The 115,343-nt window shown below is 46.3% G+C and carries 87 protein-coding genes, 1 other RNA gene and 4 pseudogenes (1 of these 92 running past the window's edge); 47 read left to right on the forward strand and 45 right to left on the reverse strand.

Annotated features, from left to right (window positions below; genetic code table 11):
* Window positions 1-219, reverse strand: a pseudogene (locus QUA62_RS11695) (ISKra4 family transposase); the annotation flags it as partial.
* 170 nt (window positions 220-389) lie between these two features.
* The gene (locus QUA62_RS11700; RefSeq protein WP_333404128.1) at window positions 390-590 is read right to left on the reverse strand and encodes a hypothetical protein; all 201 of its coding nucleotides are present in this window, start codon (window positions 588-590) and stop codon (window positions 390-392) included.
* Between the two features lie 118 nt (window positions 591-708).
* Between QUA62_RS11700 and QUA62_RS11705 the strand changes: the two are divergent.
* Window positions 709-1,245: pseudogene (locus QUA62_RS11705) on the forward strand (ISL3 family transposase); the annotation flags it as partial.
* Between the two features lie 1,229 nt (window positions 1,246-2,474).
* On the opposite strand, the gene QUA62_RS11710 reads toward QUA62_RS11705, so the two are convergent.
* Both QUA62_RS11710 and QUA62_RS11715 read right to left on the reverse strand, forming a co-directional pair.
* The gene (locus QUA62_RS11710; protein ID WP_006634386.1) at window positions 2,475-2,696 is read right to left on the reverse strand and encodes a hypothetical protein; all 222 of its coding nucleotides are present in this window, start codon (window positions 2,694-2,696) and stop codon (window positions 2,475-2,477) included.
* The gene (locus QUA62_RS11715; RefSeq protein ID WP_333404281.1) at window positions 2,693-4,462 is read right to left on the reverse strand and encodes a S8 family peptidase; all 1,770 of its coding nucleotides are present in this window, start codon (window positions 4,460-4,462) and stop codon (window positions 2,693-2,695) included. The genes QUA62_RS11710 and QUA62_RS11715 overlap by 4 nt, the downstream gene beginning before the upstream one ends.
* Before the next feature lie 255 nt (window positions 4,463-4,717).
* Here QUA62_RS11715 and QUA62_RS11720 point away from each other — a divergent pair, with 255 nt between their 5' ends.
* The 3 genes from QUA62_RS11720 to QUA62_RS11730 all read left to right on the forward strand — a co-directional run bounded on the left by QUA62_RS11720 (window position 4,718) and on the right by QUA62_RS11730 (window position 7,477).
* Window positions 4,718-5,134: a hypothetical protein gene (locus QUA62_RS11720; RefSeq protein ID WP_333404132.1), complete on the forward strand. Its 417-nt coding sequence runs from the start codon at window positions 4,718-4,720 to the stop codon at window positions 5,132-5,134.
* A 423-nt stretch (window positions 5,135-5,557) separates the two neighbouring features.
* On the forward strand, window positions 5,558-7,267 hold the full coding sequence (locus tag QUA62_RS11725) for a pentapeptide repeat-containing protein (protein WP_333404134.1): 1,710 nt from the start codon (window positions 5,558-5,560) through the stop codon (window positions 7,265-7,267).
* A 78-nt stretch (window positions 7,268-7,345) separates the two neighbouring features.
* Window positions 7,346-7,477, forward strand: coding sequence for a hypothetical protein (locus QUA62_RS11730; protein WP_333404136.1), 132 nt, complete (start codon window positions 7,346-7,348; stop codon window positions 7,475-7,477).
* Window positions 7,478-7,662: 185 nt separating this feature from the next.
* Here the strand turns inward: QUA62_RS11730 and QUA62_RS11735 are convergent, their stop codons facing one another.
* Entirely contained in the window at window positions 7,663-8,304 is a 642-nt protein-coding gene (locus QUA62_RS11735; RefSeq protein ID WP_333404138.1) for a methyltransferase domain-containing protein, read from the reverse strand.
* A 206-nt stretch (window positions 8,305-8,510) separates the two neighbouring features.
* On the opposite strand from QUA62_RS11735, the gene QUA62_RS11740 reads away from it, so the two are divergent.
* Both QUA62_RS11740 and QUA62_RS11745 read left to right on the forward strand, forming a co-directional pair.
* Window positions 8,511-8,633 (forward strand): hypothetical protein, encoded by a 123-nt coding sequence (locus tag QUA62_RS11740; protein ID WP_333404140.1) that lies wholly within the window; start codon window positions 8,511-8,513, stop codon window positions 8,631-8,633.
* A 753-nt stretch (window positions 8,634-9,386) separates the two neighbouring features.
* Window positions 9,387-11,705 (forward strand): S8 family serine peptidase, encoded by a 2,319-nt coding sequence (locus QUA62_RS11745; protein WP_333404142.1) that lies wholly within the window; start codon window positions 9,387-9,389, stop codon window positions 11,703-11,705.
* Between the two features lie 72 nt (window positions 11,706-11,777).
* Here the strand turns inward: QUA62_RS11745 and QUA62_RS11750 are convergent, their stop codons facing one another.
* The 5 genes from QUA62_RS11750 to QUA62_RS11770 form a co-directional block, all read right to left on the reverse strand.
* Window positions 11,778-13,871 (reverse strand): HEAT repeat domain-containing protein, encoded by a 2,094-nt coding sequence (locus tag QUA62_RS11750; RefSeq protein ID WP_333404144.1) that lies wholly within the window; start codon window positions 13,869-13,871, stop codon window positions 11,778-11,780.
* A gap of 217 nt (window positions 13,872-14,088) precedes the next feature.
* Window positions 14,089-14,448, reverse strand: a complete 360-nt coding sequence (gene nirD / locus QUA62_RS11755; RefSeq protein ID WP_333404146.1) for a nitrite reductase small subunit NirD — start codon at window positions 14,446-14,448, stop codon at window positions 14,089-14,091.
* A gap of 207 nt (window positions 14,449-14,655) precedes the next feature.
* A complete protein-coding gene (nirB, locus tag QUA62_RS11760; protein WP_333404148.1) occupies window positions 14,656-17,220 on the reverse strand; it encodes a nitrite reductase large subunit NirB in 2,565 nt (854 codons plus the stop codon).
* A gap of 307 nt (window positions 17,221-17,527) precedes the next feature.
* Window positions 17,528-18,316 carry an ABC-2 family transporter protein gene (locus tag QUA62_RS11765; protein WP_333404150.1) on the reverse strand — a complete coding sequence of 263 codons (789 nt, stop codon included), beginning with the start codon at window positions 18,314-18,316 and terminating at the stop codon, window positions 17,528-17,530.
* Between the two features lie 283 nt (window positions 18,317-18,599).
* Window positions 18,600-19,580 (reverse strand): ATP-binding cassette domain-containing protein, encoded by a 981-nt coding sequence (locus QUA62_RS11770; RefSeq protein ID WP_333404152.1) that lies wholly within the window; start codon window positions 19,578-19,580, stop codon window positions 18,600-18,602.
* A gap of 197 nt (window positions 19,581-19,777) precedes the next feature.
* Between QUA62_RS11770 and QUA62_RS11775 the strand changes: the two genes are divergently transcribed.
* Entirely contained in the window at window positions 19,778-20,587 is an 810-nt protein-coding gene (locus QUA62_RS11775; protein WP_333404154.1) for a calcium-binding protein, read from the forward strand.
* Window positions 20,588-20,682: 95 nt separating this feature from the next.
* Here the strand turns inward: QUA62_RS11775 and QUA62_RS11780 are convergent, their stop codons facing one another.
* The gene (locus QUA62_RS11780; protein WP_333404156.1) at window positions 20,683-21,483 is read right to left on the reverse strand and encodes an SDR family oxidoreductase; all 801 of its coding nucleotides are present in this window, start codon (window positions 21,481-21,483) and stop codon (window positions 20,683-20,685) included.
* A gap of 284 nt (window positions 21,484-21,767) precedes the next feature.
* On the opposite strand from QUA62_RS11780, the gene QUA62_RS11785 reads away from it, so the two are divergent.
* Window positions 21,768-22,694, forward strand: coding sequence for a DMT family transporter (locus tag QUA62_RS11785; protein WP_333404158.1), 927 nt, complete (start codon window positions 21,768-21,770; stop codon window positions 22,692-22,694).
* A 163-nt stretch (window positions 22,695-22,857) separates the two neighbouring features.
* A complete protein-coding gene (locus QUA62_RS11790) occupies window positions 22,858-23,715 on the forward strand; it encodes an Hpt domain-containing protein (protein WP_333404160.1) in 858 nt (285 codons plus the stop codon).
* A 123-nt stretch (window positions 23,716-23,838) separates the two neighbouring features.
* Here QUA62_RS11790 and QUA62_RS11795 read toward each other — a convergent pair whose 3' ends face one another.
* A complete protein-coding gene (locus QUA62_RS11795; protein ID WP_333284531.1) occupies window positions 23,839-24,228 on the reverse strand; it encodes a hypothetical protein in 390 nt (129 codons plus the stop codon).
* Between the two features lie 482 nt (window positions 24,229-24,710).
* Between QUA62_RS11795 and QUA62_RS11800 the strand changes: the two genes are divergently transcribed.
* The 3 genes from QUA62_RS11800 (at window position 24,711) to QUA62_RS11810 (ending at window position 30,029) form a co-directional block, all read left to right on the forward strand.
* The gene (locus QUA62_RS11800) at window positions 24,711-27,236 is read left to right on the forward strand and encodes an ATP-binding protein (RefSeq protein WP_333404162.1); all 2,526 of its coding nucleotides are present in this window, start codon (window positions 24,711-24,713) and stop codon (window positions 27,234-27,236) included.
* A gap of 142 nt (window positions 27,237-27,378) precedes the next feature.
* On the forward strand, window positions 27,379-28,842 hold the full coding sequence (locus QUA62_RS11805) for a CIA30 family protein (RefSeq protein WP_333404164.1): 1,464 nt from the start codon (window positions 27,379-27,381) through the stop codon (window positions 28,840-28,842).
* Between the two features lie 308 nt (window positions 28,843-29,150).
* Window positions 29,151-30,029 (forward strand): sugar ABC transporter permease, encoded by an 879-nt coding sequence (locus tag QUA62_RS11810; RefSeq protein ID WP_333404166.1) that lies wholly within the window; start codon window positions 29,151-29,153, stop codon window positions 30,027-30,029.
* A gap of 158 nt (window positions 30,030-30,187) precedes the next feature.
* Here QUA62_RS11810 and QUA62_RS11815 read toward each other — a convergent pair whose 3' ends face one another.
* Window positions 30,188-30,889 carry a DUF4079 domain-containing protein gene (locus QUA62_RS11815; protein WP_333404168.1) on the reverse strand — a complete coding sequence of 234 codons (702 nt, stop codon included), beginning with the start codon at window positions 30,887-30,889 and terminating at the stop codon, window positions 30,188-30,190.
* Window positions 30,890-31,503: 614 nt separating this feature from the next.
* Between QUA62_RS11815 and QUA62_RS11820 the strand changes: the two are divergent.
* A pseudogene (locus tag QUA62_RS11820) lies at window positions 31,504-31,767 on the forward strand (winged helix-turn-helix domain-containing protein); the annotation flags it as partial.
* A gap of 44 nt (window positions 31,768-31,811) precedes the next feature.
* On the opposite strand, the gene QUA62_RS11825 reads toward QUA62_RS11820, so the two are convergent.
* A complete protein-coding gene (locus QUA62_RS11825) occupies window positions 31,812-32,234 on the reverse strand; it encodes a DUF6335 family protein (protein WP_333404170.1) in 423 nt (140 codons plus the stop codon).
* 238 nt (window positions 32,235-32,472) lie between these two features.
* Window positions 32,473-32,679, reverse strand: a complete 207-nt coding sequence (locus tag QUA62_RS11830) for a hypothetical protein (RefSeq protein WP_006634408.1) — start codon at window positions 32,677-32,679, stop codon at window positions 32,473-32,475.
* Between the two features lie 165 nt (window positions 32,680-32,844).
* On the opposite strand from QUA62_RS11830, the gene QUA62_RS11835 reads away from it, so the two are divergent.
* A complete protein-coding gene (locus QUA62_RS11835) occupies window positions 32,845-33,258 on the forward strand; it encodes a peptide chain release factor 1 (protein WP_333404172.1) in 414 nt (137 codons plus the stop codon).
* 240 nt (window positions 33,259-33,498) lie between these two features.
* Here QUA62_RS11835 and QUA62_RS11840 read toward each other — a convergent pair whose 3' ends face one another.
* Window positions 33,499-35,010 carry an FAD-dependent oxidoreductase gene (locus QUA62_RS11840; RefSeq protein ID WP_333404174.1) on the reverse strand — a complete coding sequence of 504 codons (1,512 nt, stop codon included), beginning with the start codon at window positions 35,008-35,010 and terminating at the stop codon, window positions 33,499-33,501.
* Between the two features lie 101 nt (window positions 35,011-35,111).
* Between QUA62_RS11840 and QUA62_RS11845 the strand changes: the two genes are divergently transcribed.
* From QUA62_RS11845 to QUA62_RS11860, 4 genes are all read left to right on the forward strand, one after another.
* Window positions 35,112-35,960 (forward strand): ABC transporter permease, encoded by an 849-nt coding sequence (locus tag QUA62_RS11845; RefSeq protein WP_333404175.1) that lies wholly within the window; start codon window positions 35,112-35,114, stop codon window positions 35,958-35,960.
* A gap of 72 nt (window positions 35,961-36,032) precedes the next feature.
* Window positions 36,033-36,890 (forward strand): ABC transporter permease, encoded by an 858-nt coding sequence (locus tag QUA62_RS11850; RefSeq protein ID WP_333404176.1) that lies wholly within the window; start codon window positions 36,033-36,035, stop codon window positions 36,888-36,890.
* Between the two features lie 52 nt (window positions 36,891-36,942).
* The gene (locus QUA62_RS11855) at window positions 36,943-38,004 is read left to right on the forward strand and encodes a spermidine/putrescine ABC transporter substrate-binding protein (protein ID WP_333404177.1); all 1,062 of its coding nucleotides are present in this window, start codon (window positions 36,943-36,945) and stop codon (window positions 38,002-38,004) included.
* 220 nt (window positions 38,005-38,224) lie between these two features.
* Entirely contained in the window at window positions 38,225-39,313 is a 1,089-nt protein-coding gene (locus tag QUA62_RS11860; RefSeq protein WP_190663438.1) for an ABC transporter ATP-binding protein, read from the forward strand.
* 5 nt (window positions 39,314-39,318) lie between these two features.
* On the opposite strand, the gene QUA62_RS11865 is transcribed toward QUA62_RS11860, so the two are convergent.
* Window positions 39,319-40,503, reverse strand: coding sequence for a transposase (locus QUA62_RS11865; RefSeq protein WP_333404178.1), 1,185 nt, complete (start codon window positions 40,501-40,503; stop codon window positions 39,319-39,321).
* Between the two features lie 165 nt (window positions 40,504-40,668).
* On the reverse strand, window positions 40,669-42,864 hold the full coding sequence (locus tag QUA62_RS11870; protein ID WP_333404180.1) for a protein phosphatase 2C domain-containing protein: 2,196 nt from the start codon (window positions 42,862-42,864) through the stop codon (window positions 40,669-40,671).
* Window positions 42,865-43,198: 334 nt separating this feature from the next.
* On the opposite strand from QUA62_RS11870, the gene QUA62_RS11875 reads away from it, so the two are divergent.
* The 3 genes and pseudogenes from QUA62_RS11875 to QUA62_RS11885 form a co-directional block, all read left to right on the forward strand.
* Window positions 43,199-43,630 carry an NfeD family protein gene (locus QUA62_RS11875; protein ID WP_333404182.1) on the forward strand — a complete coding sequence of 144 codons (432 nt, stop codon included), beginning with the start codon at window positions 43,199-43,201 and terminating at the stop codon, window positions 43,628-43,630.
* 109 nt (window positions 43,631-43,739) lie between these two features.
* Complete coding sequence (locus tag QUA62_RS11880) at window positions 43,740-44,708, forward strand: SPFH domain-containing protein (RefSeq protein WP_333404184.1); 969 nt, start codon at window positions 43,740-43,742, stop codon at window positions 44,706-44,708.
* 143 nt (window positions 44,709-44,851) lie between these two features.
* Window positions 44,852-45,444: pseudogene (locus QUA62_RS11885) on the forward strand (IS1 family transposase); the annotation flags it as partial.
* A 209-nt stretch (window positions 45,445-45,653) separates the two neighbouring features.
* Here QUA62_RS11885 and cimA read toward each other — a convergent pair.
* The gene (cimA, locus tag QUA62_RS11890; RefSeq protein WP_333404186.1) at window positions 45,654-47,267 is read right to left on the reverse strand and encodes a citramalate synthase; all 1,614 of its coding nucleotides are present in this window, start codon (window positions 47,265-47,267) and stop codon (window positions 45,654-45,656) included.
* Window positions 47,268-47,384: 117 nt separating this feature from the next.
* Here cimA and QUA62_RS11895 point away from each other — a divergent pair, with 117 nt between their 5' ends.
* The 3 genes from QUA62_RS11895 to QUA62_RS11905 all read left to right on the forward strand — a co-directional run bounded on the left by QUA62_RS11895 (window position 47,385) and on the right by QUA62_RS11905 (window position 49,304).
* Complete coding sequence (locus QUA62_RS11895; RefSeq protein WP_333404283.1) at window positions 47,385-47,723, forward strand: 2Fe-2S iron-sulfur cluster-binding protein; 339 nt, start codon at window positions 47,385-47,387, stop codon at window positions 47,721-47,723.
* A gap of 151 nt (window positions 47,724-47,874) precedes the next feature.
* On the forward strand, window positions 47,875-48,984 hold the full coding sequence (gene thiO / locus QUA62_RS11900) for a glycine oxidase ThiO (RefSeq protein ID WP_333404188.1): 1,110 nt from the start codon (window positions 47,875-47,877) through the stop codon (window positions 48,982-48,984).
* A gap of 113 nt (window positions 48,985-49,097) precedes the next feature.
* Window positions 49,098-49,304 carry a hypothetical protein gene (locus QUA62_RS11905; protein WP_333404190.1) on the forward strand — a complete coding sequence of 69 codons (207 nt, stop codon included), beginning with the start codon at window positions 49,098-49,100 and terminating at the stop codon, window positions 49,302-49,304.
* 370 nt (window positions 49,305-49,674) lie between these two features.
* Here QUA62_RS11905 and QUA62_RS11910 read toward each other — a convergent pair whose 3' ends face one another.
* Both QUA62_RS11910 and QUA62_RS11915 read right to left on the reverse strand, forming a co-directional pair.
* A complete protein-coding gene (locus tag QUA62_RS11910) occupies window positions 49,675-50,142 on the reverse strand; it encodes a hypothetical protein (protein ID WP_190663431.1) in 468 nt (155 codons plus the stop codon).
* Window positions 50,143-50,243: 101 nt separating this feature from the next.
* Window positions 50,244-50,471 (reverse strand): hypothetical protein, encoded by a 228-nt coding sequence (locus tag QUA62_RS11915; protein WP_333404192.1) that lies wholly within the window; start codon window positions 50,469-50,471, stop codon window positions 50,244-50,246.
* Between the two features lie 87 nt (window positions 50,472-50,558).
* Between QUA62_RS11915 and QUA62_RS11920 the strand changes: the two genes are divergently transcribed.
* Both QUA62_RS11920 and QUA62_RS11925 read left to right on the forward strand, forming a co-directional pair.
* The gene (locus QUA62_RS11920) at window positions 50,559-50,810 is read left to right on the forward strand and encodes a hypothetical protein (protein WP_333404194.1); all 252 of its coding nucleotides are present in this window, start codon (window positions 50,559-50,561) and stop codon (window positions 50,808-50,810) included.
* Window positions 50,811-51,342: 532 nt separating this feature from the next.
* On the forward strand, window positions 51,343-52,461 hold the full coding sequence (locus QUA62_RS11925; RefSeq protein WP_333404195.1) for a fatty acid desaturase: 1,119 nt from the start codon (window positions 51,343-51,345) through the stop codon (window positions 52,459-52,461).
* Window positions 52,462-52,725: 264 nt separating this feature from the next.
* Here the strand turns inward: QUA62_RS11925 and QUA62_RS11930 are convergent, their stop codons facing one another.
* Entirely contained in the window at window positions 52,726-54,474 is a 1,749-nt protein-coding gene (locus QUA62_RS11930; protein WP_333404197.1) for an ABC transporter ATP-binding protein, read from the reverse strand.
* A gap of 6 nt (window positions 54,475-54,480) precedes the next feature.
* Between QUA62_RS11930 and QUA62_RS11935 the strand changes: the two genes are divergently transcribed.
* Window positions 54,481-54,672 carry a hypothetical protein gene (locus QUA62_RS11935; protein ID WP_333404199.1) on the forward strand — a complete coding sequence of 64 codons (192 nt, stop codon included), beginning with the start codon at window positions 54,481-54,483 and terminating at the stop codon, window positions 54,670-54,672.
* 394 nt (window positions 54,673-55,066) lie between these two features.
* The gene (groL, locus tag QUA62_RS11940; protein ID WP_333217658.1) at window positions 55,067-56,761 is read left to right on the forward strand and encodes a chaperonin GroEL; all 1,695 of its coding nucleotides are present in this window, start codon (window positions 55,067-55,069) and stop codon (window positions 56,759-56,761) included.
* A 309-nt stretch (window positions 56,762-57,070) separates the two neighbouring features.
* On the opposite strand, the gene QUA62_RS11945 is transcribed toward groL, so the two are convergent.
* On the reverse strand, window positions 57,071-57,328 hold the full coding sequence (locus tag QUA62_RS11945; RefSeq protein ID WP_050813024.1) for a DUF2811 domain-containing protein: 258 nt from the start codon (window positions 57,326-57,328) through the stop codon (window positions 57,071-57,073).
* Window positions 57,329-57,539: 211 nt separating this feature from the next.
* Here QUA62_RS11945 and QUA62_RS11950 point away from each other — a divergent pair, with 211 nt between their 5' ends.
* A complete protein-coding gene (locus QUA62_RS11950) occupies window positions 57,540-57,794 on the forward strand; it encodes a hypothetical protein (protein WP_242728929.1) in 255 nt (84 codons plus the stop codon).
* Window positions 57,795-57,808: 14 nt separating this feature from the next.
* Here QUA62_RS11950 and QUA62_RS11955 read toward each other — a convergent pair whose 3' ends face one another.
* Window positions 57,809-58,072, reverse strand: a complete 264-nt coding sequence (locus QUA62_RS11955; RefSeq protein ID WP_333404201.1) for a hypothetical protein — start codon at window positions 58,070-58,072, stop codon at window positions 57,809-57,811.
* A gap of 107 nt (window positions 58,073-58,179) precedes the next feature.
* Window positions 58,180-58,839 (reverse strand): class I SAM-dependent methyltransferase, encoded by a 660-nt coding sequence (locus tag QUA62_RS11960; RefSeq protein WP_333404203.1) that lies wholly within the window; start codon window positions 58,837-58,839, stop codon window positions 58,180-58,182.
* Window positions 58,840-59,506: 667 nt separating this feature from the next.
* Here QUA62_RS11960 and QUA62_RS11965 point away from each other — a divergent pair.
* Window positions 59,507-61,552 (forward strand): ATP-binding protein, encoded by a 2,046-nt coding sequence (locus tag QUA62_RS11965; RefSeq protein WP_333404205.1) that lies wholly within the window; start codon window positions 59,507-59,509, stop codon window positions 61,550-61,552.
* A 31-nt stretch (window positions 61,553-61,583) separates the two neighbouring features.
* Here QUA62_RS11965 and QUA62_RS11970 read toward each other — a convergent pair whose 3' ends face one another.
* From QUA62_RS11970 to QUA62_RS11990, 5 genes are all read right to left on the reverse strand, one after another.
* Window positions 61,584-62,735, reverse strand: coding sequence for a Gfo/Idh/MocA family oxidoreductase (locus tag QUA62_RS11970; RefSeq protein WP_333404207.1), 1,152 nt, complete (start codon window positions 62,733-62,735; stop codon window positions 61,584-61,586).
* A 199-nt stretch (window positions 62,736-62,934) separates the two neighbouring features.
* The gene (rnc, locus tag QUA62_RS11975; protein WP_333284586.1) at window positions 62,935-63,642 is read right to left on the reverse strand and encodes a ribonuclease III; all 708 of its coding nucleotides are present in this window, start codon (window positions 63,640-63,642) and stop codon (window positions 62,935-62,937) included.
* 294 nt (window positions 63,643-63,936) lie between these two features.
* An RNA gene (gene rnpB, locus QUA62_RS11980) (RNase P RNA component class A) lies at window positions 63,937-64,363 on the reverse strand.
* A 318-nt stretch (window positions 64,364-64,681) separates the two neighbouring features.
* Entirely contained in the window at window positions 64,682-65,863 is a 1,182-nt protein-coding gene (corA, locus tag QUA62_RS11985; RefSeq protein ID WP_333404209.1) for a magnesium/cobalt transporter CorA, read from the reverse strand.
* Between the two features lie 76 nt (window positions 65,864-65,939).
* Window positions 65,940-70,175 (reverse strand): PAS domain-containing protein, encoded by a 4,236-nt coding sequence (locus tag QUA62_RS11990; RefSeq protein ID WP_333404211.1) that lies wholly within the window; start codon window positions 70,173-70,175, stop codon window positions 65,940-65,942.
* A 750-nt stretch (window positions 70,176-70,925) separates the two neighbouring features.
* On the opposite strand from QUA62_RS11990, the gene hemG reads away from it, so the two are divergent.
* A complete protein-coding gene (gene hemG / locus QUA62_RS11995) occupies window positions 70,926-72,386 on the forward strand; it encodes a protoporphyrinogen oxidase (RefSeq protein ID WP_333404213.1) in 1,461 nt (486 codons plus the stop codon).
* A gap of 114 nt (window positions 72,387-72,500) precedes the next feature.
* Here the strand turns inward: hemG and QUA62_RS12000 are convergent, their stop codons facing one another.
* The 5 genes from QUA62_RS12000 to QUA62_RS12020 form a co-directional block, all read right to left on the reverse strand.
* Window positions 72,501-73,193, reverse strand: coding sequence for a response regulator transcription factor (locus tag QUA62_RS12000; RefSeq protein ID WP_333404215.1), 693 nt, complete (start codon window positions 73,191-73,193; stop codon window positions 72,501-72,503).
* 105 nt (window positions 73,194-73,298) lie between these two features.
* Entirely contained in the window at window positions 73,299-75,572 is a 2,274-nt protein-coding gene (locus QUA62_RS12005) for a tetratricopeptide repeat protein (RefSeq protein WP_333404217.1), read from the reverse strand.
* Window positions 75,573-76,124: 552 nt separating this feature from the next.
* On the reverse strand, window positions 76,125-76,292 hold the full coding sequence (gene psb34, locus QUA62_RS12010) for a photosystem II assembly protein Psb34 (protein WP_015177107.1): 168 nt from the start codon (window positions 76,290-76,292) through the stop codon (window positions 76,125-76,127).
* A gap of 69 nt (window positions 76,293-76,361) precedes the next feature.
* Window positions 76,362-77,393: a thiazole synthase gene (locus QUA62_RS12015; protein ID WP_333404219.1), complete on the reverse strand. Its 1,032-nt coding sequence runs from the start codon at window positions 77,391-77,393 to the stop codon at window positions 76,362-76,364.
* Window positions 77,368-77,886: a CdiA C-terminal domain-containing protein gene (locus QUA62_RS12020; RefSeq protein WP_333217646.1), complete on the reverse strand. Its 519-nt coding sequence runs from the start codon at window positions 77,884-77,886 to the stop codon at window positions 77,368-77,370. The genes QUA62_RS12015 and QUA62_RS12020 overlap by 26 nt, the downstream gene beginning before the upstream one ends.
* A 45-nt stretch (window positions 77,887-77,931) precedes the next feature.
* Between QUA62_RS12020 and QUA62_RS12025 the strand changes: the two genes are divergently transcribed.
* Window positions 77,932-78,633 (forward strand): Crp/Fnr family transcriptional regulator, encoded by a 702-nt coding sequence (locus QUA62_RS12025; protein ID WP_333404221.1) that lies wholly within the window; start codon window positions 77,932-77,934, stop codon window positions 78,631-78,633.
* A gap of 171 nt (window positions 78,634-78,804) precedes the next feature.
* Here the strand turns inward: QUA62_RS12025 and QUA62_RS12030 are convergent, their stop codons facing one another.
* From QUA62_RS12030 to QUA62_RS12045, 4 genes are all read right to left on the reverse strand, one after another.
* Window positions 78,805-79,140 (reverse strand): cupin domain-containing protein, encoded by a 336-nt coding sequence (locus QUA62_RS12030; RefSeq protein WP_333404223.1) that lies wholly within the window; start codon window positions 79,138-79,140, stop codon window positions 78,805-78,807.
* 106 nt (window positions 79,141-79,246) lie between these two features.
* Window positions 79,247-80,026, reverse strand: coding sequence for a methyltransferase domain-containing protein (locus tag QUA62_RS12035; RefSeq protein ID WP_333404225.1), 780 nt, complete (start codon window positions 80,024-80,026; stop codon window positions 79,247-79,249).
* A 444-nt stretch (window positions 80,027-80,470) separates the two neighbouring features.
* A complete protein-coding gene (locus QUA62_RS12040; protein ID WP_333404227.1) occupies window positions 80,471-82,048 on the reverse strand; it encodes a Na+/H+ antiporter in 1,578 nt (525 codons plus the stop codon).
* Between the two features lie 19 nt (window positions 82,049-82,067).
* Window positions 82,068-83,090 carry a DUF389 domain-containing protein gene (locus tag QUA62_RS12045; protein WP_333404229.1) on the reverse strand — a complete coding sequence of 341 codons (1,023 nt, stop codon included), beginning with the start codon at window positions 83,088-83,090 and terminating at the stop codon, window positions 82,068-82,070.
* Between the two features lie 221 nt (window positions 83,091-83,311).
* On the opposite strand from QUA62_RS12045, the gene QUA62_RS12050 reads away from it, so the two are divergent.
* The 5 genes from QUA62_RS12050 (at window position 83,312) to QUA62_RS12070 (ending at window position 84,752) form a co-directional block, all read left to right on the forward strand.
* Entirely contained in the window at window positions 83,312-83,482 is a 171-nt protein-coding gene (locus QUA62_RS12050) for a hypothetical protein (protein ID WP_333404230.1), read from the forward strand.
* A 42-nt stretch (window positions 83,483-83,524) separates the two neighbouring features.
* Entirely contained in the window at window positions 83,525-83,935 is a 411-nt protein-coding gene (locus QUA62_RS12055; RefSeq protein ID WP_333404232.1) for an MAPEG family protein, read from the forward strand.
* A 93-nt stretch (window positions 83,936-84,028) separates the two neighbouring features.
* On the forward strand, window positions 84,029-84,211 hold the full coding sequence (locus QUA62_RS12060; protein ID WP_333404234.1) for a hypothetical protein: 183 nt from the start codon (window positions 84,029-84,031) through the stop codon (window positions 84,209-84,211).
* Entirely contained in the window at window positions 84,180-84,542 is a 363-nt protein-coding gene (locus QUA62_RS12065; protein ID WP_333404285.1) for a hypothetical protein, read from the forward strand. The genes QUA62_RS12060 and QUA62_RS12065 overlap by 32 nt, the downstream gene beginning before the upstream one ends.
* 51 nt (window positions 84,543-84,593) lie before the next feature.
* The gene (locus QUA62_RS12070; RefSeq protein WP_333404236.1) at window positions 84,594-84,752 is read left to right on the forward strand and encodes a hypothetical protein; all 159 of its coding nucleotides are present in this window, start codon (window positions 84,594-84,596) and stop codon (window positions 84,750-84,752) included.
* A gap of 138 nt (window positions 84,753-84,890) precedes the next feature.
* On the opposite strand, the gene murD is transcribed toward QUA62_RS12070, so the two are convergent.
* Both murD and glyS read right to left on the reverse strand, forming a co-directional pair.
* Entirely contained in the window at window positions 84,891-86,237 is a 1,347-nt protein-coding gene (gene murD, locus QUA62_RS12075; RefSeq protein ID WP_333404238.1) for a UDP-N-acetylmuramoyl-L-alanine--D-glutamate ligase, read from the reverse strand.
* 551 nt (window positions 86,238-86,788) lie between these two features.
* On the reverse strand, window positions 86,789-89,005 hold the full coding sequence (glyS, locus tag QUA62_RS12080) for a glycine--tRNA ligase subunit beta (RefSeq protein WP_333404240.1): 2,217 nt from the start codon (window positions 89,003-89,005) through the stop codon (window positions 86,789-86,791).
* A gap of 484 nt (window positions 89,006-89,489) precedes the next feature.
* Between glyS and QUA62_RS12085 the strand changes: the two genes are divergently transcribed.
* Both QUA62_RS12085 and QUA62_RS12090 read left to right on the forward strand, forming a co-directional pair.
* Window positions 89,490-90,617: a HetZ-related protein 2 gene (locus QUA62_RS12085; protein ID WP_333284618.1), complete on the forward strand. Its 1,128-nt coding sequence runs from the start codon at window positions 89,490-89,492 to the stop codon at window positions 90,615-90,617.
* A gap of 604 nt (window positions 90,618-91,221) precedes the next feature.
* Window positions 91,222-92,289, forward strand: a complete 1,068-nt coding sequence (locus tag QUA62_RS12090) for a hypothetical protein (RefSeq protein WP_333404242.1) — start codon at window positions 91,222-91,224, stop codon at window positions 92,287-92,289.
* Between the two features lie 269 nt (window positions 92,290-92,558).
* On the opposite strand, the gene QUA62_RS12095 is transcribed toward QUA62_RS12090, so the two are convergent.
* The 3 genes from QUA62_RS12095 to trpB all read right to left on the reverse strand — a co-directional run bounded on the left by QUA62_RS12095 (window position 92,559) and on the right by trpB (window position 95,299).
* On the reverse strand, window positions 92,559-93,191 hold the full coding sequence (locus tag QUA62_RS12095; RefSeq protein ID WP_333284638.1) for a ribonuclease D: 633 nt from the start codon (window positions 93,189-93,191) through the stop codon (window positions 92,559-92,561).
* Window positions 93,192-93,274: 83 nt separating this feature from the next.
* Complete coding sequence (locus tag QUA62_RS12100; RefSeq protein WP_333404244.1) at window positions 93,275-93,784, reverse strand: CAP domain-containing protein; 510 nt, start codon at window positions 93,782-93,784, stop codon at window positions 93,275-93,277.
* Window positions 93,785-94,060: 276 nt separating this feature from the next.
* Window positions 94,061-95,299: a tryptophan synthase subunit beta gene (trpB, locus tag QUA62_RS12105; RefSeq protein WP_333284624.1), complete on the reverse strand. Its 1,239-nt coding sequence runs from the start codon at window positions 95,297-95,299 to the stop codon at window positions 94,061-94,063.
* A 255-nt stretch (window positions 95,300-95,554) separates the two neighbouring features.
* Between trpB and QUA62_RS12110 the strand changes: the two genes are divergently transcribed.
* From QUA62_RS12110 to QUA62_RS12140, 7 genes are all read left to right on the forward strand, one after another.
* On the forward strand, window positions 95,555-96,115 hold the full coding sequence (locus tag QUA62_RS12110) for a peptidoglycan-binding domain-containing protein (protein WP_333404246.1): 561 nt from the start codon (window positions 95,555-95,557) through the stop codon (window positions 96,113-96,115).
* Between the two features lie 576 nt (window positions 96,116-96,691).
* Complete coding sequence (locus tag QUA62_RS12115; protein WP_190663395.1) at window positions 96,692-97,060, forward strand: translation initiation factor; 369 nt, start codon at window positions 96,692-96,694, stop codon at window positions 97,058-97,060.
* Between the two features lie 152 nt (window positions 97,061-97,212).
* Entirely contained in the window at window positions 97,213-97,806 is a 594-nt protein-coding gene (gene recR, locus QUA62_RS12120; RefSeq protein WP_006634457.1) for a recombination mediator RecR, read from the forward strand.
* A gap of 344 nt (window positions 97,807-98,150) precedes the next feature.
* A complete protein-coding gene (locus QUA62_RS12125; protein WP_333404249.1) occupies window positions 98,151-100,259 on the forward strand; it encodes a prolyl oligopeptidase family serine peptidase in 2,109 nt (702 codons plus the stop codon).
* A gap of 826 nt (window positions 100,260-101,085) precedes the next feature.
* The gene (locus tag QUA62_RS12130; RefSeq protein WP_333404251.1) at window positions 101,086-108,273 is read left to right on the forward strand and encodes a DUF4347 domain-containing protein; all 7,188 of its coding nucleotides are present in this window, start codon (window positions 101,086-101,088) and stop codon (window positions 108,271-108,273) included.
* A 611-nt stretch (window positions 108,274-108,884) separates the two neighbouring features.
* The gene (locus QUA62_RS12135; RefSeq protein ID WP_333404253.1) at window positions 108,885-109,190 is read left to right on the forward strand and encodes a hypothetical protein; all 306 of its coding nucleotides are present in this window, start codon (window positions 108,885-108,887) and stop codon (window positions 109,188-109,190) included.
* An 18-nt stretch (window positions 109,191-109,208) separates the two neighbouring features.
* Window positions 109,209-109,895 carry an IS630 family transposase gene (locus QUA62_RS12140; protein WP_333404287.1) on the forward strand — a complete coding sequence of 229 codons (687 nt, stop codon included), beginning with the start codon at window positions 109,209-109,211 and terminating at the stop codon, window positions 109,893-109,895.
* A 215-nt stretch (window positions 109,896-110,110) separates the two neighbouring features.
* Here QUA62_RS12140 and QUA62_RS12145 read toward each other — a convergent pair whose 3' ends face one another.
* Window positions 110,111-110,734, reverse strand: coding sequence for a GNAT family N-acetyltransferase (locus tag QUA62_RS12145; protein ID WP_333287781.1), 624 nt, complete (start codon window positions 110,732-110,734; stop codon window positions 110,111-110,113).
* A gap of 1,713 nt (window positions 110,735-112,447) precedes the next feature.
* On the opposite strand from QUA62_RS12145, the gene QUA62_RS12150 reads away from it, so the two are divergent.
* A protein-coding gene (locus tag QUA62_RS12150; protein ID WP_190663390.1) for a response regulator crosses the window boundary here: on the forward strand, window positions 112,448-115,343 show its 5' portion. Its footprint extends 626 nt past the window's final position; the window shows 2,896 of its 3,522 coding nt (coding positions 1-2,896); the start codon lies at window positions 112,448-112,450; its stop codon lies beyond the right edge, outside the window.

Genomic DNA, 115,343 nt, shown 5'->3' on the forward strand with positions numbered 1-115,343 from the left:
CCAATTAATGATGATATCATTTTGATTAAAACTAGCCACTATACCAGCTTCCGACACAATTGCTTTATAGTCTTTCCCTTCAGACTTTTCTCCTTTAGGTGCGCTCAGTCGTACTTTTCCACCATCTGCACTTAGCTCCGAAATATCTGCTATTGCTATGGGCTGCTCGAAGTCTTGATAATGTACTAATCTTTGTTGTGTTTTAGACGGAACAGTCACCCCCGTTATATACTTAATATCTTGGGCTGCATGCTTATAAGCAACATTGGCACTAAGTCTTAAGCAACAGTTTTCTAAATGTGGGCTCAGCCTACTACGGCTACCACAGCCTAGTTGCTCTGCTTGCTTCTGGGTGATAATTAAATCACCGAGAGTACTTTTTAATGTCTTTATTCTTCCTCCTTTTGTACCGCTAGCTTCTGAGATAAAAAAAATCCGATATGCGGTGTCACATGAGTCAAAACTTGCTCTCTGACTGCGAGTTCAATCTCTTCTAATGTCTGCAAGGATTCAGGATTACAATCAGCATACAGGATGGCAGAAAGAGCATCTACATGTGTTTTAATTGCCTGTTGTTGTTCTGGTGTCATGATTCTATCTCAAGTGGGAAGACCTGATAATTATCGCCTATTTTACTGATGATAGCTAAAACTGTTATTCGGGTCTTGATGAGTATTTATACTTGACGCAAAAGTGACACGCTCCCACCGATTTCATGTAATGGCACAAATAAATAAGGAATTAGATGCCCAAAGGAAGCGAGAGAAGAGACAGGTAGAAGATTTAATTAAAAAAGCCGAATCGTCAGAAGAGAAAGCAGACCAAGAGAAAGTTTTAGAAGGATTGAAGAAAAGTAAATATGTGTTATTGAAGAACGAATCAGACCTCAATGAAGAGCAAAAAGCTAAACTCGTGCAACTTAAAGATGTATCTCCTACTCTCAAAAGTATGCCTGAATTAAAAGAAGAAATTAGAATGATTTTCGAGCAGGCTAATAATTGGTTAGTCGGTTTGTGGAAACTGGGGAGATGGCTGTCAGGAGCTGAAAAATATTTTCCCGATAGTCAGAACACTATTATTCGTTGGCTAGATGAGATTATTGCTTACTTCGATTATAAGACTACGAGTGGTGTTGTCGAAGGCATCAACAATAAGCTCAATTTGATTAAACGTTCTGCTTACGGGTTTAGAAACTTTGAAAACTTCCGAGTTAGATGTTTGCTTACTTGGCAATTTAATTGTTAATTTAGCATACTAGCTACTGAAGAGCCATAATTATTTAGTTAAAATTTTAAACTCTGCCAGTTAATGCTCGAAATCTAATACCTATCTAAGAAGAAAGATTATCCGGCTTTAAGAAGTTTAGAAAATCTTAAGGTTCTGATGTAATCTGCTTAAGTGGGGTTAAAATTAATGATTTTAAGAAGGTGTTTTAAGTTATTTAGTAATGCACAAATTCAGGCTTTTGTCAAATTAATTTAGATGCGTTTACCCTGCGATCGCACGCCCTCGCAAAAAATTCTCCCAAATTCTGCCAAAGTATCCTGAAAGAGGTGCTGTGAGACGGGAGACTAAATTAGTAGATGCACCCTGATTAAATAACTCCCGACCAATTTTGGTTTGGGGTTTTTTTTTGCGGTATCGACGGTGATGCTGAAGAAAGTTTGAGGTTATCCGGATTGCGCTCGAATTCTCAGGAAGCTTAATTGGTAGATGCACCCTGATTAAATAACTCCCGACCAATTTTGGTTTGGGGTTTTTTTTTGCGGTATCAACGGTGATGCTGAAAAAGTTTGAGGTTATCCGGATTGCGCTCGAATTCTCAGGAAGCTTAATTGGTAGATGCACCCTGATTAATTAACTCCCGACCAATTTTGGCCGGGTTTTTTTTTGCCGCTCGCGCCCTAAACCACGAATTTTCGCAAATTTTCGCAAACTGTCCGGAACAGGTACACCTCAAACCGGAGACTAAATTAGTAGATGCACCCTGATTAATTAACTCCCGACCAATTTTGGCCGGGTTTTTTTTTGCTGCTCGCGCCCTAAACCACGAATTTTCGCAAATTTTCGCAAACTGTCCGGAACAGGTACACCTCGAACCGGAGACTAAATTAGTAGATGCACCCTGATTAATTAACTCCCGACCAATTTTGGCCGGGTTTTTTTTTGCCGATCGCAAGCTGAGCCACAAATTTCCGCAAAGTCTACCAAAGTGTCCTGAAAGAGGTGGTGTAAAGCCGGAGACTAAATTAGTAGATGCACCCTGATTAATTAACTCCCGACCAATTTTGGTTTGGGGTTTTTTTTTGCCGATCGCACGCCCTCGCCGCCAATGTTCGCAAATTCTGCCAAAGTGTCCTGAAAGAGGTGCTGTGAGGCGGGAGATTAAATTAGTAGATGCACCCTGATTAATAAACCCCAGCCAATTTTGGCCGGGGTTTTTTTTAGATCAAAAGCTGCATTAACCAATTAGGCTAATTCGCCTCAAAAGACTGCACCTCAAGAACCGGGCCGATCATAGCAAAAGTCATCACATCCTTACGCACTTCACCTTTAACACTGACTTTCAAACCAGCTTTTTTCAAATCAGAAGGAGCATCCTTAAGTTCGTAAGTTTCCCCATCTTCGCCGACCAAAGCCCAAGTACCGGGACCCAACCCTTTGCGTTCAATTACACCTTTGACAGTAATACTCATGCCGATCGCACCTCTGTTTTAATTGCTAAACGTGCCAGTCCGAAACACAGTACAGCATTGACAATCAAGAATGTTTGTGATACCAAACCTGTACCCAATCCCCAGACTGCGGGCGACAGGAAAGCATTCACCGCTAAACTGCTGGCAAAACCGATCGAAATTGCGATCGCGATCCACTTCCACTGTTGATGTCCCAACAGCAAAGCAATCAAAATCCCAGGAATCAAAACGCTAGCAAAAAAGGGATTCAGCATACTGCTGCCATTAATTGCGCCGCCGAGTTCGGGAATAGAACTGCCCATCACCCGCATCGGCCACTGCGGCAAGTCAAATACAAACAAGTTGCGGAGGAAAAAGAACCCAGAACTGCCAGCCATCAAGCCGCCGGAAAAGCCCCAAGTCCACTGGAACGGAAAATAATTCCGCATAAAGAAAGCCAGCAGGTAAGAACCGAGCACCATTGCAATTTTAGGCAACAGGGCGACTGCACCGCCGTCAATCCAAAAGCGGGGGTTGAGATACCCGTTATCGCGCAGCCAGCGGAAGAAATCGCGGAAGTTGATTTGTCCGCGCTGGGCTAGCTGAACTGCTGCGGCTGCGTCTAGGTGTCCTGAACCAAAATGGTTTAACGGATCTTCAGTGACATTTCGCGAGGACTGCAAGAGTACGCTGCGAATTTCGTCTGGTTCTGTGATGCCGGAAGCCTTGACAAGGGCTGCAACGGCTGCAACGTGGGGAGAAGCCATGCTAGTGCCTTGGTAGCCTTCAAAGACTTCGGCGCCTGTTTCCGGGTCGATCGTACTTTGCAGGATCTTGCCCATTTCAGAACCGCCAGGGGCTGCAATATCAACCCCTGCGCCGAAATTGGAATAAGTGGCTTTTTCGTCGTCGGGGCCGAGGGCGGAAACGCCGATGACGTGGGGATAGCGGGCGGGATAGGAAGCGGAACTGTCGCCGGAGTTGCCGGCGGCTGCGATGATGACAACACCTTTAGAGTGGGCGTAGTCGATCGCCTCTTCCATTAACTGACTTTCACCGCCGCCGCCGAGACTCATGTTAATCACGTCGGCGCCGTTGTCAGCAGCAAATTTAATCGCTTCGGCGATGTCGGAAACCGTGCCGCCACCGCTGCCGCTTAACACTTTTAGCGGCATTAAAGCTGCTTCGTAGGCAATGCCTGCAACGCCGTAATTGTTGTTAGTTGATTGGGCGACTGTACCGGCGACGTGAGTACCGTGGCCGTTGTCATCGTAGGCTTCGGCGCGATCGTTTACAAAGTCGTAGCCCGGTACAAATTTGGTTTCTTTTAAGTCAGCGACTGGAGTAATACCCGTGTCAATTATCGCTACTGTTGTGCCGCTGCCTTTGGTTTCGTTCCAGGCAGATTCTACGTTGATGCTGCGGAGATTCCACTGCTTGGTATACATGGGGTCGTTGGGAATCTCGAAAGCGCTGTAGACGTAGTTGGGTTCAATGTATTCGGTATCTTTAGCCAAATTTGATTTTTTCAGGGCGTTTAGCAAAGTGCGATCGCCCTTAACTACATATACATTGTCGCCCGCTGAGAATTCGCTGTTGAGTTGCGGTGCGACTTGGTACTGTTGGGCGATCGCATTTACTTCTTTCGCAATCTCAGCAGCACCCAAATCTTCGCGGAAATCAAGCACAATCGAGTCGTAAGTGCCTTGAGTAGCAAGTCCTGGGAAATTTGAAATCGCCCAGCCGAGCCCGATTAAAAATAAGCACAGAAGGAAAAACTTTTTCATTGCCGATCGTCCGTTTAGGGAAGGCGTGTTCACCACAATAACCCAATTTTCACCGCCAGCGCCAGTTTTCCTTGCTGTGGCTTGTGGATATCTCGCACGCGGGCGTTTGGTATTTTTCGGCTGTGGCTCTTGCTCGATCAAAAATTGCTCTAATTTATAGTTGAAATTCCAGAGCAAGTTTTAGGAGTTCAATTAATTGTATCATTAGAGAAGATGTGAAACAGAACAAGCGAGTATTTTCAACAAGGGTATTGCATGGAAAGAGGTTTAATGTGGCTGCCGCTGCTGGCAATTTTTATTTCTCTAGCTTGGGCTGGATGGAACGAGTATCAAAAGCTAGAAGCGTATCGCGTCTGGGCCGAACAATTCGCTAAAGCCAAGTACGATATTTATGCTGTACTCGGTCAGCGAGAAGACAGTTTAACTTGGGGAAAACCTACTCGCAGCGGGCCGGTAAATTTGCAAACATTTTCTTTAAAAGACGTGGAGTCGCTGCGGTTGTTAGTCAACTCTCAGGCAGTTGATTTAGAGTCACCGCCGAATTCGGGAAGTCCAATCGCCCTCGAATTTTTGTTGAAAGATGCTGCTGCGGTGCAGGTTCCTTTTACAGAAATTCCTCTAGCGACTAAATGGGGAAAATACTTGCAGCAAGAATTGCAGCGCTTTAGGTAAAAACACTCTCCGGCAAAGCAGCGTATAGGGAGCATCTCAATGAAAGCAACCAAGCCCAAAATTGGAGTTTTGAGGCAGGAGACAGGAAGCAGGAGGTAGGAGGAAACAGGAAGAAGGAAAGAGCCAGAAGAAGTGTTTTTACCACTATGAGATGCTCCAAGCGTATAAGATGTTAACTCTGCTGCTTTAAGTTAAAAAAGTCTGTAAAACTGGTAGTAGAAATAGAGCTTACGCAACAAATCCTTTGAACTGCAATCTATAGGGTAAAGTACCCAGGGATCGCCCGGAGGACATGAGTTCTTGCAGTAAGTAGTAAGAGTAGTGTCCCCGTGCGCCCGCTCGTGTTCCGTGCGTACCTTACAGTTAAAGTTATTGACCAGCGCGTCCTAAAACAGCTAAATTGCCAGCCCCCCAATCAGCGGAATGCAAACACAAGAATTTTTACAGCGCTATCAACAGGGAGAGCGCAACTTTGGTCACATTGACCTCAGCGGCGCTAGTTTAAGCGGTGTTAACCTGCGAGAAATAGACCTCACTGGTGCTAACTTGACCGGTGCTAATTTGAGCTGGTCTTTTTTGAGCAATGCCAAGTTGATAGGGGCTTGTTTGCGGCGCGCGGATCTCCGCAGTGCGGGGCTGGCTGGGGCGAATCTGAGCGGGGCCAATGTGAGCGGGGCAAATCTTGCTAAAGCGGATTTGCGCCTTGCTTGTTTGGAAGCAGCAGAACTCAATTGGGCCGCGTTCCCCGAAGCGGATTTGGGCGGTGCTAATCTTCAAGGAGTTAAATCTGACCAAATTAATTTTGCCGGGGCTAAACTCGACGGCGCGAAGTTGATGGCGGCGGAATTGATGGAGGCCAATCTCAACCGGGCTAGTCTTGTTGGTGCTAATTTAACTGGTGCTAATTTGCGGGAAGCGCATTTAGTGGAAGCGAATTTGCGATCGGCAATTTTAATCGGTGTAAATTTGATTGAATCTGACTTGAATGGCGCTCAAATGCGATCGGCAAATCTGACTGGCGCTGACTTGCACCGAGCTGTGCTGGCGGGTGCGGATTTGACTGAGGCGGTGCTGGATAACGCTGATTTGAGTCGAGCTAATCTGGCGGGTTCTTATTTATTGAAAGCGAGTTTCAAGAAGGCGCTTTTGCTGCGAGCTAACCTGCAAGGAGTGTATTTGCTGCGGGCGGATTTGAGCGAAGCTAATTTACGCAGTGCCGATTTGCGGAAAGCTGATTTGAGCGGCGCTTATTTGATGGATGCGATGTTGGGTGAAGCGGATTTAAGAGAAGCTTGTTTGATTGAGTGCCGTTTGATTCGGACGAATTTGGAGGGGGCGCAGCTTACGGGTTGCTGCATTCAAAATTGGCAAGTTCAAGATGTCGATCTGTCGAGAGTTGACTGCAGCTATGTTTTTACTCAGTTTGATTATAGTGCGAAAGTTGCGGCAAATCGCTTGCCGGTCGATCGCGATTTTGAGTTGGGGGAATTGGGGCGGCAGCATCAAGAGGACAGTTCTATTGTGAAGGTGTGTTTTGCGGAATCTCCTAATTGGGAGGCTCTGGTTTTTACGATGCGTCGAGTGGAGTTGGAGAGCCGCGAACTTAAGTTGAACGTTCAATTTTTTGAGTCGGCGGGAGAACAAAGTTTACTGAGGCTGAGTGCGAACCGTTTGGTGAACGGCAAGATTTTGGGCGATCGCATTTTGGAGCTTTATCCAGATATGTTAGAAAAGGTTTTAGCCAAGGACGCTGAAATTTTGGGTTTGCTCGACTTGGCTATTCCTAGTAACAGTGTGGAGCCGGCGGAGCCGAGTCACAAGGAAATATTGCTCAGAAGACAGGAAATCTACCAGCGGATGGTTCGCCAAATTTCGTTTATTTTGATGTCTCAGACGCCGGATAAATTCGCCGAAAGCGTACAGCGGCTGTTGGATTATTTGAAGCAGCAAGGTATCCCGACAGAGCAGATTCAAAAGAAAGTCATCAGTCAGGCGATCGTGCAGCGGGCCAAGCAAGACCCGGGTTTTCGGGAACAGTTGCTCACGTGGGAGAAAACGGCGTCCGATCGCGTTCGGTGTTCGATGATGGGGGAAGCGGTGCGGTATGCGATCGCCCTTTTAATCGATGATTAACAGTTAATCGTTAACACTTGAAGCCGGCGACCCGCTAAGGCGCGGAGTTGCTCGTCGGCGTCCGAAACTGCAAGCATCGTGCAGCGGGCCAAGCAAGACCGGGTGTTTCGGGAACACTTGCTTAGGTGGGAGAAAACGGCTTCGGATTGCGATCGGTGTTCGGTAATGGGGGAAGCGGTGCGGTTTGCGATCGCTCTTTTGTGGGAATAAATTGACATAGAATTGAAAACCCAGTATCACAGTGTATACTTTTTATTTTTGAGGTAAAAGTTTATGAAGATTAGTTAGAATTCCGAAATTAATGCTCTCTACATTAAATAGATATTTAACCGTAGCTTAAATGTAGCTTTTGCATCATCACCCATATCTCGATATCGTTCGCTGCAACACGGTTGTTAGGCTGCGTGCTTTACTGTTTTGGCTGTCATTAATCCCCAAAACCAATTTATTTTATAGCGTTCTATATACACATCATTGTACCCAGCATCTTCTAGGATTCGGCTGCACTCTTGTTCGCCATAAGTCTTGAAGTGGGCGCGCTCGAATCGACGGAGAAATATATCGAAAATACGGCACGTCCAATAGTCGTCACACCAATCTGTAATGACCAACTCCCCACCTGAACGAAGAACGCGGCGCATTTCTTGAAGTGCAGTCATAGGCTGATGAATGTAGTGAAACATATTGCATGAAATCACGACATCAAACTGTTCATCCTCGAAAGGGAGCTTTTGGGCCCATCCCTCAGACAATTCAATGGTCGCCGGAAGTCTCTGTCGAGCAACTTGCAACATCTCTGGCACTGGATCGACACCAAACAATCGAGATTGTGGGTAAGTCAATGCAAGCTGCTGAAGAAGTATACCTGTACCGCAACCGACATCTAGCACCCGATCGGTCGGTTGTAGTTTAAATCGGTTGAGTGTTTCTTGGGTCGTCGCTTGAATGTAGAACGACCATTTGACATCATAATCAGAAGCTAAACGCGAGTATTCTTGAACAACTGGATGGTTCTTGTGCAGATGGTTATCAGACATAGTATTGAGTTATTTGGCCACTATTAGCTGTTAGGTTCCAATGACTGACTGTTGACTGACTGTATCATTGTTTCTTCTCATCGCAATTAATTTTAACTTCTATGTCTAATGGATTAGTTCTGTTTACCAGTCTTGGCTCCTGAGTCGGCGATCGGCTAAGGCCCGGATTTGCTCGTCGGCGTCGGAAACTGCCAGCGATCGCAACATTGGCACAACTCCCGAATTTTCGGGAACAGTTGCTCAAGTGGGAGAAAACGGCTTCGGATCGCGTTCGCTGTTCGATGATGGGGGAGGCGGTGCGGTATGCGATCGCCCTTTTATCGGAATAAATCGATATGTGCGATCGGTACTGGGAGATGTTGGCACGCTTTCTGGTAGTTGCTGATTTACGGTATGAAATGCTAAATAGGGAACTCATATAAACCATTACACACAAAGCTTAGGGATTTTTCATTTATTTTTTTCATGCGTTGATTAAGCAGCACGTTTCTGTTAGCTCCTATACATTTTGTTGTATTGACAACATATTCCCTAGTTCAGAAATCACCAGGCTGGCGATCGCAAGCTCGATCGAGCCAGGAAGAGGAACATAATCTTCTTTAACTCTTGCAGGACTGAGGCGATGGTCATAATTTAGTAAAGTGCCTCAGATATCGAAACCCTCAATAACAGTTCCAGCAATTGATATGACGCACCCTAAAATTTAATTTTAGTGTGCCAGTTGCGTGAGGGTAAACGAATCTAATTTCTAAATTCCCATATCTAGAGTTTGACTAGAGAGAAAAGTGCTACAGGTGGAAAAACCATTCTCAATAAACAACAATAAAGCCGATTTATTATGCTAAAACCCTCGTTAAGCTGTTCTACATTTAAACTGTGTGTCAAAAATCAATAAAACTATTGTGGGATGGGCTTGTAGCCTGTCGGTAATTTCCAATTTAAATGCGTAACAGCTTATTGACAAGATGCGTTTACCCGGCCAGTTGCGTAAGTTTTGTATTGTTAAAAAACGTTGCAATTTCATGGTTGAAACTTTTTGCCTAGTAAAATATACCTATTGACCTGACCAGGAGCATCTTGTTATGAATAGTTCCAGTAATGACGGTAACTTTTTCGATCTAACTCCCAATTCTGATTACTTCAGGCTAACCCCAGGACTTTTAAATCCCTTCACTAGAGGACTGCGGGCTTTAGAAGGTAATGATATTGTGATTGGTTCGGTCTCTCCAGAATTGATCGATGGCGGTGGCGGTGAGGATTGGCTGTTCGGGTATGTCGGTAACGATGCCCTCATCGGAGGTCAAGGAAATGACTTGTTGCGCGGCGGTCAAGGCAGCGACCTACTTAGAGGTGATGAGGGCGATGACATTTTGGCTGGCGACTTGGATGGAGACACGCTACTTGGTGGTGGTGGCAACGATATGTTTGTACTCCGAACTGATCTAAATACAGCAGCAGTAGATTGGATCGCTGACTTCGACCCTAGATTTGACGGGATTGGATTAACTGACAACCTCAGCGAAGCTGACCTAAATCTAGAACCCTGGGCAGGGGGAACTTTAATTAAGATTCAAGCTAATAACAGGATCTTGGGACAAGTGGCGAACGTTTCGCCAGAACAACTCCAGAATCGTTTTGCCCCTGCCGATTTCGTCTTAGATGACAACTTTAACAGACCAATAAATCTCGATTCCCTGAGCAATCCTATTTTGGGTTTCGTAGGTGAAGACGACTTCCAAGATATTTACACTTTCACCACTGACACACTCAGCAGTATTAAATTGAAACTCAAAGATTTGAGTGCGGATGCTGATTTATTTATCGCAAGGGATGCCAATGGCGATGGTAGCTCGATTGGAGAGGAATTCTCTGCCTCCCAAAATTTTGGAAGTGTGGAAGAAGTAATTGAAAGTCGCTTTCTTGTACCCAGCAGATACTTTGTCTCCGTTCAACAGGGTGTACGGCGAGCTAACACCAGCTACAAGCTGGAGATAACTGTCAATCCAATCTTGCTGAACCAAGCTATTCCTATTGGCACATTCAGCAGCGGAGTCAAGGGTTCATTGGACGGCGTTGTTGAGGAAAAACAACCTGTGCAACTTTACAAATTTGATCTCCCACAGCCCAGCGACCTTCAAGTCAACTTGCGGGGAATGTATCCAGATGCTGATGCGGATTTAGTGCTGTTTCAGGATGTTAACAACAACAACAAGGTTGATTTTGGTGAAATTCTTGGCGTTCCTCAACAACAAGGCAACAATCCAGAGGAAATTTTATTTAGAGGGTTGTCAGCAGGTAGTTATTTTCTCGGAGTCAATCGTTTTGCAGGCTACACGCCCTACAACCTGAGCATTTTAGCTGCACCGGCAACAGATAAGTTCAACAGCTTGTTTGGCTACGGGCTGGTGGATGCAGCAGCGGCCGTTGCGGCTGCCACTGATAAACAGCAGTTGGATGCTGCTGACCCGCTCACCAGTGCAGCTAAGTTTAATAATATAGGTGACTTAAACCTGCTAAACGTTGCCCCAGCCTGGAAAGCAGGATACACGGGTAAAGGTGTTGTGGTTGCGGTACTGGATACAGGCTTTGACTTGAGTCATCCCGATTTAAGGAGCAATATCTGGCGGAATCCTAATGAAATTCCGGGGAATGGTATTGATGACGATCTCAATGGAGTTAGTGATGATGTAAATGGGTGGGATTTTGTGGATGGCGATGCCAATCCCTCCCCAGATTCAAATGATCAGCGTGGGTTTCACGGAACTCATGTAGCAGGAATTATTGGGGCGAAAAGAAATGGAATTGACATCAATTCTCCCAATAACAGCTACGAAATGAATGGGGTTGCTTATGATGCTCAGATTATGCCAATTAGGGTATTGGGACGTTCAAATTCTGCTAATGTCGCTGCTGGCATTCGCTATGCGGTTGACAGTGGCGCAAATGTTATTAACATGAGTTTCGGTAATCTGTTTGCCGATCCCAAAGAGCGAGAAGCGCTAGAATATGCCAAGCAACGCGGAGTTTTTGTGGTAATGGCAGCGGGAAATGACAGGGATAAACTCAACCCAAGCGAACCAAGTTTTCCAGCATTTTATGCTTTCGACAATTTGGGAGTAGCTGTCGGAGCAGTAACAACTCCAGGTAAACAGGTGACAACTTTTTCCAATCCTGCTGGTTCGATACCAATAAATTTTGTGGTTGCTCCAGGTCATGAAGGCTTATCTACGGTTCCGGGAGGTTATAACCCTAAATTTGGGGGAACGTCTATGGCTGCTCCCTATGTTGCGGGTGTAGTTGCTCTCATGCTTCAGGCGAATCCAAACTTAACTCCTGACCAAATTTTGGCCATTCTGACTAAAACAGCAAAACCTGAAGGAATTACCTCGGAAGTTAATTAGACATAATTAACAACTATTGGGAAATTTCTCGAACCCCTGTTTCTCTCCAAGAAACCCGGGTTTTGTTTCCGTCTACCATTCTTCGCTCCTGAGCCGGCGACCCGCTAAGGCCCGCACTTGCTCGTCGGCGTCGGAAACTGCGAGCGATCGCAACAAAGGCACAACTCCGGGATTTTCGGGATAATGTTCGATAATCGCTTCGAGTGCTGTAAATCGGGGATTGTAAGGAAAAGAACCGTTTTGATTGTCAACATCGCTCAAAGCTCGATCGCGCAAAAACTCAAACATTCCCGGCTCGTCTTTCCATCCACGCATTAACTCTACTAGGGCGATCGCCCGCACCTGCGAATCTTCTTCTTTTTGAGCTCTACTTTTGAGCCACTCGAAAGTTTGAGACTGATTTGTCCACCCCCGCGCTAACTTTTGCAAAGCGATTTGCCTGACAGCGGGACTCTCATCGCCCTCTGCTTTAGCCTCCAGCAGCATCCAAGTTTCAGGATTGTCCGGCCAGTTGTAAGCAAGTTCAAGCACCGCCGCTTGCCGCACCAGCGCTTCCCCAGAATCGAGCTCAATTTTCAGCCAAGGCAAGGTTTCTGGGTGGTCGGGCCACCCCCGGACGATCGCCCGCACCAGCACGCTCAGCAGATGAGAATCTTGCTCTGACTCGACCAGGCTTTTGAGGAAAGGCAGCGTCTCCCCCCGGTGAGACCAGCGTTTTGCGATCTCTTCCACCGCAGTTTCTCGGACGTTGAGGTGTCTGTCTGACTCGGCGAGATTTTGCAACCAAGCAAAGACTTCGAGGCTGCCTGACGCCAGTGCGGCGACAGCCTCCACTACTACTTGCCGCACAGTCCAGTAATCCTCGGAATCAGCTATTTTTTTCAGCAGGGGCAGGGTTTCTGGGTGGTCGGGCCAACCTGCGGCTATCTGTTTTAGGGCTATTTCCCGCAGGTCGGCGTCGCGATCGCTCAATGCTATATTTTTCAAAAAAGTCAGAGTTTCTGGGTTCCCGGGCCAGCCAGAGGCAATTGCTTGCACTGCTGAGCGCCGGACGCTCGCACTCGCGTCGGACTCGGCTTTAGTCTTCAGCAGCGGGTAAATGTTTGGTTCGTCGGGCCAGTGCGAGGCCAATTCTTCTAAGGCTGCTGTCCGCACTTCTTTGCTGCTGTCGGATTCGGCTAGGGTTTTCAGCAGCAGGCAAACGTCCGCTGCAGCAGGCCAGCCCGCTGCCAACTCCCGCACCGCTACGGTTCGCAGGATAGAACTTCCTGTCTCGGCAAGGTTTTTGAGCAGGGAGGCCGTGCCTAAAAGGCTGTGCCAACCTCTGGCTATTTCTTGCCACGCCGCGACTCGCACTCCCAAATTTTCGTCGGATTCGGCGGCGCTTCTCAGCAGCAGCAAGGTATCTGTGCGATCGGGCCAATGAGAGGCTAACTGTTCGAGTGCTGCGGTGCGGACTGCGGGACTTTGATCGAACTGAGCCAGGACACTCAGCAGCGGCAAAGTATCGCTGGTGTGTGGCCAACCAGAAGCCATTTCTCGCACGCAGGTCGATCGCACTGCCCAGCTTCCATCGAATTGGGCGAGGTTTTTGAGCATCAGGTAAATTTCTGGCTGGTCTGGCCAACCGCGGGCTATTGCTTCAACTGCTGTGGCTCGGACTTCGCCACAGTCACTGGAGTGAGCGAGTATTTTCAGCCAAGGCAGGGTTTGCGGGTCGTTTTTCCAAGTTTGGGCGATCGCCGCGATCGATCGATGGCGAATTTGATAAGTTTCCTGCAATTCTTGAGCGCTTTGATAAAGAATCAGAAAACCCGTGCCGTATTGCGATAACTTTTTTAAAGCGTTTAACAGTCTTTTTTCGGTTTTTTTATTAACATCATTTTTAACTTTTAACAGGCATTGCGCTGCTAAAAACAAATTAATAAATTTTTCTTGTTGACCGTTTTGATCTGTGAGATACTCGATAATTTTGCTCGCTGTTTCTTCGTCGAGCTTAGCTGCAATTTCTCTGAGGACTTCGTGCAAAGATTCGTCCCGCCAGTGCTGACCGAAAACTTGTATGTTGAGCTCGGTCCAAGTCAGTTGACCGATTTTGAGTTGGGCATTGATTAACTCTGCTACCGTCTGGGGATTATTTTCGGAAACAAGTTTTTTTAACAACATACCGATACTCTGCCCCTGAAGTTTGTTTGCATTGACAATCCTCGCATCAGCTCCGATATTAGTTGAGATTTTTTTGAGCGACCCTGGAGTATGGAACCAATCGACTCTATTTTAGACGAAAAATACTGAGTCGGCAGGGCCCCAATGCAAAATCCGCCAGCACCCACAGGAATGTTAAGTGGTGGCGGATGGCGATCGAATAATTAAGCCGCTGAATCTAACTAACAGCTACTTGGACGCGATCGGCTACAACTCGAACCCCAAAAGTAGGAATCTTTACCGTTTCATCGTCGAGACATTGCCCGGTAGTCAGACTAAAGTTTTGTTTGTAAATGGGAGAAGCAACTTTGAGAGTGCCGTTGCGATCGCCTACAATTCCCCGCGACAAAACAAAAGCTTTGCTAAACGGGTCGTAATTGCTAAGCGCATAAACTTCATCTCCGTTTCCCACTCGGAAAATCGCCACTTGTTCGCCTTTAACTAAAGCGCAAACTCCAGTATAAGGGGCGATCGCATCGAGAGAACACACATCTACCCAAGTTGTTACTGTATCGGAAACTTGTAATGATTGAACCATTTTCTTTTCCTGTTAATTTACTTCAATCTGCTTCCCAGTCTCGGGCTGGGAACGTAGGTTTCGAGGCTCTGCCTCGCCGAAGGAGGCTCTGGCTTACGGTTAGAGGAGGCAGAGCCTCCGGGACTTCATTCCCAGGTAGAGCCTGGAAGATTAAGCGAGATTAAATCTTGCTCGCTCCCCTGATTTAAGGGGAGGGCTGGGGAGGGGTTATTCCAAAACTCCAACCAGAGCCTTTTCATGTTCGTTAGCAGGCCGCGTTTGTCCCCGTTCCGCCACACGAACAATACTCGGATCGGGCAAATCGGAATTCACAAAATGCTGGAACCGCTGCACCTTTTGTGGGTCTTCAATCGTCGTTTTCCACTCACATTGATAAGTATTCACTAAATGTTCCATCTGCGCTTCTAATTCAGCACAAATGCCCAGAGAATCCTCAATTATCACCTGTTTCAAGTATTCAATTCCGCCCTCAAGTTTGTTCAACCAAGTAGCAGTGCGTTCCAATCTGTCGGCGGTGCGGATGTAGAAAACCAAGAATCGATCGATATACTTAATCAGCGTTTCCTTATCGATATCCGTCGCCAGCAAAACCGCGTGCTGTGGCTTAATACCGCCGTTGCCACACACGTACAAATTCCAACCATTCTCTGTCGCAATTATCCCAAAGTCCTTGCTTTGAGCTTCCGCGCATTCGCGAGTGCAACCAGAGACAGCAGATTTGAGCTTGTGGGGCGATCGCAAACCGCGATACCGCAATTCAACCTCGATCGCCAAACTCGTTGAATCCTGCACCCCAAAGCGGCACCAAGTGCTACCAACACAAGATTTTACAGTACGCAGAGCCTTACCGTAAGCGTGTCCCGACTCAAATCCCGCATCAATCAACCTGCGCCAAATATGCGGCAATTGATCCACGCGAGCTCCAAACAAATCAATCCGTTGCCCGCCAGTAATCTTAGTATAAAGCCCAAAATCCCTGGCAACTTCCCCCAAAACAATCAACTTATCTGGCGTGATTTCTCCCCCCGGTATTCGCGGCACCACCGAATAAGTACCGTCGCGCTGAATGTTTGCCAAAAAGTAATCGTTCGTATCTTGCAAACCGACGTGAGACTTCTCTAAAATATGGTCATTCCAAGTAGAAGCCAGCATCGAACTAACAGCAGGCTTGCAAATTTCGCAACCCTTACCTTTGCCGTGTCTTTCAATCAACTCCTCAAAGGTTTTAATCTCTTGAGAACGTACTAAATGGTACAATTCTTGACGAGAATATTCAAAATGTTCGCAAAGATTATTTTTGACTGAAAACCCAGCTTTCTTCATCTCCGCCTTGAAGATATCCGTCACCAAAGGCACGCAGCCGCCGCAGCCCGTCCCAGCTTGAGTGCATTTCTTGACGCTGGCAACATCGGTTAAATTGCGATCGCGAATCGCTTCACAAATCTGCCCTTTGGTAACATTATTACAAGAACAAATTTGAGCCGAATCCGGCAAACTGTCTACTCCAAAACCCGCCGGGACTCCCCCTTCTCGCGGTGGCATTAACAAATCTTCGGGATGCGGCGGCAGAGCAATTTCATTTTGCATGAATTGCAGCAAAGTGCCGTAAGCCGAAGCATCTCCCACGAGAATTCCGCCTAAAATCCGGCTGCCGTCTTGATTTAAAACTAATTTTTTGTAAATGCCTTGGAAGGTGTCAGTGACAACAATTTCTTTAGCATCCGCCGACTTGGGAAAAGGATCTCCAAAACTAGCGACATCCACCCCCAATAGTTTAAGTTTAGTGGACATATCCGCACCTGTAAAATTGCTTGTGGAACGGGCATCTTGCCCGTCATCCGCTACAATGCTCAAAATATCTGCTGCTACGCTTGCCATTGTATACCCAGGCGCAACTAAGCCGTAGATGCGATTTTGATAAAGCGCGCATTCTCCGATCGCATAAATGTCAGGATCGGAGGTTTGGCAGCTATCATTAATCACAATGCCACCGCGTTCTCCTACTTCTATACCGCAACTTCTGGCAATTTCGTCGCGGGGGCGAATGCCCGCAGAAAACACTATCATATCTGTTGCCAATTCCGAACCGTCAGCGAACAGCATTTTAGTAACTTTGCCATCTTCGCTAACAATTTCTGTTGTAGATTTGCTGGTATGAACCGAAACTCCCAACTCTTCTATTTTGCTGCGGAGAATTGCACCGCCCATCTCGTCAACTTGCACGGGCATCAGCCGCGATGCAAACTCAACTACGTGAGTTTTTAGACCCATATTTTGGAGCGCGTTTGCACATTCTAGACCTAACAAACCGCCGCCAATTACTACACCAGTTTTGCAATTTTTAGCGTAATCGGACATCGCTTCCAGGTCGTCAATAGTCCGGTAAACAAAAGTTCCTGTAGCGTCTTTGCCTTTAATTGATGGCACAAATGGATAGGAACCGGTCGCGAGAACAATTTTGTCGTAGGGAACTTTTAAACCGTTGGCTGAAGAGACTATTTTGTGTTCCCGGTTAATGGCGACTGCTTTGTCGCCGATGTGAATTTGGATGCCGTTTTCTTGATAAAATCCCGGTGCAACTAAAGATAAATCTCCCGCTGTTTTGCCCGAGAAAAATCCGCTGAGGTTTACGCGATCGTAAGCAACGCGCGGTTCTTCACAAAAAGTAATTAAATTCCAGTGTTTGGCAGCATCCGAGCTGACCATTAACTCTAGGAACTTGTGACCTACCATGCCATTGCCGATTACAATGAGGTTTTTTTTGGCTGTCATTAGAATCTCTTTTATCCCGTTTATCAGTCGTTGGGTTTATTAATATAAGACTTTATTGTAAACTTTTGTACTTATATATACCAAAAATGGATGTTTATGCAATTGTCGAATACTTTCGATTGCATTTTTGCATGGCATGATGTGTGCGATCGACTTAAGTAGGTGCGTCAGTGGATTTTAGATTTTAGATTTTAGATTTTAGATTTACTTCACAGTTAAGAATGGTGCGTCAGCTAAGTGTTTTTGACAAAACGATTAACATTTTTACTGTGACGCACCTTACAGTTTTCTAATTTTTAATTATTATTTAAGCTCCCATGCTCGAATACTGCTTCAAGCCCTGTCGCCAAAGCCAGCGATTCCACACAAAAAACACCGCACTCCAACCAAACATTACCAACAAACTGCGGCCTACATCTACGGGCAATCCGATCAAGATTGAAGCGGGAAAATGAATCAAATAAGGAAAAGGCGTCCACAAAACTACTTCGCGCACGGGTGCGGGAAACACTTCTAACGGCGCGGTAATTCCCGATAAAAACAGGTAAATTAAAGACCAAAATTGCTCGATCGCACTTGCCCTTTCCAGCCAAAAAGCAAACAGCGCAAAAGTATACTGTATCAGAAACCGCAAACAAAAAGTCAAGACGATAACCAACAAAAATAGCAAAAACCTGCCCAAACTCGGCAGCCAAAAAGACTGCGGGTAAATTGCAAAAAATAGCAGCACTAATCCGAATACAAAGGGCAGCCTTGCAAACCTTTCGGAAACGTGAGATACGAAGTGGTGCCATACGGGATCGAGAGGCTGCAACAATCTATTAGATAGCTTGCCTTGCACTACTTCCTTTTCAAACTCCCAAATTACCCAAACTACATTTACTTGCCTGACAATGAAAGTGGCTAAAAAATAACGGGCAAAGTCGAGGGAATTCAGCCCAAATTGACCAGTCTCGGCCGCCTGCGTCCAAACACCCATCAAGATAAATGGCAAAGCTCCCGACAGGGCCCACAAAAACAATTCTGCCCGGTATTCGAGCATATAAGCGTAGTAGGTAAATAACAAAGTTTTAGCAATTTTGATTGATTTTGTCATATCATTTTTAGATTTAATTTTTCAGTGTTAGCAACGGGCAAGATGCCCGTTCCACACAACATTGAAACTCTAGTGTAACAGGCATCTTGCCTGTTCAATTTTTCAGTGTTAGCAACGGGCAAGATGCCCATTCCACAAAATATTGAAATTCTAGTGGAACAGGCATCTTGCCTGTTCAATTTTTCATTGTTAGCAAGGGGCAAGATGCCCGTTCCAAAAAACCTTGAAACTTTAGTAAAACAGATATCTTGCCTTTTAGGGAGAATGAACCCAGCCAAAAACATTACACTTTTCCCGTGCGGAAAACGCGACCGATTACCTCTTCAATTGGCGGGTCAGTAACAGTCAAATCTATCACTTCCAACTCCGCCAAAATCTTCGCCACGCTCACCGTCAGCTCTTCCCTTTTCACTAAAAAACGCACCGATTGTCCCTCAATAGATTCTACCTCCCCGTAAGCAAAAGCACTATCTTTTGCCAGCGGCTTAGCTAATTTTACCTGAACTTCCCGATAAGGTGCAAACCTGTCGAGCAATCCGTCTAAACTGCCATCATAAACTAATTGCCCTTCATGGATTAACAAAACGCGCTTGCACAAAGCAGTAATGTCCGCCATGTAATGGCTCGTCAACAGCACCGTTGCTTGATAGCGCTCGTTATATTCTCGCAGAAATTGCCTGACGCTAAACTGTGCGTTTATATCCAAACCTAAAGTCGGTTCATCTAAAAATAATACTTCTGGCTGGTGCAGCAGCGCCGCCATCAATTCAGCTTTCATGCGTTCGCCTAAAGAAAGCTTTCGTACCGCCTGATTTAACTTGCCTTCTAGTGACAGCATCTCTGTCAATTCTCCGACTCGCCGCCGATAATCTGTATCGGGAATGCCGTAGACAGCGGCATTGATTCGCAGAGAGTCAAGCACTGGTAAATCCCAAATTAACTGCTGTTTCTGCCCCATCACTAAAGTGATTCTTTGCAGAAAATCTGCTTCCCGACGAAAAGGAGTGCGATCGCACACTCTCACCGTACCCGCAGACGGATAAATTAAACCAGTCAGCATTTTCAGCGTAGTAGTTTTGCCCGCACCGTTAGCACCGAGAAACCCCACCACTTCCCCCGGTTCAATACTGAAAGAAACGCCCTCAACAGCTTTGATATTGCGGTAAGTGCGACTAAAAAAGTGTCGCACTGTTCCTTTAATCCCCGGTTCTTTAATCGCTACCGGATAAACTTTGCTCAAGTCTTCAACTAAGATAATTGGCATCGGTTCAAATTTTAACTTTTATTTTAATCTAGGGTATTTCCATCAGGCTTGTGCCAAGATGGAGCGATCGAGCTGTCTAGTAGGGTGCGCCAGCGATTGCTCGATCGCTCACAGGAAGTAACTGTGTTCTGGCGCACCCTAATAAGCTATAGAATATTGCACAATATCCATCCTCACATCGCACTAAGTTTACAAATATGGTACTCACCCCAGATAATTCAGACATCTCTCGTTTGGTAGGAGACAATTCTCCTGAAAATATTACACTTGCACCAGGACAACTTGCTAGTTTTCCGGGGGGACTTTGGATGGTCGGCGGCAATGATACTGTCAGGGGCTCGTCAGATGCAGAACGGATTTTCGGCAACGATGGTAAAGACAGTCTGTTAGGCGGTGTCGGCAATGATTCTATTTACGCCGGCAAAGATGATGACGATGTTTTGGGAGAAACTGGCGACGATTTCTTGACAGGAGATAGAAATAGCGATTTCCTTGATGGGGGTGCGGGAAATGATTTGCTGCGCGGAGGACAAGGTGTTGATTTGTTAGTGGGCGGAGAGGGTAATGATACTTTAATTGGCGACAGAGATGTGGATATTTACCAAGGTGGTGCAGGGAACGATGTATTTGTTTTGAGAGTCGATCAAGCGGGAAGCAGAGTAGTTGGAATTGAAGTTCCTGACGCGGTAATTGTGGATTTTGATAAGTCTAGCGATTCGATTGGAATTAGTGTGCCATTTACCAGCAGCAATATTTCCTTGGAAGAGGTAAGTTATAGCTTGAACGATCCGAGACTGCTGCTGATCGATCCTGCAACTGTAACGGGGGGAACGAGTTTGTTAGCCAAGGGCGGGATATCGCGGCAAAGTCTCGATCCCGATGGCAACGGCCGTGTGCAAGCTACTAATATTAGATTTGGTTTTACTAATGCTTTGTTGGGTACTGTGTTGAACGTGACCCCAGCCGATTTAAACAATCGTTTTATTAATGCTAGTTCTTTGCTTTGAAGCAGCTAATTGATTAATTATCTCTCAAGAACGGGCAAGATGCCCGTTCCACAAAAAAAACTTAGTTTTTGTGGAACAGGCATCTTACCTGTTCTTCAGTTGCGTTTTTCCATTGCCCACTGCATCAAACCGGGGAACAAACGATAAGCTTCCGATGCCAAAAAAGCAGGGCCGACGGTAACTTCTGCACGCTGATTTTTCACAGCATCCCAAATAGCTTTAGCAATATCTTCTGGCTGAGTTGCCCAGTCAGATTTTAGCATTTGGCTCATTTTCTGGCGGCGCAATTCGACTCCGGGTTCGTCTCGATCGCGAAATTGAGCTCTTTCTAAAAAATCGCTATTAATCAAGCCCGGATGCACGGCGCAAACGTGAATACCTTGAGGCGCTAATTCCAATCGCAAAGTTTCTGTTAAACCGGTTACTGCATATTTGCTGGCACAATAAGCAGTCATTTGAGGCAAAGGCATTTTGCCACCAATAGAACCAACATTAACTATTGTGCCAGTTTTTCGTTCCAAAAAATGTGGCAACATTTCTTGAATTGTGTTAACGCATCCCCAAAAATTGGTATTCATTAATTGCTGCCAGTCTTCGGAGGTAGTGTGCTCGATCGCCCCCGCGAGACAAATGCCAGCATTGTTAACTAAAACATCGATGTTGCCGCAGGCATCTAGGGCTTTTTGAACGATCGCCCGCACTTGGTCAATGTCGCCGACATCCCCCGGAATAGTTACAGCGGAAGTACCTTCTCGCTGCACTTGAGCCGCTGCTGCTGCCAATCTCTCTGGCTGGCGAGCTACCATCACTACATCGTAACCTTTACTTGCAAATAAAATTGCTGTTGCTTTGCCACTTCCTTGAGAAGCGCCTGTAATCAAAACTGTAGGAGCCATAGATAGTTATAAATTGTAAGTGGTAATTGTTTTTTTGCGATATTGAAACTATAACAGAGGTTAGATAATTTTAGGCGCGACCTCTATTAATAATTATTGAGTATAGGATTTTTTTGTGCTTCGCGAACGGGCTTTTTTTAACGAACCGCGAAGGCGCGAAGGACACGAAGGAAGAAAGGAGAAGAGAAGAGGAGAAGAAGAGAATAGAAATTATTCATAATTTGTGCGAAAATTGCTTTGTAAATTTTCCCAAGGCCCAATGCCCAATGCCCAATGTCTAAAAAATGAATCTTCCGAAACAAGCACCTAATTGGTCGATCGCCCTAGTGTTAATTATCGGCGTTTTAGCCGTCTCAACTTCCTCAATCTTAATTCGGCTGGCTAACTTGAAAGCAGGGGCGGGCGGTTTGGGTTTCAGTCTGGTACTCGCCGCCTCTCGTCTGACTTTATCTGCTTTAATTCTGCTTCCGGCTTGGCGGAAAATTCAGTGGAACGCCCTGCAACCGGGAACTCGGCGCTATGCTGCTGCTGCGGGTTTGTGTCTCGCGCTGCATTTTGCCCTCTGGATTACCTCACTTTCTTATACTTCGATCGCCGCCTCGACTGCCCTCGTCACCACTAATCCTGTCTGGGTAGCGCTTTTATCGCGCTTCTGGTTCGGCGAAAAACTCAGCAAAATGTCGATCGCTGGCATTACTATAGCCCTGACAGGGGGAATCGCGATCGCCCTCGGAAGTGCGGGCGCAGCCCATGCTGGCAGCAGCCAACTGCTGGGCGATTTCCTGGCTCTGGCTGGTTCCTGGGCTGTCAGCTTGTATTTGCTGCTGGGCCGGGAAGCTCAGCGGCGGGGACTGGGAATTGGGGGCTATATCGCGATCGCCTATACTGTTGCTGCGATCGTCTTGCTGCCTCTCCCCTTCGCCCTCGGCACTACTTATACTAATTACCCCGACATTGTATATTTTTATATTTTGTTAACGGCCGCTTTGCCTCAGTTAGTCGGCCACACCATTTTGAACTGGGCGGTAATGCAGATTTCCCCAACTCTGGTAACTCTTGCCATCTTGTTTGAACCGGTTGGGGCGAGTTGGTTGGGTTATTTGCTGTTTGGGGAAGTGCCGGCGCCGGCGGTACTCGCAGGTGCTGCGGTGCTGCTGTTGGGGGTAGCAACCGCTACCGTCGGAGCAAAAAAAATTAGTGTCAACAGTTAAGAGTTAACCGTTTTCGACATTGCCACAACAGTTGCCGTGAGTCAGAATAAAACAAATTAGGGGTTAAAAACCCGAATTACTCATCAGTGAAATATCGATTCAAAACTATCAAAGGTCTGAGTAATGACTAATAATACTCGGCTGCCTTTAGGAGAATAAAATTATGCTGCCAGAACAACTACAGCGGATCATCGGCTACTTTATCGAAGAAACCACAGAACAGATCCAAATTATCGGACAAGGCTTGCAAGATCTGCAAAATACCGTGCCAGATCCCCAAAGAATACACCAGCTCATCCGAGCCTCGCACTCGATTAAAGGGGGAGCAGCTATGCTCGGATTTAGCAGCATTCAGCGCATTGCTCATCGGTTGGAGGATTATTTAAAGCTGCTCAGAGAATGTCCGATCGCCATTGATAGCAGGCTACAATCGCTCTTAACCGAAGTTTTTGATATTTTAGCAGCCCTCGTGTCAAAGGTTTCTAAGGGTTTTGGGCTCAACCACGAAGACGCAAACCAAATGCTCTCCCTCGCCGAGCCGGTTTTTGACGAACTCGACGCTTACCTGAGAGTGCGAATTCCCACTCGCCTGACTGTGAGAGCTACTACGGACGAACATATTCACGTTTTCTCCGGTTACTGCACCTCCCTGAGCGAATTTTCCTCAGCTATTGCTTCGCGCGTCGGTTTGCTCGGAGGCACTATTACCCGCCACGATCAAGATAGCCAGGGCATACGCCTTTGTATTGACATTTACCTACCGCCTTACACCAGGATCGAAAACATCCGCCAAGCTGTCGAACTCTCCGGCGCTATTATCGGGAATGTTCAGACGCAGCGCGACTTTTCGCTGCTGGCGACTGCGGATTATCCGGTTTACCACAGTGCGATCGAACCTCCCGCAATTTGCATCGGATGCCGCTACTATTACGGCAGAAGCGATGGCGGCTACCTGCTCAACTGCACGATCCATCCCCGCGGCCCGGAAACCGAAGATTGTCGCGATCGGGAACCGGAATAAGCAGTAGAAAATCTGGACTCTGATCCCCGATTTGCAACCAGGGAAAACTTTCTTCTGAAACCTATATTCTCCCTGACATCTTTGACATTACCCCGACCAAATTATTTTTGAGTTCCTAGATAATTACATCCTTCTCTCCAAGATAACTAAATCCTTCTTCCTCTGGAGAGCTCCCCTAACAACTGATACTGCAACTCGAATTAATTGCATCATGCTTGCAGGATGAGCGATCGCCCAGACATTGATTGTCAGACAAGTGATTCCCATAACTAACAAGATGTATGTCGGAGGCATTACTACCCCGATCGCGAACCAGCAAAAAACGTGAAATATCATTGCTGTAGCCCAAACGCTGGCGACAACCACAGACGCCCAAATTTGTATTCGAGGTCGGTTTAGCGCTGTCAAAATCACTGTCAGCAAAGTAGTCAGCAAGTTTGCCGGAACTAAAAAGGCACAGATAGCTATGCAGTAGGTATGAGAAAATTCAGTAACTGTATTGAAGTCGATCATCAGTCTAATTGTCGGGCCTGTTGGATATACTTAAAGAGCTTAGCGTGACTTGACTTTCAGATCTTGTCACCCTTACCTTAACTTAATATTTCAGTAAGTAGGCCGCTCTGGAGACGCATTTCTCTCCCGCTTTTCCAGCAGGCAAAATTTTACCACAAATATTAAAGTTTTGGGAAATTATTAAACATACTTGAAGAATGGCAAAAATTGCTGTGATAATTAACATCGGGAAGCGATAGTATAGAAGAGCCAAGTCGGTAAATTTTCTAGAAGGCTGAGGCTGGTCTAACAGCAACACATACTGCAGGCTGGTTTTCGACTAAATCATTTTTGGCTGAGTATCGGATGATTGATTCTCAGTGTCCGTCCCAGGATCGAGCCGTTATGCGATCGAACAATATGAGATTATAAAAAAGCCAATTTGCTCTCAAATTTCAAATCATTAGAACCCTCTCGAAATTATACAGCGGAAGGCAAAGCAAATGGATCGACAAATCACAATTCCCGCACTCGAAGAAGTTGACTTGACAAACTGCGACAGAGAACCCATTCACCTATCCGGGCACATTCAGCCACACGGGGTGCTCCTTGTGGTACGAGAACCTGAACTACAAATAGTGCAAGCCAGCAAAAATACGCAAGATTTGTTAGGAATTGATGCAGAAAGTGCGATCGGTCAAGATTTAAGCTTATTATTCGATAAAATTCAACTAGAAAAACTCAAGACCTGTTTGCGGAAGGAAAACTTAAAAACCGTCAATCCCATTAAACTCACTGTTGAAAAAGCAGGTAAATATTTAGAATTTGACTGCATTCTTCACCGAGAAGAAGAAGAAGTTTTGATGGTCGAGTTAGAATTAGCCACCAGCCCAGAAAATCTTTCTGTTTTTAGCTTTTATAATTCAGTGAGAGCGACTGTCAGCAAAATTCAAAGCGCCCCGAATCTCAAGGAATTATGTCAACTAACTGTAGAAGAAATCAGGAAAATATCGGGGTTTGATAGAGTTATGGTCTATCAATTTGACCCCGAAGGCAACGGCGCTGTGATCGCTGAAGCTAAAGCAGAAAAGCTGAGTCCTTTCTTAGGATTAAACTACCCCAGCTCAGATATTCCCAAACAAGCCAGAAAACTGTATTCGTTAAATTGGTTGAGGTTAATCCCAGATATTAATTATAAACCAGTCCCCCTTGTTTCAGGCAAGAATGCGGCTTCCATCCAGCCCCTAGACCTCAGTTTCACCGTGTTGAGAAGCGTTTCTCCCATTCACATAGAATACCTGCAGAATATGGGCGTTGCAGCTTCGATGTCAATTTCTTTAATCAAAGACCAAAAGCTGTGGGGATTGATTGCTTGCCATAACTATACACCAAAATACCTCAACTATGAATTGCGCGCCGCCTGCGAATTTATCGGGCAAGTAATGTCCTTAGAACTGCAATCAAAAGAAGGAAACGAAGACTACGACTACAAACTGCACTTAAAATCCATTCAAACTAAGATTTTTGAAGACATCTCCACGTCTGAAAACTTGTCACAAGTATTAGTTAAATGTCAGAATAATTTGCTAGAAGCAGTCAACGCCCAAGGAGCCGCAATAGTATTTGGAGACAATTGCTATCTAGTCGGGCAAACACCTCAGGGAGAAGCGCTCAAATACTTAACTCAGTGGGTGCAAAATAACCTAAAAAAAGAAATTTTTTATACTGACTCGCTGATCAAATGCTATCCCGAAGCTGAGGAATTTAAAGACACGGCCAGCGGGTGTTTGGCCATAGCAATATCGCCGACTCAGAAAATATACGTTTTGTGGTTTCGCCCGGAAGTAATTAAGACCGTAAATTGGGCGGGCAACCCTAACAAACCAGTTGAAACCGATGAAGATGGCAACGCTCGACTGTCTCCTAGGAAATCCTTCGAGCTGTGGAAAGAAAATGTGAGGTACAAATCGTTGCCTTGGAAACAATGCGAAATAGACGCTGCATTGGAACTGAAAAAAGCAATGATTAATATAGTGCTTTGCCAAGTCGAGAAACTAGAAAAATTAAATACAGCACTAGAAGCATCCGTCGCCAGAGAGCGCGAAAAAACTGCTAATTTAAAAACAGCGATGTCCGAGCTTAAGCGGGCGCAAACTCAATTAGTGCAAAGCGAAAGAATGTCAAGTTTGGGACAGTTGGTGGCGGCGGTAGCTTATGAAGTCACTAACCCGATTAACTTCATCTACGGAAATCTTAGCTATGCCAACGAATACAGTCAAAAAATGATCGATTTATTGCAGCTTTACGAGCAGCAATATCCGTCGCCTTCGCCAGAAATTCAAGCACAAATTGAAGCAGTAGAATTAGAGTTTATAGTTGAAGACTTACCGAAGTTGCTAGGTTCAATGAAAGTAGGAGCTAACCGCATCCGCGAGATAGTTCAGTCGCTGCGAAACTTCTCTAGAATTGACGAAGCAGAGATTAAACCAGTTGACATTCACGACGGATTGGACAGCGCTTTGCTGATTTTGAGCAACCGACTCAAACCGAAGCCCGATCGCCCCGCAATTCATCTTATCAAAGAATATGGCTCTTTGCCTTTGGTTGAGTGTTACGCAGTTCAAATCAACCAAGTATTTATGAATGTACTGACAAATGCAATTGATGCTCTCGAAGATGCCTTTGTCAACAATAATTTATCGTCGCACTGCGGCGACGAAGAAGAGTCACTCAAGTGCGGACAAATTCGGATTGTGACTGAAATTTGTCCCGGAGAAAAAGCCGTAGCAGTTCGGATCAAAGACAACGGTTGGGGCATGGAACCAAAAGTTCGCCAGAAAATTTTTGAGCCGTTTTTTACCACAAAACAGGTGGGCAAAGGTGCGGGGATAGGTTTGGCGATTAGCCACGAAATTGCGGTAGAACAACACGGGGGCAAATTGACTTGCATTTCAGCCCCCGGAGAGGGAACCGAGTTGATTATTGAGATTCCCTTGAGCCAAACTCATCCCACACCCATTGTCAAGTGAAAAAAAGTCCGCGCTAGCGAAGCTATCCCGAAGGCGCGCGCCTTCGGTGAAGGGTAGCGAATCGCCCAAATTCAAAAATCGAAAATTCAATTAAAATACAAAAGTAGCTAAGTAGATTTGAGCCAATTCTGAGGAAGCGACTGTGACTGAAAAAAATACCGCCCAATGGGATGCCGGCCGGTTTCTCAAAACCTTGGCTTATTTCGGCGTCATTCCCTTCATTGGCAGCATTAGCTGGCTGCAACAACTCTTTGGAAGCAGCAGCAACAGTAAAAAAGACCAACCCAAACTGGTACTGGTAGCCGGTGCCACCGGTGGCGTCGGGAAGCGAGTTGTCAAGCGGCTGCAACAGCGGGGATATAGAGTGCGAGCCCTCGTCAGAGATACCAAAAGAGCAACAGAAATTCTCGGCAAAAATGTCGAGTTAGTCGAAGGAGATATCACTCTGCCAGAAACCCTAACACCGCTAGTAACCGAGGGCATAGAAGCAGTTATCTGCTGCACCGGCACTAAAGTTCAACCGGTAGAAGGAGACACCCCAACCAGGGAAAAATACTATCAAGGCATCAAATTTTATATGCCGGAAGTTGTCGATGTACCCGAAATTGTCGAATACAAAGGCCTCAATAATTTAGTGCAAGCTGTTCGCCGCCAGCTAATTCAAGCAGGCGAAAAAACAATTTTTGACTTCACAAAACCCAGCCAAGATTTAAAAGAAACTTGGGGTGCGCTCGACGACATCGTGATGGGCGGCACCAGCGAAAGTTCGATCCGGCTGACAGACAATACAGCTATATTCACAGGCAATGTTTCTACTGCCAACTCGGGCGGCTTTGCTTCGGTGCGTACCCGCAACTTCGATACTCCGCTTAATCTCGCAGGATTTAGCGGCCTCCAACTGCGTGTCAAAGGCGACGGCAAGCGCTACAAATTGATTGTTCGCAACGAAGCTAAATGGGATGGAATTGGCTATTGCTATTCGTTTGATACTGTTTACAATATCTGGATTACTGTCACCGTTCCCTTTGATGAATTAATCCCAGTATTCCGCGCCAAAACTGTTAAGGATGGCTCTAAATTTGATGCCAGCAGTATTTTTTCTTTTCAGTTAATGTTGAGCAAGTTTGAATATGATGGCGCGCTCAACCCGAAATTTACACCGGGTATTTTTCAACTGGAGTTAGAATCTCTTAAAGCTGATGGGGGACAGACTTTGCCGCGATTTGTGATGGTGAGTTCGGCAGGAGTTACCCGCCCTGGCCGCCCGGGAATTAACTTGGAAGAAGAACCGCCGGCAGTCAGAATGAATGATATGTTGGGGGGGATTTTGACTTGGAAGCTGAAAGGGGAAGATTGTGTGCGATCGAGCCGCATACCTTATACTATTGTCAGACCCTGCGCTTTGACTGAAGAACCGGGAGGCAAAGCTTTAATATTTGAGCAAGGAGACAATATTAGGGGCAAAGTCAGTCGGGAAGATATTGCAGAATTGTGCGTGGAGGCTTTGGAACAACCTCAAGCTTGCAACGTTACTTTTGAGGTGAAAGAGGGGGAAAATGCCATTTCTCCGGGAGACTGGCAGGCTTTGTTTTCGGGAGTTAAATAACATATCCTACTTCTTAGTAAAACGAGGTAGGCTTGGTGATTGGTAATTGGTAATTGCTAATTGAGAAAAAGGAGCGCGCCTGTCAGCATACCTCATTTATTTGAGAAATGCCATGTGACAATTAAGATTGAGTCAGATTAAATGAACCGCGAAGACGCAAAGGACGCGAAGGAATAGAAAGAAGAAGATGCAGTTCTTCCTTCGCGCTCTTGGGGTCTTCGCGGTTTAATCATTCCGATGTAACTGGATTTGGTATGATGAGTAAAACAATCACCAATAAGTAATCACCAATAACTAATAACTAATTTATGTCTGTGACTTTTTCCCGACGCTCCTTGACGCCTTATTTGTTTTTGCTTCCGGCTTTATTTATTTTGAGTTTGACTGTTTTGTGGCCGGCGGTGCAAGCTTTTTATTTGAGTTTTACAAACTACGAATATGATTTAACTCAAATGCCGCAGTGGGTGGGGTTGAAGAATTTTAACAGGTTGTGGGGCGATCGCACATTTTGGCAAACTTTGACGAATACGCTGCTGTATCTCACCTGCGTTGTGCCTGTATTGGTTGTTCTACCGTTGGGAATGGCGATTTTGTGCAACCAAAAACTTAAGGGGATGAACTGGTTTCGAGCAGCCTACTACACGCCGGCGGTGATTTCCATGGTTGTCGCCGGGATTGCTTGGAAGTGGCTGTTTGCTGAGACTGGACTGCTGAATCAGTTGGGGGAATTGTTGGGTTTACCTCCTGTTTCTTGGCTGGCTAATCCGAAGTTAGCAATCTTTAGCGTCATGGCGGTTACTATTTGGAAAGGATTGGGTTATTACATGGTGATTTATTTGGCAGGGCTGCAAGCTATTCCGGCAGAACTTTATGAGGCGGCTGCTATTGATGGTTCTGAGGGTTTGGGAAAGCACTGGGATATTACTGTGCCGCTGATGAAGCCTTATTTAGTTTTAGTTGCGGTGATTTCGGCGATTTCTGCTACTAAGGTTTTTGAAGAAGTTTATATTATGACTCAGGGCGGGCCTCGCAATAGTTCTAAGACTGTTGTTTATTATCTTTACGAACGAGCTTTTAATGATTTGGAAATTGGCTATGCTTGTACGATCGGGCTGGTTTTGTTTTTGCTAATTTTGGGTTTGTCGATTTTGCAAGTTAGCCTTCAGGGGTTGACTCGCAATGATTAAGGTTTATGACTGATTAAGACTGACGCGCTCCGGGCATCATAAACTTTGTTTCTCGTTCTCATTCCTGTGATTACCAAGATTTTGTTACATTCAGAAACCCGGTTTATTGGTCTAATTTCTACTAATTTTAGACTTGAATATCGAAGTAATGCGATCGCTCACGGCTTTGGACAGGTCTTATTGGCGAAATCACAGGTATAAATATAGGGTTTCTGCCAGTTCAGAGGAATTTCTAATAAATCCCTGGTTCCGGTCATTCCCTGTCCCAGAAAGAGCAGCACAGCGATCGAGCTCAAGATGACATGGATAGTGCGCCAGCGATTTGAGCGGTCTTTGTAAATGTTTTCAATGATGGCAAGCGAGAAAACCATAATTAGCGCAGCGGTGATGCCAATGTAGTAGTGAGACCAATACCATTCATTGGTTCGCCGATAAACGCCATCTTGAGTGCCAAGAATCACCAAACCAGTACCTGTTAGGGTGGCAAATAGGCCGCGCCATAAAGCGGGTGTCGCTCGATATAGCATGACCAAAGAGGCGATCGTTGCAACAAACATCAGCACAATGAAAATGACCTGAAAGGAGTTTTTGCTCCAAACATCCTTGCTCCAAATATGCTCAAAAATCGGGTAGGCTAGACCCAACAACGTCACTCCTACCACCGAACCTGACAGAATTCGACCTGCTTTGACGTGTTCGGGGCCGACTACAGGTGGAATTTTGCTCTTGGTGTCGATCGCAATTTGCTTCCGACGCTGCATGGTTTGCCACCCCATATTGAGAACAATACCAACCATAGGAAAAACAATCGCTACAGCTAAAATAGGATGCAGCAAAGCCAGAAAATCTTTAAATTCCATAGATCACCTTTTTGTTGAAGAGGGTTGGCTTCATCAACCCGGTTTTTGCGATACATAATATCATACCCGGTGATCTAAGGACAGTAAGTTTGCAGTCAGGACTAATAGTGATTATTCACCCGCATATAGAGGGCTAAATTCCTGACTGCAACCACGCTTTATGAAGGGTAACTCACCGGAGATGTTGATAAATCAGAAGATATATAGCCATCCTAAATCATTTGTGAATTTCTTACTCCCTCCCCTTGATAAGGGGAGGGTTGGGGTGGGGTAAAAAATTTACGACTCATTTAAGATTGCTATAGCAGTTGTCTATTGGGTGAGGTACAGCTTTCTCAATTACCCAATTACGCAATTACAATTACCTTATTCTCAGGCAAATGAAAACTGCTCGCGGTAATGTCAGTGGCGGTTAGCGACTAATTCCCTGCATCACTTTGAGCCTCTATGTTACTCAGCCTTTCAGTATGGAAGAACTCCTCGCGAGAGTGAAAGCACATTTGCGCCGAACTCAACCAAATGACCCATATCAGCTACAATTTGAAGACCTAACCTTGAACGGTTTAACCCGTGAAGTTTATCGAGGCAATCAACTAATTTAACTCACTGCCAAAGAGTTTGATGTGCTAGATTTTATGCTGCGAAATTCCCGTCAACTTATTAGTCGCGACCGAATCTTAGAAAAAGTCTGGGGTTACGATGTTATGGGCGAGTCAAACATTATTGAAGTGTATATTCGTGCGTTACGGATTAAATTAGAAGCAAGTAACTCCAAACGCCGGCTGCCTACTTTTCGGGGAGTTAGATACGTGGCGAGAGCAAAAGTGATGAGGGGCGGATTTACAAATACTTCGCAGATAAAGTATGGATACTGGTGAACCCGCTCCTATTATGCTACCTATTTCTTTTGTAAAAAATAGACCTAGAAATCCGGTCGTTCTTGATAATCTTCCGCAGAACTAGGGTCTAATTCCCAGCGACTTTCATCTCGATGTTCAAGCATATTTGTTGTGTTCAAAATAGCGCCATCGGGCATTTCTATGCCCGCAGCGGCTCCCAGTTCGTCAACAATATCCAGGTCGGGAGTAGGTGCGGTTCCGCCCACCGATTGCTCGCCAGTGGCACTTTCTTGTTCCGCAGCAGGATCGCCATCCTCACCGCCGATTTGGGAACTGCTGGAAGAGTAGTCCGAACTGCTGTCCTGCAGGGTTGTTATGTCGTCTTGGCTCACCCCCGGTTGATCGATGACGCCGGTACCGTAAGATTCGGTAATTTCTTGAGGCAATTCGCCTAAATTATCGCGTTCTGTTGTTGTTTTTGCGTTGCTTTTCTTTGGCTGTGCCACGATACTTGCTCCTGTTTGTTTTTGAACTCAATTAAATTAAAAATGTCCGAATTTGGCTTTAACTGAATTGTTTTTAGTAATTGCCGCTGGCTATAATTAAGTGGTATAATAATTCCTATTTAAGCTTTTAGCTTCTATCCCAGGAAATATATGGATTCGGCTCAGCTATTTCATTGGGAATACAAAAAGCGATCGCCCGTTTGAAAAGGGCGATCGCTTTTTAATTCGGAGGCTAATGCTATTCGGGAAAATCAGGGATTACCCATTTGGGGGGTTCCGTCCGTTTCCTTCTCACCGCTTCCTCTGCTATTTCTAGCATTTTATCCAGAGAAGTATTTTCAATAAAGTTAGACGTTGCTTCTGCGTATTCCCGCTTCGGGCACTTGTCGCCCAGAACGCAGCCATTGACGCAAGCTACAGCACAATCGACAGTGTTCTCCACCATAACTTTTTTCCTTTCACGGTTCCAACAACTAGCAGGCAGATGCTCTGGGTTAATTTGTCAAGAGACTGCCCTGTATGTTTATTTTACTTTACAAACTGGCATCAAAGGTCGATCGCCAGGGCAAAACTGTTATAAAATCAAAGCAACCTACCTAATCTGCCGATCGTGAGTAATTTTCTGCGGCGCTTAAAACTTTTACCTTGGCGAGAAATGCTGCAAATTTCCGCCCTCGTCAACTCAATCGTGATTGGACTAGAGCTATTTTTAGCCTGGGGTTTCACGCAATCGCGGGCAATCCGCAACGGGTTGACGCTTCTCTACGGTTCCTCCCTAGGGATATTGATACCTTTTGCAGCAGCAGTGGGAATGGGAGCTTTAGCAGTGTACTTTTTAGAGTATTGGCAACAACAATTTTTGCTCAACCGAATTAGTTTGTGGGTTTTAGTTTTGTGCCTGCTCTTGGGTTTGGTTTTAAAATCATTCCTACCCATACCTGCTTCTTTAGCAAGTTTATCAGAAACTGCACTAATAGGAATTATGGTGGGAGTTTTTTGGAAGGGCCGGCCTTATTGGCGATAGTCAGGCAATTTTAGATTTTAGATTTTAGATTGGCAATGACTGATGAAAATTCCAATTTCGAGCTTGTCTACAGTTGCATTTTTTTGTGAATATAGTATCATTAGTCATTGGTCGTTGGTTATTAGTCTATATGTAGGGTGCGCTAAGCGCACCTTACCGCTTCAAGCAAGAAATTCCTTCTTCCTTCTTTCTTCCATCCGTTAAATCCGTTACAGAATCCGTTGCCGAACTTCCTTCTTCTTATGGCAGCCAAAAATCTGGAATGAATGTTTTAGTCAAACTGCGAGTAAACTGATTAATCTTTCTCCCGATTTGAATGTGCGGTTCGTCAGCTTCCACGGGAATAATTGCCGCTTTGTTTCCGATTCCGAAACGCGAAATTACCAAATTTGCCGCCTCCAAACCAGTAACATAAGCCTTTTCCTGCGACCAAGAACCGTGACGGGTCACAACCCAATCGCCGCTCATCAATACATTATCATAACTTGTTACCGCAGGCAACAAATACTGATAGCTACCAGGGGCAAAATGCGTCACCGCCCGCGACAGCCGAATCGCGCTGCTGTCAATTACTTTTGCCTCCCGAAAAGCCGGAATGCAAGTCGCTAAATCCCGCTGAACTAAGCTAACAATTTCCTCATCTTTGAGGGGAATTAATTGATTGGCGTGATAAAAGTCAGCTTCTACAACTGTTCCCGGTTCATCTCGAAATTCGTCGTGCAAAGCATTCAAATCAAAAAACGTCCAACCCGTAGTTGAACTAAACCCAAAACAGGCATTAGAAGGCAGCGGGATGTCAATTTTCCTGTCAAACCAGAGGCGAACAGCTAACACGTCAACTGCACCCAGATTCATCGCGTCCCGAAACTCTTGGCGGCTTTGCAAAGCGGGGCTGCTGCTGATAATTTTTTGCATTCCCGTGACCCCAACTGCAAAAATAACCGCATCTGCATCGAAGGTTTCTTCGCCGCAAACAACGCCTGTTGCTCGGTTGTTGCTGTCAACTCTTAAATCACTAACTCGCTGCTTTGTCAATACTTTTGCACCGAGTTTTTCCAGGCGTTCGACCCAGGGACGAAAGATTTTTTCTCCGACTGTCCCGCGACACCAAACTACATCAAAGTCCGGTTGGTGTGCTAATATGAAATAATAAAGCATTCCCAAAGCGGCGGCAGCAGAACACTGTTCTCCTGGTGCAAATAAACCTACTAATAACATCGGTTCAAAAGCATCGCGGTACAGCCTTGCTGAAACACCAAACTGTTTGAATAGTTCGCGGGCTGTGACGCGATCGTACCTGCGCCACGCTTCGTCGGAATTGTCGAAATCTAGGACGGCGTAGAGTAAGGGCAAGGCTGAAAGCCGATCGACTAATGGCAGCCTTTTAAATCTGGTGTAAAGAAAGGTTCCTAACGGTGTGGGAAGCCGCGGTTCGTCCTGAAAAATCGGCGATTCTACTTCCAATCCGGCCGGTGAATACTGACAAGAACGAGTCCAAGGCGTGAAGGGATAGAGGCCTAACTCCTTGACTAAGGAAAAGATGTTTTTGTAGGGATACCAGAAGCCATGAATGCCTGCTTCTACGGAACGCCCGCCGGCGGTTTTCCACCCTGCAACTAAGCCACCCGGATAGGGGCCTGCTTCTAACAGGGTGACATCATAGCCTTGCTGGGCTAGGTGATAGGTAGCGCCTAAACCGGCCCATCCTGCACCGACGACGACTATTTTTGGGGTTGACGATTCTGCTGACATTGCGTACCTCTTGATAATTTATTAATGATGACATAATTCATAAAATCCGGATTTGATATAAAATGTGTTGAATTATGTGCTAAATTTCGCTTGAGTGAATAATGAGTGTAAAAAACCGCCAGCAGACTAACCTGTTGCTGCTGTTATTTCCCGCTACGGCATGGCTGATGGTTTTCTTCATTTTGCCCGTGCTAATTGTACTTTTGTACAGTTTCTTAGAACGCGGTACCTACGGTGGCGTTACTTGGATATTTACTCTCAGCAACTACCAGCGTTTGTTCAGCGGACTTTTCTTAGGAGTAATTGGGCGATCGCTCTGGCTGGCTTTTCTGACAACAGTTGCCTGCTTATTAGCTGGCTATCCCCTGGCATTCTTCATAGCCACCCGTTCTCCCCGCTGGCGAAATGCTTTGCTTTTGTTGGTAATTATTCCATTTTGGACTAATTTTTTAGTGAGAACCTACGCCTGGATCATACTCCTACGTAGCGAAGGAGTAGTTAACACAGCCTTGCAAAGCCTCCTAATTATTAGCGAACCGTTAAACTTGCTTTTTACGCCTTTCGCTGTGGCGATCGGTCTTATTTACGGCTATTTACCTTTCATGGTTCTGCCTTTATATTCTAGCATAGAGCGCTTCAACTTTTCATTGGTTGAAGCCGCTCAAGATTTAGGGGCCAATGACATTCGTACTTTTTGGCGCGTGTTTTTACCATTAACAAGTCGCGGCTTTGTTGCAGGATCGATTTTAGTTTTTGTTCCCGCCGTCGGCGCTTTCATTACACCGGATATATTGGGGGGTTCTAAAACAGTTATGGTGGGAAATTTGATTCAAAATCAGTTTATGAAAGCCCGCGATTGGCCTTTTGGGTCGGCGCTTTCTATGCTGTTGACTGTAATCATATTGATTCCGGTTTTAATTTACTTCCGCGTGTCTGATGAAACTCAATAAGGTAAGGTATACACGAATCGTTGCACCCTGCGTTTAGGTTAAGATGCGCTAAGGATTAATGACTACTGACTAATGACTAAAACAAAACTAGATTTACTCGTGCGGGCGATCGGCAAAAAGTGGCTTTTGGTACAAGCTGTACTAGCATTAGCCTTTCTTTACTTGCCAATTCTCATCTTAATTATTTACTCCTTTAACGCCTCCAGATTCAATGCCGTTTGGCGCGGCTTCACCCTCGATTGGTACCGCAGTTTGTTTAGCAATGCAGGCGCGACGATTGCTACGAGTAGCAGCGCCGGAATCTGGACAGCACTCAACAACAGCTTGCTAATTGCAGCTATTTCGACTGTGTTAGCAACCGTTTTTGGTACAATGATCGCGCTAGCACTGGAACGCTTTCATTTCCCGGGGCGCAAAGCCGTAGAAGCTTTACTGTTTTTGCCCATTATTATGCCCGAAATTACGATCGGCATTTCGCTGCTAGTTTTCTTTACCCTAGTATTTCGGATCGTAGAAAATCTCACGGGAATTCGGCTCAATCTCGGCTTACCTACCGTAATTATCGGTCACGTTGTCTTTAATATTTCCTTTGTGACTATTACTGTCAGGGCGCGTTTGGCGGAACTAGATCCGATATTAGAACAAGCCGCTTTTGACTTGGGCGCTAACGAATGGCGGACTTTTTGGCGAATCACTCTCCCCCTAATTTGGCCCGCTATTTTCAGCGCGGCACTGCTGGCTTTTACTCTGTCGCTGGACGATTTTGTCGTGACATTTTTTACCACTGGTGTCGGTTCAGTGACGCTGCCACTATTTGTTTACGGCATGATAAAATTTGCAGTGACGCCCGCGATTAATGCCATTTCAACTTTGATGTTGTTCGCTTCCTTATTGCTGGTTTTATCATCGTTAAAGGTTCAGAAAACTTAAAAATTTTACTTTTCTGTGTCATAATTATTTTCGTCTGCAACTAACACAACCTATGAAACGCCTGCTGACTTTCCTACTTTTGTTTGTGATGAGTGCAACGGTGGCTTTCGGCTGTAGCCCCACAGGTGGCAACCAGCAGCAAGTGCTCAGCATTTACAATTATGCAAGTTATATCGCCCCAGAAGCGATCGCCCAATTCGAGAAAGAGAACAATGTTAAAATTCAATACGACACTTTCGAGAACAGCGACGCACTTTATGCCAAACTAAAACAGGGAAACCCGGGTTACGACTTAATATTTCCCGCCGATTACATGGTGAAAATCATGATCGCAGAAAATATAATTGAACCGCTGAATTTAAACAATATTCCCAACCAAAAAAACCTAGAACCTAAGTTTATCAATCAAGCTTTTGACCCTGGAAATAAATATTCCCTGCCCTACCTGTGGGGAACAATGGGAATTGGCTACAACGTGAAAACAACCCAGGGAGAACTTAACAGTTGGGCGGCGATGTTCGACCCGAAATATACCGGAAAAGTGGCGTGGCAAGATGATGCCAGATACACATTTGCAGGAGTTTTAATGTATTTAGGATTTGACCCCAATACAACCAATCCCGAAGAAATTAACAAAGCCCGCGATTTGCTGATTAAAAGTAACAATATCATTGCCGCTTTTGTCCCGGATAGTGGTCAAAATTTGCTCGATCAAGGAGAAGTAAGTCTGACAATGGAATGGAGCGGGGATATTTTCCAAGTGATGACAGAAAATCCTAATATCCGTTACGCTATTCCCAAAGAAGGAACAATCATTTTTTCTGACAACATGGCAATTCCCAAAGGTGCGCCCCAGAAAGAGTTAGCGGAGAAATTTATTAACTTTATTTTGCAGCCCGAAGTAGGCGCTAAAGTGTCTAATTTTACCCACTTCGGATCGCCCAACAAAGCAGCAATCGATCAAGGTTTAATCGACCCGAAAGATTTGAAAAACCCTCAAATTTACCCGCCGGCTGAGGTGTTTGACAAAATGAAATTATTGCAGGATGTCGGGAAAGCAACTGCATTGTACGATCGAGCTTGGACGGAAGTTAAAGCAGGGGCTGGAAAGTAGATATAAAACAGGTTTCTGCCAGGGCTGGTTTACTTAATTTTTTAGCTTGTTTTGGAGTTGCACCATTCTCAAGAACAGGCAAGATGCCTGTTCCACAAAGAATAAATTTCTTGTGGAACGGGCATCTTGCCCGTTCCTAAACAAGTAATTGAGAATGGTGCAAGATATCAGTTTAACCGGACTCGAACTCAGATTTTTATCAATCATACATACTAACACAATGCACGCTGTCGAAGTTTTAGACGTTTCCAAAGTATTTAAAAGTGTCCGCAGTCAAGATTTCTTAGCTGTAGACAACATTAATCTGCAAATTTACGATCGAGAATTCTTTTCTTTACTCGGCCCTTCCGGCTGCGGCAAAACTACAACTTTGCGAATGATAGCGGGTTTTGAAATTCCCACAGCGGGCGAAATTTACATTCACGGTCAACCGATGCAAAATCGCCCACCCTTTCACCGCCCTGTGAATACGGTATTTCAAAATTATGCTTTATTTCCGCACATGACAGTAGCACAAAATGCCGCTTTTGGGTTGGAAATGGAGAATTTGCCTCAGAAAACAATTCGCGATCGCGTTGCTGAAGCCTTAGCATTAGTACAGTTAACCGATGTAGAAAAACGCTATCCCCGCCAACTGTCAGGGGGACAGCAGCAGCGAGTAGCGCTAGCAAGAGCATTAGTTAAACAGCCGTCTGTTTTGCTGTTGGATGAACCCCTAGGAGCCCTGGATTTAAAATTGCGTAAAGAGATGCAATTAGAATTAAAAAAAATGCAGCGCAAATTGGGAATTACGTTTATTTATGTAACTCACGACCAAGAAGAAGCGCTAACTATGTCGGACAGAATTGCAGTTATGGATGGAGGAAAACTGCAACAAGTCGGGACGCCTGTTGATATTTATGAATATCCTAAAACGCGGTTTGTTGCTGATTTTATTGGCGACAGCAATTTTTTAAGCGGGCAAGTAGTAGAAAAGCAAAACGGTCAAATAATAGTGTTGGTTGACCAGCAGTTACCCGTGTTAGTTGCGACAGCCGAAGATATGCCCGCTGGGAAAGTTGTCACCCTGGTGTTGCGGCCAGAAAAAGCTGCTATTTACCCGGCTAATTATGATGTTGAAAATAGCTGGCCGGGAATAGTAGAAGAGGCTATTTATATTGGCACTGACACGCGGTATACGGTGCGGTTGACTGCTAAAAGTTCGATCGCCCTTCGCCGACAAAACTTGCACAGAGATGACTTGCAGCGACACAAAGTCGGCGACAGCGTTCGAGTGGCCGTGCCGCCGGAAAGTATCTGCATTTTTTGACATACTCACCGCCCTACAAGGGCAGTGATTCTTGACGCTTCATCGGGTGAAGCTACGGTGGTAGTCTTACTCTCCCTCTGCGTCCGTTTAGAGTCGTGGCAATGCCCTATCCCGACTTTTTTTATATTTTTGGCGGCGTTCTCATCCCGATCGTGTTGAGTTGAGCAATTTAAGCAAACCACCGACCTAATAGATAGGTCTAATTTTCCCCATTTATAGCCGCATTCAGAACAGACTTGACTGGTGGGTTCCCACCTACTAATTATCCTAAACTCACGGCTAAATTTCTCGGATTTAGCTGAGCAAAATACCGGAAACTGATACCATCCCTGCCTGCTAATTGCCCTGGCTAATCGTCGATTATTTACCAGTCCCGACACATTTAAGTCTTCTAAAACAATCACTTGGTTTTCGTTGACTACTTTGGTTGACAATTTGTGCAGGAAGTCGGAACGAGTGTCGGCAATTTTGTTGTGCAGCTTGGCGATTTTCAGGCGGGTTTTATTTCGGCGTTTGGAGTCTTTATGTTGGCGTGCTAACTGGCGTTGCAGTTGACTAATTTTACGCTCTGCTGTCGAATAATCGGGGCTTTTCACCTGCCTCCCCTCGCTGAATACCGCAAAGGTTTTCAACCCTAAATCGATGCCGATCGATAAGTTTATTGGCGTGAGATTAACAGGTTTGATATCTACTACAAAGCTGAGGAAGTAGCGGTTTGCACAATCTTTGATTACCGTCACCGAACTAGGTTCCAATGGTAACTGCCTCGACCATATAGGACTGACCTTCCCTATTTTTGCCAAGTAAACTTGACGGTTTTTAATCGAGAAAGCCGACTTGGTAAACTCGGCTGATTGCTTGTAGGTCTTTTTTTTGAACTTAGGCACACCTACTTTCACCCCCTTTCTTTTCTTTTGAAGAGAGTTGAAAAAGTTTTTATAGGCTGTTGCCAAATGTCTCAAAACCTGCTGTAAAGGAACGCAAGATACATCGTTCAACCAGGCTCTTTCTTCGGTTTTTTTAGCACCAGTTAGCAGTGCAGACAACTGATTGTAGTTTGGCAACTTATCGGAGGATTTGCACAAAGCCAAGGCATCGTTCCAGACTACCCTCACGCAACCAAACAACAGAGCGAGGCTCTGTCGTTGTTGGTTCGTGGGATAGAATCTGTATTGATACCTTGCTTTCATAGTTTTCGTTGGCTGTTTCTACATTATTAGACTACAGGATTGAGCGAGTAAGCGAGAACAATTCACAGAAAGTAAAGCCCACAATTTCGCAAGTAAAGTCGTCCTAAAAGGACGGGGTTTCAAACCCATTTTTCTGATGAAAAATTCTGCTTAATTCAATCTCCCTTACTCCCGTGATTGCGAAGGAGGTTCCGCTTCTTCAGCCGAGGGAATCTCCGAAGGACTCGATTCCGGCGACGGCGAAGAAGTTTCCGCTTCGGGCGGCGGAATTTCCGAAGGACTCGATTCGGGCGACGGCGAGAGACTCTCGGCCCCGGGCGAGGGAATTTCCGCAGGGCTCGATTCGGGCGACGGCGAGGCACTCTCAGCCCCGGGCGAGGGACTCTCCGAAGGACTCGGGGCGGGAGTTTCCGGCGGTGGCGGAAGTTGTTCGGGCTCTGGCTGCGGGCTTTGGAGGCTTTGCACCCACAAACCTAAACCGCCGCCGGCTAATATCAGCCCCAACAGCCCCAGTAGGGGCAGCGGAAGCTTGGATCGCCGTTTTTGAACGGGTTCCGGGGCGGGGGAAGTGTCGGGGTACAACAACTGTTTGGACGATTCAGAAAGCTGAGATTCAGGAATCCTCCCGGACTTCTGGAGGGATCGCGGCAGGGACGGCGGCAGCGACACCGAGCCTGACACTGGCGCTGACACTGGCGCTGACGCCACCGCCGGATCAAACAGTACCAATCTCTCCGGCGACATCCGACAGTGAGTGGCCACCACGGAGGTGTTGTCATAACCGTTTTTCTCGTTGGCGAGACGAATCCAAGACTGAACCGCAGCTTCCAAAGACATTTTGCCTTCGAGCACCTCTGGGCCGTAATTCTCCCAAGAGCGCTCTACCCAGTCGTTGTCGCTCAAACCGTCGGAACACAGCAGCAGTAAGCCTTCCTCTTCGACAATAAATCGCTGAATCGTCGGGCGCAGGAAATCGGCGTCCCGCGTGCCCAAAGCTTGAGTCAGGGCTCCTGCATCGGCTCGCAGTTGAGTTTCCCAGTACAAACAGTGTCCTAGCTGGACTTCCCTTGAGGCTACGTCGTCGTCCACAGTCAGCCGGTGACAGTAATTTTTGCCAATCCAATAAGCGCGGCTGTCTCCAACATTGACTAAATAAAGTTCGTGACTGTTATTCGAGGGCAAATCCTCGGAAATTTTCACTTTTTGAGGCAACTGGAGGGCCATCACCAAAGTCGTCCCCATCCGCTGCCGCAACTCTTTTCCCTGCTCGTTATTTTGAGCGGAAATCACATTATTCACAACTCTCACTATTTCTTCGAGTTGCTTGATGACCATTGCTGGCGTCATCAACTCTTCTTGTTCGGCAATTTCTGCGAGCAAATTTTGGATTAAAGCTTTCAGGGACTGCACGGCTAATTGACTGGCAACTTCTCCTCCTTCGTGGCCTCCAACCCCGTCGCAAACCATTGTCAAGTAAGGAATTAGTTTGTCGTTCCCTGAAGTTTTGCTAGATTGAAAATCAGTAGCAACCGGATAGCAACTGTCTTCATTTTGGGAGCGCTGCGGCCCGGTATCAGTCATGCCGACTACTTCTAAGTGCAGAGGCAATTTAGCGGCTTGTTCTAATAGTAAATCGTTTAGTTCCAGACCGATCGCCTCGAAATTCATGCTGCTGCGGCGCATAAACTGACAAATCTCTCCGAGTTTCGCCTGCACCTCGGGTTGCGCTGATTCCACCAAACCTGACCACACATCTCCCAAATCCCGCAGCGTCGGTACAAAATTGCCCCGGTGCAGTTCCAGCAGGCGTACCCGCCAACCTTCCACCCGCAAATTTTCCGGTACCAGCAAACTCGAAGCGACTCCCTGTTCCGACAGCGGCGCCCACAGTTGGAGCATTTGCCACAGCCAGTAAACTTGGCGCGCGGCGCTTGTCCCCGACCAAGATTCTAAAATAGAAGGATACAGGCGACCGAAATTATTGATGGGCACATTTTCCAACAACAGCACCTCTTCCGCTTCCGGTGCTTCCCCCAGGGAACAAAAACCGTATACTTCCGGCGTATGCAGCCGTTGGGGATACAAATGCAGGTAAGGCATAATGCTATCCGGCAGTTGTTCCGGGACGCTGGGAGGCAGAACTGGACGGCTGTCGAGCCAGATTTGGGGTGCAATGACAAAGTATCGATCGGCTATTACCTTACCCGTCGGCACTTCCTCGGCTGCTTGCCCCACCACCCACACATAGCGATAAATTAAATCCGTTTCGCACGCTGCACAGTGCTGGCGGCCAAAGGTATTGCGGGGATCTGGACAGCTAAGATTCGGGCAATAAATGGGTTCGGAGAAACTGCTGATCATATCGAAATAGTTTGTGTAAAAACATTCTGAAGATATATGATTCGCCAGCCCAAATTCATGAGCTTGAGAATAAACTGATTTTAGCCCCTATCAATTTCTTAACTGCCTTTGGGCCCGTAGAAATTGTAGTTTCTGCCAGTCTGCACCGGCTTAAATTGTAATTTAAGTTACTAAACTCAGACTTGGAGTACGATGGAAGCCTCAACCTGGTACCGCGGCGCGAAAAAGCGCTCTGAGGGCTTGCAAGTGGCAAACCCTTGCAGAGTCAGTTGTTGGCATTTCTTAAATCTTAAATTTCCAATCTAAGATCTAAATAGTATCACCTATTCTTTTTATGATCTGGACTCCGACGCTCCTTTGGCTGCTAGCTGGGTCTTTGCTGTGTTTGGCAGAGCTATTTCTCCCGACTGCTTTTGTCGCTTTTATGATGGGACTGAGCGCCTTCGCCGTAGCGGGATGTTCTCTAGTTCTACCTTACGTTAATTTACAAATATTCCTGTGGATGGTACTTTCGACAGTTTTTGTGCTGCTGTCTCGGCGGTTGATACCAAAAGGCACGGCAAGGGCGATCGCAGATTCTCAGGAAGCAAAAACTTTAACAGAAATTCCCCCCGGAGAAGCCGGCCGAGTCATTTATGAGGGGAATTCTTGGCAAGCTCGCTGCGAAGACACCAAGGCCACTATCCCCCCCAACCAAAACGTAATTGTCGTCGGACGGAAAGGCACTACTCTGATAGTTTTGCCAGAAAATCTCTTGCATTCTTAAACAAAATGCGTAATTAATCACAGGCAATTAGTAGTTACTCATCAGTCATTAGTCAACATTTAACAGTCAACAGTCAACAGTCAACACTCTATATTGATAGGAGGCGACCGTGGAACAATTTTTTTTACTTGTATTTTTAGCACTCGGCGGCTCAGCCCTCGCAGGTTCAGTCAAGATTATCAATCAGGGAAATGAAGCGCTGGTGGAAACTTTAGGTAAATACAGCGGCAAGAAACTGGAACCCGGTTTGAATTTTGTCACGCCGTTTTTCGATCGCGTCGTGTACGAGCAAACAATTCGGGAAAAAGTCTTAGATATTCCTCCGCAAGCTTGTATCACCCGGGATAACGTTTCCTTCACGGTTGATGCTGTGGTTTACTGGCGCATTGTAGACTTGGAAAAAGCCTGTTACAAAGTAGAAAATCTCCAGTCAGCAATGGTAAATATGGTGCTGACTCAAATTCGCGCCGAAATGGGTCAACTGGATCTCGAACAAACCTTTACTGCTCGTTCTCAAATTAATGAAATCTTGCTCAGAGATTTAGATATTGTTACCGATCCTTGGGGAGTGAAAGTAACGCGGGTAGAATTGCGCGATATTATCCCTTCTAAAACTGTACAGGAATCGATGGAATTGCAGATGGCAGCCGATCGACGCAAGCGGGCGGCAATTCTGACATCCGAGGGCGAACGCGAGTCAGCAGTTAACAGCGCCAAAGGTAAAGCAGAAGCGCAAGTTTTGGATGCAGAAGCGCGCCAAAAAGCGACTATTTTGGAGGCGGAAGCTCAACAAAAGGCGATCGTCCTGAAAGCTCAAGCAGAACGCCAAAGTCAGGTTTTGAAAGCTCAAGCTACTTCTGAGGCTTTGCAAATCATCGGCAAAACTCTGCAAAATGACCCCAATGCTCGTGAAGCTTTACAATTTTTGTTAGCTCAAAACTATCTGGATATGGGTCTAAAAATTGGCACCAGCGACAGCAGCAAGGTGATGTTTATGGACCCGCGCAGCATTCCCGCTACGCTCGAAGGAATGCGATCGATCGTTGGGGAAGGTAATAATAATGAGGCGAAAAAGTAGCCTTAGCTAGAATGGGCAAGTGAAAGAGACTGGTAACTCTGTATGAGGGATGAAACCACTCATACAGAGTTATCATGAATATCCAAAATAATTGGGTAATCACGCAGCACATTGTTAAATAATCGGCGTTGCTGAATTAAGATATGATTGATTCTGATAACAATTCACAAAAAACAATTCAACACAAGTCATCTTCTAGGGAATGTCCTGAATGTAAGTCAACTCATATCAATAAAAATGGGCGAAAAAAAGGTAAGCAGAACTACCTGTGTGTTAACTGTGGGAGACAATTTATAGACTGCTATCAACCTCACAGAGGTTATCCTCAAGAAGTTAAAGACGAATGCCTAAAAATGTATGTTAATGGCATGGGGTTAAGGGAGATTGAAAGAGTCAAAGGTGTACATCATACGACAATTATGAATTGGATCAAACAACTAGGATAACTCCTGGCCAATTTTCATGAGGTACAGACAATTACCGAAATTGGATAATTAGAAACATTCGTCGACTCACAAAAAACAAAGTTGGGCTTTAGACAGCGGTATATCAGTTAAAAACAAGTATGTGAGGATGGGTACTAGGAGAGCATAGTAACAAAACATTTAAACCTTTATGGGACGTAGTTAGTAAAGGTAAATGCTATTTTTATGTGACGGATAACCCGAAAGTTTACCCGATGTTTATTCCCGATGGAAACCCGATTAATCCGAGGTTGGGTTTGACTCACGCCCAGAGCACCATTCTCCTTTAACAAGCTTTCGGGCCTGTTCCACAAAGAATGAATTTCTTGTGGGTGGGATCTTAGAGCCAGCCCATAAAAGCCTTATTGAGAATGATGCAAAATCTCAGATTTCACCCTTTTTAAATTGGCTAACTCTATCTTGAAATCGCCTGGTATCTATTTAAACATCGATATTCAGGCAACTTCTCTTCGCCGTCAACCTAATAACTCGACACAGTTAAAACGATCGCCTCCCTATCTCCCAACACCAAACCATACTCCAAACCCTCAACAACCGCTTGATAAGAAGCATCCAAAATATTACCAGAAACCCCCACAGTCGTCCAGCGGTCTTGACCGTTACTAAACTCAACCAACACGCGAGTTTTAGCAGAAGTCCCCGCACCGGAGTCCAGAATCCGCACCTTGTAATCTGTCAGGTAAAAATGGGCGATCGCGGGATAAAAATTCACCAAAGCTTTCCGCAAAGCCGCATCCAAAGCCGAAACCGGGCCGTTTCCTTCGGCAGCTTCCAAAATATTTGTACCGTTTACTGACAATTTGACCGTGGCCAAAGCCGTACAATCTTCGCCAACCTTATCGCAGTGGACTTGAAATCCCTTAATTTCAAACCACGGCGGCCGTTGTTCCAAGGCTTCCCGCATTAACAATTCAAAAGACGCCTCAGCACCCTCAAATTGATATCCCTGACTTTCCAAATCTTTCAATTTTTCTAGAATTTGGCGGCAAGCAGGATTTTTGCGATCGAGATCCATTCCAAAAGTGCGCGCCTTCGCCAAAACATTGCTCAAACCCGCTTGATCCGAAATCACAATTCGCCGCCTGTTGCCAATTTTTTCCGGTTCCAAATGTTCGTAAGTTAACGGATTTTTCTCCACAGCCGATACGTGGATTCCGCCTTTGTGAGCAAAAGCCGAAAGACCCACAAAAGGAGCATGATCATCGGGAGCAAGATTGACAATTTCGCTGATCGATCGACTTACTTGAGTTAATTTAACTAATTGCTCGTCTTCAATGCAATTATGACCCAACTTTAGCTGAAAATTAGGAATTAAGGAACATAAATCGGCATTGCCGCAGCGTTCGCCGTAACCGTTAATAGTTCCCTGTACCATCGTCACCCCTTCCTGCACAGCAGCCAAAGCATTAGCAACTGCAACTCCCGAGTCGTTGTGAGTATGAATTCCTAACTGCACAGGTACTTCGCGATTGGTTCCTAAAGCTGCTAAAACATCGCGAACAACGTGAGTGACTTCGTGAGGTAAAGTACCCCCGTTAGTATCGCAAAGCACCAGCCATTCTGCACCGGCATCCGCCGCCGCTTCTAAAGTTTTAATAGCATAATCTGGATTGTGCTTGTAGCCGTCAAACCAGTGTTCGGCATCGTAAATAACGCGCCTTCCCTGACTCCGCAAATATTCAATTGTATCTCGAATCATCGCCAGATTTTCTTCTAGCGTCGTCTTCAAACTTTCAATAACGTGCAAATCCCACGACTTGCCAAACAGCGTCACCCAGCGAGTACCGGCGGATAAAATAGCCTGCAACATTTCATCATTAGCTGCCGTAGTTCCCGGCCGCCTAGTCGAACAAAAAGCTACAACTTCTGCTTGAGTTAGGGGCTGTTCTTTGAGACGCCAAAAAAATTGTACGTCTTTAGGATTCGCCCCCGGCCAGCCGCCTTCAATAAAGGGAATTCCTAAACTGTCTAACTGCCGAGCAATTCGCAGTTTGTCTTCGAGAGATAAGGAGAGTCCCTCACACTGAGCACCGTCTCGCAGCGTGGTATCGTAGATCCAGAGCCGATTTGTCATGGGAAATTGCGATCGAGAAATTGGTAATATATCACTTACCATATTAGATGAATTTATTTGAATTTAATGCGATAATATATAGGAAAATTAACATAAATCTAACTGGGGTAAATGGCTGTGGTCAAGGTACAAGCGCAAGGAAAAACATTTGAGTGCGATCGCGGAGCGAATCTCCGTGAAGTATTGCTCAAAAACGGCATCGATCTCTACAACGGCAACGCCAAAGTCATCAACTGCCACGGCTTCGGTACTTGCGGCACCTGCGCCGTCAACGTCGAGGGCGAAGGTTCCGAGTCCCAGTGGCGCGAAAAAGCCCGACTTTCGGTTCCTCCCCATTCTTCCGCCTCCAACCGCCGTTTGTCCTGCCAAACCAAGGTTTTAGGCGATATTAAGGTGACAAAATATGACGGTTTCTGGGGTCAAGGTTCTGAAACTGTCTGGAAACCCCAAGCATAGATTTTTTGTTAAGGAAGGCAGATAGGACGATCGCCTTGCCAGATAATCTGTAAGACTTGTGCAAGAATTCTAACTGTAAGGTGCAGACGGGGCACCTTACCATAAAGAAACCCGAGAGGTCAAAAAAGCCCGAAAGTCCATATAAAAGTTAATGAATTCATCTAAAGATATTCTGATTATTGGCGGCGGAATAATTGGCCTTTCGCTAGCAGTAGAACTGAAATTGCGAGGGGCATCTGTCGCAGTTCTCACCGCCGATTCTAAACAACCGACGGCCCGGGCTGCTGCTGGAATGCTTGCCCCGCAAGCCGAACGAATTCCCCCCAGTCCCATGCTGGATTTGTGCTTGCAAAGCCGCGCACTGTATCCCGCCTGGGTGGAACGGCTAGAAGATATTACCGGATTGAAAACGGGATATTGGCGATCGGGAATTCTCGCGCCAGTGTGTCAAAATGAGCCTCAAGAAAAGCCACTTTTGTCAACCCTTAACTCTCAATGGTTGGACAGAGATACTGTTCGCCAGCACCAGTTTGGATTAGGTCAAGAAGTAATTGGCGGTTGGTGGTATCCTGACGACGCTCAAGTAGACAACCGCGCTTTATTTCGGACGCTTCAGGCCGCAACTAAAGAATTGCAGATTGAGATTATTCAAGGCAATGCCGGGGAAATTATTCGGCAGGGAAACCGAGTTGTTGGCATTGAAACGACAGCAGGAAAATTCCAAGCAGACCGTTATGTTCTGGCTGCAGGTCCTTGGTCTGAGAAATTATTAGATATTTCTGTTTTTCCAAGAAAGGGGCAAATGCTGTCAGTATGTGTACCAGAAGATTGTGGAGTTATCCAGCCCCTGCAAACTGTTCTATTCGGGACTGGCATTTATATTGTCCCACGTCAAGATGGCAGAATTATTATTGGCGCAACTAGCGAAAATGTCGATTTCACCCCTGGAAATACGCCTGCGGGAATGCAAAGTTTGCTAGCAGGAGCGATTAAGTTATATCCCGAATTACAAAACTATCCTATTTTGGAGTTTTGGTGGGGATTTCGGCCGGCTACTCCTGATGAATGGCCGATTTTAGGTGCTAGTGCTTGGGAGAATTTGACATGGGCTACGGGGCATTACCGCAACGGCATTTTGTTGGCTCCGGTGACGGCTAAATTGTTGGCTGATTTGATTGGGAATCAGAAATTAGATCCGTTATTGGCTGCTTTTCATTATTCGAGGTTTCCTGAATCTTGGAAGTTGGAAAATGGTAAATAGTGAGATTTTTTGCTTTTTTTAAGACGAGGCCGAGCCGGGTAACGAGAAACGAAAGTTAACCAAAAGGATATTTTTTGCTATAATCAAATCAGCACAATAGGGTTTTGTAAGTTATGACTTTCAGTGATGTGGTCGAGAGGATCAAGAATCTTTCTACTGAGGAAAAGCAAGAGCTTCAACTGTTGTTGAAGCAATATCTCCGGGAAGAACGTCGCGAAGAGATGTATCAAAACTTTAAGTCAGCGCAGATTGAACAACAAAAAGGTGAACTGAAATTTTTCGCTGACATCAATGAACTCAGAGTAATGATAGAGGAATAATCGTGGAAGTCAGTTTCAGTTCTTCATTCAAGCGTGCTTTCAAAAAGCGGATCAAAGGCGATGCTGATTTGGAGGCTAGGTTTTGACAAAAGCTGGAACAGTTCATCAGAGAGCCGTTTGAACCAAGCTTAAAAACTCATAAATTGTCCGGTAGGCTCAAGGAGTTTTGGAGCTTTAGCGTAGATTACGACGAAAGGGTACTTTTCTACTTTACAGAAGACGGAAAAGCCGTCTTTGTAGATTTGGGAAGTCATGATGAAGTATATTAATCGACCGAAAAGTTGCTACAGTAATCTGTATCTGTAGGGTGCACAGTGCGTACCTTACCGCTGTAAGTAGCGCGCCCAACCATTTTTTGGTAAGTCTTGAATTAGTTCGCATCCTGTTTTTTGGGTTGGTTTAATTCCCTGCATTTAGCGGCAGCCAAATCGTAAGCATTTTGGTAATCGCTACCGCCTAACATCAAATCGCCGTAATATTCATAAGGTTGATTGCCATAAATCGGCAGCGGGTCGTCTTCAGGATAATCTTCTTTTGATTCTTCGAGGATTGCTTTGAGTTTCTTGACGCTGAAGCGCTGGACTGGGAAGTAATGAATGTCTTGAGCGATGAAACCGAGATGGGGAAAGGTTGGGTCAATAATTCGCTCGTCGAGTTCAATCCAGCTATATTCGATGGGTTTATATGGCACTCCCGGCACGGCTAAAAAGCCTTGAACATAAATCGCACCCTCGGTCGCTAACGCTGCTTTACAGGCGTTGTCAAAGCAGTTTTTACGGTTGCTTTTGATGCGAGCCGCCATTTCAATAGAAAGCGTCTCATCTAATAGTTCGGTCATAACCCATTTCTAGTCGCGTGTGCGATTAGATTGTAGCAAATCAGAGCTATCTCCGAACACAAAAAACGCAGGCAATTGCGATCGCTCCTCAAATTCTATTTTCAAGGAATTGAGCCAAAATCCTCTGCGGTTCTGGATGTTGTGTCAGCTTTGGTTTCCGAGATGAGCCGTTTGTCGATCGCCCCTATAGCCCGCCAATAACAAATTTTCGCCAGTAGCCAAAATTTTGAACCTGCGATCGAGCTGGGGTAGAACCCGGTACGGTAAAGTGTGGCACAGACGATGCAAGCAAAAATAGCGGCATACATCACCGAAGGTCGATCGTGCAACCAACAATCATATTAATGCCTTCCGGTGCAGCGATTTGTTCGGCGGCTGACAGGCTTCACAGTTTTTTCTGCAAACAAAGTTGAGTTATGACGATTCTCGCTGAGACAGGGGAATATCCTCGGATTGGTAACAACCGGGAAATAAAGAAAGCCCTGAAAGCATTTTTTACTGGGAAATTAGAGACAGATGCTTTATTGCAGACTGTTCCCGCGCTGAAAAATATGGTAAAGTCTGCTACAGTGCTGCAGCAAGCAAGAAACCAATGCGAGTTGAAAATAACAAGCGGCAAGGTAGCTTTGGGTATTGACAGAATCTGTTCATTCACCAAAATATGCTGACCATTGGATACACTGCTTGAAATGGATTTTTCACGCCTGGTTGATGCCTGGTGATTTGTCATGTAAATCTGCCTATCAATACACCTGTGAAGTGGCAGGTTGATACGGTTCTGCATCACTTACCATTCCTAACTGAATTAATTGTCTAGCAAAGATGATCATTTGCAACGACGGTTAATAGAGCCATCCCCTATCTCACATTTGCTTGAAATCATGGCGACATAAAATCCCACCCAATACATTATTCTTCTCCTAACAGGTAAGGATAAAATACAACTCAATTTGCGGCAATGATTAGCAATTAGTACCGCATTTTGTTATGATTAAGTACGTCAAATCTGGGATAAGCTTCAGCTTGTCTAAACCACAAAAAAGAGGAGCTAATGAACTAAATATTATCAGCAATTTTGTAAAGTATGGGTCAAATTTCAACCGCAATTCACCCAATTCCCTGCAATAAAACCCTGCCCAAAATAGCCAGCTTCTCCTGATGGTAAGCTAAGCAATTCTCCACACACCATAGATATACTGAATGAAAACCGCGATCAAAAAGTCTGATTTTGTGCTAGCTCCTTATATGAAGAGCAACAACTTGAAAGCTAGTTGCCAAATACTCAATACAGTGATTCCTTATACATTCTTATGGTTTTTAGCCTTTAAAGCTGCTGCCATTTCTGTATTCCTGCTCCCGCCGATAATGGTGTTGATGACACTTTTTTCAGGACGTTGTTTCTCTTTGATGCACGATTGCGGACACTATTCTCTTTTTAGTTCCAAAAAAGTCAATCGCCTTATGGGTTTTCTGCTAGGTATTATCAATGCGATTCCTCAGTACCCCTGGTCGAGGGGACACGCTTATCACCACAAACATAATGGTAATTGGGATATGTACCGAGGCCCTTCGGCATTGATATCCACCGAAAAATTTGCGGCGCTAAGCCCCTTTAGTCAAAAGATGTATCAGTTACTCAGACACCCCTTGATGCTGTTTCCCGGTGGTTTTTTCTATCTAATTATTAAGCCACGACTCGCGCTAATCTTGGGAATTACTGGTTTTATCCGACATATTTTTGCCTGTCTAAATCAAGATTTAGGCATGGGTTTATCTGCAATCATTGCTTCTTATAAATCCAAACATTGGTATACGACGGCTGAATTTTGGGATTTACTGTTCAACAATATTTGTGTTGTTGGTAGCTGGATTTATCTGAGCAACTTACTGGGATTTGGCTTTTTCTGGAGTGTTTACTCAATTGTCATGACCTGTTCAGCAGCGATATTTATCTGTATTTTCTTTGTTCAGCATAATTTTGACGGTTCCTACGCTCATAAAGCCGAGGGTTGGGACTATCTTCTTGGCGCAATTGAAGGCAGTAGTTACCTAAAATTACCAAATCTTCTTAATTGGTTTTCGGCTGATATTGCTTACCACAATATTCATCATCTCTCTGAGCGAATACCTAACTATAATCTTCAGGCTTGTCACAATGCTAATATTCACTTGCTTGCTAATTCAAAATCACTGACAATTCGCGATATTCCTGACTGCTTCCAATTCATTCTTTGGGATGCTGCTTCAGATAGTCTGCAATCGATTAAATTATTTCAACAACAACAACAAGAAATTCCCTTCAGTAAGGTAGTTAATTAAACTCGGTGGCAATAAATTTGATTGCTTTTTTAGCACCAAATCCTATGATTAGGAAGGCAGTTAGTGGAATAAGTTTCAACCCTAACTTTCCTGGTTAAGTAGGTGGTTACAAATAAACATTAGATGGATAGGGCTGGTTTAACCGCGAGCTATACTAGCAGCCAGTTTATTCTGACAAACCCCGCCCTTCTCGTCACCAGTTTATTTGCACCTACCTATTTATCTAGGGTCTAACTCTAGATAACTCAAAGTATCGGTCACTTTTCAATGCAGCAATTCCTCTAATTTTTGCTGGTTCCACAAATACTGATAAAGCCCTTTTTGCCCTACCAATTCAATGTGAGTGCCACTCTGAACTATTTCTCCTCTCTCCATCACAAAAATGCGATCGGCACTAGCCGCCGCTGACATTTGATGCGAGATAAAAATTACCGTTTTTCGATCGGTTCCCGTTGCCAAGTTTCGCAAAATGTCGGTAGCAGTTTGATTGTCAACGCTGGAGAGAGCGTCATCCAAAATTAACACCGGGGCGTCAACTAACAAAGCGCGAGCAAGTGCCGTCCGCTGCCGCTGTCCGCCGGATAAAGTAATGCCGCGCTCGCCGACCACTGTTTTGTACTGCTGCGGAAAGTTGAGGATTTCGGCGTGAATTTGCGCTTGTTTTGCCGCGGCTTCAATCTGCGGCTGTTCCGCTAAAGGGTTTCCGTAGCGGATGTTATTCTTGATGGTAGTGCCGAACAGAAAACTTTCTTGCGGAACGTAGGCGATAGCCCCGCGCAATTGTGTCAATTTTACCTCGGTAATATCCTGTCCGTCTACAAATAACTGACCCGGATCGATATCGAGTAAGCGTGGCAGCGCATTAGCTAAAGTTGATTTTCCCGAGCCGATCGCCCCGACAATTGCGACAGTTTCGCCCGGTTTTATGGTAAAATCAACATCTTTAAGCGCCGGTGTCTTAGCACCGGGATAAGTATAATTTAGATGGCGGGCCACAACTTCGCCTTTGACTGGAGTTGGCAGTTCACCTGCATCGGCAGCATCCTTAATTTGTGGTTCCACAGTCAGAATTGATTCGATGCGATCGACACTCACTTCTCCCCGCTGGTAAGCAGTAATGGTGAAACCCAACAGGGCCGTCGGAAACACCAAACGCTCGACATAAATCAGCAACGCCACAAAATCGCCAATGCTAATTTGACCATTAGCAATTGCCCCGCCACCAGCAGAAAGCAGCACCAACAAACTGATACTTGCCAAACCGCCCAGCAGCGGAAAAATAAAGTTTCTAGTTTTTGCTAATTCCAAATTTGCTGATAGCAACTGTGCGTTGGAATTGCGAAAAGCTCGGCGTTCGTTTTCTTCTTGAGCGTAGATTTTAATTACGGACATCCCGCTCATATCCTCCTGAATCAAATCGCTCATCGCCGACAATTCCTCTTGCACGGCTAACTGTTGGATGCGAAGTTTGTCGCTAAATAACTGCACCAAAACCAGCATTAAAGGGTAAACGGCGATCGCAAACAACGTCAGCCTTACATTAATCCCCAACATCACCGGCAAAGTCAAAGCATAAGCAAATGCCGTATTCGCCAAACTGAGTACCGCAAACCCCACCAAGCGCCGAATATTGTCCAAATCGGAAGTAGCGCGGTTAATTAAATCTCCTACCGTATTGGCGGCAAAATAAGACGGTTCTAATGTTAATAAATGGTTAAAAATTTGCTGTTTGAGGTCAAATTCTACTTGACGCCCCACGCCAAACAGCAGAATCCGCGACACCATCCGAATTACCCACATAATTGAGGCGAGGATCAGAATTAGTGCCACGAAGTTGAAAACTTCGTCAAATTTAGTCGCAACTTGGAGAGTGTCAACTGAATTCCGAATCAGCAGGGGAATGTAAACGCCCACAGCATTGACAATTAACAGCGAAAAAATGCCCCAGAATGTTGGCTTCCAGTGCGGGCGCATATAAGAGCCGAGTTTTTGCAGTCGAGAATAACGAGCCATTTGTTAGTGCGTAATTTGAGATTGATTGAGGAAAGGAAGAAGGAAGAAGGAAGAAGGAAGAAGGAAGAAGGAAGAAGGAAGAAGGAAGAAGGAAGAAGCAAGAGGGAAGAAGGAAGAAGCAAGAGGGAAGAAGGAAGAAGGAAGAGGGAAGAAGGAAGAAGGAAGGCGCAATCTTCAGCTCACGTTTTCAGCAATTAAGAACGTCCTAATAGTTTTGGCGGTTGCTATAGAAGGTAGAAGTTTGAAAAAAAGAGAAGCTCTATCGAAAGGTAGATGACCGAAAACACAAGTTAAGAAATTTTTAATAAAAATTCTGCTTTGGGATAACGTGCCATCAAAATTGGGTTTTGGTATTAACTAAAACCTGATTATATCGATATGTAACAAACCACATTATATCTGTGGGAACACGAGATCTGTGGGGACACGGCAATGCCCTGTCCTTAGCCACCCGGAACGAGCTCGCCCAAATCTCCCATCCGCCCCCGCAATCCCCCCCAGCGTTGAGTCGCGCTACAATCAAAAATCCATCGACTTAGCACTCAGCCTCAGAGAGTGCTAAATTTGCTAATGTAAGCGATTGGAGACAAACATGACCAAAATAGTTGCATTTAGCGACAAATCTCGGCGGGCACTAGAACGCGGCGTCAATCAACTCGCCGATGCTGTCCGCATCACCTTGGGCCCGAAAGGCCGGAATGTCCTATTGGAAAAGAAATACGGCGCTCCCCAAATCGTTAACGACGGTATCACCGTTGCTAGGGAGATCGAACTCGAAGACCCCCTGGAAAATGCCGGCGCTCGCTTAATTCAAGAAGTCGCCTCCAAAACTAAAGATATCGCAGGCGACGGCACAACAACCGCAACGGTTCTAGCTCAATCCCTGATTCGCGAAGGTTTGAAGAATGTCGCAGCAGGCGCCAACCCAGTCGCGCTGCGCCGGGGTATTGAAAAAACGATCGCCCACTTGGTGCTGGAAATCGAGAAATTGGCGAAACCCGTCGAAGGGGCTGCAATTGCTCAAGTCGCTACTGTCTCCGCCGGTAACGACGAAGAAGTCGGCGCCATGATTGCCCAAGCAATGGAAAAAGTCACCAAAGACGGCGTAATTACTGTTGAAGAGTCGAAATCTCTGACAACAGAATTGGAAGTTGTCGAAGGGATGCAGTACGATCGCGGATATCTTTCTCCGTATTTCGTCACTAACACCGACCGCATGGAAGTTGAGTACGAAAACGCTCGCCTCCTGATTACCGACAAAAAAATTAGCTCGATTCAAGAACTAATTCCAGTTCTCGAAAAAATCGCCCGCACAGGTCAACCGCTGCTAATTATCGCCGAAGATATTGAAGGCGAAGCTTTGGCAACTCTGGTAGTCAACAAAGCCCGCGGCGTATTGAACATCGCAGCAACGAAATCTCCTGGTTTTGGGGAGCGGCGCAAAGCTATGCTTCAAGATATCGCCGTGCTCACCGGCGGTCAACTGATTTCTGAAGAAGTCGGACTCAGCATTGATACCGCAACCCTAGAAATGCTCGGTACCGCCCGCAAAATTACGATCGACAAAGAAAACACGATCATTGTTGCTGGCGAAGAACACAAAGCTGACGTGCTAAAACGGATCGAGCAAATCCGCAAGCAGCTAGAAGCGACGGATTCCGACTACGACAAGGAAAAGCTAACCGAACGCATCGCCAAACTCGCCGGCGGCATCGCTGTAATTAAAGTCGGCGCAGCTACCGAAACCGAGCTCAAAGACCGTAAACTGCGTATTGAAGACGCTTTGAACGCTACGAAAGCTGCTGTGGAAGAAGGTATCGTTGCCGGAGGTGGCACGACGCTAATTCACCTGATTACAAAAATAGATGCGATCAGAGATACTTTAGACGCCGAAGAACAAGTAGGTGCTGACTTGGTGAAGAAAGCTTTGGAAGCACCTTTGCGTCAAATCGCTGATAATGCCGGCGTTGAAGGTTCCATCGTCATCGAGCGAGTGCGGGCGAGCGAGTTCAACATTGGCTACAACGCACTCACCGACGTGTACGAAGATATGATTGCCGCCGGGATTATTGACCCGGCTAAGGTGGTGCGATCTGCTTTGCAAAATGCCGGTTCCATTGCTGGTATGGTGCTGACCACTGAAGCTGTGATTGTCGAAAAACCCGAGAAGAAAAAAGCCGGCGGCGGCGACATGGGCGACATGGGCGGCATGGGCGGCATGGGCGGCATGGGCGGCATGGGCGGCATGGGCGGCATGGGCGGCATGGGCGGCATGGGCATGATGTAGTCTTCAGCCATGAGTTTGTAGTCTGTAGAGTGCGCCATAAGCACCGTGGGTGCAAACAAGCGCGTCTTATGTACTACCCGTCTACTGTTTGACGATTAAGGCAGCTTCTCCCTCCGGCATCCCCTGAGAGTCCGGGGGGAGAAGCTATCCAAGTCCCCTTCTTAAGGGAGATGCAATGGGGCTCGGCATTAAGCTATAAGCGATATTTCTCAGGGATTTTAAGCTTAAGTTGACACCTATGCAGTGCGCGCCCTCTCGGTCAACTAAAATCCTTCCCAGAAACCGCGTCTCCCCCTCTGCCCTTATCCTTTAAGACGAGGGAGTTACATTGTTGCTGTGCAAGTCTTGAGGAGATTGAAACAGAGTTTCGAGATAAACTCTCGCAGCTTGGCGATAACTGCGCGAAGCTTCAGGCGTACCGCTATCGGCATTCTGCAACAAAAACAGCGACAGGGCCGCGCAAAATACTCGGTCTAGATCCCATTCGGGATGGGTTTCCAGGTAAGTTTTGAGAGAATCGTGCAGCGTTTCGGGAATTTCAGCAAAAATACTGACTGTTGGGTTCATCATTTTTTTTAGTCTCGCTAATAAATTGAAAACAGAACCCCCCCTTCGGCCGGATACAGGTGCAGGCACAGCCGAAATCAGAGCGCTTTTTTTTAGGTCGGTCGCATCATTGTGCGCTATGAGGGGGTGGGTTTGTCAATGTTGCGAAATATTACAAAGTCCTTTATATAAAAAAAAGGTTTACCAAAGAATCAGCTTTTCAGGGCTGTTTTTGTTACATATCTTTATGTGTTGGGCGGTTTATGAGGGATTGGGCAGCAAGTTAAGGAAATCCCCAATTCCGCAGCAAGATGCTACCGTGCCGTTAATTTCTGTGGAAAACTTTGTCGAATCTGTGGAAAACCTCAGACTTGCCTGGGGAAACGCTGTGGAATGTTTAGGGAAAAGTCAGGGAAAAAATAAGAATTGCAAAGGGCATGGGGCATGGGGCATGGGGCATGGGGCATGGGGCATGGGTAGCAAATAACAAATGATTAATGACTACTGACTGCTGACTGCTGACTGCTGACTACTGACTAATGACTTCCTAAGTGCCACTGTGCCGCTTTTTGCCGGATGGTTGCCAATTCTGCCGGCGGCCTTTTGTCGAGATTGGCTAAGAGAAAGCTCATGCGACCGATCGACTGAAGTTTGTCGCGGTGGCGCGCTAGGAAATCCCAGTAGGGAAGATTTATCATCTGTGCGGTTGATAGCAGCTAGGTTCTGCCAAAGTCGATCGCCTAATATCCAAACGCCAACAGTCATTTTATTTGTTTCACCATTGCACCATAAAAGTTATCTTTTACTGTTCATGAGGGCTGGTCGTTTATTCAGAAAAATTAATTGGCAGCCAAATCACAACAAATCAAAACTCATAATTTCTCCGCTTGTGGCGAGAACGTACTAGAGCATAACATTGATTTCCAAAGATAGGGACACCGACCAGCAAATTTAAATTTTATGTCGCTGTATCCTTCAGATGTTAATAACTTGGTCAGCGTCTCTACTGAAAAAAATTTAATGTGACCGTTATCCCAAAGAACGGTAAAATGTTTATCTAGTTTGCCGGAAACCGCTAAAGCCAGATTTTTTAAATAGCCGTGATAGGGTGTGGAAATAATTAGTCTTCCTCCCGGAGCGAGGCATTTTTTGGCAGTTTTGGCTAGTTCTTTAGGATAAAGCAAGTGTTCGATTACTTCAATAGCTAAGACAACATCAAATGAGTTCAGAATATCGGTATCTGGGAGATCGTAAATATCTGCTTGGATAAACTGACACTCCGGGAAACTTTGACGAGAGATGGCAATTCCGGGCGCAGAAGTGTCAACGCCGACAACTTCGCAGCCGTGCTCTGCGATAACGTGACTGAGGCTGCCATTGCCGCAGCCGAGATCCAAAACTCGGAGTTTTGTCTTGCTGGTCTGCTGAAGTGTCGCCAGCATTTCTAAAAGGGGAGATATCAAATAAGCGTGATGATATCTCGGACGGTTGTTTGTGTAATAATACGTATAATTGCTAAAGTTTTTTTTCATCGATTAAGCTATGGAGATTATTGCCGAGACCGCGAATTTACGGAGCGTGGGTGCACTGTTTGGGCCACGGTTGCCCACATTAGGGTTGTCAGAGTCGATCGGCAGCTCGATCGTCTCATTCTTTTTGTTTGACCGGTGAATTATTGTCACCGCATCAATCGGGTGGCAAAAGAAATCTTTGACAGGGTGCAAAATCTTGCATCGCCCATCTCTGGCCCATCTCTCGAAGGCATTCGGAAAGAAAAAGTCCGATGGAGCAGAATTCTCTCTGTACACTAGCCGGAGACAGAACTTTTTGCCCGTTAATTTTGATCCAAGAGTGCATCCATGCGATTCTAGCTTCAAGCAAGTGCGGTATGTCCACCCGAGGCTTTTTTGCAGCCTGAAAAATTGGCCCCTGGGCGATGAGGTGCCAGTCGCTCCGAGAATTGAGAAGGGAAGTGTGACCGAAATCACAGGCATTTGCGAAACAAATTGCTGAGCATATTTGGGTCAACACACTTAGAATCGAGATTACTACAGTGGCTTCTATAATTGTGTTTAAATGTTGTTCTGAAGCTGTGTTGTTCAGTCAGCAGAGCCCCCTAGACAGATTCAGGCTTTCGGTCTGGTTTATTTCACTGTAAAGGTCGCTGTTGGGTGTTGCACCTTAATTTAGATATTTCCTATGGTTAAGTTAGGTCAATCCTCCTTTCGCCGTATTTTACTGTCGCGGATTTTGTTGCTCAGCGTACCGGTTCTACTGGTGGGGGAGTATGTTACCTATCGCAAGGCACGCTCGACGCTTCTGGAAACTGCTCGTCTAAACTTGACAGAAAGTGCAGCCAGAAAAGCAGAAACTATTGATCAGTGGGCGAAATCGCTGAAGTCGAATCTGATCGGCGCTTCGGAAAGCTCGATGTTGCAGTCTGTAAATCCGAAGGATTATCAAAAGTTTATCGCGCAATTAGGGCAGCGGTTGCCAGCGCAGGTTGATTGCTTGCAATTGACTAATTTAAAGACAAATCAAGTGATAGCAAGCACTTGCGGGCAGCAGCCGATTCAGTCGCTGCCGGCAAAATTTTGGCCGCCCGTACAGCAGCAGCAAACGCTGCTGGACGACAAGAGCGTTTACATTCGTCTGTCCTTACCTCCGCAGCGACAGGGGACAGCAAACGATCGGAAGGGGGCTTTGGGGGCTGAGGATTTTCCAGAGGCGGGTAAAGAAGGCCGCGATACCCAAGCGAGTTTGGTGTTGAGCGCTCCTGTTTACATTCGTCGGGGCAATACCCTGCAGTTGAGTTATGCTTTGAGTTTGCAGTCGGCCTTGCCTGTGCAAACCAGCGCTCCCAAAGGTTCTTTAGCCGGCTATACGGTGGCGATCGACCAAGATGGGACGATTTTGGCGCACCCGAATATCAACCGTGTGGGCCGCAATATCGACCAAGAGGCAGATGCCGCTCGACTAAAAAGTATTGTCAGAAGGGCGATCGCAGGCGGAAAAGATTTTCTCCATCTATTTTCCTTTGAAAGAAATGGTGTAGAGTTGCTAGCAGGATACGCTGCTATCCCGAGTCCTTCAACTAAACAGGAGAACAGCAAGTGGATTATTTTAGCTGTCTCTCGTTTAGATTACGCTCTGTCAGGTTTGGAAGAAATTCAGCAAGTTTTATTTAATTTAATTGTAGGTTTGGTTGCTGCTAGTATCATCGCGACTTTATATCTGTCTCGCGACTTGGCGCGTCCTGTGGAAAAACTGAGAGACTACGCGATGAAAGTAGATACGGAAGTGTCGCAGACAGTGCCCCAAGATTTCCAAATTAGGGAATTTAATCAACTATCAGAAGCACTCAACAGCATGGTGCAGCGCCTCAGATCCTGGGCCCGAGAATTGGAAGTCGCAACCAAAGAAGCGCAAGTTGCCAATCAATTAAAAAATGAATTTTTGGGGAATATTTCTCACGAATTGAGAACGCCACTTAACGGGATTATTGGTTTTATTCAAATTGTGCGGGACGGCTACTGCGATGACCGAGATGAAGAAATGGAATTTTTACAACGGGCCCACGATTCGTCAATGCAATTGCTCAATATTATTAATGATATTTTGGACATTGCTAAAATAGAATCCGGCACGTTCTCGATGATCTTAGAAGTAGTTGACATTACTCAGGTACTTGAAGACGCGATTGATTTGCAAGCGACTCAAATTGAGGAAAAAGGCTTGAAGTTAAGTTTGCCAGAGCCTCACGATCCGATTATTGTTCATGCCGATCCCGAGAAGCTAAAACAGGTGTTTTTAAACGTGTTAAGCAATGCCGTTAAGTTTACAGAGTCGGGCAGCATTAATATATCTGTGCGGCTAGAATCGAGGACTAATTCTGGTAGTTTTAACGGCAGTGCTGACAGTACGACGGGTCCCAGCGGTCAAAGCGATTGGGTGGTGGTGACAATTAAAGATACGGGAATTGGTATCGATCCCGAGCACCAGCAGAAATTGTTTCAACCTTTTGTGATGGCTGATGGTTCTACAACTCGCAAGTTTGGCGGTAACGGTTTGGGCTTGGCTATCTCGCGAAGGATAATGGAATCTATGATTGGAAGCATTACCCTGCACAGCGCGGGCGTGAATCAAGGTACTACAGTGATGATTTCTTTGCCTGTCAATCAGCAGTCAAGTTTTTATTTTCAGAGCCCGGACTTAGTAACGGAAAAGGGAAATTTCAAAAGTTGAGGAGTGATTTTCCCAATCTAAAATCTAAAATCTAAAATGGTATTAGGGGCTGTCCCCCGAGTTCGAGGGATTTGCTCAAAGTGCTGAGAATGCGGATTAATTCGACGGAAGCCGCGCCCGAAGAGGTAAGACAGGGGGTATTTGTTTGCACGCAGTTGAGGAAGCGATCGCACACTCGCCTCAGCGGTTCTACTTGTTCTAAACTCAACACTTCGCGGTGTCTGATGCTTGTTGGCTGCGGCGCGATCCTCTTCGAGGGCTTCGCTAACGCACTTTCAAAAGAGTTATTCTCTTCGCCCCGGTAATCTGAAGGGCCGCGCTGCAAAATCAGGGGAGTTTCTGGCAACATTTCATCAAAAATCAAGGTTCCCAAACTGCCAACAACTGTTAAGCGCCGTTGTTTGTCGGGATTTAGCCAGCACAGGTGAATAAATGCTTGAAATCCGTCGGGATAGGTGAGCGTTACCCAAACTAAATCTGCTAGTTTTTCTGCAGGATTAGTAGTCAGCAGTGAAGGAGCCAATTGATTTTCAATTTCTGCTGCTTCTTTATTTATTCCTGATTCCTTCTTCCCTTTTCCTGATTCCTTCGGAAATACAGTGCCGATCGCCCTTACTTCAATTGGCGTTTGTTCCAGCCAAGTATTGAAAATAGCGATATCGTGAATAGCCAAGTCCCAAAGGGCATCAACGTCATGGCGCACCGGTTTAAAATGGGTGCGCTGGGCGTAACCGTAGCGCAATTTTCCGAGTTGATGCTGTTGAATAATTCTTTGACCTCGATCGACTGCTGGATGAAACAGATAAGTGTGGTCAACGAAGAGTTGTCGCTGCTGTTTTTCGGCTAATTGACTGAGTTCTATTGCTTCAGTGAGGTTGAGGGCGAGGGGTTTTTCTGCTAAGACGTGGTAGCCTTGTTTCAGCGCTGCTGCTGCGAGGGTGTAGTGTGTGGAAGCTGGAGTAGCGATCGCCACAGCTTGCAGTCCCGGCAAGGCTTGCACTTGAGACCAATCGGTAGCTAGAATCACCGAGGCATCCAGATTAAACTGTTTTTGAACGGCCGCCAATGAATCTCGATTCGGGTCTACCACCGCTAAAACTTGGCTGTTGGGATGTTCGAGAAAGTTGCGAATTAGGTTAACTCCCCAGCGACCTGCCCCCAATACAGCTATTCCGATTTTCATTGATAATAATTTAAAAAATCGCACAGTAATTATAGCATATTTTGTTATTATTATCTATGTTTTAATTCAAAAAAATCACTGTTGACTGTTGACTGTTGGCAGTAGTTATTGGTTATTGGTTATTGGTGGCAGCTAACAAATAACAAATAACTGATAACACCACTCAACAGTCAACAGTCAACAGTCAACAGTCAACTAACTACTGACTATCAACTAATTTATTGAAAGCTGCCTGAGCCGCTGCTTGTTCGGCCGCTTTGATCGATCGACCTTTTCCCTCTGCTACCAACTTTCCCTGAATGAGAACTTCTGCGGTAAAACGATCTTCCCCGCCCTGCACTGTCCCGGTTTCTTGGACGCTATATTTGGGCAAAGTTTTGTATTTGCCTTGAGTCAACTCTTGGAGAGCAGCTTTGTAGTTTTGGCGGGCAGGATCGCTGCGGATTTCCGCCGCTAGGCGTTGAAAGTGAGAATCTAGCCAAGGGCGAATTAATTCTAACGTCTGGGTACTCAAATAAAGCGCAGCCAGTACCGCTTCCAAAGCATCTGCCAGTCGGGGTTCAGCGCCTGTTTTGTCCGAGGCGGCACTGCTGGAAACAATTAAATAGCGATCGAACCCGTAACTTTCAGCGATTTTAGCAAGAATGCGATCGCTCACCAAGATCGATCGAATAGCAGCAAATTCTCCCACTGTACAGTCAGGATAAATCTCAAACAACAACTCCGACGCCGCCAGCCGCACAACTGCATCCCCGACAAACTCTAGTTGCTCGTAATTTGCCTTAGCTGACGCGCTCGCATGAGTCAAAGCTAAATCCAGGAGATGCCATTTTATCGAAGCATCCTTCGTCAGTCCCAATTTTTGAATTAATGTTTCAAGTTGCTTTTGGCGACCCGGATAAATCATACCATTTTAGATTTTAGATTTTAGATTTTAGATTTTAAATTTTAGATTTTAAATTTGGGAATGACGGATGACTATCTGGGTTGAGAACTTGTCAAAAGTTGCATTTTTTTTTACAGGTATCAGATCCATATTAATAAGTTTTTTCTTAAAAAAATAAATATTGACCCGGGTGATTATGGTGCACCTTACCCCAAATCTTCCTCGGGGTGTGCAGTGCACACCTTTCCCAACAAAAAACAGGTTGAAAGGATTTGTTTACCTTATTCCCAAGCGGTAATTTTAATTAAATGGGGGGGAAAAAGTCGGACATAAGCCGGGTTCTGTTCTCTCAACTGCAAGCAGTTTTCGAGGGCAGTTATCTATCTGGGGCGCCTGTTACCAGACGCCTCAAGCGGTACCAAAAAACGGAACTGGTAAAAAACCAACCATAGTCCCTCCGACCTTGCTCCCAACTGGGGTTTACCGAGCCAGCACCTCTCGATGCTGCTGGTGCGCTCTTACCGCACCTTTGCACCCTTACCCCCTAACACTTTGCGATTTTCGATGCTTGATTTTTGATTCAATCTCAAATCTCAAATCTCAAATCGGGGGGCGGTATCTTTCTGTGGCACTATCCTCACGATCGCTCGCACTGGGCGTTACCCAGCAAGTTTGGTTTTTCGGGAGCCCGGACTTTCCTCAGACAAGCTTTCGCTCATCCGCAACCGCCTGCGCCTACTTTTTCCCCAGATTTATTGTACGCGATCGTTCGTCAATCAATTTAAGATTTGAGATTGAAGATTTTAACTTGTCGCCCACTTAATTTGGACATTTGTGTTTATTCAAACTCTTGTACGGTGGGTCCGAAAGCCCGCCCAACAATTAAATTTCCATGCAACTCCCCTTAAATTCACTCACGGATGAATCAGGGGGCTGAAAAGTTGGGAATTCTCATGCAAGGATTTAGGGCACGGATTCAACTAGGGGCACGAAACCTTTTTACCTCACATAACTTTTAATTATTCAATCTTCAACCCCCAATCTCAAATCTTCCATTCGGTTACTTTAATGAGTCCTCTTTCACAGTAGAAAAATTATCAAACCAGCCGCGTCTCCAGAAGAAGTAAACTAAACCAGAGGCGATCCCTAGCATAATTGCCCAACAAAGCGGATAGCCAAAATACCAGTTCAGTTCCGGCATATTCCAGGGAGATGTCTCTGTATTGAAATTCATCCCGTATACTCCCGCCACAAAAGTTAGAGGAATAAAGATACTCGAAATCACCGTCAGCAACTTCATGATTTCATTCATTTTATTACCAACCGAAGACAAGTAAACATCCATCAAACCCGAAGACAACTCTCGATAGGTTTCGACCATATCCATCACCTGCACCGTGTGATCGTAACAGTCGCGCAGGTAAATTCGCACCTCGGGACTAATCAAATCACTGCTATCTCGAATCAAAACATTAATTGCATCCCGCTGCGGCCAAATGGCGCGGCGCAGAGTCAGCAATTCTCGCCGGATTTTATAGATTTTTTCCAGGGTTTTGCGGGTAGGGTTCAGCACCACTTCATCCTCTAATTCTTCAATGCGCTCTCCGTAAACTTCTAATACAGGGAAGAATCCATCTATAATCGAATCTAACAGAGTATAAGCCAGATAATCAGCTCCGTGTTTGCGAATTATTCCTTGTCCTTTACGAATGCGCTCGCGCACTGGTTCAAAACAATCATAGTCCGGTTCTTCCTGAACAGTTAACAGGTAATGCTTGCCCAAAATCAAACTTACTTGTTCTTTATGAAAAGTATCTAATTCTGGATGGAGCATCACCATCCAAGCAATGATTAAAATGTGTTCTTCATAGTCTACTACTTTCGGTCGCTGGGGAACATTAACTACATCTTCCTGAGCCATTAAGTGTAAATTAAACACTTCGCCCATTTGCCGCCAAGTTTCTTTGTTTCCCAATCCCAACATATCAACCCAAGAAACAGATGCTGTATCTAAATACGCAGCAGCTTTGTGAGGATTTGCCAATTTGGCGCGAGTTGCGGCTGTTTCGCAATAGTCAATTAATACAATCTCCGGAGGCGGCGCATCTGGTTCTAAGTCGAGAGTTCCCGGCGGAGCCCCCGGATCGTCGTAAAAATAGTCAACATAGGAATCATCATCATCATCATCTTCTTTAATTTGTTTTGCAACGGCACTAGAAGTATGTATGCTTTTGTATACCATGCTAATATTCCTGACTTTTAGAAACTTTAATTAGATTATCATTTTTCTGGTGCAACTACCAATTACCAATGACTAATTACCTCTGCCGAATGGGAATCTCGATCGCAAATTCAGTTCCCTCTCCCGGCGCGGAAATGCACTGCAGCGTCCCTCCGTGTCTTTCCACCACAATCTGATACGAGATAGACAGTCCCAAGCCTGTACCTTTGCCTACTGGTTTAGTAGTAAAAAACGGGTCAAACACCCGACATTTAACAGGCTCTGCCATTCCACACCCGTTATCGGAAATTACGATCGCAACCCGATTGTTCTCCAGCACCTCCGTGCGAATCCGAATCCACGGCAATGTGTCGCAAGTTAAAGGTAAACTAGCAAAATCTTGCCGTTCCTCTTCTGAATAACTCGCCACTTCCAACTTCCTATTCCTGACATCCGCTAAAGCATCAATAGCATTATTTAAAATATTCATAAACACTTGATTTAACTGCCCCACGTAGCACTGTATCTGCGGCAATTCCCCATATTCTTTAACTATTTGAATATGACGATTTCTGCCATTTTCTTTAATCTTGTGTTGCAAAATTAACAGAGCGCTGTCTATTCCCTCGTGAATATTAACACGTTTAATATCTGATTCTTCCAGGCGGGAGAAGTTACGCAAAGACAGAACTATTTGACGAATTCGCTCGGCTCCGGTTTGAATTGAACTCAGCAGATGCGGGAAATCCTCTTTCATGAATTCCAGTTCTATTTCTTCTGCCAAATCTTGGATAACAGCAACAGGTTCCGGGTAATGTGCGTGGTACAAACTGCACAGTTCCAGCAAGTTTTTGGCATACTCACTAGCGTAAGTGATATTACCGTAAATAAAACTGACAGGATTATTGATTTCGTGAGCAATTCCCGCCACTAGCTGTCCCAAACCCGACATTTTTTCCGCTTGAATTAGTTGAGCTTGAGTCCGGCCTAATTGTTTCAATGTTTGCTCTAGCTGGCGATTTTTATGTTTTAATTGAGCTTCGGCTTGTTTGCGATTAGTAATATTGCGGGCTAGAATAATAATCTGATCTGAATTAAACGGCAACAGTCGGGCTTCATAAGTTTTTTCTCCTTCCGACAGGGAAACCGAATATTCTATATCGATTGAATTTCTTGTTTCGGAAATTTCCAAGATTGCTTGGGCAAATTGGCAGGCGACATTGTGTGGCAATATGTCGGTCATTCGTTGACCCATAAAATGTTCGGGAGGCACGTATAAACTCGATGAAGTTCCTGACAAATAATCCACAATTATACCGTCAGCATCTAGTCGAAAATACAAATCAGGCAAAGCGCGAAAAACTGCTTCTAACTCTAAAGTTTTTTGGCGCAATGCTTCCTCAGCGTAGTACCGATCGCTAATATCAAAAATCACCCCGTCCAAATAGCAAACGTTTCCATCTGCGTCGAACACAGGAGAACCTTTATCCCACACCCATTTAACCGTGCCGTCTGCTGCTAGCAAGCGGTATTCCAAGTTATAAGACTCTTTGTTTTCTATGCTTTGCCGAATAGTTGCTTCTACTTTTGCCAAATCTTGGGGGTAAATAATGCTAGCAAAAGTCCGGCATCTCCTGTCCAAAAGCCAAATAAAATCTGCGGCAGGGTAGCCGGTTAATAGGTAAACGGCATCGCTAATAAAATTAGTCGAAAAATCGCACTTCCAGCGATAAACCACGCCGGGAATATTAGCTACCAAAGACCTAAATCTTAATTCACTTCTACGCAAAGCTGCTTCGGATTCATGTCGCTCTGTAATATCGTGAGCGAAACCTAGCACTGCAAATACATTACCTTCCGCGTCGCGCAGGGGAAGTTTTTGGGTATCAAAAATATGTACTGAACCGTCAGCAATAGTTGCCGCATCGCAGGGATTGTGGATGATGTCGCCGGCCAGTACAGCAGAGTCGTCTGTGCGGAAGCCTCGGATATTTTGGGCGGAATTCCCAAACACAATATCTTCTGAAAATCCTAACTCTAAATCGGATTTTCCAATTATTTCTTCGACTGTTTTGCCGATGGCTTGAGCGAAACTGCTGTTTGCCAAAATATAGCGAAAATTTTTGTCTTTGGCAAAAATCCAGTCGCTGGTTTTGTCTATTACTGTGCGTAGGAGTTGTTCAGAACGTTCGGTTTTTTCCAACGACGCCTGCAGTTCTAGTTCCAGGCACTTGCGAGCAGTAATGTTCTCAAAAGCAACACCGACGCAGTTGTTGGGTAATGGAAAAGCTTTAATAGAAAAAGCGCGAGTTATTCTCCCGCCTTCATCGCAGTCAATATCTTCAAGTTCTACGGCTTTCTGGCTGCGAATTACCGAAGCAAATGCTTGGGGAATGTTTTTCGATCGCAGGTGGGGAAAAATCTCGTCGATTGTCATTCCCAAAACATCAGCCATTTCTAATCCGGTAAATAGGGTAGCCGCAGGATTGGAGGCGATCGCCCTGAGGGTGCTGTCATCGTCTATGTTTTCTAAATGGTAGACGTACAAACCAATTTGCATATTCTCGACAATTTGGTCGTAGAGGCGCACGCTTTCGTCTACCTGCCTGCGTTCGGTGATATCTTCAGTAATACCTAAAACGTACTGAGGGCGGCCTGCAGCGTCGAGAATTGGCACTTTGCGCGTGTGCAGTATTCTCATACCTTTGTGGCGAGTTTGGATCGGCTCTTCGGCTATGTCTTTAACAGTAGATTGGTTATGATCGCCGGTCAATATTTCCCTGTCTTGAGCAGTGAAAACATCAGCTTGTTCTTTGGGGTAAATATCGTAGTCATTTTTGCCGATCGCCTCTTGAGAGGTAACACCTGCGATCGTTTCTCCGGCTTTATTCCACAGCACAAATTTCAGCGAAGAAGCATCTTTAGCAAAAACTCCCACCGGCAGATTTTCTACTACGGAATTGAGGAAGCCTCTAGCGGATTTTAATTCAGCTTCTGCACGCTTGCGTTCGATGCCTAAAGCGATGACATCGGCAACCGATGCTAAAGTGTCCTGAAAGGGTTTTGTCAGGGGCTGGCGGCTGATAATTACCATGACTCCCACCAGCCGTTCTTCCACTATCAAAGGGTAGCCGGCGAAGGTGAGAATTTGCTTAGGTATTGGGCAATCTGTCGGCTTTTGGCTGGTGTTGATAATTGCTACTTCGGAACTCTGTGGCGGTGTTGCTTTCGGGAATTCTTCCTCTGGGAAGCCAAAATTATTCAGTTCAAATCCGCAGTCAATTTCCGGTTTTTGCTGTTTGGCGATCGAGTTAACCTTACTTTCAATAAAGCTAGCCCGATCGTCTGTGCGACTGTATATTCCCGAGGCTGCTTGCAATTGCCAAAGATTATGTTGAGAGTTGAAAGTCCAAATTTCAGCAGAAGCGACATCAATATTCCGCACCATTGCCTCGCAGCAGGGAAGCAGGATATCTTGAGGGTGTTTGGTGAGGGCAATACCCACATCGGCTACCATTGCTGTGAGGCGAGAAGCTTGGGCTTTTTCTGCTTCCAATCGTTTGCGATCGGTGATATCTTCCACTAAAGAAAGCACAGTAAAAGTGTCGCCGCTGCGAATAATCGAGTTGAACCAGCGACACCAAATTACCTGTCCGCTTTTAGTATAGTTGCGGTTAATTGAAGTATTGCCGTTGCCAGTGGCTAGTTCAAGCTCGATCGCGCTTATAGCCTCTCTATCTTCCTGGCAAACCAAAGCCAAATCGCCGAAGTGCTTGCCCATCATATCATCGGATGTCCAGCCAAAGATTTCCTCGGCGCGTTTCGACCACTGAACGATCCGAAAATCTTCATCCCAGCCTACCATTGCCAGCGGACTGTTAGCTGCATTCAACCACAGTAAATGGTTTGATCGGCGTAACTGTTGAGTTTTCTGCTGCTGCCAGCGGTAGTGCCTGGTGATATCTCTACCGACGCCCAAAACCCGCATCTGGTTGCTAGAGGCATCCACCGCTGGCGTATAAGCAGTTTCGTAAATTTTAATCCCGCCGTCTGCCTCCATCACCTCATGAATTGCCAGCCGTTTTTCCCCGGTTATAAATACTTGTTGCAGGCAGGAATCAATCTGCGAGATTATATTTTTGACAGCAGCATTATTGGGATATAATTTTAATAATTCCTGATTAGTTTGGTTGACTATTTCAGCAGGCTCCAATCCCATCCAAGCAGCAGCGACAGGATTGATCGATAGGTACTTTTGCTGTCGATCGCACTCTAGGAAAGCATCAACAGAGTTAGAGAAAAAAGACTGAAACGAGTTGATAACTTCCTGCATGGGTATTTTTTCATGAGAAAAGCTTAGTATTAGGGAAACCTCGTGTCTTTAGACCGATCGAGGAAACACTCATCAGGCAGTTTTCACCGCCTTGAATATTGATTGTTGCTACAGGGAGATACTTGGTCGATTGGTACTTTTGCGATCTATTTTCAACGGAACAATTACCGTTTCAAACATTTCACCCGCGATCGGATAGCAGCTTGGGCTTACACCCATATTTTTGATAACGTAATCAGTTAAGACGATAGCTAGTCAACTATCTCTTTTGATTAGGGCATAAAGCCCCATCTCTTCCGAGCGGGGTGCTGACTTGCTTAAGCTCTAAAATTTTCCTAACGTTAGTTTAACCCACTCAAATCTTTTTGAGCACTGTACTGCTGCGTTTCCCGGTGCAATTTTCGGCGCTGTTCCCTATAATACAAAAATTTTAAAGAAATAGTATTTTTGGGAATATAGCTTAATTACAGCAGATGCTCTTTTTTTAAACCAGACCCAGCGGATACAAAAGCGAGATGGAGAGACCGGGAGACGGGGAGGTGGGCAGAGGTGCAATCCACAACCTGCGAGAAAAATGCTTCAGAAATGCCAGACAGCTTACCGATTCGCAATTCCCAATTCCCCATTCTCAATTCTCGATTCGCAATTCCCAATTCGGTAATCTGAAAGCGGTTTGGCAGTACGCGAAGCAAAGAACGCAAGCCGTGCAAAGCCATGTAACATAAAGATTGCGATATTTTTCTACGTAATATGGAACTATTAGATACCTTGATTGTGGGTGCGGGTATTAGCGGTTTGAGTTTGGCGCACGCACTTCACAAGGAAGCAACGAGTCCATCCTCGCTGAAGATTTTAGTCGCTGAGAGTCAAGGACGTGTAGGCGGGAACATCACCACTGTGACAGCGGGGGGGTTTCTCTGGGAGGAGGGCCCGAACAGTTTTTCGCCGACGCCAGAATTGATGAAGTTGGCTGTGGATGTGGGATTGAAGCAGGAATTGATTTTTGCCGATCGCAAATTGCCTCGTTATGTTTATTGGCAAAAAAAGCTGCAACCGGTGCCGATGACTCCACCGGCGATGATTCAGTCTCAGTTGCTGAGTTTTCCGGGAAAACTGCGGGCGTTGTTCGGGGCTTTGGGGTTTGTTGCGCCGGCAATGGGTGCTGGACTTTCGCAGCAGGGTGACGAGGAAACTGTTTCTCAATTTTTCCGCCGTCATCTCGGTACGGAAGTGATGCAGCGGTTGGTGGAACCTTTTGTTTCTGGGGTTTATGCCGGCGATCCGCAACAACTTAGCGCGGCGGCGGCTTTTGGGCGGGTAACAAAGATGGCTGATGTGGGTGGCGGGCTGGTGGCGGGGGCGCTGCTTTCTGCTAGGAAAAGACCGAAGCCAATGCCCGCAGACCCGAATGTTCCGTCTACTAGACCGGGGGAGTTGGGTTCCTTCAAACAGGGGTTGAAGGCTCTGCCGGAGGCGATCGCTGCTCAATTGGGCGATCGAGTGAAACTCAATTGGCACCTGACTCGCCTCCAGCGTACAGAACGCGAAACTTACATTGCTGTATTCTCGACGCCCGACGGACAGCAGGAAGTTGAGGCGCGCACCGTGGTTTTGACAACGCCCGCTTACGTTACAGCCGATTTGTTGCAGCCTCTGCAACCGAAAGTTAGCAGTGCTTTACAAGCTTTTACTTATCCTACAGTTGCCTGCGTTGTCTTAGCATATCCGCAGTCGGATGTCAAGGAAAAATTAGTAGGTTTTGGAAATTTAATTCCGAGGGGGCAGGGAATTCGCACTCTAGGGACGATTTGGACATCGAGTTTATTTGCCGATCGCGCGCCTGCAGGGTGGCAAACTCTCAGCAGTTACATCGGCGGGGCTACTGATTCGGAAATTGGCAATCTCGACTCAGAACAAATCGTTCGCGAGGTGCACCGAGATTTGTCCCGGATTTTGCTGAAACCAGATGTGCCACAGCCAAAAGTTTTAGCGGTGAATGTGTGGAAGCGGGCCATTCCTCAGTACAATTTGGGTCATTTCGATCGCCTGCAACAAATCGATGAGGGCTTAAAATCTTTGCCTGGGGTGTATTTGTGCAGCAACTACGTTGGCGGAGTGGCTTTGGGAGATTGCGTGCGAAGGGGTTTTGAGCGTGCACGAGAAGTGGGCGAGTATTTGCAGAACAAACAATCAAATACTCGATCGATCTGAATTATTGTGTGGGGAGGGCGGGTTTACAAATATCGAGTATGTTAATCCGAGATATTGGTGAACCCGCACCTAAAGCCTTCTGCCTTCATATCCGCTGCCCAATGCCGAATGTTACTAGGTTGTGGGTTCAAATTTGTAACCCACCCCCCTGACGGTTTGAATCATCGAAATTTGATTGGCATCTGGTTCAATTTTGCGGCGAATTTGACCTATATGGACATCCACCACGCGATCGGCTCCTACATACTCGTAGTCCCACACTTCATGCAGCAATTCCGATCGCCTCCACACGCGACCGGGTTTGCTGGCCAAACAGTACAGCAGGTCGAATTCTAAAGCAGTCAAAGCAACTATCTGAGTGCCGAGAATTACCTCGCGGCGAACCGGATCTATTAGTAGCTCTCCAAAAGTAAGAGTTTTTTGTTCGGCGGGAGTAACAATGCGTTTGCGCTTCAAAATTGCTGCAACGCGAGCTCCAATTTCTACAAGACTAAAAGGTTTAGTAATGTAGTCGTCAGCACCTTCGGCAAACCCTTTCATTTTGTCAGCTTCATCGGTTCGGGCAGTCAGCATCAACACAAACACGCCCGTGCGTCTTTGCATTTCTTGACACAGTTTGTAACCAGTTGTATCAGGTAAATTTACATCTAGAACTACTAAGTCAGGATTGAGTTGCTCAAATAATTCCAGACCAGTCTGACCGTCCTCGCCAGACTCAACTTGATAACCTTGCTGGCTCAAAAAACGGTGAATTAAATTTCGGATTGCCGGGTCGTCATCAACCACAAGGATTTTTACAGGGGCCATGACCACAAGTTTGCTTGAAGAATTAGGCAAGAATATTCAGCCATAATAATAGAAAACTGGATACAAATCTCGAAAAAATTGAGCTTTTAATAGTTATAGCCCTATTTATAACCTACGCAAAATTTCAGGCAATAAATCTCCAGGAACTTTGGATAAGGCTAAATTTTGGCCTGGCAGCCCACATTCACTATAGAAAGCTCTAATCGTTTTGACAATATAGCTCAATGCTGTTTGCCGGGAATCAGCAGCTTGGGAGTTGGCCGCGGCTTGCAAGTTGAGTTTATCCCCATATGTTAACCCTTTGTCATTGAGATGTTGTCCCCATTCGGCACACACTTGCAACTGGTGGTGCAGTGCTGCTTCTAGATGGCTTGTCTGTGCGACTTTATTAGCGGCGAAATGTGGGTCGGTGGCTAGTTGATAGTGGGCTAGTCCGAGATTGTTGCGGGCGGCCAAGGCGTCAAAGGTGAGTTGGGTTCGATCGAGCTCTCCGGCGATATCCAAGGCGGTTTCGTAGGCGGTAATCGCCTGCTGCAATGATTCCGTCCGCGCCTGTTTCTGCTGAAACTGGTTCGCCAAATGCCAATAAGCGGTACCGAGATTATTGTAGGTGGCGGCTGCTGCTGCGGGTACTAATTCTCGGGTGCGGTATTTCAATGCTTCGCGGTAGGCGGAAATCGCCCTGACTAGCAGGGGTTCTGAGGGTTCGTGCTGGGCGAGGTTCCAGCAGGCGGTACCGAGGTTGTTTTGCACTCCGGCATAGTTGAGGGGTTCTCGTTCGGGACTGTAGCAGGAGAGAGCTTGGGTGTAAGCTGCGATCGCGCTTTTGAGATATACGATCGGCTCACCATCTTGGGCTAAATTCCAGTATGCTGTCGCCAAATTATTCTGAGCAGCAGCGTACTGCTGAGGCTCCACGGCGGGGTCTAGATCCAGCAGCGCTTGTTGGTAAGCTGCAACTGCGTACTGCAAGTTCTCTGTCTTGTCTCGGTAGCGGGCTAAATCGGCCGAGGCGATTCCCAAATTTTTGTTTAATCTAACGCGGGTTTGGGGTACGGTTTCGCCATCTGTTCGGTTCAAACCTTCAAGGTAGAGGGCGATGCTGCGTTCAAGGCTGGATACCGGCTCTGAGGCGTTGAGGGCATTGGTGCGATCGCGCGACAGCATCCAGTAGAGAGTGCCGAGATCGTTGAGCAGATCGGAAATTGGCGGTAGGCTGTTGGACTCCTGGGCGTACTGAGTTAAATTTTGTGTCAATTGGGCAATCAACCGCGCGCATTCCTCAGTTAGTGGTTGATTTTGCTGCGAGTTGGTGTCAACGTCGAGATACGCAATCACTTGTTCGATCGCGCGAATGGCGATTGTCAGGTTGTGTTCTGAAACGTCTCCCCCCAGAATGCGATCGCGGTAGTAATTCCCCAAACTGTGATAAGCCAAAGCCAAAGCTTCGCAAGAACACTGATGTTCTTGCAGCAGTTCGATGTATTGCAGAGTTTGCAGCGGCAGAAAATTGTCCTCCGATGCGGCATCATTTTCTGCTTCCAACTCATCAGAAGCCGCTGCTAGCACCAAATCTGCAAGTTGGACGGATTTAGAATCTGGCGCTGGGGACGGGGGATGGGAAATTGGGGATTGTTCGTCCTCTGTCAGTTGGACGGATTTAGAATCTGGCGCTGGGGACGGGGGATAGGAAATTGGGGATTTTTCGTCGGGAATTGGGGATTGTCCAGACAAAGAAGGTATTAAAAGTTGGTTGCCAAAGTCTCCCTTGTCCCGTAAGTTTCGCAAGTCTCCGGAGTTCCCGAAGTCATCAAAGTGCCCGAAGTCTCCCTTAGCTGGAGTTGGTTCGCCTTCAAACTCAAATACTCCGGTTCGCCAGTGCCAAAATTCCGGGGCCGAGTGCTCGATCGAACTCAGCCAGGGCCGCGACACCCACAGCAACACAGTAGACTCGCACATTTGCAGGTTTGCTTCGATGTCTCTCAAATAGCTCAGGAACGACCACTGCACTGCTGCTGACTGCCTGGTCAGGTGTTCTGCCCCGATAATTTGAAATGTCGGCCAAGGGCTGTAACTGCCCCTGTTTTGCGGCGGTGGGTGTTGGGTCAGCCACGCGGCGATCGAACCCCAAGGATTTGGATCGCTCAAGTCAAGTTCCAAACTGACAAATCGGGGGTAGTGGATCGGGGAGCGAGGATCGGAGCCTGCGCTCTCTGCGGCTAATTCTGTCTGCAAGCGGGCTGCCAGACAGTCCCGCAAGCACAAGTCGTCGCAGGCGGCGATAAAAATTTGACGGCGTAAATTGAGGTCGATCGCCTGTTTCAAGCGTTGGTAGATCAGCTTGTTCGAGCTAGAAACTTTTTGGGAAGGAATAGACATCAGGGTGAGCCGATTTTAGATTTTAGATTTTAGATTTTAGGTTTTAGATTTTGGATTGTAGATTTTAGATTGTAGAGTTGAGAGTTGAAATCTCGATCGCTCATAACTCACAACTAAGCCCTGAAGGCAGTCAATCGCACCGGTGATGACTAAAGGATTGTAGATTTTCAATTGGCAATTTTATGTGGGTGACGAACCAGTGTGATTAAGTGCAACCCAAGTCCCTGAAGCTGACAGCCGAGAGCAAAGAACCAAATTTCTGCGGGTCTTATATCGTTTCCGGTTGGAGGGGCACGATCGAGTCAAGGTCAATAATTCCACATTCCGCCACTCCTCACTCCCCACTCCTCACTCCCCACTCCCCATCATTCCGGTGTAACCGGAATTGATATTATTTAGCTTTCCAGCTCGCTCGGCACGCTTCAGGACTATCGCAACTACCTGCTTTGTATTGAAACACAAAAACCATGTTTCCATTGGTTGGAAAACATGGTTTGTTGAATGATTATTTAAAATTGCGATTTGAAGCAGCTTTGAGTCTCAGCCCAGCTTTTAGACGGAAGCAGCCACGAACACCAAACCAGCGACCAACATGGCTGCTGCAATTCCCATGATGATATAGTTCCGTTGCTGATTTTTGTTGGGAGGTACGGCTTCATACACCTTCGGCTCTTTAGCAAAGTTGTTCAGGCGTCCATCGTCATCTTTGATGTAAGGCATCAGTCACAATCCTTAATATTTTTGATTTTTACAACTGTACCAAAAAAGCGCCCAGGAAAATTCGGCCATTTATTTGGAGGTGACAGTGCCTGTTTGGGGGGAAGAGGCGATCGCGTAATCTTTGATCGGCATTCTTCCTGCTAAGTACGCCAGCCGCCCCGCTTCTGCTGCCATTCCCATTGCTTTGGCCATTGCCGGGGAATTTTGGGCATTGGCGATCGCCGAATTAATCAACAGTGCATCGGCTCCCATTTCCATTGCTCGCGCCGCTTCGCTGGGCGTTCCGATTCCCGCATCGACTACCACAGGAATATTTACCGTGTCAATAATTATTTGAATGTTGGCCGCATTGTTGATCCCTTGTCCTGAACCGATGGGCGAACCTAAAGGCATGACTGTCGCACAACCGACTTCTTCGAGGCGTTTTGCCAGCAAGGGATCGGCATTGATGTAGGGCAAAACGGCAAAACCTTCTTTAACTAATTGTTCTGCTGCTTCCAAAGTGCCGATCGGATCTGGCAGCAAATATTTAGCATCAGGAATCACTTCTAACTTGACAAAATTATTGTCTTCTTGTCCTAAAAGTTTCGCCATTTCCCGGCCCAAACGAGCTACTCTAATTGCCTCATCAGCAGTTTGACAACCGGCAGTATTTGGCAGCATCCAAATTTTAGTCCAATCAAGAGCCTCTGCCAATCCTTCATGACCGGGAGCATTTGTTTGCACTCGCCGCACAGCTACAGTCACAATTTCGCACCTGCTAGCGTTGACACTTTGCTGCATTTCTGCAATGCTTCGATATTTTCCCGTCCCCGTCATCAAGCGAGAATGAAAAGTTTTGCCGGCAATAACCAGAGGTTTGTCTAAAGGTGGCGTTGCTGTGTCTACTGGATACCCAAAAATGCTGTACTCAAGTGCCTCTTCCCACTGTGTTCTGCCACCCATCATCTCTTCAAGCTGCCAACCTTCTTTTATGGTTAGATCGTCGCGGGTAACAGCATATAAAATTTGGCCTACAGTAATTAGTTTAGCATCTCGCGGCATATTATTTTTCAACCCGCACTCTACGATTTCTTTAAATTCGCTGAAATGGTCTTCCATTTTGCCAGTCTTCCCTTGTAATGATTTGAATTTGTTTGCTGTTGGCAACAAAAATTATTTGTTGAATATGGTTTTGGGTATCCCAAAACAGACCTTGTTTGATGCCAGCGTTGATTTTCCAGACATCGTAATTTTCTCGGTTGATGTGAAAAATAACGACTGATGCACCTTGAGTTTTTGCCCTGCTTATTCCTTCTTGAACTCGATACCTGATGTTCCTCGTAGATTCTGTTAACTCCTTAAATTCGCAAATCAGACCGTCTATCTCAGCGTCTGGGGTTCTCACACCCTCTGCTGCTTGCTCGCTCAACAGCGTAACTCTCTTTCCCATTTTAGCCAAAACTTCAGCGACAAAACTTTCCGAATTATTAAGATTGTGTTGTTGGTGAATTAGCACAAATCCGCCAGCTATCTCATCAAAATAATATCGCCTATATTCTGGTTCTGCATTTTCGTAGATGGCTCTGCTTGTCTCGATATATTCTGAATTCACCGTTACTATACTCTCAATGGACTCGGATCGGGTAGAGTTAAATCTATGAAAGCAACTGTCGAGCAAGTGGCTAAAATTGGAATATTTGCCAGCTTAAGCCGAACTGAATTAGAGCGATTGCAAGAACACACAGTAATTTGCAGTTACCGACAGGGAGAAGTTGTGATGTATGAGGGCGATCGCATCCCCGAAAAATTATACACTCTTTTGAGCGGTTCTCTGCGGGTTGCAAAAACAGCGGCGGCGGGCAAAGAAACAATTCTCCGCACTTTATTTCAGGGAGATATTTTTGCCGCACCTGCTTTGCTAGGCAACGGCATTGCCCCCGCAACGGTGACAGCAGAAACTGATGTGGAAGTTCTTACCACAGAACGGGAAGTTTTGCTAGCAGCAATTCGGGAAAATCCCGAGATTGCTTTGCGAATATTGGCGGTTTTTAATCAGCGGTTGCAGCAACTGCACGAGACAGTGCACGGTTTGGTGTCGGAAAGGGCGATCGTGCGGCTGGCCCGATTTATTCATTACTTTGCCGTCGAGCAAGGTACGAAGATGGCGAATAATAGTGTATGTTTAGAAAAACATTTTCCCTACTATCAAATTGCTCGCAGTATTGGAATTACTTACGAAGAATGCGTGAGGTTGTTTAAGAAACTCAAGCCGTTTGTATCCTACAGTCGAGGCGGTAAAATTATTGTATTGGACTGGAAAAAATTGGAGGATATCGCCTCGGGAGATGAAATAGATTAAATGTTAAAATCCCAATTCTTGTAAGGGCGGGTTTCACAAACAATATTTGACTGCAACTCACTATCTATATAAACCCGCCCCCACAACCTGTGAATAGGGGCGGGTTTATCAGATTATTGATTTTCGGCAACTATGGTGGGTAAAACCCGCTCCTACAGAATAATGATGGCATTAATGAGGCTCAGAAAGTGTCAAGACAAATGCCAAATTTTGTTCAGCTTTCAAAGCGTGGAGGGCGCGGGCGGGCAGAAAAACAAACACCCCCGGTTCCAAGACAATATCTTTGCCTTCTAGAGTCAAAATCCCCTTTCCTTCGATGACATTAACTGTGGCATTGCGCGGCGAAGAGTGTTCGGAAACCTCGCTACCAGCAGCCAGACAAAGTAAATTGTACTGACAATTATTGTCTTTGATTAAAACTTTGCTCGATACTCCGGCGGCGGGATATTCAATTGCGTCTCGGAGTTGGATAGCTGAAGATTGTAGCGGTAAAAGAGTAGTAGTCATAGTTTTTGACAATTAATTAATTTGGTCACAAGCCCCGAATTTATCAGTGGCTTCACTTTCTTCCCTCGAAAATCGAAAATCGAAAATCGAAAATCGATTGACTGGGTTAAGATTGTTTTTTGGCAGAGATAACGATGTAGCCTAGATCTTGTTGATAATGCTGGAAAACTCGACGCATTGCTAAGATACGATCGCGAATTTGCGATCGACTTAATATATTCCACACAATCCGCACAGTACCCACAACCCCTTCATCTTGCAGCATTCGCGGTAAGTTGAGGAGCCCCATCGCCCCGGTTTGATACTTTTCTACTTGCAAACCCGCGTTTTGGCAAACAGCAATCCAGCCCGACTCAGACAAAGGCGTTGAATTAGCCCGAGTCACTTCTGATAAAGCTTTGTGAATTTCAGATTCTCGGTTTCTAGCTAAAAGTTCGTGAGAGAGAAACTTGCCACCTGGTTTTAAACGATCGCAAATTCCCGATACAATTTTAGCTTTCCCCGACGGCGATTGCATTGTCAGGATAGCTTCAGCCAACACCCAATCAAACTGTTGGGAAATCCGATCCAAGTGAAAAATATCTCCTTCCACAATTTCCACTCGATCGCTCAAACCGGCTGCTGCAACATTAGCACGAGCGCGGGCCACACTCTCGGGATTTTTCTCAACTCCCACTACTTTTACACCAAAACGTTTAGCAAGGGCGATCGAACTATATCCAAAACTAGCAGCCAACTCCAAAACAGTCTCGCCCGGTTGAAAATCCGCCCATTCAAATAACTGTTCCGTAGCAAGTTTCCCCCCCGGCCTCAGCATTCTCTTACCCGCCGCGGCCAGAACTTCATGTCCGGGTGCAGTCTTAAAATTGAGAGCAGTATTGGTCATTAAATTGACCTCCTATTTAACCTTACTCTCAGTATGCCAAATTTTCCCAAATCTTTCTATGATCTAGCTCATATTCAAATTATTGTAGGCTGACGCACTGTACAATATCAGGAATTATACCATGTCCGCCCCTCAACAATTCGGACTGTTTTTGATTGCCAACAATGCTTTCAGTCGAAAGCCAAAAACCCGTACTCGTTTTAATTAGAAATTATTTCGGTTAATCATGCCAACGAATTCGCTGCGAATGCGCGGAACATTCCAAAGCGCCAAAGCCCCGCACCAAATACTAACCGCATTAGTAAAATAGTCGGTATTTCTGGCAGAAACTTGATGAAACCCGATACACACAAGCGCACTAATCCGGCTGAATTAGTGATGCCTTCCCAGAGATAGCAGGTCATAAATGGGACAATCACGTGGATTATCCCTACAAACATCCTATTAAGAAACAATTTTCTCATTCCGCTCTTTAAAACATTGCTGCAACACAGAAATAGGCAGCTCATTCAATTGACCCGCTCGCACAAATTCAGCATAAGTATCAGCCTCTATTGCCTGCAAATCCCCTTCGAGTTTGTCGATAGTCATCTGCCGCAGTTCAGGAGAGCGATCGTACATTTGATTGATTTCTGCTTGCAGCAAGTTTAATTTTTCTTCAAGCTGACTCACGAGATGATTGGAAAACTCAGGCTCGATTTTACGATCGCTCGATACTTCAGATAGATACTTGAGAACCCGATTGAGAGCAACACGTTGGGCGATCGCCTCCAGATACTGCTGGCGCAACTCTTGGTTGCTCAACAACCCCAATTTTTCCAGTAGCGGCTTGGTGGTTAAACCTTGTACTAGCAGCGTAAATAAAACTACGCCAAACACGATCGCAAAAATTTTTTCCCGATCGGGGAAAACATCCGGCACGCTCAAAGCTAAAGCAATCGACACAGAACCCCGCAATCCTCCCCACCAAATCACAGTTCTATCGGCTAAGGAAATTTCAGATTTTGCCAACCAATTGCTCAACCATCCTAAACCAAAAATAGCGATCGCTCGCGTCACAAACATCGCCACCACAGTTATGCCAATCAGTCCTAAATTCGCTTGCAAACCAGCAAAACTAATTCGATCCCCAATCAGCAGGAACATGATCGAATTAACAAAAAACGCCAAAAAATCCCAAAATTGTGTTACCGCCAGTCTGGTACTGGGCTGCATACCTATCTGAGAGCCGAAATTGCCAAATATCAAGCCCATCACCACCACACCAATCACCCCAGAACCGCCTAAATCCTCCACAATTATATAAGTGCCGTAGGCTGAAACTAAGGTTAACGATTGCTCCACCAAAGGTAAATCAAACCGTTGGGTGAGATAGGAGATCCCAAAACCGATCGCACTCCCGACAGCAATCCCAATCCCCACAAAAGCTAAGAAACGCGCCACCAGAGATGGAATGCCAACTTCATCCGTCCCTAAAGAGAATCCCACCAAAAAACTAAAGGCAACAACAGCAATGCCATCATTAAATAAACTCTCTCCCTCCACCAGCAAAGCTAGGCGTTTTTCAACTCCCAATTCCCGGAACAATGCAATGACTGAAACAGGATCTGTAGCAGATATACTAGCTCCTACCAACAGGGCGATCGCTAAAGAAACTCCAGCTATTTGGTTGAGAGCAAAAGCCACGCCAGCAACAGAAATAACCACACCCAAAACCGCATAAAGAGCGATCGGCACTAAATCCCGCTTGAGTTTAGACCATTCCAGATTCCAAGCAGCTTCAAACAAAAGAGGCGGCAAAAAAATCAACAGAATCAGTTCGGGCGAGAGCGACACCAATCGCACATCTATAAAAGCCAAACCCAACCCGACAATTACTAAAAGCAGCGTGTAGGGAATTTGGCGCAACCAGCCCCATATTTGCGGCAGCACCGCCACACTTAAGGAAACTAATAGCACTAAGAGAAATTGCTTCAGATTGCCCTCGATCGTCACTTCGTGAATTAGAGTTTCTGGGGTCATACAATTAGGGCTAAAATAGCTAAGGTTTCGGTTTCGATCGGGACTTATCCGGCGTTGAGCGCCGCACTTCTTCAACTTGACTGACTTGAAAAATTAGGGTAAATTGTTGACCCATTTCTTTTTCGACAAATTCTTCTAAAAGCTGCACCTGTTTGGGTGTCAAAGCTTCGCTGCTGCGAACACTCAGACGAACCTCCGGCGGCTTTGTCAACCAGTTAGTATCAGTTTTAATCAGTTCCACCCGTTGAAAAGTGATAGTTCGGTTAAGCAACGCCCGCTTCAGACTGGCTTCGAGTTGCCCTTGCTCGATCAATTCCGCAAAACTCACGCCCAGAGGAATAACAAGTATAGCCGTCAATGCTAGCGCCCACAAGAGGGCTTTACCGGCGCGATGCAGGGGGGTGTAGCCGGCCATTAAAGAGGTTAGCATACAGGAGAGAGTAATCCCCAGCAAATTAGTAAGATACAGGAGGCTTGCTCCCAAACTGAGCGACCAATTAGCTTGAGATAAGCCTAAACCTATAACACAAATTGGCGGCATGAGAGCCACGGCGATCGCAGTTCCCGCCAGAGTAGCAGAAACTTTGGGCTGAACTTTCGCATAGCCGCTGATTCCCCCAGCGGCGATCGCAATTCCTAAGTCTAGTAATGTAGGTTTAGAACGAGCTAGAACTTCGCTCCCAAAGTCGGGAAGTTGTACCAAAGCGCCCAAAATACAAGCTAGAAAAATTGCTAGCACCGTCCCGACTGCTAATGAAATTAAACCTTTGCGGAAGAGGAGAACGTTACCTTCTACCGCTCCAAATGCTAACCCTCGGATTGGCAACATCAGAGGCGCAATGATCATTGCACCGATAATTACGGCTGCACTGTTGGCAAGCAGTCCAAAGGTAGCGATTATACAGGAGCCGAGAATTAAGACAAGATAGTCAATATCTAGGGTTGATTCTTCCAACAAGTCAGCTCGTATTTTCTTTAAATGCTGTGGCTCAATCCTGCTCCTGGTGAAATATTTAAGACGGTCTCGAATATGGTTGAGCACAATAATCTCCTTAAATCGGGGGATTGTATCCGTCGGCAGGTGCGGGCCGTCGATTTTAGATTTTAGATTTTAGATTTTAGATTTTAGATTCTAGATTTTAGATTCTAGATTTTAGATTTTAGATTTTAGATTTTAGATTTACTCCACTGAGGAATCTGGGAGGTTGAATAAGAGTCTAAAATTTGGGCTACTCACGACAAGAGTCGGGGGCTTGTATCCGTATGCAGGGGCGAGCAAAAGAATCAAAATCCCAGCCAGCAAGTTTTCGAGGATGTCGAGGAACCCAAAAGGAATTGCCAGGAATTGCCGCGCCACTAATACCCAGCAGTTGCATCAAATTCGCTGCCTTGAATGACGAGGTGGCGATGAATGACGCGATCGGCAATAATTGATTTATAATCAAGATATCTACTCCACCCCAATAATACCGAATCATGCTCGCAGAAGCAAACGCGACACTTTGGCCTAGTCTAATTACTGTTTCAGCATTAATTCTCTACTTTGTTGTTACCATCAACGTCGGTAGAGCTAGATTCAAACACAAAGTTTCTCCCCCGCAGATGACAGGAAACCCAGACTTTGAACGAGTGGTGCGAGTTCAGCAAAATACCTTAGAGCAAATGATTCTATTTTTGCCCTCGCTGTGGCTGTTCTCGCAATTTATCAGCCCAAGTTGGGGCGCTGGTATCGGCGCAGTTTGGATAGTTGGACGCATTTTGTTTGCTTGGGGTTACTATCAAGCTGCCGAAAAAAGAGCGGCAGGATTTGGCATTAGTACCTTAGCTACTTTAGCTTTGCTTGGGGGTTCATTAACAGGCATAATTATGTCGCTGCTGAAGGTTTGAGCCTAGCTTCTGATCGACATAATTGTTTTTCTACTCGTTTCCAGGCTCTGCCTGGGAACCAGTTAAATGTAATAATCACTGTTAGGAGTAAATATGTCAGAAACCAACAAACCCGTATTTGAAATTACCCCGAAACTTTTTCAGCAGCTTGTCGAGTGGCAAGAAAAACTTGAACGAGAAGATGAATTAGCAAGCGAGTCAGAAGACGAGAAACTAACTGAGGTAAAAACTCCTCCCGACAGTGATGAACAGCATCCTCAAACAGATAATTTTTAGCTGGTGGCTAGCCGTATCTTTTGGATTTCCGGCTGCTGTCTCGGCTCAATCGCTGACACCCAGCCAAATTCAGCAAGTCAATAGCGGTTTGTTTCGTTCTAACTCTCAAGATTTCTTTCAGCAAGGCTATCGCCAACTGGAAATAGAAATCGCAATTTTGTTGCAAAGAAATGTCGCTTCCGAAGACCGGATTCTGGAGATTGATGAAAAATTGCTCTCTCAGCTTTGCAGGCAAGAATTTAAAATCTCCTCGCGCACTGTTGACACACTAAATGCTGCTAAGATTGCTAATTTTAAGGCAAAATTAACAGATATTTGCCATCCCAATTAAAATAAAAGTGAGGTAAAAATCAAAGTTTTAGTGTTGATGGAGACAGAAGAAATGACAAAATTGAAACTAGCCATGCTGGAAGCGGAGACTGCCTCTCAATTGGCGGCGATAATTATTGATTACACTCATGAGGAAATGATGCTAGTTTTTCAGGCGCTAGAAGGGGAACAACAGGATAGGATTAAGGCTGTTTGGAAGAGTGTTAGTTAAAGTAGATTGGCGGAAATCAGAGGTTTTAATTTTTAACCGCAGATGTAAGCCGATAGACGCGGATGAACGCAGATTGAATTTTGTTAGTGTTCGCTGTGTATAAAAATCTTACTTTGTACACAGCGAACAATGACATATCTAAACTAGCGATTCGAGGCATAATTGGCGGAAATGATCGCCCCGTTGCTCGAAGTTTTGGTATTGATCGAAGCTAGCACAGGCTGGGGAAAGCAGCACTACTTTAGCATGATTTTGTTGGGCTAATTCTGCCGATCGCGGGATTGCTCGTTCCATTGTTTCGACAATTTCCCAAGTGTTGTAATTTGCTTGTTCGAGCCGCGAGGCAAAAAGACTCGCCGCATCGCCAATTAGCAGCACCGCAGCAGCTTTCGCCTTGATTGTATCAATCCAGGCGCGATCGTCCCCTTCTTTGGCGTCACCGCCGGCAATTAAAATCGCCGGTGCGCTGACAGAAGCCAACCCGACTTGGGCGGCGTCGTAATTAGTAGCTTTGCTGTCGTTGATGAAATCTATGCCTTCCCAAGTGCAGATGTGTTCGAGGCGGTGCGAAACTCCGGGGAATTTAGCGATCGCCCGGGCGATCGCACTTTTATCTATCCCTGCCAAATTAGCCGCCGCTACCGCCATTAACAAATTCTGCAAATTGTGTTCTCCCACCATCCGCAAAGAATCAGCAGGCAGAATTTTCTCGCTTTGAGCTATTACCCAACCGTTTTCGATGTACGCTCCAAAAGTGCGATCGCCCAACAGTTCTTTTTCACCTTTGACACTCGTCCAACACGCATCCGGCCAAACCTCAACTCCTTGCTGCCGCAAATAAGGATCGTCGCCGTTGATTACTTGCAATTCAGACTTTTTCAGCAAATGCGCTTTAATGTTGTAGTAATTTTCCAAAGTTTTGTGACGGCTGAGATGATCCGGCGTCAAAGTCGTCAAAACTCCGATTCGCGGCGCTACAAACGGCGAGGATTCTATCTGATAGCTGCTGATTTCTGCGATTACCCAATCCGGCTGTTTTTCGGCTAAAGCTAATTCACACGCAGCATAGCCAATATTGCCGCAAGCGGGAGCGTAAAGCCCGGCCTCTGCAAAAATAGCAGCAATTAAAGCAGTAGTAGTAGTTTTGCCGTTAGTGCCGGTAATTCCCACCCAAGGAGATTTGAGGTAACGCCACGCTAGAGCCATTTCTCCGATTGTTTCAATGCCTAACTCTCTGGCGCGCACTAAGGCTGGACTGTCCCAGGGAACGCCCGGACTTACTACTATTAATTCTATAGATTCGACTGGTTCAAAAGATTTACCTAACTCTACATGAATTCCTTCGTTAGCGAATTCCTGTTGCTGTTCGAGCAAATTGGGGGAAGATGAGCGATCGCTCAGCGTTACTTCCCATCCTTCGCGTTTTAGCAGTCTGGCGGCGGCAATTCCTGATTTTCCTAGTCCAATGATATGAGCTATCGGCATAAGCTGTGTGTGTGATGGAGCGAACTTCCCTGGTTTTATAAGTTTATATCTTAACCTTGAATTGGTTGTTGACTATTGGCCATTTTGCTTATTTTTTAAGAGAGCGATCGAACTCTGCTGAGACTCGCGCGGTTCCGCAAAAATTATAATAGATTTACTCGTTTTATTGCTAAGCTTTAATGTTATTTTGATCGAGAGTTTTAAGAAGTAAGTTTCTCAAGTTGGTTTGCCTACAGGCCCGCCCGTTGCCTCCCAAGGCCCGCCAGGGGTTGAAAACCCCTGTCTAACAGCTAAAGTCAGTTAAAACTGAGATATGACACCATTGTCAGCAACAGGCAAGATGCCTGTTCCACAATGAAATTCATCTCTTGTGGAACAGGCATCTTGGCTGTTCTTGACGGTGCAAGATGTGAGTTTTAACTGACTGAAAAGTCTAGTATGTGTGGGTTTCAGTCCTCTTAAGAGGACTTTCGCTTTGAGACGGGGGTTTCAACCCCCGGCGGACTGAAGCAGAGGTTTTCAATCCCAGGCGGACTCAAATCTTGTCAATTCTAACTTTTCACGATCGCCCCAAAGTCAGCCAACACCCGGGCGTGATTCCGCAGCAAACCCAGTAAATTCAACCGATTCTGCTTAATTTCGGGGTCGGGGTCCATCACCAACACGCTTTCTGGCCCGTCGAAAAAGTTGCTGACAGTCGGAGCAATTTCAGTCAAACTATCTACTAACTGCTGGTAATTCCGAGTTTGTTTGGATAGCAGCGTTTGCGGCACTAACTGCACCACTGCATCGTAAAAAGCTTGTTCAGACGACTTTTGAAATAAATCTGGTTTCACAGCCGTTTTCGGTTCCAATTCTACTTTATCCAAATCACCTTGAGCCGCCAAACGAGTTGAACGGTTGACTGTTTCGTAAATTAGATCCAAAGTCTGGTTATTGCGGATTTGTTGTAAGAAAAGCGCTCTTTCCCGTGCGTCCAACAAATCTCTCAATGCTCGTTCAGTATATTCTGGGTCGTTTTCTCCCAAAACGGCATTTACCAAATCGTAATCTACATTTTTTTCTTCTTGCAACAAAGTCCGAATTCTTTGCAAGAAAAACTCGTATAACTGATCCAGCAACTCCGCCGGTGTTTCCGGGCGCGCTGCGGTAAATTCGGCAACAACTTCTGCGAGCAACTGGTGCAAATTAATGGGCAACTGAGCAGCCCAAATAATGTTAGTTATTGCATTAGCGGCGCGGCGCAAAGCGAAGGGGTCGGATGAACCAGTCGGCAACATTCCCAAGCCGAAGATGCTGACTAAAGTATCTAATTTGTCGGCTATTCCGACAACTTGACCAGTCTGAGTTTGCGGCAAATTGTCGCCCGCACCTTTGGGCAAATAATGTTCAAAAATCGCTGTAGCTACTTCTTCCGATTCGCCACTTGCTAAGGCGTATTTCTGCCCCATGATTCCTTGCATTTCTGGAAGTTCGTAAACCATTTGGGTTACGAGGTCGGCTTTACAAAGTAAGGCTGCTCTTGCTATGTAAGCTTGTTCTTCGTCTGTGATTTGCAGTTGAGTGGCGATGAGGCTGGCAATTTTGCACAGACGATCGACTTTTGCGCGCACTGTCCCCAAATCTTCCTGGAAAGTAACTGTTGCCAACTTGGGCAAATAATCCTCTAGAGGCTTTACCAAGTCTGCTTTGTAGAAAAACTGACCGTCTGCCAATCTCGCCCGCACTACTCGCTCGTTACCGGCGGCAATAATCGCGGCTTTAACGGGATCGCCGTTGGAAATTGTAATGAAATAGGGCAGAAGTTCGGGATAATCCGGGCTTTTGAGAATTGGAAAATACCGCTGGTTTGTGACAATAATTGTAGTAATTACTTCCGGCGGCAATATCAAAAATTCGTCGTCAAATTTCCCGACAACTGCGTTCGGCCATTCTACTAAGTCGGTGACTTCTTCTAACAAATCTTCGGTAATGTCGGCGTAACCGCCTTGTTTTGTTGCTGCGGCTTCTACTTGTGCTTTAATTTGATTTTTCCGCTGGGTTCGATCGACCTCCACGCAAGCAGCCCGCAGACACTCGACATAATCCTCGGCTTGCGGAATCGAGACCCCCCCCGTCCCCCCGTTGCCAAGGGGGGGTGTAGGAAGCGATGTCCCCCCCTCGGCAAGGGGGGGTGTAGGGGGGGTGTATAACACCCGGTGTCCTTGGGAAATGCGATCGCTCTTGACCGTATCCGAACCGCTGACCAATGTAATTGGCAGTACAGTATCATCTAACAGGGCCACCATCCATCGAATCGGGCGCGGAAACTTCAAATCTCCGTCGGCCCACCGCATAAATCTTTTGCCTTCTAACTTATTAATCCACTGCGGCACAAGTTCTGTCAAAATATCCGCTGTCATCCGTCCCGGAATCTTTTTGAGCACAAACACAAAATCGCCTTTATCAGTAGCGCGAACTTCCAAAGCCTCAATTTCTACGCCCTGCTTTTTCGCAAAACCTTCGGCTGCTTTCGTCGGTTTGCCATCTTTAAAAGCCGAACTCGCGGGTGGGCCTTTTACCTCTTCTTCTCTATCTAATTGCTGAACAGGCAGTCCTTTCACGAGAACGGCCAAACGCCTCGGAGTAGCGTATACATTAATAGAGTCATTTGTCAAGGAATCTTCTGCCAGCGTTGCAGGTACAAGTCGCTGCCACTGCTGGGCGCTGCCTGCGACAAAAGATGCGGGCAATTCTTCTGTACCGAGTTCTAATAAAAAGTTAGGCATATCGCACCGTAATGGAATTTTGTTTAGGGTAATTTAAGGTAATTTATCCGATCGCGCGGTCGTATATCTGAAAAATACTCAAAAATTCAGGATACCACGTAAAATCGGGGGTGAAAGACAATATTCTCGACAGCCCGTCAGGAACCTTAGCCTAAAGGCATAAGGCTTGAAAGAGAAATCTAGAAAGCCATCCTGACGGGCCTAAGTCCTTCGCGGACTACGTTTTTTGAGTCACGACACCGGGCGGATGCGTAGCTAGTCCCCTGCTCTGTCGCTGAGAGTTAAACAATCTGGTATGTCACGCTCGATAGTGCTTTCAGCCTAACAAGCTCACTAAACAAAGGCGCGTGCTAACTTTACTCCGAAAGGAGAACGGGACAACCATATCCCGACGGAGGGGCAACCATACCCCTCCACCCCGGAAGGGGATTCAAATTAATGTAAAGCCGTCCTAAAAGGACGGGGTTTCAAACCCAATTTTCCGATGACCTTGGCGGAAAGACTAGGACAAGATTGGAAGTCTCGACTCGAACAAGATTGCCCGGACGAAAATTCTAGCACCCGCGAGAGTGTTGTCCGCTGGCTGTTGGGAGACAAGCCCGAAAGATTTGACACTCTTAGCCCAACTCAATTGTCTGTCGCCTCTGGGGCGATCGACTTTTTATATCGAATTTTGCTTTCTCGGTATCTGGGAGTACCGCCTGAAAAAGCTTACCGCAACTTGATCGGGCGGCTCGGCGGTTTAGTTGTGCTCCGGCAAAAAATCCAAGCGTGGGTGTCCCTGAGTCGCGACAGACAGCGGAGTGCGGTGGAGGTACTGCAAGAAGTGATCCAGGAAATGCTCAATTCCGATCGCTACCTGCAGCAGCAAGTCGCCTGGATTGCCGAATGCACCTCAGACAGACGCCTGCGAAATGCTTTGCTGCTAGCGAGCACAGAAGAATACTGCTTGCGGCCGATCCGCAACCAGCCGCTGCTGGTGTACCGTTTTGTCAACTACTTGCGGCGTGCCCAGCGGGGCGGGTTGACGCAAGTGCCTGCGGGAGACTGGGTGCGGCTGGTGTCGGAACAGGTTCTACCCGACGATACAGACGAACCGCTCAGCCTGCTAGACGAACAGGCATTGTCCGAGTATCGAGAAAATCAAGCTTGGGAAGAGCAGCAAACTCAGCGGCAGATTGTCCAACAAGAATTTGAGAATTACTTGGCCGCTGAAGTCGATCCGCTGGCTTCCCGGTGGCTGCAGCTTTACCTGCAAGGCCGTTCCCAAGAGGCAATTGCCGAGGAGTTGAAGGTTCCGATCAAGCAAATTTACCGCTTGCGAGAAAAAGTTAGTTACCACGCGATTCGGGTTTTTGCGGTCAAACAAGCACCGGAATTAGTCGCCAACTGGCTGGAAACTTCGCTCCAAGAACACAGTTTGGGCTTGACTCCCGCTCAGTGGCAGCAATATTTACAAGACCTCACACCGGTGCAGCGGCAGTTGGTAGAATCGCTGAAAGCAGGGAAAAGTGTAGAGACGATCGCATCTGAATTAAAGTTGAAAACCAATCAAGTCATCGGCGAGTGGAGCAAACTCTATTTAGCAGCTCAATCCCTCCGCAACGAGTAGATTGGTAATGGGTGGCGGGCAATTGCTAATTGTTAATTGGCGGTAGCATTTTTCAGAATCCGCGCTACAAATCAATTCCCGAACAGCCACAGATTACTGCAAGTTTCCCTGTGGAAAACCGCGCGATGCCCCTTGTATCAAATCAGGTTAGATTGATCGGGATGTTGTAGCGCTGCCGTGACGATCGCGCTCCGAGACGATCGCAGTCAACTATCTGAGGTAAGATACTAGCAGCACGATCGACTTTTCAGGATTTTTTAACCAATCCCAAATTCAGCGCTTGCCCGTAAATCATCCGTTGTGGTGCATCTCTAATACTTGTGCATTAAAGACATAATTCTATTGTTGCCAGCCACGGGCATCAATCTCGGGCGATCGGTGATAGTGGGTCTAGACTGCGCTAGTCATCATCTCGTTCTCAATCTTTTGGTAGAATTTGAGGCTGCAATACATAAGGGAGAAAATTCTGGGACTAAGGATTTTTCTTTAATAAAAGCTTCCGGTTGTTAGGCCAATTCCTCCGTCAGGGAAGTTGCAGCGTTTAATTTTATCGCATCAGGTTGGTGCGTCGCGCTCGATCGCGCTTCCAACTACAAAGCAGCTAATGGTACATACATCTTCAACAGACTCCGCAGCTACAATGGACTCCGATCGAATATTTCACCTAATCGATACAGTTGTCCCCTTTGAAGCTTGCCTTTACTATCAAGTTTTGCCTTTATCTCTAGAAGGTAATCTGTTTAAATTGGGCGTAGTCGATGCCCAAGATGACTCCGCCTTGGACTACGTGCAGCGGATTTTAGCTTACATGAATTGCTCAGTCACAACAGAGCCAATTGCCTCGGAAACTCAGCGCTCGATGCTCTCAGCTTACTTGCTGCACGGGAGCCAGCTCAAAGTACCCAGCCAGACAGAAACCGCCGCAGCCCCAACACCCAAAAATCCCGCATCAGCAACTCCAGGCCCCAATGCAGAAACGCTGCTGTCTGTGCCAGAACCCTCGATGCCCGAGCCTGAGCGGTTTAAACCTGCTGGCGCTGAGGTTCCCCCGACACCGACACAGCTATCGGTTTTGAATGTCGAGGCCTTGCACTTGTCAAGCCAAGTGGAAGTTTTGGCAACTTTGCCCGCGCCCCAACTCCTACAAGAATTGCTCGGTAGAGTGCTGCGAGAGGGTATCGGCCGCCTGTTTTTTGAGCGGCACCAGTCCCAAGGCCGGATTCTTTGGAGTCAAGATGGCGTTTTGAAATCGATGCTCGAAGGTATCGATATCGTCCTTTTCCAAGAGGTCATCGACGAGTTGAAGCGACTGACAGATATGCCTGTTTGCCCGGTGGAACAGCCCAAACAAGTCGAAGTTGAGCGCATATATCAAAACACTCATTTACTGTTGCGCTTGCGGGTAATGACCGTGGGTGGCAAGGAAGAAGCCACCCTGCAAGTTTTGCGGGGGGCAGCTTTGAGGTTTTACCAGCAGCAGCAGTTGTCTACTTTGAGTCGGGACGCACTGCGGCTGGCCGAAGAATTGCAGCGGAAAGTGAATCAAATTCGCGATCGAACTCGGCTTTCTCCTGTGCATTTAGACGGGTTGCCCGCTTTGGAACAGGTGATTAGAAATGTTGACGACCAAATTGAAGCTTTGCTGCACGAACAGAATCCCGAGCAGCCCTAATCAGCCATAGATCGCTGTTTTGAATTTTTTTTAACTCACATCCAGTCCGGTCAAATAATAATAATTATGTTTGTAGTGAGGACTAAAGTCCAAGCGAGTTTTATGATAGCTCAAGTCTTCACTACAAACCAATTTGATGGCAGTTCTGCGAGGTGACAGAATATTATACCAGTTCCCAAAAAGAATGCAATTGTAGGCCCGTGTTCTAAACCCTGGTAGTCATCAGTTATTCCCAATCTAAAATCTAAAATCTAAAATCTAAAATGGTATTAGCCGTGCTCGAAAACATCCTTGTACTGCAATAAATCCAGACTCACAAAAACGGGCAAACACTGAAAACATTGCTGTGCAATTTCCCAGCGTTCTTCTCGTTGCAACATAGCAGTCAACTTTTGTTTAGCGCTCAGCAAATAGCGGACATCGTTAGCAGCGTAGCTGAGTTGCTCGTCTGAAAGATGCTCAGAATTTCCCCAGTCAGAACTTTGAGAAGTTTTGTTGAGTTCTACTTTTTCCAACTCTTGGATTAAATCTTTAAGTCCGTGTTTGTGGGTGTAAGTTCTCGCAAGTTTGCTCGCTATTTTTGTGCAGAAAACAGGTGCAATGTCAATACTTAAATTGTAACGCATTGTTGCCAGATCGAAGCGCGCAAAGTGAAATACCTTCTCAATATTTTCAGATTCCATTAGCTTTTTTAAATTCGGGGCCGCAGTCTGGCCTTTAGCAATCCGCACCGCCGCAACTATACCTTGCGGATCGCACAACTGAACCAAACACAAGCGATCGCGCCACGGTAGCAAACCCATTGTTTCTGTATCAACCGCGATCGCCGGCGCAGTCAAATAATAAGATAAGAGAGAATCGGGTATATCACCATCGCACACTTGAAAATCTGCAAATTCCATTATGGGTAACTGTTGACTGTTGACTGTTGACTGTTGACTGTTGACTGCCTTCTTCCCTCTTCCTTCTTCCTTCTTCCTTCAAATTACCAACTGCGAACAAAAAGCTGAGTAAAATAATACTCGCCTTTGGCATTTTTTGCAACCCCAATACCGGTCAAATTAAACTGACCTTCCATATTTTTGCGGTGGCCGTCACTTTTAATCCAACCCTCAACAGCATTGCGTACCGGCTCGTTGTAGCCAAAATTGTAAGCAAGATTTTCAGCTACACTTTTATAAGGAATCGTAATTGCTTCCGCCCGCCCTTCAAATCCATCATGGCTGAAACTGACTTTACCGTTAGCCATATTTTCGCTGTGAATTCTTGCTATCTGACTGAGTCGCGGATCGATACTCAGCGGTGGCAACTTTTTAGATGCTCGGTATTCATTTATCTGTTGGTTAACCGCTTTTTCTAACTCAGTAATAGCACTCGAAGCAACCTTAGTATTCATGGAAGTTTCCGGCCGCGATCGCGAAATAATGAACGTGCCACACTTCGGCAGCATGATTGTCAACAATCCCACGCACGTCAAAATTAAACCTTTGGACATGAAATCAAACGAAAAATAAAGTTAATTGTTACCATTAGTGTCAACTTAATGCCAAAAGTAATATGAGTATACCGTCTGACGATGAGCCTCTCGATCCCCCTAAATCTCCCTTAATAAGGGGGACGAAAGAGCGCTTGCAGTCCCCCCCTTATTAAGGGGGGCTAGGGGGGATCTAGACTTCGATACAAACAAGAGATACAAAGGATTTTAGTCTTAAGTTGACACCAATTAATTGTTACTAATTCCTACAGAGCGATCTCCCCAAATTCCGCTAACCTAGATATTCAGAACCTTCGCCACAGTGTTCACGTCTTTGTCGCCGCGTCCCGAACAGTTCAGCACAATGCGGGGATTGCCTGTTAGCTGCGGGCAGAGAGTCTCTAAATAGGCGATCGCATGAGAAGTTTCCAAAGCTGGAATAATCCCCTCCAACTGCGAAAGCCGCTGAAATGCTTCCAGCGCTTCTGCATCAGTTACGCTATAATATTCAGCTCGACCCGCATCCTTCAAATAACTGTGTTCCGGCCCCACGCCCGGATAATCCAAACCCGCACTAATCGAATGCGGCTCAATCACTTGACCTTCATTATCTTGCAGCAAATAACTCATCGCCCCGTGCAGGACTCCCACACTTCCCTTAGTCAAAGTAGCAGCGTGTTTATCAGTTTCCACACCTTCGCCCGCCGCTTCAATACCAATCAATCTGACAGTTTCTTCCCCGACAAACTCGTGGAAAAGACCCATTGCATTAGAACCGCCGCCGACGCAAGCTAATAAAATATCCGGCAAACCGCCCCACTTTTCTTGACACTGAGCGCGGGTTTCTTGACCGATTATCGCATGGAAATCGCGCACCATCATCGGGTAAGGATGCGGGCCCGCGACGGAACCGAGAATGTAATGAGTTGTCTCCACATTTGTCACCCAGTCGCGAATCGCTTCCGAAGTCGCATCTTTCAGCGTTCCCGTACCCGCGGCCACCGGCCGCACTTCGGCACCCATCAAGCGCATTCTAAACACATTTAAAGCCTGTCTTTCCATGTCGTGAACGCCCATGTAGACAACGCATTCTATACCAAAACGAGCGCAAACTGTAGCAGTAGCAACGCCGTGTTGACCGGCACCAGTTTCAGCAATTACCCGCTTTTTGCCCATGCGTTTTGCAAGCAATGCTTGAGCTAAAGCGTTGTTGATTTTGTGAGCTCCCGTGTGGTTTAAATCTTCGCGTTTGAGGTAAATTTGCGGGCCAGTTCCGTCTGCTTTAGCGTAGTGCTCGGTGAGGCGTTCCGCGAAATACAAAGGGCTGGGGCGGCCGACATAATCTTTGAGCAATTGTTGGAGTTGCTGTTGAAATTCCGGTTCGCTGCTGTATTTGTGGAAAGCGGCTTCTAGTTCAAATAAAGCCGGCATCAGGGTTTCGGGGACGTATTTGCCGCCGAATTGGCCAAATCTGCCGAGGGAGTCGGGGCGTTGGGCGCTGGTTTCGGAAGTGAGATGCAGGGGGGTGACAGTCACAAACTTGTGGGGATAATGGGACAGATTTCATTATATCGAGTCGATGGGGCTGTGGGCGATCGGGTGTGCAAATCGCTGAAAGGTCGATTCGGTCGTTTTCGATGGTCTCCAAAATTGAGTATTTGAATAAAATTTATGCTTTATACGTGTTTATACGGAATGGGTATATTCAGGAGTGAATATATTCAGTAGTGAAGTTAAGTCCATGTTTATCTCAAACATGAAATACAACATACAACTAAGTAAGGAAAAATCATGAACTCTATTTCTATTCTGCTTCAAGAAGGCTCACAAGGCACCGAAGTCACCCAGCTACAAGAAGGTTTGAAAAAATTAAATTTTTATCCAGGTATCATTGATGGTATTTTTGGATCAAAAACTAAGCAAGCTGTCATCAATTTCCAAAAGTCCCAACAACTGGTTCCCGACGGCATTGTCGGCGATAAAACTTGGGCTAAACTCAATGCAGCGAACAATCCACGTTTTAATTATCAGGTGGTTAACGTACAAGAATTCATCTCTTCGGAAGGCATTACAGCGACTAATCCAAAAGCCGTAGCGGCACAATTGTTTAGGGGGTTGGAAGATGAAGAAGGAAGAATTTATGAAGAGATTTCAATTACATATTCCCGAGAAGGAACATCTGTAATTTTATACACCCGAATAGGTCTAGCTGACGATTCAGCCCGTGCACTACGACACCGCGTTGAATTAAAACGCAACCAAAATAAATGGGGAATTATTTGGGTCGGACGGCAATTTCAGTGTCAACCAGGTCGAGGACATCAAGAGTGGTCGGGCATTATTTGCTCCTAATCGGGTTTTATTCCCTCGATATAGAGAAACGCTTCAATCAGTGCCAACGTTTCTATAAAGGTATCGGGTTGATCCCCACTTACTGGTGAAATTAATTGATTAGAACCCCGACAACTTCTGCGAAGTCGGGGTTCTTTGCTTGCGCCCGATCGCACTTAACCAACTAAAATTAAATTCCCCACCCATCTCAAACCCGCGCTTCAACAGAATTATCCATCTCCCTCTTCTCTTCCTGGACGCCCTCAGCGGTTCACTCCTCCAGAAACAACAGTAAACGATATAATTCAATTGAAACCGGGGAATGTGCGATCGCCCTGATAGCCCGCCAGGGAATGAATTCCCTGTCGAGAGAGCTAAAGTCAGTTTTAACTGACTGCTAATATCAAGTACAATCTATGTACAACCAACCGCAAATCTCAGAGATTATATTCCCTGAAAACTCACCTAAATCAACCATTCTCAAACACATTCTACAGTCCTCTGAAGAGGACTTTAGCTATGAGGCAGGGAATTCATTCCCTGCCGGACTGCCCGGCCCATGCGCTACCAGGCATAACTCCCAAATACCAAACTACTATGAGTACATCAAAACCCAAAAACTCCAATACAAATAACCAATCAGGAAAACGAATTGTTTACTCCGAATTTGGCAATATTGACAACTCTGCGGCCCTCCAACGAGGAATACAAGAAATTCCACCAAATCAACAAAATCTCAAAATCGAAGCATCCCGAAAAGGACGCGGCGGCAAAACAGTTACAGTCATCAGCGGATTCCAGGAAAAACCCGAAACATTAGCAGCTTTGACAAAGCAGCTAAAAGCGCAATGCGGTACTGGCGGAACAGTCAAAGAAAATGAAATCGAAATTCAAGGCGAACACAAGCAAAAACTGCTAGAAATTATCACAAAGTTAGGCTACAAAGCTAAAATTAGTGGAGGGTAAATTAGTCAAGACTCATCAGTGAATAGGCGGGGCGGGTTTATGATATACTTAGTTTAAAACATAGATGGTTGGTAAAACCCGCCCCTACATCGCGCAAATTATACGATCGCGAATCAACCAGAAATGATATTACCAATTACCGCCAATTTTTAATGTACACTCGACCTTTAGCTCGTTTAATCGAACAATTGCAGCGCTTGCCAGGAGTCGGTCCAAAAACAGCCCAGCGGCTCGCTTTACATATTTTGAAGCGACCGGAAGAAGAAGTGCAAGCCCTAGCTAAATCTTTGATTGATGCCAAACAGCAAGTAGGTTTCTGTCAAGTATGCTTTCACTTATCTGCTGACCCTGTTTGCGAAATTTGCCGCAATACAAACCGCGACAGTCATACCCTTTGTGTAGTATCAGAATCCCGCGATGTAATCGCTTTAGAAAAAACGCGGGAATATATGGGTAAATATCATGTTGTTGGCGGCGTTATCTCGCCGATGGATGGAATTGGCCCGGAACAATTGAACATTCAACCATTAGTCCGGCGCGTCAGTCAGCAAAAGATTAAGGAAGTAATTATTGCTATTAGTCCCAGCGTGGAAGGCGAAACTACTACTCTTTATATCGGTCACTTATTAAAACCTTTTACCCTAGTGACGCGCATAGCTTTTGGTTTGCCGATGGGGGGAGATTTGGAATATGCCGATGAGGTTACATTGGCTCGCGCTTTGGAAGGAAGGAGAGAGTTGGATTAGTTAAAAACGGGTGATTAGTGATTGAAAAGTAAGAGAAACGAACCGCTTCGAGGTGCGTTAGGGAAGTGGCACGTTAGCGCTACTGTCACGAAGGAAGAGAAGATAGCAAGAAGAGTTCAGAATTGATGCCACAAGTCCTATATCCCAAGCTTCTGTGATTGCTTCGCTAAGGCTCGTAATGAGAAATTTGTAAGATATGAAACCCGCGTCGGCGGGTTTTGTCTGTGTAGCGACAGGTTTCCATCTGTCGGGTATTTGCTATTTGGTGTTGGGTTTCGTTGTTCCCTGTCGTCACTGCCGCGAAAGGGTAAACTGGACAAAGTTACCGAGAGTAGTAAAAAATCATGACCCAATTCGATCGACCTTTCACCTACCCCACAACCCGCAAAATCGACCAAACAGACGACTACCACGGCGTCAAAGTATCCGACCCCTACAGGTGGCTGGAAAATCCCGACTCTGAGGAAACCCAAGCTTGGGTGGAAGCCCAAAACGCAGTCACTTTTGCCTACCTCAACGAAATTCCGGCGCGGGAAAAAATCAAACAGCGCCTAACTCAACTTTGGGATTACGAGAAATACGGCATACCTTTCAAAGAAGGCGATCGCTATTTCTACTACAAGAATGACGGCCTGCAAAATCAATCCGTACTCTACACTTTAACATCCCTCGACGGCGAACCCAAAGTATTAATTGACCCCAACACTCTCTCAGAAGACGGAACTGTTGCTTTGGGTGGGATAGCTATCAGCGAAGACGGCAAGTACATGGCCTACGGTTTGTCAACTTCCGGTTCCGACTGGCAGGAATGGAAAGTCCGCGAGGTGGCAACCGGCGAAGATTTATCAGACCATTTAAAGTGGATTAAATTCTCAGGAGCATCCTGGACTCACGACGGCAAAGGCTTTTTTTATAGTCGCTACGACGAACCCAACGAAAAAAGCAAGCACGAAGACGTTAACTATTACCAAAAACTGTTTTACCACCAAATCGGCACGCCCCAATCTGAAGATGTATTAATCTACGAGCGACCCGACCAAAAAGAGTGGGGATTTAGCGGCGGCGTCACCGAAGATGGTCAATACTTGATTATCTCAGTTTGGCAAGGAACTGAAACCAAAAACTTGATTTTCTACAAGGATTTAACTGCACCGGAATCAACCGTTGTAGAACTGATTAGCGAATTCGAGGCTGAGTACAGTTTCATCGACAATGAGGGCTCTATTTTCTGGTTTCAAACAAACTTGGATGCACCGTTAGGCCGCGTAATTGCGATCGACACCAACAACCCACCTCCTTCATCCCTCGCTTGTGATGAAACCCCCCCGTCGCCCAGGGAGGGGGGGTTTACAGAAATTATCCCCGAAGCAGCAGAAACTCTCGAAGGCATAGGCCTCCTGAACAATCAATTTGTCGCTTCCTACTTGAAAGACGCCTACACTCAGATTAAAATTTTCAGTTTAGACGGCTCTTTCGTGCGAGAAGTTGCCTTGCCCGGAATCGGTTCAGCGGGAGGATTCGGCGGCAAGCGGGACGACACCGAAACTTTTTATGCTTACACCAGTTTTACTGCACCAAACACCATTTATCGCTACAATATGGTGACAGATGAAAGTACGATTTATCGGCAGCCAAAGGTCGATTTTAATCCCGACGATTACGAGACAAAACAAGTATTTTACCCGAGCAAAGACGGTACGCAAGTACCCATGTTTATTACCCACAAGAAAGGCTTGCAGTTGGATGGCAATAACCCCACCTACCTTTACGGCTACGGTGGTTTTGGCATCTCGCTAACTCCGAGTTTTTCTGTTAGCAATGTCGTGTGGCTGGAGATGGGTGGAGTTTATGCGATCGCCTGTTTGCGGGGAGGCGGCGAGTACGGGGAATCCTGGCACCAAGCAGGCACAAAGTTGAATAAGCAGAACGTGTTTGATGACTTTATCAGCGCCGCTGAATGGTTGATCGAAAACAAGTACACCAAACCTGCAAAATTGGCGATCGCAGGCGGTAGCAACGGCGGTTTATTAGTAGGGGCTTGCATGACTCAGCGGCCGGAATTGTTCGGTGCAGCCCTGCCGGCAGTCGGCGTCATGGATATGTTGCGCTTCCACAAGTTTACCATTGGTTGGGCCTGGACTTCTGAATACGGTTCGCCGGAAAATCCTGAAGAATTTTCCACAATTCACGGCTATTCTCCGTTGCACAACCTCAAACCGGGAACGGCTTATCCGGCGACAATGATTACAACTGCCGATCACGACGATCGAGTAGTTCCGGCCCACAGTTTCAAGTTTGCTTCTGCCTTGCAAGAAACCCACGCGGGAGAAAAACCCGTGTTAATTCGCATTGAAACTAAAGCGGGACACGGTGCCGGCAAACCCACTGCGAAAATCATTGAAGAATTGGCAGATGAATGGGCTTTTTTAGTGCGGGAACTCGATATTAACTAACGTTTAAAAAGCGCGGAATTGGGGGTGGCTGAGTCCGAGAAAGTGCGATCGTGCCACCCTCAATTTTTCAGCCTCTCCCGTAGGGTACGCACGCACCACAAAGCACTTCACCGTAGTATTTGAATGAACTTTTTGGGCAAATCTCGCGTTCAATTCTCAAATCCTGCGATCGCTTCACTACCTTTGGCTGACGCCACCCGAAATTTTTAATCATAGATTAGTGCCACTTGCCAACTCGTAGCTCGTGTTAACTTGCCTTACGATCTGTTAATTTTTGTATGCTTTAGTGGTTGTTAGGATTTTTTTTATAAATTATTTATATAACTCAATTTGGCGGCAATGTCAATGACCCCCAGTAGTAAATCCAGTAGTAAATCGAATCTAAAATTTAAAATTTTCCACTTCTCGGAAACCAATTTTTTAAGTTGACTTTAAGTTGACTTACGGTGAAGATTAAACAAAAAATTATACCTACAACCGTACTTAGAACCCTCGCGTTACCGCAATCATTGCCTTTTTTTCAGCAAGCCGTCAATAATGGGCGATCGAAATCTCTCTGTTGTGGCATAGCCTCTTCTCAAATAAAAAGGCTTGGCTGGCGCACTCAAAGCCCGAAAACGCTTGCGTAGAAGTTGCGGTGATTTGTCGCCCTAGCCACCCGCTGCAGCCCCCGTTCTACTCTTTCCTAAAATCTCAACCCAAAAAATACGTAAGTAATAAATTATTTCTATATAAATAATTTATTGAAAATTTATATTATGGTGTTTATGGAATTTTATCAAGGTGGGTAAGTTAAAACTAATAACTCAATCAGGGCATAAAGAAAATGATCTCCAATCAGCGGCATTTTTCAGCCGTAAAAATACCTAAATCTACCCATCTTGCCACTAAGAACAACTTTTTTTTAACAAAAGCAAGCTCTACAGCAGCAGAAGCCAAAAAATCTCTAGTAATTGTTGACTCCCGAGTTGAAAACTACCAGCAATTGATCGGTGGTATTAAAGCAGGAACGGAAGTATTTGTACTCAATCCTACTAGGGAGGCGATCGAGCAAATCACCGAAATTCTGGGTCAGCCCAGCAGCATCACCAGCCTGCACATAGTTTCTCACGGCCGAGAAGCAGCAGTAGAAATCGGCTCAACAGAACTTAATATTGATAATCTAGAAACCTACAGCAACCAATTGCAGCAGTGGGGAAAAGCCCTTAACGAATCCGGCAGCATTCTGCTTTACGGCTGTAACATAGCCTCTGGCGAATCCGGCATTAAATTCATACAAAAACTCAGTGAAATAACAGGAGCAAATATTGCCGCTTCCAATAACCTAACAGGGAGTGCAGCATTAGGTGGAGACTGGGAATTAGAAATTACTACAGGACCAATAAATACCGAAATAGCCTTTGAAAAAGAAGTCCTAGAAGGCTACACATCAGTCCTGGCCACCTTAGCGGCTGAAGAATTTAAAAATTCAACCGTAATCGGGCCTTGGATATATGGAGTTGGCAACCCCACTACAGCTAACCCAGGCTTAACCGCAGGTAGTACACAAAACCGTAGCGGCGTTATTCCCGCTTTAGGGACTGGCGATACACCCGGAAGCGGTACTTTGAGATTAACATCAAACGCCTTTGGACAATCAGCTTTTGTAATCTACAACAACCCCATCTCCGCCACTGAGGGCCTGAGAGTTACCTTTGATTTCTTTGCCTATAACAGAGGTACTGTCGTCGATCAGCAGAATAACCTCCTTGGTGCCGATGGCATTAGTTTTTTCCTAATTGACGGAAAAGCTACGCCAACAGAAGCCGGAGGCTTTGGCGGCTCTCTTGGCTATGCTCAAAATACTAATTCAAATTCACCGGGTATTGTAGGAGGTTATTTAGGTATTGGATTAGACGAGTTTGGCAATTATTCTAGCACTATTGCTGGAAAACAGGGTGGCACGGGGCCGCTACCTGATGCAGTAGGAATTAGAGGCAGGGCAAGCACAATCTCAACCGAAAATTATAAATTTTTAGGTTCTAGTCTTTTAACTAACACTTTGACCGGGGTTTCTATTGGCATAGATAATAAAGATACAACCATTCGCGCTGAGGCTAAAAGAACCGTCCAAATTACATTATTCCCGAGCACTCCAGCAACACCTAACCGTCTTACAGTTGCCTTCGACGTGAACAGAAACGGCACATTTGATGCGGGCGAAACACTGCTCGACATACCAAACTTGGCAAGCATAAACGGAGAAGTGCCACGTACTTTTAAATTTGGCTTTGCTGCTTCGACAGGGGGAAATACAAACATTCACGAAGTTAACAATGTCATAGTCGAAAGTATAAATCAACCTACACTCGTAGCCGACGTTTCCATTGTTAAAAAAGGCCCGCTCTATGCCATACCCAATAGCACCATTACCTATACAATTACCTCCACAAATAACGGGCCAAACAACGCCGAAAGCGTCCTGATTCAAGATCCGCTCCCAGAGGGCTTAACTTTTGTCAGCACTGACAACAGCGGTACTTTCAATTCCACAACGAGGATGGTCATCTGGCCGGCGATTCCAACTCTGGCTAACGGTGCTAGTGAAACTCGCACCATCACCGCCACAGTTCTCGCAACCGCCGGTGCTACCTTAACTAACACTGCCTATAGCAGCTCCAGCACTTTCGACCCAGATCTAGCTAACAACAATAGTTCCCAACTCATTTCTCAAGTCTCAACTACAATTGTTGATGCTCTTGCCGACCTCGTTACCACCAAAACCGGGACTACGGCAGCAGCACCAGGTGAAGCAGTTACTTACACAATTTCGACAGTCAATAACGGCCCAAGCACAGCCGAAAATGTCACCGTTACCGACACCATCCTTCCGAATTTAACCGGAGTCATCCCCTCCAACGGCGGTGTCTACGATGCCGCTACAGGTATAGTCACCTTCGAGGCTATCAGCTTAGCCAACACAGCCACCGTCACCAACACAGTCAGCTTCATCGCACCTGCATCAGGCAGCGTCAGCAACACCGCCAGAAGTAGCTCACCTACGGTTGACCCCACTCCCGCCAACAACGAAGCTACATTCACCACACCTCTGACACCTAGTGCCGACCTCGTTACCACCAAAACGGGAACTACGGCAGCAGCAGCGGGTGAAAGAGTTACTTACACAATTTCGACAGTCAATAACGGCCCAAGCACAGCCGCAAACGTCACCGTTACCGACACCATCCTTCCGAATTTAACAGGAGTCATCCCCTCCAACGGCGGTGTCTACGATGCCGCTACAGGTATAGTCACCTTCGAGGCTATCAGCTTAGCCAACACAGCCACCGTCACCAACACAGTCAGCTTCATCGCACCTGCATCAGGCAGCGTCAGCAACACCGCCAGAAGTAGCTCACCTACGGTTGACCCCACTCCCACCAACAACGAAGCTACATTCACCACACCTCTGACTCCAACTCCAACTCCCACACCAACACCGACTCCAACTCCAACTCCCACACCAACACCGACTCCAACAACTCCCACACCAACACCGACTCCAACAACTCCCACACCAACACCGACTCCAACAACTCCCACACCAACACCGACTCCAACAACTCCCACACCAACGCCAACTCCAACTGACAACCAGCCACCATTAGCCAACAATGCCAACTCCAGCCTAGAGCCCAACAGCAGCCAGTTAGTCACAGGATTAGGAGGAAGCGACCCCGACGGGTCGATCGCCTCTTACACCATCGACACCCTGCCCTCACCAGACCAAGCAGTCCTGTTTTTAGGAGATCCAGCCAATGGCGGCGTACCAGTCACACCAGGCCAAGTCCTGACTCCAGAACAGTTACAGCAACTATTTTTCTTCACAACAGGCAACTTTACAGGAGCAAATTTCACCTACAGCGCGAAAGACAACAGCGGCGCCTCCAGTCCCGCGGCCGCTACTGTGACGGCTATCTTGCGGCCGGTTGCGCCAACTCCCACACCAACGCCAACTCCAACTAACAACCAACCGCCATTGGCCAACAATGCCAACTCCAGCCTCGAGCCCAACAGCAGCCAGTTAGTCACCGGATTGGGAGGCAGCGACCCCGACGGGTCGATCGCCTCTTACACCATCAACACCCTGCCCTCACCAGACCAAGCAGTCCTGTTTTTAGGAGATCCAGCCAACGGCGGCGTACCAGTGACACCAGGCCAAGTCCTGACTCCAGCACAGTTACAGCAACTATTTTTCTCCACGAAGGACAACTTTACAGGAGCCAATTTCACCTACAGTGCCACAGACAACAGCGGCGCCACCAGTCCCGCTGTCGCTACTGTCGCGGCTATCTTGCGCCCAGTGGCGCCAACTCCAACAACTCCAACAACTCCAACTTCCAACCAACCGCCATTAGCCAACAATGCCCACTCCAGCCTCGGGCCCAACAGCAGCCAGTTAGTCACAGGATTGGGAGGCAGCGACCCCGACGGGTCGATCGTCTCTTACACCATCGACACCCTGCCCTCACCAGACCAAGCAGTCCTGTTTTTAGGAGATCCAGCCAATGGCGGCGTACCAGTCACAGCAGGTCAAGTCCTGACTCCAGAACAGTTACAGCAACTATTTTTCTTCACGACAGGCAACTTTACAGGAGCAAATTTCACCTACAGCGCCACAGACAACAGCGGCGCCAGCAGTCCCGCTAGCGCTACTGTGGCTGCCATACTTTCAACTCCCAACCAACCACCAGTTGCCAACAATGCCAACTCAAGCCTAGAGCCCAACAGCAGCCAGTTAGTCACGGGATTGGGAGGCAGCGACCCCGACGGGTCGATCGTCTCTTACACCATCGACACCCTGCCCTCACCAGACCAAGCAGTCCTGTTTTTAGGAGATCCAGCTTTGGGCGGTGGCGTACCAGTCACAGCAGGTCAAGTCCTGACTCCAGAACAGTTGCAGCAACTATTTTTCTTCACCACAGGCAACTTTACAGGAGCCAATTTCACCTACAGCGCCACAGACAACAGTGGCGCCTCCAGTCCCGCGGCCGCTACTGTGGCGGCTATCTTGCGGCCAGTTGCGCCAACTCCCACACCAACGCCAACTCCAACTGACAACCAACCGCCATTGGCCAACAATGCCAACTCCAGCCTCGGGCCCAACAGCAGCCAGTTAGTCACAGGATTGGGAGGCAGCGACCCCGACGGGTCGATCGTCTCTTACACCATTAACACCCTGCCCCCAGCAGACCAAGCAGTCCTGTTTTTAGGAGATCCAGCCAACGGCGGTCAAGCAGTCACACCAGGCCAAGTCCTGACTCCAGAACAGTTACAGCAACTATTTTTCTTCACGACAGGCAACTTTACAGGAACCAATTTCACCTACAGCGCGAAAGACAACAGCGGTGCTATCAGTCCCCCTGCTACCGCTACTGTGGATGGACTGATAGTGCCAACTCCCACACCAACTCCCACAACTCCAACTCCCACACCAACTCCCACAACTCCAACTCCCACACCAACTCCCAACCAACCACCAGTTGCCAACAATGCCAACTCCAGCCTAGGACCCAATAGCAGCCAGTTAGTCACCGGATTGGGAGGCAGCGACCCCGACGGGTCGATCGTCTCTTACACGATCAACACCCTGCCCCCAGCAGACCAAGCCGTCCTGTTTTTAGGAGATCCAGCTTTGGGCGGTGGCGTTGCGGTGACACCAGGTCAAGTCCTGACTCCAGAACAGTTACAGCAACTATTTTTCCAAGCCACAGGCAACTTTACAGGAGCCAATTTCACCTACAGCGCCACAGACAACAGCGGCGCCACCAGTCCCGCTGTCGCTACTGTTGCGGCCATACTTCCAACTGACAACCAACCGCCATTGGCTAACAATGCCAACTCCAGCCTAGGCCCCAACAGCAGCCAGTTAGTCACCGGATTGGGAGGCAGCGACCCCGACGGGTCGATCGTCTCTTACACCATCGACACCCTGCCCTCACCAGACCAAGCAGTCCTGTTTTTAGGAGATCCCGCCAACGGCGGCGTACCGGTGACACCAGGCCAAGTCCTGACTCCAGAACAGTTACAGCAACTATTTTTCTTCACGACAGGCAACTTTACAGGAGCCAATTTCACCTACAGCGCCACAGACAACAGGGGCGCCTCCAGTCCCGCAGCCGCTACTGTGGTGGCTATTTTGCGGCCAGTTGCGCCAACTCCCACACCAACGCCGGCATCCCCGATCCTCTCAAATCCGATCGGAGAACCAGATACCGACTGTTTGTGTCAGCCCATTATTGAAAAACCGGGAATTAACTTTGCGCCCCCGCAGCAACCACCCGCAGTTGGATTTGTCCGGCCTATTTCACAATTTTCAGAGGGACAAACCACCAAAGGAACCGGCGGCGATGACTTCATCGTAGACACCAAAGGCAACCAAAAAATTGTCGGTTTTGAAGGCAACGACCTGCTTTTAGGTGAAGACGGCGCGGACGAAATTTACGGCAACGAAGACAATGACACGATTTTTGGGGGCATTGACACCGATATTGTTTACGGAGACGAGGGCAAGGATATCGTATTCGCAGGCAAACAGAACGACTGGATTGCCGGCGACTTAGGCTCTGACAACCTGTTTGGAGATCGAGGTGCGGATACGATTCTCGGAGACACCGGCCAGAACAACTCCCAGAGTCCTGAGGATGCTCGCGATTTGATTTTTGGAGGCGAGGGTGCAGACCTCATTAACGGCAACGAGGGCGACGATACCATCCATACCGGCAAAGGTGACGATATTGCCCTTGGAGGTAAAGAAAATGACCTGATTTGGGGCGAACTCGGCTCCGATACGTTGTTTGGTGGCATCGGCTCCGACAGCTTGTTTGGGGGCATCCGCGATCGAAGAGCCAGCGACTCCCAGGGACGCGACTTGCTGTACGGAGGCTTCGGTAACGACTTCCTCAACGGCCAACAAGCCAACGATACGCTGGTTGCAGGCAAAGATAACGATCGCGCTTACGGAGGTAAAGGCAATGACATCATCTACGGTCAATTAGGCTCCGATACCCTCTACGGCGGCGAAGGAGCTGATACTCTGCTCGGCGACAGTGGCAGTTCCCAGTCCATCGGGGATCTCGGCGAACAAGACTTAATCTTTGCCGACGGCGGCAACGACATCATCGGCGGCGGCCACGGTAATGATACCGTGCAAGCAGGTAAAGGCAATGATTGTGTTTGGGGTGGCAAAGATAATGACCTGATTTGGGGCGAACTCGGCTCTGATACCCTTGTTGGCGACAGCGGCGACGACACCATGTACGGCGGTGCTCGAAGTCGAGCTAATGATGTTGGCGGTCAGGACTTGCTCTTTGGGGGCATCGGTGCTGATGTGCTGTTCGGCGATGAGGGTGACGATACCATCAGTGGCGGTCAAGACAACGACTTGATTTACGGCGGTAAAGCTAACGACCTCATACACGGAGATCTCGGCGACGACTTGATTTACGGCGGTGACGGCAGCGATGAACTCTGCGGTGGCGAGGGCAACGATACCATCTATGGCGATCGTGCTGATAACCGGGGTGTCTCGGTGGGCGCAAACGAGCAGCAAGACTGCATCAACGGCGGTGATGGCGATGACTTGCTTTACGGCAACGAAGGCCAAGATACTATCAACGGAGATGCTGGCAGCGATACCCTGATTGGGGGTAAAGATAACGACCTGCTCAATGGGGGTGCTGGAGACGATTGGTTGTTTGGCGACTTGGGGGACGATACTTTAATTGGAGGTATTGGGAGCGATCAATTTGTGTTGAATGGTGAGGGCGGCACTGATACTGTGATTAACTTCGAGGTAGGCGTCGATAAGTTTGTTTTGAGCGGTGGAGTGAGTTTCCAGCAGTTGCAATTTAGCGCCACTCCCAACGGTACGTTGCTGCGAGTAGCAGGAACCGATCGGGTTTTAGCGAATCTGGTGGGGATTAACGGGGCGATCGGCTCCTCGGATTTCCTACCAAATCTCTCTGAACTCTAGAATTGGCGGCGAAAGCCTCCTGTTCTGGCGAACAAAACGCCGCAGCAGATCAGAACTTCTGCGGCGTTCCTCACAACACTCAATCCGGGTTAGAAACTTTATAGCACTCGACGCTTGAAACCGCTCTTACACTTGCCTTTCGTCCCTCTCTAAAATGCTAAAAAATAAAGATGTATTCAAGCCTGATTTGGTATAATATCCAATCTGTTAGCCTCGGGATTATTCATAAATCTATTATCTTTATCGGCCTGAATTAGCGTCAATCCCTTGTTAGATACGGTTAAAAAATTATCTTTTTTTCACCGCATATACAGGCAGATAAACACACATTAACGCCGATTAGTTAGATCAATTTCTGTTGCACCATCCGTGATTCTGGACTGGTTTTTACGCCCGACGAGGCTACCGGAGTTGATATAACTGTGTATGGGGTTTTTCAGGTGTTCCCAGGTACACAAGGGTTGGTAGCTCAAGTGTTTACTATCAACTAATTTTAGTGTGTTGTGCGATCGGGCTTAAGAGCAAACTAAAATTCATCACTATAGCAATCCTAAATCATTATCAAGCCTATGATACAATTATATGCAATACTTGATTGTGACAATAAAAAAATGAATAACTTACAACTGCCACAAAAAGATATGGAAAAAGAAATAGCCCAATTAGAATCTTTCATTAAAAGCGATATCGATGCCAGAGAACTAAAACGAGCAATAGCTGTAAGGATGGCTATCTCAGGTAATATCTACCATGAAATCAGCCTGATTTTAGGTGTAAGTAATTTTTTTATGGGTTATTGGAAAAAACAATTTAAAACCAAAGGCATCGCAGGAATCAAACTAGGACATAAAGGGTCAAAAGGGTATTTAACAGCTCTACAAAATACTGAAGTAATCGAGTGGTTAAAGAATAAATAATATGGGAATTTAGATGAGCTGGTTACTTATTTAGAGCAAGAATTTGGTGTGATATATAAATCAAAACAGAGTTACTATGAACTTTTCGACCGGGCAAAAATTAGTTGGAAAAAAACTCAAAAAACCAATCCTAAACTTGATAAAGAACTGGTAAAAAAAAAGACGGAAGAAATTAACGATGTTTTATTTAAAAACAAGGCTGGTATAGAATCTGGGGAAATAATAGTATTGTTTTTAGAGGAATGTCATCTACTTCATGGTGATCTGACTGGTTATGTTTGGGGCCAATCCAAAATCCGAATTGAAGTCCCAATTACCAATGAAAAAGATAGACAAACTTATTTTGGCGCACTCAATTATCAAAGCAAAGAATTCCATCTTCAGAGCCATCCATCTGGTGATGGAAAATCAACAGTTAAATTCATAAAATACTTACAAAATAAATATAAAAATCGCCAGATTATCTTGATTTGGGATGGAGCTAGTTATCATAAATATGGAGAGTTTAGAGACTTTTTATTAGAACTAAAGGGTGACAAAGAACCTGATAACTGGTCAATTACTTATATCTTATTTGCTCCCAATGCTCCCCAACAGAATCCCGTTGAAGATATTTGGTTACAAGCTAAAAACTTTTTAAGAAAGTATTGGTATTTATGTAGGTCTTTTAAGATTGTCAAATTTTTGGAGAGAGTTTTTTACTAACGAACATAAATTTGATTTCCCCAAAATACGTCAATATACTTACACAGAGAAAATGATTTAGGATTGCTCTAGATATAGAAAATCATTTAGGATTGCTATCATTCCCGATTCCCATTCCATTGATTCACAATTCGGAAGTTAAAGATACACGGATAGCTGTTTTTTCCTTTTTCCTGTTTCGCCCCAATTCCCCACGATCAATTCAAATACTTAACTTAGGATAGCGAAATCTGCTTGCGTAAAAACAGGCGGCGCGGCTGGCCGAACAGCCTACCAGTCAAATTCCAATCCACCTGTTGCAAGCGATAGCCGGCCTGATAGTACAACTGTCGCGCCGGATGATTATTTTCCAGAACGTGGAGGTAAATCTCCGAAAATCCCCATTCTCTGGCTGTCTCCTCGCAGTTGCTGAGCAGTTGTTGAGCAACGCCCTGTCGCCGATAGTCCGGGTGAACGGCTAAATTCGACAAATAAGGATAGTCAGAACTCGGTATTTGCCAAGGAAAGCGAGAACGCAGAGCCATTTCTACTGTTCCTGCCATGCGCTGAGATCGGTGCGATCTATAATTCTGCGTTCCCTCCTCGCGCGAGACTAGCTCAGCAACCAGACAAATGTAATGTTCTGCCTTAGAACGCAATCGATTTTTTAAATCTTCGTAAATGCCCAAACGCAACACTGGATACACCCATTCTACAAACCCCTCGCGAGAGTGAAAGCTCATGGCTAAAATATCAGCTAGCTGCGTTAAGTCGTTGGGCGCAGCGACCCGGATCGAAAAACCAGAAAGTCCGGGAGTTTGTTGTTGGTGAGATGGTGAGGAAAAAAATGAAGGATTCACAATGCCAGGCCACTATATTAATTTTTTTACGCGGGTTTCTAAGCTACCATCTTAGAAAATTCACTGATGTTATACTGCTATTCTAACGTAACTTATAGGCATAGTTTATTAGCCAGATTAAATTACATTTATTGTGCTTGACTTTAAGGAGTAGGTGAGGTAAATGGAAAATTTTTAGCATTTAATACTCGATTTATGAAAAAATAAAACTCATCCCCTAATACTAGATTGGTGGATAAGCTATTTGGCCTTTAAATTGAAGCTTGATCCCTGGCTTTCGACCGGCATCACAAGAGTTTAAGTAAACAGTAGCTTACAAATTAAATGCGCGACAGCTTAGCGGGCAAGGTATTAAAAACAATCACAAAGGTTTTAACGTCAGGTTCCCGGAATCTTACCGCTCTCTGCTTACGGAAATACCCGATCGAATATAATTTATCCGTCAGGCGGTAGTTGAAAAACTCAACGACTAGATCTGACTAACACCGGGCGCGCTGGGGCGTCGGATGTTCCCCGCCGCCCCCCGGGCTGGCACCCCAGCTTTCAGCAGTTGTGGGCAATCCATCGCCCGCCCCCGAGCGAACCGGCCTTACCTGTTGAGCTCGTGGGTACTTTTCCAACCTCCAATTTAAATTTGGATGCCTGGAAACAGTCTGCAGGGGTTTTCCCCGTCGGTTAGATACTCTGCTGCGCGCGAGCGAGACCTTCAAAACCTCGATCGAGCTGATTGACCCCGCCCAACAACCGATATCCGCCACCGACACCGGTCGTGGAGAGATCAAAATTTTAGACTCTAGTTCAAGCTCCGCGATTCATCTGTGGAGTAAATCTAAAATCTAAAATCTAAAATCTAAAATCGACCGATCGGTTTCCACAGAGTACATCCCTAGCTAAGATTAACAGATGGATGCTCGAGCTTGCGGTGTTTCGCCGCAGTAATTGGCTTGTCGAAGGTCTGCAGGAGGCACAAAAAATGCCGAGATCGGGGAAAAAAGTGCAAGTCTAACTAAAATGGTACAGCAATTGCGTCACTCCCACAGACACCTCTGTGGTCTGTCAGCCACCCCCGAATATCAGTCAGGGGCTCGGCGCCGGATTGTGGTCGGTATCCTTGGCTGACTGTTAAAGTTGCTGTTACTTGTGGGAAAAAACACAGGCGAAGATGTTGGTTGTCTATTGTATCTTGCTGCGGGCAGCTTTCACATACCAAATAAAACAGTCCCAGGAGCCAGGACCAAACATAAAATTGGCAAATCAACTCACAATCAGGACGGTTATTCCTATGTATTCTGAGATATCCAGACGGCAGTTAAAATGGCCAGATTAGTGTTGGCTCTCCTGCTGCATAAAGGTAAGGGGTGAAATAAAATTATCGGGAGACGAGTTTATGTGAATATCATTAAATAATAAAATTGGGGTGCACGACAGATAACTGTGGCTCAGAAGAATTCCGCATTGAAAACCCAGACATCAAAAATCAAGGTTGATGCTTGCCTCGCACACTCACAACAACTTCAAATCCACGAATTATTGTGATACCATTTTCCCAAAATAATGGCACTCTCGGCAAAATCCCAACCCTTATGTCATCAGTCATTCGCAATCGAAAATCGAAAATCGAAAATGGTATGACTTCAGCAATTTAAATCGGCGAATTCTTCCTTTGATCAGACTTATTAAATCGAACAGCCCCGGGGCACAGGAGAACGGTGCATGAATTCCCAAGAAAATCCTAAGCTAAAAATTCTGATCGTCGATGACGAACCGGATAACCTCGACTTGCTTTACCGCACCTTCCATCGAGACTACAAAGTGCTCAGAGCCGAATCTGGCCCCGCTGCTCTCGAAATTTTGGCAAAAGAGGGAGAAGTTGCGGTGATTATCTCGGATCAGCGAATGCCAAAAATGAGCGGTACGGAGTTTCTCAGCCTGACGGCGGCTCAGTACCCCGACGTGATCCGAATTATTTTAACTGGCTATACGGATGTTGAAGATTTAGTTGAAGCTATTAACGCTGGCAAAGTATTCAAATACGTTACCAAGCCTTGGGATGCTCAAGAGCTGATAAATCTTGTCAGTCAAGCTGTTGAGACTCACAATCTTCTGAAAACGCGCACCAATGAACTGCGCCGTGCTTTGAGCCAAGAATCGCTGCTTTATGCCGTTACCAATACTATCCGATCGGCTCTCAATTACCAGCAAATGCTGCAAAGAATTGTGGAAAGTGTCGGGCAGATGTTTGAGGTGAGTTGCTGTCTGCTGCGGCCGTTCCAAGACGGCCGAGTGGCCGATGAGTGGTTCGTTTACCAGAAGGCAGAAACTAAAGAGTTGGGGGGCGATGAGGAAGCGATGCCCGGAGATGCTTCTGCTGCCGAACTCTCCCCAGATTTGCTGCCGGATTTGGTTTGGGAAACTCTGGATGTGGAGGTGATTCAAGATGCCCAAACTGACGATCGAGTTTTAAACTGGGATAATCAGCAGCGACAGCAGGCTTACGAAGCTGCGAATATTCGATCGAGCTTGATCGTACCGCTGTTTTACAAAATGGAACTGATGGCAGTCTTGGCGCTGCACCAGTTCGATCGACCGCGCCAGTGGCAAGACCACGAGGTACAGTTGGTAATTACGGTGGCAGACCAAGCGGCTTTGGCGCTTTCTCAAGCCCGGGCTTACGAACAGGTGCGGGCGCTGGCCAAGCGCGAGGCCTTAGTCAATACTATTACTACGGCAATTCGATCGAGTCTCGATCCCCAAAATATTTTTGCAGCCATTACTCAACAACTCGGCCAAGCTTTGCAAGTTGACGGCTGCGCCCTATCTCTGTGGACAGAAGATGATGAATACGTCCAATGCGTGGGGCTATACGACACAAATAGAGATACCGTTGCTGTAGAAGAGGGTTTTAACCCTCCAGAGGTAGTTGCGAACCCTCTTGGCCCTGAGACGATTTCTGCCGATGCTGTTGGCAACGCTCCCGCCTGGGTTTTTGCCCATCCTTCCCTGCCACAGTCTTTGGTGCCGATTCGGGGCAATCCGGTGTTGCTGCAAGTTATGGTATCAAAAGAGCCGGTGGCGATCGAAGATCTCGACGAACACCCCGAGTTAAATGTTACAGAACTGCAAGTTCGATCGCCAGCCCGCGCCCTGTTAGTCGTTCCCTTACTCTCAGAAGGCAAAATCATCGGCAGCATTTCCCTGCGCCAAAATCACAGCATCCGCCGCTGGAACATCTCAGACATTGACCTGGCTCAAATAGTCGCAACTCAAGCGGCTCTAGCCGTGCAGCAGTCGCGCCTCTACCAGACTACCAGACAGCAGGCAGAACGGCTTCTGGAAGCCGATCGGCTCAAAACCGAATTTTTCCAAAATATCTCCCACGAGTTCCGCACGCCTCTAACTCTCACAATCGGCCCTCTCGAATCAGCTTGCGGCCGCAAAGAAGACTTGCCCTACGAACAAGCCGTAATCGCTTTGCGTAATTCCCGCCGCCTGCTGCGCTTGGTAAATCAACTGCTGGACTTGCAGCGACTCGATGCCGGACGGATGCAGCCGAGTTTTCGCCCCTGCGATTTAGTCGGTTTCTGTTACTCTACCGCAGAGTCATTCCGGGCCTACTGCGAGAAAAAAGGGCTGCAGTTAATTACCCAACTGCAAGAATGTCCTTTACTTTATTTGGATCTTGAAAGATTTGACAAAGTTATTTACAACCTGCTGTCAAATGCGGTCAAATTCACCCCAGAAGGCGGAACTATCACCCTGAAAGTTGAATCCGCCGGCGCTCACTGCTTGTTGCAAGTAAAAGACACTGGTATCGGCATTCGCACGGAACAAATTCCCTATTTATTCGAGCGGTTTCACCAAGCCGAAGGTTCAGCTAGCCGTTCCTATGAAGGCAGCGGCTTAGGTTTGGCACTTGTCAAAGAATTAGTCGAACTCCACGGGGGTCAAATTTCAGTTGAGTCAGTTTACGGCGAAGGTACTACTTTTACCGTTTGGCTCCACTTCGGTTCGACTCACTTACCCCCGGAACAGGTACTAGAAATACCAGCAGAGTTTCACTCCTCCAAAGCTGCGGTGGAACTGGCAGATGTGGAGGCGGATTTGTCGGAAAATGAGGCAGAAGATCATAACTTTGAGGCGCTCGAACCGGTCAGATCGGAAACGGTAGTAGGAACGGTTTTGGTGGTTGACGACAATCCCGATTTGCGCTTTTATGTGTCGGCAATTCTGCGAGAGTCCGGCTTTGCAGTTTTGCTCGCCCGCAATGGACAAGAAGGATTTGCCGTGGCAAAAAAACGCCGCCCTAATTTAATCGTAACGGATTTGATGATGCCTTTGATCTCGGGTTTGGATTTGATTCGGATGATTCGAGAGGATGAGGAATTGCAGGGAACTCCGGTAATTTTGCTGACTGCTAAAGCCGACGAAGATACTCGAATTGAAGGAGTAGAACGGGGTGCTGATGCTTATTTGTCGAAGCCTTTTAACGATCGAGAATTGTTGGCGGAAGTGCGGAATTTGCTCGCCCTCAAACAAAACGAGCGCCGAGTGCAGGAGTTGAACAGTTATTTAACTGAGTCGGTGCTGCGCCGATTTTTACCGCCGGCGA

Origin of the sequence: Microcoleus sp. MON1_C1 (assembly GCF_036701945.1) — a bacterium.
Classification (GTDB): Bacteria; Cyanobacteriota; Cyanobacteriia; order Cyanobacteriales; family Microcoleaceae; genus Microcoleus.

What these genes read in the sequence shown, in the direction of transcription:
- QUA62_RS11700 (WP_333404128.1), bottom strand. Translation starts at nt 590, where the DNA reads ATGACACCAGAACAACAACAGGCAATTAAAACACATGTAGATGCTCTT.
- QUA62_RS11710 (WP_006634386.1), bottom strand. Translation starts at nt 2,696, where the DNA reads ATGAGTATTACTGTCAAAGGTGTAATTGAACGCAAAGGGTTGGGTCCC.
- QUA62_RS11715 (WP_333404281.1), bottom strand. Translation starts at nt 4,462, where the DNA reads ATGAAAAAGTTTTTCCTTCTGTGCTTATTTTTAATCGGGCTCGGCTGG.
- QUA62_RS11720 (WP_333404132.1), top strand. Translation starts at nt 4,718, where the DNA reads ATGGAAAGAGGTTTAATGTGGCTGCCGCTGCTGGCAATTTTTATTTCT.
- QUA62_RS11725 (WP_333404134.1), top strand. Translation starts at nt 5,558, where the DNA reads ATGCAAACACAAGAATTTTTACAGCGCTATCAACAGGGAGAGCGCAAC.
- QUA62_RS11735 (WP_333404138.1), bottom strand. Translation starts at nt 8,304, where the DNA reads ATGTCTGATAACCATCTGCACAAGAACCATCCAGTTGTTCAAGAATAC.
- QUA62_RS11745 (WP_333404142.1), top strand. Translation starts at nt 9,387, where the DNA reads ATGAATAGTTCCAGTAATGACGGTAACTTTTTCGATCTAACTCCCAAT.
- QUA62_RS11750 (WP_333404144.1), bottom strand. Translation starts at nt 13,871, where the DNA reads ATGTTGTTAAAAAAACTTGTTTCCGAAAATAATCCCCAGACGGTAGCA.
- nirD (WP_333404146.1), bottom strand. Translation starts at nt 14,448, where the DNA reads ATGGTTCAATCATTACAAGTTTCCGATACAGTAACAACTTGGGTAGAT.
- nirB (WP_333404148.1), bottom strand. Translation starts at nt 17,220, where the DNA reads ATGACAGCCAAAAAAAACCTCATTGTAATCGGCAATGGCATGGTAGGT.
- QUA62_RS11765 (WP_333404150.1), bottom strand. Translation starts at nt 18,316, where the DNA reads ATGACAAAATCAATCAAAATTGCTAAAACTTTGTTATTTACCTACTAC.
- QUA62_RS11770 (WP_333404152.1), bottom strand. Translation starts at nt 19,580, where the DNA reads ATGCCAATTATCTTAGTTGAAGACTTGAGCAAAGTTTATCCGGTAGCG.
- QUA62_RS11775 (WP_333404154.1), top strand. Translation starts at nt 19,778, where the DNA reads ATGGTACTCACCCCAGATAATTCAGACATCTCTCGTTTGGTAGGAGAC.
- QUA62_RS11780 (WP_333404156.1), bottom strand. Translation starts at nt 21,483, where the DNA reads ATGGCTCCTACAGTTTTGATTACAGGCGCTTCTCAAGGAAGTGGCAAA.
- QUA62_RS11785 (WP_333404158.1), top strand. Translation starts at nt 21,768, where the DNA reads ATGAATCTTCCGAAACAAGCACCTAATTGGTCGATCGCCCTAGTGTTA.
- QUA62_RS11790 (WP_333404160.1), top strand. Translation starts at nt 22,858, where the DNA reads ATGCTGCCAGAACAACTACAGCGGATCATCGGCTACTTTATCGAAGAA.
- QUA62_RS11795 (WP_333284531.1), bottom strand. Translation starts at nt 24,228, where the DNA reads ATGATCGACTTCAATACAGTTACTGAATTTTCTCATACCTACTGCATA.
- QUA62_RS11800 (WP_333404162.1), top strand. Translation starts at nt 24,711, where the DNA reads ATGGATCGACAAATCACAATTCCCGCACTCGAAGAAGTTGACTTGACA.
- QUA62_RS11810 (WP_333404166.1), top strand. Translation starts at nt 29,151, where the DNA reads ATGTCTGTGACTTTTTCCCGACGCTCCTTGACGCCTTATTTGTTTTTG.
- QUA62_RS11815 (WP_333404168.1), bottom strand. Translation starts at nt 30,889, where the DNA reads ATGGAATTTAAAGATTTTCTGGCTTTGCTGCATCCTATTTTAGCTGTA.
- QUA62_RS11830 (WP_006634408.1), bottom strand. Translation starts at nt 32,679, where the DNA reads ATGGTGGAGAACACTGTCGATTGTGCTGTAGCTTGCGTCAATGGCTGC.
- QUA62_RS11840 (WP_333404174.1), bottom strand. Translation starts at nt 35,010, where the DNA reads ATGTCAGCAGAATCGTCAACCCCAAAAATAGTCGTCGTCGGTGCAGGA.
- QUA62_RS11845 (WP_333404175.1), top strand. Translation starts at nt 35,112, where the DNA reads ATGAGTGTAAAAAACCGCCAGCAGACTAACCTGTTGCTGCTGTTATTT.
- QUA62_RS11850 (WP_333404176.1), top strand. Translation starts at nt 36,033, where the DNA reads ATGACTAAAACAAAACTAGATTTACTCGTGCGGGCGATCGGCAAAAAG.
- QUA62_RS11855 (WP_333404177.1), top strand. Translation starts at nt 36,943, where the DNA reads ATGAAACGCCTGCTGACTTTCCTACTTTTGTTTGTGATGAGTGCAACG.
- QUA62_RS11860 (WP_190663438.1), top strand. Translation starts at nt 38,225, where the DNA reads ATGCACGCTGTCGAAGTTTTAGACGTTTCCAAAGTATTTAAAAGTGTC.
- QUA62_RS11865 (WP_333404178.1), bottom strand. Translation starts at nt 40,503, where the DNA reads ATGAAAGCAAGGTATCAATACAGATTCTATCCCACGAACCAACAACGA.
- QUA62_RS11870 (WP_333404180.1), bottom strand. Translation starts at nt 42,864, where the DNA reads ATGATCAGCAGTTTCTCCGAACCCATTTATTGCCCGAATCTTAGCTGT.
- QUA62_RS11875 (WP_333404182.1), top strand. Translation starts at nt 43,199, where the DNA reads ATGATCTGGACTCCGACGCTCCTTTGGCTGCTAGCTGGGTCTTTGCTG.
- cimA (WP_333404186.1), bottom strand. Translation starts at nt 47,267, where the DNA reads ATGACAAATCGGCTCTGGATCTACGATACCACGCTGCGAGACGGTGCT.
- thiO (WP_333404188.1), top strand. Translation starts at nt 47,875, where the DNA reads ATGAATTCATCTAAAGATATTCTGATTATTGGCGGCGGAATAATTGGC.
- QUA62_RS11905 (WP_333404190.1), top strand. Translation starts at nt 49,098, where the DNA reads ATGACTTTCAGTGATGTGGTCGAGAGGATCAAGAATCTTTCTACTGAG.
- QUA62_RS11910 (WP_190663431.1), bottom strand. Translation starts at nt 50,142, where the DNA reads ATGACCGAACTATTAGATGAGACGCTTTCTATTGAAATGGCGGCTCGC.
- QUA62_RS11920 (WP_333404194.1), top strand. Translation starts at nt 50,559, where the DNA reads ATGACGATTCTCGCTGAGACAGGGGAATATCCTCGGATTGGTAACAAC.
- QUA62_RS11925 (WP_333404195.1), top strand. Translation starts at nt 51,343, where the DNA reads ATGAAAACCGCGATCAAAAAGTCTGATTTTGTGCTAGCTCCTTATATG.
- QUA62_RS11930 (WP_333404197.1), bottom strand. Translation starts at nt 54,474, where the DNA reads ATGGCTCGTTATTCTCGACTGCAAAAACTCGGCTCTTATATGCGCCCG.
- groL (WP_333217658.1), top strand. Translation starts at nt 55,067, where the DNA reads ATGACCAAAATAGTTGCATTTAGCGACAAATCTCGGCGGGCACTAGAA.
- QUA62_RS11945 (WP_050813024.1), bottom strand. Translation starts at nt 57,328, where the DNA reads ATGAACCCAACAGTCAGTATTTTTGCTGAAATTCCCGAAACGCTGCAC.
- QUA62_RS11955 (WP_333404201.1), bottom strand. Translation starts at nt 58,072, where the DNA reads ATGACTGTTGGCGTTTGGATATTAGGCGATCGACTTTGGCAGAACCTA.
- QUA62_RS11960 (WP_333404203.1), bottom strand. Translation starts at nt 58,839, where the DNA reads ATGAAAAAAAACTTTAGCAATTATACGTATTATTACACAAACAACCGT.
- QUA62_RS11965 (WP_333404205.1), top strand. Translation starts at nt 59,507, where the DNA reads ATGGTTAAGTTAGGTCAATCCTCCTTTCGCCGTATTTTACTGTCGCGG.
- QUA62_RS11970 (WP_333404207.1), bottom strand. Translation starts at nt 62,735, where the DNA reads ATGAAAATCGGAATAGCTGTATTGGGGGCAGGTCGCTGGGGAGTTAAC.
- rnc (WP_333284586.1), bottom strand. Translation starts at nt 63,642, where the DNA reads ATGATTTATCCGGGTCGCCAAAAGCAACTTGAAACATTAATTCAAAAA.
- corA (WP_333404209.1), bottom strand. Translation starts at nt 65,863, where the DNA reads ATGGTATACAAAAGCATACATACTTCTAGTGCCGTTGCAAAACAAATT.
- QUA62_RS11990 (WP_333404211.1), bottom strand. Translation starts at nt 70,175, where the DNA reads ATGCAGGAAGTTATCAACTCGTTTCAGTCTTTTTTCTCTAACTCTGTT.
- hemG (WP_333404213.1), top strand. Translation starts at nt 70,926, where the DNA reads ATGGAACTATTAGATACCTTGATTGTGGGTGCGGGTATTAGCGGTTTG.
- QUA62_RS12000 (WP_333404215.1), bottom strand. Translation starts at nt 73,193, where the DNA reads ATGGCCCCTGTAAAAATCCTTGTGGTTGATGACGACCCGGCAATCCGA.
- QUA62_RS12005 (WP_333404217.1), bottom strand. Translation starts at nt 75,572, where the DNA reads ATGTCTATTCCTTCCCAAAAAGTTTCTAGCTCGAACAAGCTGATCTAC.
- psb34 (WP_015177107.1), bottom strand. Translation starts at nt 76,292, where the DNA reads ATGCCTTACATCAAAGATGACGATGGACGCCTGAACAACTTTGCTAAA.
- QUA62_RS12015 (WP_333404219.1), bottom strand. Translation starts at nt 77,393, where the DNA reads ATGGAAGACCATTTCAGCGAATTTAAAGAAATCGTAGAGTGCGGGTTG.
- QUA62_RS12025 (WP_333404221.1), top strand. Translation starts at nt 77,932, where the DNA reads ATGAAAGCAACTGTCGAGCAAGTGGCTAAAATTGGAATATTTGCCAGC.
- QUA62_RS12030 (WP_333404223.1), bottom strand. Translation starts at nt 79,140, where the DNA reads ATGACTACTACTCTTTTACCGCTACAATCTTCAGCTATCCAACTCCGA.
- QUA62_RS12035 (WP_333404225.1), bottom strand. Translation starts at nt 80,026, where the DNA reads ATGACCAATACTGCTCTCAATTTTAAGACTGCACCCGGACATGAAGTT.
- QUA62_RS12040 (WP_333404227.1), bottom strand. Translation starts at nt 82,048, where the DNA reads ATGACCCCAGAAACTCTAATTCACGAAGTGACGATCGAGGGCAATCTG.
- QUA62_RS12050 (WP_333404230.1), top strand. Translation starts at nt 83,312, where the DNA reads ATGCAGGGGCGAGCAAAAGAATCAAAATCCCAGCCAGCAAGTTTTCGA.
- QUA62_RS12055 (WP_333404232.1), top strand. Translation starts at nt 83,525, where the DNA reads ATGCTCGCAGAAGCAAACGCGACACTTTGGCCTAGTCTAATTACTGTT.
- QUA62_RS12060 (WP_333404234.1), top strand. Translation starts at nt 84,029, where the DNA reads ATGTCAGAAACCAACAAACCCGTATTTGAAATTACCCCGAAACTTTTT.
- QUA62_RS12065 (WP_333404285.1), top strand. Translation starts at nt 84,180, where the DNA reads ATGAACAGCATCCTCAAACAGATAATTTTTAGCTGGTGGCTAGCCGTA.
- QUA62_RS12070 (WP_333404236.1), top strand. Translation starts at nt 84,594, where the DNA reads ATGACAAAATTGAAACTAGCCATGCTGGAAGCGGAGACTGCCTCTCAA.
- murD (WP_333404238.1), bottom strand. Translation starts at nt 86,237, where the DNA reads ATGCCGATAGCTCATATCATTGGACTAGGAAAATCAGGAATTGCCGCC.
- glyS (WP_333404240.1), bottom strand. Translation starts at nt 89,005, where the DNA reads ATGCCTAACTTTTTATTAGAACTCGGTACAGAAGAATTGCCCGCATCT.
- QUA62_RS12085 (WP_333284618.1), top strand. Translation starts at nt 89,490, where the DNA reads ATGACCTTGGCGGAAAGACTAGGACAAGATTGGAAGTCTCGACTCGAA.
- QUA62_RS12090 (WP_333404242.1), top strand. Translation starts at nt 91,222, where the DNA reads ATGGTACATACATCTTCAACAGACTCCGCAGCTACAATGGACTCCGAT.
- QUA62_RS12095 (WP_333284638.1), bottom strand. Translation starts at nt 93,191, where the DNA reads ATGGAATTTGCAGATTTTCAAGTGTGCGATGGTGATATACCCGATTCT.
- QUA62_RS12100 (WP_333404244.1), bottom strand. Translation starts at nt 93,784, where the DNA reads ATGTCCAAAGGTTTAATTTTGACGTGCGTGGGATTGTTGACAATCATG.
- QUA62_RS12110 (WP_333404246.1), top strand. Translation starts at nt 95,555, where the DNA reads ATGAACTCTATTTCTATTCTGCTTCAAGAAGGCTCACAAGGCACCGAA.
- QUA62_RS12115 (WP_190663395.1), top strand. Translation starts at nt 96,692, where the DNA reads ATGAGTACATCAAAACCCAAAAACTCCAATACAAATAACCAATCAGGA.
- recR (WP_006634457.1), top strand. Translation starts at nt 97,213, where the DNA reads ATGTACACTCGACCTTTAGCTCGTTTAATCGAACAATTGCAGCGCTTG.
- QUA62_RS12125 (WP_333404249.1), top strand. Translation starts at nt 98,151, where the DNA reads ATGACCCAATTCGATCGACCTTTCACCTACCCCACAACCCGCAAAATC.
- QUA62_RS12130 (WP_333404251.1), top strand. Translation starts at nt 101,086, where the DNA reads ATGATCTCCAATCAGCGGCATTTTTCAGCCGTAAAAATACCTAAATCT.
- QUA62_RS12135 (WP_333404253.1), top strand. Translation starts at nt 108,885, where the DNA reads ATGAATAACTTACAACTGCCACAAAAAGATATGGAAAAAGAAATAGCC.